The 110,053-nt window shown below is 67.2% G+C and carries 112 protein-coding genes, 1 tRNA gene and 1 riboswitch (2 of these 114 only partly in view); of the genes, 69 read left to right on the plus strand and 44 right to left on the minus strand.

Features of this window, described 5'->3' with window-relative positions; all coding sequences use genetic code 11:
* A protein-coding gene (gene tsaD / locus G315_RS0108070; protein ID WP_019612279.1) for a tRNA (adenosine(37)-N6)-threonylcarbamoyltransferase complex transferase subunit TsaD crosses the window boundary here: on the plus strand, positions 1-173 show its 3' end. It extends 850 nt beyond the left edge of the window; 173 of the gene's 1,023 nt are visible here — the last part of the coding sequence; its start codon lies beyond the left edge, outside the window; it ends in the stop codon at positions 171-173.
* A gap of 53 nt (positions 174-226) precedes the next feature.
* Here the strand turns inward: tsaD and plsY are convergent, their stop codons facing one another.
* Positions 227-844 carry a glycerol-3-phosphate 1-O-acyltransferase PlsY gene (gene plsY / locus G315_RS0108075; RefSeq protein WP_018168903.1) on the minus strand — a complete coding sequence of 206 codons (618 nt, stop codon included), beginning with the start codon at positions 842-844 and terminating at the stop codon, positions 227-229.
* A gap of 47 nt (positions 845-891) precedes the next feature.
* Here plsY and G315_RS0108080 point away from each other — a divergent pair, with 47 nt between their 5' ends.
* From G315_RS0108080 to G315_RS14805, 11 genes are all read left to right on the plus strand, one after another.
* Positions 892-1,716: an alpha/beta fold hydrolase gene (locus tag G315_RS0108080; protein ID WP_019612280.1), complete on the plus strand. Its 825-nt coding sequence runs from the start codon at positions 892-894 to the stop codon at positions 1,714-1,716.
* Complete coding sequence (gene bioC, locus G315_RS0108085) at positions 1,713-2,585, plus strand: malonyl-ACP O-methyltransferase BioC (RefSeq protein ID WP_018168905.1); 873 nt, start codon at positions 1,713-1,715, stop codon at positions 2,583-2,585. Before G315_RS0108080 ends, bioC begins: the two co-directional genes overlap by 4 nt.
* Positions 2,586-2,789: 204 nt before the next feature.
* Positions 2,790-4,274, plus strand: coding sequence for a cytochrome-c oxidase, cbb3-type subunit I (ccoN, locus tag G315_RS0108090; protein WP_018168906.1), 1,485 nt, complete (start codon positions 2,790-2,792; stop codon positions 4,272-4,274).
* Between the two features lie 19 nt (positions 4,275-4,293).
* Positions 4,294-5,028, plus strand: a complete 735-nt coding sequence (gene ccoO / locus G315_RS0108095) for a cytochrome-c oxidase, cbb3-type subunit II (protein ID WP_018937419.1) — start codon at positions 4,294-4,296, stop codon at positions 5,026-5,028.
* A gap of 18 nt (positions 5,029-5,046) precedes the next feature.
* Positions 5,047-5,265: a cbb3-type cytochrome c oxidase subunit 3 gene (locus tag G315_RS0108100; protein WP_018145085.1), complete on the plus strand. Its 219-nt coding sequence runs from the start codon at positions 5,047-5,049 to the stop codon at positions 5,263-5,265.
* Positions 5,262-6,191 carry a cytochrome-c oxidase, cbb3-type subunit III gene (gene ccoP / locus G315_RS0108105; protein ID WP_018937418.1) on the plus strand — a complete coding sequence of 310 codons (930 nt, stop codon included), beginning with the start codon at positions 5,262-5,264 and terminating at the stop codon, positions 6,189-6,191. The genes G315_RS0108100 and ccoP overlap by 4 nt, the downstream gene beginning before the upstream one ends.
* 179 nt (positions 6,192-6,370) lie before the next feature.
* A complete protein-coding gene (ccoG, locus tag G315_RS0108110) occupies positions 6,371-7,771 on the plus strand; it encodes a cytochrome c oxidase accessory protein CcoG (RefSeq protein WP_019612281.1) in 1,401 nt (466 codons plus the stop codon).
* A 110-nt stretch (positions 7,772-7,881) separates the two neighbouring features.
* Positions 7,882-8,715 (plus strand): FixH family protein, encoded by an 834-nt coding sequence (locus tag G315_RS0108115; RefSeq protein WP_019612282.1) that lies wholly within the window; start codon positions 7,882-7,884, stop codon positions 8,713-8,715.
* 17 nt (positions 8,716-8,732) lie between these two features.
* Positions 8,733-11,288, plus strand: coding sequence for a heavy metal translocating P-type ATPase (locus G315_RS0108120; protein WP_019612283.1), 2,556 nt, complete (start codon positions 8,733-8,735; stop codon positions 11,286-11,288).
* Positions 11,289-11,318: 30 nt separating this feature from the next.
* On the plus strand, positions 11,319-11,537 hold the full coding sequence (ccoS, locus tag G315_RS0108125) for a cbb3-type cytochrome oxidase assembly protein CcoS (protein ID WP_018145090.1): 219 nt from the start codon (positions 11,319-11,321) through the stop codon (positions 11,535-11,537).
* 54 nt (positions 11,538-11,591) lie between these two features.
* On the plus strand, positions 11,592-11,717 hold the full coding sequence (locus G315_RS14805) for a hypothetical protein (RefSeq protein ID WP_255349370.1): 126 nt from the start codon (positions 11,592-11,594) through the stop codon (positions 11,715-11,717).
* A 121-nt stretch (positions 11,718-11,838) separates the two neighbouring features.
* On the opposite strand, the gene rpoH is transcribed toward G315_RS14805, so the two are convergent.
* The 4 genes from rpoH to ftsY form a co-directional block, all read right to left on the minus strand.
* Positions 11,839-12,705, minus strand: coding sequence for an RNA polymerase sigma factor RpoH (gene rpoH, locus G315_RS0108135; protein ID WP_018145092.1), 867 nt, complete (start codon positions 12,703-12,705; stop codon positions 11,839-11,841).
* A 386-nt stretch (positions 12,706-13,091) separates the two neighbouring features.
* Positions 13,092-14,021 (minus strand): ABC transporter permease, encoded by a 930-nt coding sequence (locus G315_RS0108140; RefSeq protein ID WP_019612284.1) that lies wholly within the window; start codon positions 14,019-14,021, stop codon positions 13,092-13,094.
* Positions 14,018-14,695: a cell division ATP-binding protein FtsE gene (ftsE, locus tag G315_RS0108145; protein WP_018145094.1), complete on the minus strand. Its 678-nt coding sequence runs from the start codon at positions 14,693-14,695 to the stop codon at positions 14,018-14,020. Before ftsE ends, G315_RS0108140 begins: the two co-directional genes overlap by 4 nt.
* A 12-nt stretch (positions 14,696-14,707) precedes the next feature.
* Complete coding sequence (gene ftsY / locus G315_RS0108150) at positions 14,708-15,715, minus strand: signal recognition particle-docking protein FtsY (protein WP_019594518.1); 1,008 nt, start codon at positions 15,713-15,715, stop codon at positions 14,708-14,710.
* Between the two features lie 55 nt (positions 15,716-15,770).
* On the opposite strand from ftsY, the gene G315_RS0108155 reads away from it, so the two are divergent.
* The 14 genes from G315_RS0108155 (at position 15,771) to G315_RS0108220 (ending at position 30,705) form a co-directional block, all read left to right on the plus strand.
* Positions 15,771-17,183 carry a pitrilysin family protein gene (locus G315_RS0108155; protein WP_019612285.1) on the plus strand — a complete coding sequence of 471 codons (1,413 nt, stop codon included), beginning with the start codon at positions 15,771-15,773 and terminating at the stop codon, positions 17,181-17,183.
* 14 nt (positions 17,184-17,197) lie between these two features.
* Positions 17,198-18,502, plus strand: a complete 1,305-nt coding sequence (locus G315_RS0108160; RefSeq protein ID WP_019612286.1) for a pitrilysin family protein — start codon at positions 17,198-17,200, stop codon at positions 18,500-18,502.
* On the plus strand, positions 18,489-19,100 hold the full coding sequence (rsmD, locus tag G315_RS0108165) for a 16S rRNA (guanine(966)-N(2))-methyltransferase RsmD (RefSeq protein WP_019612287.1): 612 nt from the start codon (positions 18,489-18,491) through the stop codon (positions 19,098-19,100). The genes G315_RS0108160 and rsmD overlap by 14 nt, the downstream gene beginning before the upstream one ends.
* Before the next feature lie 192 nt (positions 19,101-19,292).
* On the plus strand, positions 19,293-20,915 hold the full coding sequence (locus G315_RS0108170; protein ID WP_018145099.1) for a BCCT family transporter: 1,623 nt from the start codon (positions 19,293-19,295) through the stop codon (positions 20,913-20,915).
* Positions 20,916-20,924: 9 nt separating this feature from the next.
* The gene (locus G315_RS0108175; protein ID WP_081624463.1) at positions 20,925-21,806 is read left to right on the plus strand and encodes an NAD(P)-dependent oxidoreductase; all 882 of its coding nucleotides are present in this window, start codon (positions 20,925-20,927) and stop codon (positions 21,804-21,806) included.
* Positions 21,807-22,176: 370 nt separating this feature from the next.
* Positions 22,177-22,380, plus strand: a complete 204-nt coding sequence (gene rpmE / locus G315_RS0108180) for a 50S ribosomal protein L31 (RefSeq protein ID WP_018145101.1) — start codon at positions 22,177-22,179, stop codon at positions 22,378-22,380.
* 16 nt (positions 22,381-22,396) lie between these two features.
* On the plus strand, positions 22,397-23,260 hold the full coding sequence (locus G315_RS0108185; protein ID WP_026338848.1) for a thermonuclease family protein: 864 nt from the start codon (positions 22,397-22,399) through the stop codon (positions 23,258-23,260).
* Positions 23,260-24,126 (plus strand): M48 family metallopeptidase, encoded by an 867-nt coding sequence (locus tag G315_RS0108190; protein WP_018175981.1) that lies wholly within the window; start codon positions 23,260-23,262, stop codon positions 24,124-24,126. Before G315_RS0108185 ends, G315_RS0108190 begins: the two co-directional genes overlap by 1 nt.
* Before the next feature lie 81 nt (positions 24,127-24,207).
* Positions 24,208-25,428 carry a malic enzyme-like NAD(P)-binding protein gene (locus G315_RS0108195; RefSeq protein WP_018145104.1) on the plus strand — a complete coding sequence of 407 codons (1,221 nt, stop codon included), beginning with the start codon at positions 24,208-24,210 and terminating at the stop codon, positions 25,426-25,428.
* 25 nt (positions 25,429-25,453) lie between these two features.
* The gene (mdh, locus tag G315_RS0108200; protein WP_019612290.1) at positions 25,454-26,377 is read left to right on the plus strand and encodes a malate dehydrogenase; all 924 of its coding nucleotides are present in this window, start codon (positions 25,454-25,456) and stop codon (positions 26,375-26,377) included.
* Positions 26,361-27,317: a 5'-3' exonuclease H3TH domain-containing protein gene (locus G315_RS0108205; protein WP_196801699.1), complete on the plus strand. Its 957-nt coding sequence runs from the start codon at positions 26,361-26,363 to the stop codon at positions 27,315-27,317. Before mdh ends, G315_RS0108205 begins: the two co-directional genes overlap by 17 nt.
* Positions 27,314-27,973 (plus strand): DUF1007 family protein, encoded by a 660-nt coding sequence (locus G315_RS0108210; RefSeq protein WP_019612292.1) that lies wholly within the window; start codon positions 27,314-27,316, stop codon positions 27,971-27,973. Before G315_RS0108205 ends, G315_RS0108210 begins: the two co-directional genes overlap by 4 nt.
* A 10-nt stretch (positions 27,974-27,983) precedes the next feature.
* Positions 27,984-28,526, plus strand: a complete 543-nt coding sequence (locus G315_RS0108215) for a pseudouridine synthase (protein ID WP_019563081.1) — start codon at positions 27,984-27,986, stop codon at positions 28,524-28,526.
* Positions 28,527-28,647: 121 nt separating this feature from the next.
* Positions 28,648-30,705, plus strand: coding sequence for a transglycosylase SLT domain-containing protein (locus tag G315_RS0108220; protein ID WP_019612293.1), 2,058 nt, complete (start codon positions 28,648-28,650; stop codon positions 30,703-30,705).
* 329 nt (positions 30,706-31,034) lie between these two features.
* On the opposite strand, the gene G315_RS0108225 is transcribed toward G315_RS0108220, so the two are convergent.
* Positions 31,035-31,418, minus strand: coding sequence for a group III truncated hemoglobin (locus tag G315_RS0108225; RefSeq protein WP_019571595.1), 384 nt, complete (start codon positions 31,416-31,418; stop codon positions 31,035-31,037).
* 68 nt (positions 31,419-31,486) lie between these two features.
* On the opposite strand from G315_RS0108225, the gene G315_RS0108230 reads away from it, so the two are divergent.
* A complete protein-coding gene (locus G315_RS0108230) occupies positions 31,487-32,395 on the plus strand; it encodes a fructosamine kinase family protein (RefSeq protein ID WP_019612294.1) in 909 nt (302 codons plus the stop codon).
* 65 nt (positions 32,396-32,460) lie between these two features.
* Here the strand turns inward: G315_RS0108230 and proC are convergent, their stop codons facing one another.
* Positions 32,461-33,279: a pyrroline-5-carboxylate reductase gene (gene proC, locus G315_RS0108235; RefSeq protein WP_019612295.1), complete on the minus strand. Its 819-nt coding sequence runs from the start codon at positions 33,277-33,279 to the stop codon at positions 32,461-32,463.
* On the minus strand, positions 33,276-33,992 hold the full coding sequence (locus G315_RS0108240) for a YggS family pyridoxal phosphate-dependent enzyme (RefSeq protein ID WP_019612296.1): 717 nt from the start codon (positions 33,990-33,992) through the stop codon (positions 33,276-33,278). The genes proC and G315_RS0108240 overlap by 4 nt, the downstream gene beginning before the upstream one ends.
* Before the next feature lie 140 nt (positions 33,993-34,132).
* On the opposite strand from G315_RS0108240, the gene G315_RS0108245 reads away from it, so the two are divergent.
* The 3 genes from G315_RS0108245 to G315_RS0108255 are packed head-to-tail and all read left to right on the plus strand — an operon-like array spanning position 34,133 to position 37,533.
* A complete protein-coding gene (locus G315_RS0108245; protein ID WP_018145114.1) occupies positions 34,133-35,167 on the plus strand; it encodes a type IV pilus twitching motility protein PilT in 1,035 nt (344 codons plus the stop codon).
* Between the two features lie 54 nt (positions 35,168-35,221).
* Entirely contained in the window at positions 35,222-36,394 is a 1,173-nt protein-coding gene (locus G315_RS0108250) for a PilT/PilU family type 4a pilus ATPase (RefSeq protein WP_018145115.1), read from the plus strand.
* Between the two features lie 20 nt (positions 36,395-36,414).
* Positions 36,415-37,533: a PilT/PilU family type 4a pilus ATPase gene (locus G315_RS0108255; RefSeq protein ID WP_018145116.1), complete on the plus strand. Its 1,119-nt coding sequence runs from the start codon at positions 36,415-36,417 to the stop codon at positions 37,531-37,533.
* A gap of 27 nt (positions 37,534-37,560) precedes the next feature.
* Here the strand turns inward: G315_RS0108255 and G315_RS0108260 are convergent, their stop codons facing one another.
* From G315_RS0108260 to gshB, 11 genes are all read right to left on the minus strand, one after another.
* Positions 37,561-38,469, minus strand: a complete 909-nt coding sequence (locus G315_RS0108260; protein WP_019612297.1) for a dihydroorotate dehydrogenase electron transfer subunit — start codon at positions 38,467-38,469, stop codon at positions 37,561-37,563.
* Complete coding sequence (locus tag G315_RS0108265; protein WP_019612298.1) at positions 38,466-39,758, minus strand: dihydroorotase; 1,293 nt, start codon at positions 39,756-39,758, stop codon at positions 38,466-38,468. The genes G315_RS0108260 and G315_RS0108265 overlap by 4 nt, the downstream gene beginning before the upstream one ends.
* A complete protein-coding gene (locus G315_RS0108270; RefSeq protein WP_018145119.1) occupies positions 39,755-40,768 on the minus strand; it encodes an aspartate carbamoyltransferase catalytic subunit in 1,014 nt (337 codons plus the stop codon). Before G315_RS0108270 ends, G315_RS0108265 begins: the two co-directional genes overlap by 4 nt.
* A 19-nt stretch (positions 40,769-40,787) precedes the next feature.
* Positions 40,788-41,309, minus strand: a complete 522-nt coding sequence (gene pyrR / locus G315_RS0108275; RefSeq protein ID WP_018145120.1) for a bifunctional pyr operon transcriptional regulator/uracil phosphoribosyltransferase PyrR — start codon at positions 41,307-41,309, stop codon at positions 40,788-40,790.
* Complete coding sequence (gene ruvX, locus G315_RS0108280) at positions 41,306-41,701, minus strand: Holliday junction resolvase RuvX (RefSeq protein WP_019612299.1); 396 nt, start codon at positions 41,699-41,701, stop codon at positions 41,306-41,308. Before ruvX ends, pyrR begins: the two co-directional genes overlap by 4 nt.
* 2 nt (positions 41,702-41,703) lie before the next feature.
* Positions 41,704-42,282: a YqgE/AlgH family protein gene (locus G315_RS0108285; RefSeq protein ID WP_019612300.1), complete on the minus strand. Its 579-nt coding sequence runs from the start codon at positions 42,280-42,282 to the stop codon at positions 41,704-41,706.
* A 91-nt stretch (positions 42,283-42,373) separates the two neighbouring features.
* Positions 42,374-43,246 (minus strand): energy transducer TonB, encoded by an 873-nt coding sequence (locus tag G315_RS0108290; protein WP_019612301.1) that lies wholly within the window; start codon positions 43,244-43,246, stop codon positions 42,374-42,376.
* 156 nt (positions 43,247-43,402) lie between these two features.
* Positions 43,403-43,951, minus strand: a complete 549-nt coding sequence (locus G315_RS0108295) for a Gx transporter family protein (RefSeq protein WP_018937389.1) — start codon at positions 43,949-43,951, stop codon at positions 43,403-43,405.
* Positions 43,952-43,961: 10 nt separating this feature from the next.
* On the minus strand, positions 43,962-44,336 hold the full coding sequence (locus tag G315_RS0108300; RefSeq protein ID WP_019612302.1) for a NusG domain II-containing protein: 375 nt from the start codon (positions 44,334-44,336) through the stop codon (positions 43,962-43,964).
* A complete protein-coding gene (locus tag G315_RS0108305; protein ID WP_019612303.1) occupies positions 44,333-45,370 on the minus strand; it encodes an FAD:protein FMN transferase in 1,038 nt (345 codons plus the stop codon). Before G315_RS0108305 ends, G315_RS0108300 begins: the two co-directional genes overlap by 4 nt.
* A 5-nt stretch (positions 45,371-45,375) precedes the next feature.
* Positions 45,376-46,326, minus strand: coding sequence for a glutathione synthase (gene gshB, locus G315_RS0108310; protein ID WP_019612304.1), 951 nt, complete (start codon positions 46,324-46,326; stop codon positions 45,376-45,378).
* 183 nt (positions 46,327-46,509) lie between these two features.
* Between gshB and pilG the strand changes: the two genes are divergently transcribed.
* Genes pilG through G315_RS0108340 form a run of 6 tightly spaced genes read left to right on the plus strand, consistent with a single transcriptional unit; the run spans position 46,510 to position 56,257 of the window.
* Positions 46,510-46,926 carry a twitching motility response regulator PilG gene (pilG, locus tag G315_RS0108315; protein ID WP_018145128.1) on the plus strand — a complete coding sequence of 139 codons (417 nt, stop codon included), beginning with the start codon at positions 46,510-46,512 and terminating at the stop codon, positions 46,924-46,926.
* Between the two features lie 45 nt (positions 46,927-46,971).
* A complete protein-coding gene (locus tag G315_RS0108320; RefSeq protein ID WP_018145129.1) occupies positions 46,972-47,337 on the plus strand; it encodes a PleD family two-component system response regulator in 366 nt (121 codons plus the stop codon).
* Positions 47,334-47,912: a chemotaxis protein CheW gene (locus G315_RS0108325; protein WP_018145130.1), complete on the plus strand. Its 579-nt coding sequence runs from the start codon at positions 47,334-47,336 to the stop codon at positions 47,910-47,912. The genes G315_RS0108320 and G315_RS0108325 overlap by 4 nt, the downstream gene beginning before the upstream one ends.
* 39 nt (positions 47,913-47,951) lie before the next feature.
* Complete coding sequence (locus G315_RS0108330; RefSeq protein WP_026338849.1) at positions 47,952-50,039, plus strand: methyl-accepting chemotaxis protein; 2,088 nt, start codon at positions 47,952-47,954, stop codon at positions 50,037-50,039.
* Positions 50,040-50,054: 15 nt separating this feature from the next.
* Positions 50,055-55,769 carry an Hpt domain-containing protein gene (locus G315_RS0108335; protein WP_019612306.1) on the plus strand — a complete coding sequence of 1,905 codons (5,715 nt, stop codon included), beginning with the start codon at positions 50,055-50,057 and terminating at the stop codon, positions 55,767-55,769.
* Positions 55,766-56,257, plus strand: a complete 492-nt coding sequence (locus tag G315_RS0108340) for a hypothetical protein (RefSeq protein ID WP_018168944.1) — start codon at positions 55,766-55,768, stop codon at positions 56,255-56,257. The genes G315_RS0108335 and G315_RS0108340 overlap by 4 nt, the downstream gene beginning before the upstream one ends.
* Before the next feature lie 55 nt (positions 56,258-56,312).
* Here the strand turns inward: G315_RS0108340 and G315_RS0108345 are convergent, their stop codons facing one another.
* From G315_RS0108345 to metK, 4 genes are all read right to left on the minus strand, one after another.
* Positions 56,313-57,059: a 16S rRNA (uracil(1498)-N(3))-methyltransferase gene (locus tag G315_RS0108345; protein WP_019612307.1), complete on the minus strand. Its 747-nt coding sequence runs from the start codon at positions 57,057-57,059 to the stop codon at positions 56,313-56,315.
* Positions 57,060-57,064: 5 nt separating this feature from the next.
* Positions 57,065-57,919: a methylenetetrahydrofolate reductase [NAD(P)H] gene (gene metF, locus G315_RS0108350; RefSeq protein ID WP_018145135.1), complete on the minus strand. Its 855-nt coding sequence runs from the start codon at positions 57,917-57,919 to the stop codon at positions 57,065-57,067.
* Positions 57,920-58,014: 95 nt separating this feature from the next.
* Complete coding sequence (gene ahcY, locus G315_RS0108355) at positions 58,015-59,427, minus strand: adenosylhomocysteinase (RefSeq protein ID WP_018145136.1); 1,413 nt, start codon at positions 59,425-59,427, stop codon at positions 58,015-58,017.
* 19 nt (positions 59,428-59,446) lie between these two features.
* Positions 59,447-59,527, minus strand: a riboswitch (S-adenosyl-L-homocysteine riboswitch).
* A 33-nt stretch (positions 59,528-59,560) separates the two neighbouring features.
* Positions 59,561-60,733 (minus strand): methionine adenosyltransferase, encoded by a 1,173-nt coding sequence (gene metK / locus G315_RS0108360; RefSeq protein ID WP_018145137.1) that lies wholly within the window; start codon positions 60,731-60,733, stop codon positions 59,561-59,563.
* A 405-nt stretch (positions 60,734-61,138) separates the two neighbouring features.
* Between metK and tkt the strand changes: the two genes are divergently transcribed.
* From tkt to G315_RS0108390, 6 genes are all read left to right on the plus strand, one after another.
* A complete protein-coding gene (gene tkt / locus G315_RS0108365; protein ID WP_026338850.1) occupies positions 61,139-63,139 on the plus strand; it encodes a transketolase in 2,001 nt (666 codons plus the stop codon).
* Between the two features lie 42 nt (positions 63,140-63,181).
* Entirely contained in the window at positions 63,182-64,180 is a 999-nt protein-coding gene (gene gap / locus G315_RS0108370) for a type I glyceraldehyde-3-phosphate dehydrogenase (RefSeq protein ID WP_018145139.1), read from the plus strand.
* Between the two features lie 129 nt (positions 64,181-64,309).
* On the plus strand, positions 64,310-65,488 hold the full coding sequence (locus tag G315_RS0108375) for a phosphoglycerate kinase (protein ID WP_018145140.1): 1,179 nt from the start codon (positions 64,310-64,312) through the stop codon (positions 65,486-65,488).
* A gap of 37 nt (positions 65,489-65,525) precedes the next feature.
* Positions 65,526-66,956, plus strand: coding sequence for a pyruvate kinase (pyk, locus tag G315_RS0108380; protein ID WP_018145141.1), 1,431 nt, complete (start codon positions 65,526-65,528; stop codon positions 66,954-66,956).
* Between the two features lie 78 nt (positions 66,957-67,034).
* Entirely contained in the window at positions 67,035-68,099 is a 1,065-nt protein-coding gene (fba, locus tag G315_RS0108385; RefSeq protein WP_018145142.1) for a class II fructose-bisphosphate aldolase, read from the plus strand.
* 131 nt (positions 68,100-68,230) lie between these two features.
* Positions 68,231-69,010 carry a lipid-binding SYLF domain-containing protein gene (locus tag G315_RS0108390; RefSeq protein WP_026338851.1) on the plus strand — a complete coding sequence of 260 codons (780 nt, stop codon included), beginning with the start codon at positions 68,231-68,233 and terminating at the stop codon, positions 69,008-69,010.
* Here the strand turns inward: G315_RS0108390 and bioD are convergent.
* Both bioD and G315_RS0108400 read right to left on the minus strand, forming a co-directional pair.
* The gene (gene bioD, locus G315_RS0108395; protein WP_019612310.1) at positions 68,950-69,669 is read right to left on the minus strand and encodes a dethiobiotin synthase; all 720 of its coding nucleotides are present in this window, start codon (positions 69,667-69,669) and stop codon (positions 68,950-68,952) included. The genes G315_RS0108390 and bioD overlap by 61 nt on opposite strands.
* Positions 69,666-70,562, minus strand: a complete 897-nt coding sequence (locus tag G315_RS0108400; RefSeq protein ID WP_019612311.1) for a phosphoribosylaminoimidazolesuccinocarboxamide synthase — start codon at positions 70,560-70,562, stop codon at positions 69,666-69,668. The genes bioD and G315_RS0108400 overlap by 4 nt, the downstream gene beginning before the upstream one ends.
* 291 nt (positions 70,563-70,853) lie before the next feature.
* Between G315_RS0108400 and purE the strand changes: the two genes are divergently transcribed.
* The 13 genes from purE to trpC all read left to right on the plus strand — a co-directional run bounded on the left by purE (position 70,854) and on the right by trpC (position 82,591).
* The gene (gene purE, locus G315_RS0108405) at positions 70,854-71,363 is read left to right on the plus strand and encodes a 5-(carboxyamino)imidazole ribonucleotide mutase (protein ID WP_018145146.1); all 510 of its coding nucleotides are present in this window, start codon (positions 70,854-70,856) and stop codon (positions 71,361-71,363) included.
* Complete coding sequence (locus tag G315_RS0108410) at positions 71,360-72,541, plus strand: 5-(carboxyamino)imidazole ribonucleotide synthase (protein WP_019612312.1); 1,182 nt, start codon at positions 71,360-71,362, stop codon at positions 72,539-72,541. Before purE ends, G315_RS0108410 begins: the two co-directional genes overlap by 4 nt.
* Positions 72,538-73,155 carry a class I SAM-dependent methyltransferase gene (locus G315_RS0108415; protein WP_018168954.1) on the plus strand — a complete coding sequence of 206 codons (618 nt, stop codon included), beginning with the start codon at positions 72,538-72,540 and terminating at the stop codon, positions 73,153-73,155. The genes G315_RS0108410 and G315_RS0108415 overlap by 4 nt, the downstream gene beginning before the upstream one ends.
* Positions 73,156-73,157: 2 nt before the next feature.
* Positions 73,158-73,823 (plus strand): energy-coupling factor ABC transporter permease, encoded by a 666-nt coding sequence (locus G315_RS0108420; RefSeq protein WP_019612313.1) that lies wholly within the window; start codon positions 73,158-73,160, stop codon positions 73,821-73,823.
* A 454-nt stretch (positions 73,824-74,277) separates the two neighbouring features.
* The gene (locus G315_RS0108425) at positions 74,278-74,601 is read left to right on the plus strand and encodes a c-type cytochrome (RefSeq protein ID WP_018952353.1); all 324 of its coding nucleotides are present in this window, start codon (positions 74,278-74,280) and stop codon (positions 74,599-74,601) included.
* 193 nt (positions 74,602-74,794) lie between these two features.
* Positions 74,795-75,484, plus strand: coding sequence for a ribulose-phosphate 3-epimerase (rpe, locus tag G315_RS0108430; RefSeq protein WP_018145151.1), 690 nt, complete (start codon positions 74,795-74,797; stop codon positions 75,482-75,484).
* 23 nt (positions 75,485-75,507) lie between these two features.
* Positions 75,508-76,191, plus strand: a complete 684-nt coding sequence (locus G315_RS0108435; protein WP_018145152.1) for a phosphoglycolate phosphatase — start codon at positions 75,508-75,510, stop codon at positions 76,189-76,191.
* A 94-nt stretch (positions 76,192-76,285) separates the two neighbouring features.
* Complete coding sequence (trpE, locus tag G315_RS0108440) at positions 76,286-77,773, plus strand: anthranilate synthase component I (RefSeq protein WP_019612314.1); 1,488 nt, start codon at positions 76,286-76,288, stop codon at positions 77,771-77,773.
* A 9-nt stretch (positions 77,774-77,782) separates the two neighbouring features.
* Complete coding sequence (locus G315_RS0108445) at positions 77,783-78,586, plus strand: triacylglycerol lipase (RefSeq protein ID WP_018145154.1); 804 nt, start codon at positions 77,783-77,785, stop codon at positions 78,584-78,586.
* Between the two features lie 139 nt (positions 78,587-78,725).
* The gene (locus tag G315_RS0108450; protein ID WP_018168959.1) at positions 78,726-79,319 is read left to right on the plus strand and encodes an aminodeoxychorismate/anthranilate synthase component II; all 594 of its coding nucleotides are present in this window, start codon (positions 78,726-78,728) and stop codon (positions 79,317-79,319) included.
* 166 nt (positions 79,320-79,485) lie between these two features.
* Positions 79,486-80,715, plus strand: coding sequence for a multidrug effflux MFS transporter (locus G315_RS0108455; protein ID WP_018952356.1), 1,230 nt, complete (start codon positions 79,486-79,488; stop codon positions 80,713-80,715).
* A 29-nt stretch (positions 80,716-80,744) separates the two neighbouring features.
* Positions 80,745-81,779, plus strand: a complete 1,035-nt coding sequence (gene trpD / locus G315_RS0108460; protein ID WP_019612315.1) for an anthranilate phosphoribosyltransferase — start codon at positions 80,745-80,747, stop codon at positions 81,777-81,779.
* The gene (gene trpC / locus G315_RS0108465; RefSeq protein WP_018937369.1) at positions 81,776-82,591 is read left to right on the plus strand and encodes an indole-3-glycerol phosphate synthase TrpC; all 816 of its coding nucleotides are present in this window, start codon (positions 81,776-81,778) and stop codon (positions 82,589-82,591) included. The genes trpD and trpC overlap by 4 nt, the downstream gene beginning before the upstream one ends.
* An 84-nt stretch (positions 82,592-82,675) precedes the next feature.
* Here the strand turns inward: trpC and crp are convergent, their stop codons facing one another.
* Positions 82,676-83,323, minus strand: coding sequence for a cAMP-activated global transcriptional regulator CRP (crp, locus tag G315_RS0108470; RefSeq protein ID WP_018145159.1), 648 nt, complete (start codon positions 83,321-83,323; stop codon positions 82,676-82,678).
* 198 nt (positions 83,324-83,521) lie between these two features.
* Between crp and G315_RS0108475 the strand changes: the two genes are divergently transcribed.
* Together G315_RS0108475 and speD are read left to right on the plus strand one after the other, a co-directional pair.
* Complete coding sequence (locus tag G315_RS0108475; RefSeq protein WP_018168962.1) at positions 83,522-83,950, plus strand: OsmC family protein; 429 nt, start codon at positions 83,522-83,524, stop codon at positions 83,948-83,950.
* A 90-nt stretch (positions 83,951-84,040) separates the two neighbouring features.
* Positions 84,041-84,850 carry an adenosylmethionine decarboxylase gene (gene speD, locus G315_RS0108480; protein ID WP_018937368.1) on the plus strand — a complete coding sequence of 270 codons (810 nt, stop codon included), beginning with the start codon at positions 84,041-84,043 and terminating at the stop codon, positions 84,848-84,850.
* A 58-nt stretch (positions 84,851-84,908) separates the two neighbouring features.
* On the opposite strand, the gene coq7 is transcribed toward speD, so the two are convergent.
* Both coq7 and G315_RS0108490 read right to left on the minus strand, forming a co-directional pair.
* Positions 84,909-85,550, minus strand: coding sequence for a 2-polyprenyl-3-methyl-6-methoxy-1,4-benzoquinone monooxygenase (gene coq7, locus G315_RS0108485; protein ID WP_018937367.1), 642 nt, complete (start codon positions 85,548-85,550; stop codon positions 84,909-84,911).
* Positions 85,551-85,613: 63 nt separating this feature from the next.
* The gene (locus tag G315_RS0108490) at positions 85,614-86,807 is read right to left on the minus strand and encodes a (Fe-S)-binding protein (protein WP_019612316.1); all 1,194 of its coding nucleotides are present in this window, start codon (positions 86,805-86,807) and stop codon (positions 85,614-85,616) included.
* Positions 86,808-86,910: 103 nt separating this feature from the next.
* Between G315_RS0108490 and G315_RS0108495 the strand changes: the two genes are divergently transcribed.
* From G315_RS0108495 to G315_RS0108515, 5 genes are all read left to right on the plus strand, one after another.
* Complete coding sequence (locus G315_RS0108495) at positions 86,911-87,648, plus strand: YdiY family protein (protein WP_019612317.1); 738 nt, start codon at positions 86,911-86,913, stop codon at positions 87,646-87,648.
* Positions 87,649-87,730: 82 nt separating this feature from the next.
* Complete coding sequence (locus tag G315_RS0108500) at positions 87,731-88,036, plus strand: ferredoxin (RefSeq protein WP_018168966.1); 306 nt, start codon at positions 87,731-87,733, stop codon at positions 88,034-88,036.
* A gap of 65 nt (positions 88,037-88,101) precedes the next feature.
* Positions 88,102-88,178: transfer RNA gene (locus G315_RS0108505), tRNA-Met, on the plus strand.
* 112 nt (positions 88,179-88,290) lie between these two features.
* Positions 88,291-88,992, plus strand: a complete 702-nt coding sequence (locus G315_RS0108510) for a M15 family metallopeptidase (RefSeq protein WP_019612318.1) — start codon at positions 88,291-88,293, stop codon at positions 88,990-88,992.
* A 94-nt stretch (positions 88,993-89,086) separates the two neighbouring features.
* Complete coding sequence (locus G315_RS0108515) at positions 89,087-89,296, plus strand: hypothetical protein (protein WP_018168968.1); 210 nt, start codon at positions 89,087-89,089, stop codon at positions 89,294-89,296.
* A 34-nt stretch (positions 89,297-89,330) separates the two neighbouring features.
* Here G315_RS0108515 and G315_RS0108520 read toward each other — a convergent pair whose 3' ends face one another.
* Genes G315_RS0108520 through G315_RS0108530 form a run of 3 tightly spaced genes read right to left on the minus strand, consistent with a single transcriptional unit; the run spans position 89,331 to position 92,248 of the window.
* A complete protein-coding gene (locus G315_RS0108520; RefSeq protein WP_018951674.1) occupies positions 89,331-90,341 on the minus strand; it encodes a M14 family metallopeptidase in 1,011 nt (336 codons plus the stop codon).
* Between the two features lie 8 nt (positions 90,342-90,349).
* Positions 90,350-91,789 carry a glutamate-cysteine ligase family protein gene (locus G315_RS0108525; RefSeq protein ID WP_018948106.1) on the minus strand — a complete coding sequence of 480 codons (1,440 nt, stop codon included), beginning with the start codon at positions 91,787-91,789 and terminating at the stop codon, positions 90,350-90,352.
* 3 nt (positions 91,790-91,792) lie between these two features.
* Positions 91,793-92,248, minus strand: coding sequence for a hypothetical protein (locus G315_RS0108530; RefSeq protein WP_019567591.1), 456 nt, complete (start codon positions 92,246-92,248; stop codon positions 91,793-91,795).
* Between the two features lie 141 nt (positions 92,249-92,389).
* Between G315_RS0108530 and G315_RS0108535 the strand changes: the two genes are divergently transcribed.
* From G315_RS0108535 to G315_RS0108545, 3 genes are read left to right on the plus strand one after another with little or no spacing between them, the layout of a single operon-like run.
* Complete coding sequence (locus tag G315_RS0108535) at positions 92,390-92,953, plus strand: RNA polymerase sigma factor (RefSeq protein WP_018175650.1); 564 nt, start codon at positions 92,390-92,392, stop codon at positions 92,951-92,953.
* A complete protein-coding gene (locus G315_RS0108540; RefSeq protein ID WP_018175649.1) occupies positions 92,943-93,770 on the plus strand; it encodes a hypothetical protein in 828 nt (275 codons plus the stop codon). Before G315_RS0108535 ends, G315_RS0108540 begins: the two co-directional genes overlap by 11 nt.
* Before the next feature lie 21 nt (positions 93,771-93,791).
* Positions 93,792-94,280, plus strand: coding sequence for a DsrE family protein (locus tag G315_RS0108545; RefSeq protein ID WP_019612319.1), 489 nt, complete (start codon positions 93,792-93,794; stop codon positions 94,278-94,280).
* Positions 94,281-94,313: 33 nt separating this feature from the next.
* On the opposite strand, the gene murU is transcribed toward G315_RS0108545, so the two are convergent.
* Genes murU through G315_RS0108560 form a run of 3 tightly spaced genes read right to left on the minus strand, consistent with a single transcriptional unit; the run spans position 94,314 to position 96,763 of the window.
* On the minus strand, positions 94,314-94,988 hold the full coding sequence (gene murU / locus G315_RS0108550) for an N-acetylmuramate alpha-1-phosphate uridylyltransferase MurU (protein ID WP_019612320.1): 675 nt from the start codon (positions 94,986-94,988) through the stop codon (positions 94,314-94,316).
* A 3-nt stretch (positions 94,989-94,991) separates the two neighbouring features.
* Positions 94,992-95,987 carry an aminoglycoside phosphotransferase family protein gene (locus tag G315_RS0108555; protein ID WP_018951671.1) on the minus strand — a complete coding sequence of 332 codons (996 nt, stop codon included), beginning with the start codon at positions 95,985-95,987 and terminating at the stop codon, positions 94,992-94,994.
* Positions 95,984-96,763 (minus strand): metallophosphoesterase, encoded by a 780-nt coding sequence (locus G315_RS0108560; RefSeq protein WP_018951670.1) that lies wholly within the window; start codon positions 96,761-96,763, stop codon positions 95,984-95,986. The genes G315_RS0108555 and G315_RS0108560 overlap by 4 nt, the downstream gene beginning before the upstream one ends.
* 163 nt (positions 96,764-96,926) lie before the next feature.
* On the opposite strand from G315_RS0108560, the gene dksA reads away from it, so the two are divergent.
* Positions 96,927-97,349 carry an RNA polymerase-binding protein DksA gene (gene dksA / locus G315_RS0108565; protein WP_018951669.1) on the plus strand — a complete coding sequence of 141 codons (423 nt, stop codon included), beginning with the start codon at positions 96,927-96,929 and terminating at the stop codon, positions 97,347-97,349.
* 17 nt (positions 97,350-97,366) lie between these two features.
* Here the strand turns inward: dksA and argA are convergent, their stop codons facing one another.
* The 3 genes from argA to G315_RS0108580 all read right to left on the minus strand — a co-directional run bounded on the left by argA (position 97,367) and on the right by G315_RS0108580 (position 99,620).
* Positions 97,367-98,734 carry an amino-acid N-acetyltransferase gene (gene argA / locus G315_RS0108570; protein ID WP_019563791.1) on the minus strand — a complete coding sequence of 456 codons (1,368 nt, stop codon included), beginning with the start codon at positions 98,732-98,734 and terminating at the stop codon, positions 97,367-97,369.
* 137 nt (positions 98,735-98,871) lie between these two features.
* A complete protein-coding gene (locus G315_RS0108575; protein ID WP_018951667.1) occupies positions 98,872-99,345 on the minus strand; it encodes a DUF192 domain-containing protein in 474 nt (157 codons plus the stop codon).
* 2 nt (positions 99,346-99,347) lie between these two features.
* Positions 99,348-99,620, minus strand: coding sequence for a heavy-metal-associated domain-containing protein (locus G315_RS0108580; protein WP_018145194.1), 273 nt, complete (start codon positions 99,618-99,620; stop codon positions 99,348-99,350).
* Between the two features lie 81 nt (positions 99,621-99,701).
* On the opposite strand from G315_RS0108580, the gene ilvD reads away from it, so the two are divergent.
* Positions 99,702-101,555: a dihydroxy-acid dehydratase gene (gene ilvD / locus G315_RS0108585; protein WP_019563792.1), complete on the plus strand. Its 1,854-nt coding sequence runs from the start codon at positions 99,702-99,704 to the stop codon at positions 101,553-101,555.
* A gap of 57 nt (positions 101,556-101,612) precedes the next feature.
* Positions 101,613-102,284 (plus strand): DNA repair protein RadC, encoded by a 672-nt coding sequence (gene radC / locus G315_RS0108590; protein WP_018145196.1) that lies wholly within the window; start codon positions 101,613-101,615, stop codon positions 102,282-102,284.
* Between the two features lie 195 nt (positions 102,285-102,479).
* On the opposite strand, the gene bioF is transcribed toward radC, so the two are convergent.
* Genes bioF through G315_RS0108610 form a run of 4 tightly spaced genes read right to left on the minus strand, consistent with a single transcriptional unit; the run spans position 102,480 to position 105,873 of the window.
* Positions 102,480-103,661: an 8-amino-7-oxononanoate synthase gene (gene bioF / locus G315_RS0108595; protein ID WP_019612321.1), complete on the minus strand. Its 1,182-nt coding sequence runs from the start codon at positions 103,659-103,661 to the stop codon at positions 102,480-102,482.
* A complete protein-coding gene (locus G315_RS0108600; protein ID WP_018145198.1) occupies positions 103,658-104,410 on the minus strand; it encodes a class I SAM-dependent methyltransferase in 753 nt (250 codons plus the stop codon). Before G315_RS0108600 ends, bioF begins: the two co-directional genes overlap by 4 nt.
* A 12-nt stretch (positions 104,411-104,422) precedes the next feature.
* The gene (gene bioB, locus G315_RS0108605; RefSeq protein ID WP_018145199.1) at positions 104,423-105,418 is read right to left on the minus strand and encodes a biotin synthase BioB; all 996 of its coding nucleotides are present in this window, start codon (positions 105,416-105,418) and stop codon (positions 104,423-104,425) included.
* Entirely contained in the window at positions 105,415-105,873 is a 459-nt protein-coding gene (locus G315_RS0108610) for a hypothetical protein (RefSeq protein ID WP_026182081.1), read from the minus strand. Before G315_RS0108610 ends, bioB begins: the two co-directional genes overlap by 4 nt.
* Before the next feature lie 240 nt (positions 105,874-106,113).
* On the opposite strand from G315_RS0108610, the gene G315_RS0108615 reads away from it, so the two are divergent.
* The gene (locus tag G315_RS0108615; protein ID WP_019612322.1) at positions 106,114-106,668 is read left to right on the plus strand and encodes a ComF family protein; all 555 of its coding nucleotides are present in this window, start codon (positions 106,114-106,116) and stop codon (positions 106,666-106,668) included.
* 19 nt (positions 106,669-106,687) lie between these two features.
* Here G315_RS0108615 and ubiA read toward each other — a convergent pair whose 3' ends face one another.
* The 3 genes from ubiA to dsbD form a co-directional block, all read right to left on the minus strand.
* Positions 106,688-107,557, minus strand: a complete 870-nt coding sequence (ubiA, locus tag G315_RS0108620; protein ID WP_018175637.1) for a 4-hydroxybenzoate octaprenyltransferase — start codon at positions 107,555-107,557, stop codon at positions 106,688-106,690.
* Between the two features lie 64 nt (positions 107,558-107,621).
* Positions 107,622-108,188, minus strand: a complete 567-nt coding sequence (locus G315_RS0108625; protein WP_019612323.1) for a TlpA disulfide reductase family protein — start codon at positions 108,186-108,188, stop codon at positions 107,622-107,624.
* Positions 108,185-110,053, minus strand: the 3' portion of a protein-coding gene (gene dsbD / locus G315_RS0108630) for a protein-disulfide reductase DsbD (RefSeq protein WP_019612324.1). Its footprint extends 450 nt past the window's final position; the window shows 1,869 of its 2,319 coding nt (coding positions 451-2,319); its start codon lies beyond the right edge, outside the window — the gene reads right to left on this strand; its stop codon occupies positions 108,185-108,187. The genes G315_RS0108625 and dsbD overlap by 4 nt, the downstream gene beginning before the upstream one ends.

The raw sequence follows: 110,053 nt of genomic DNA on the forward strand, positions 1-110,053 counted from the left end.
GGGTGCCAGTGTATTTCCCGCGGCCCGAATTCTGCACCGACAATGGGGCGATGATCGCGCTGGCCGGGCTGCGGCGACTGCAGGCCGGCCAGGTGACGGAAACCGGGGCGCCGGTGGTGGCGGCGCGGGCGCGCTGGCCGCTGGCGGAGCTGGCGCCGCCCGCGGTGGCATGAAGGGGGCTGCGGATGGGGCTGCGATCTTGTAAACCCGTCCGCAGGCCGAAGGGTTACTCCTTTGGTGCCGCCGGGGCCTTGTCCTTCTGGCCGATCCGCGATTCCTCCCCGCGCATCAGGCGGCGGATGTTGCTGTCGTGACGGATGAACAGGATCACGCTCATCAGGGCCACGGCGGCACTGATCCAGTGGTCCATGCCCAGCAGGACCATGTACACCGGGGCCATGCCGGCGGCGACCAGGGCAGCCAGCGACGAATAGCGCCAGATGGCGGCAACGACCAGCCAGGTGAGCAGGACCAGGCCGCCGACCAGCGGGCTGATGGCGAGCATCACGCCCAGTGCGGTGGCCACGCCCTTGCCGCCCTGAAAGCGGTAGAACACCGGGAACACGTGCCCGAGGAAGGCGGCCAGGCCGATCAGGCCGATCGCCCAGCCGGGGAACAGGTCCAGTTGCAGGGCGACGAACACCGGCAGCCAGCCCTTGCCGACATCCCCGATGAGCGTGATGATGGCCGCCGTCTTGCCGCCCGAGCGCAGTACATTGGTGGCGCCGGGGTTCTTCGAGCCGGTGGTGCGCGGGTCCGGCAGGCGCAGCAGCTTGCTGACCAGAATGGCCGTGGAAAGCGATCCCAGTAGATACGCGATGATGATGCCGATTGTGATGCCCATGAGCGGTCAGCCTGCCTGCGCGGATTGGCGAGAGGATTCGACCGCACATGATACGCAAGCCGGTGGCCGCCGTTCAGGGCGCTGACGTGCCTGCCGCGCAATCGCAGGGCGGTGCTCCGACGCTGGTGCTCCTGCATGGCTGGGGCTTCTCCGGCGCGGTGTGGGCGCCGCTGCGGGCCGCGCTCCCGGGTGCGACACGAGTGCTGGCGCCAGACCTGCCCGGGCACGGGGCCGCCGGTGATGGCGAGATGCTGGCGGATGCCGAGCGCACCGCGGCGGCGTTGATCGCTTCGCTGCCAGCGGATGTCGAGTGTCCGGTGTGGGCGGGCTGGTCCCTGGGCGGTCTGGTCGCGCTGGCCGCCGCGCGCCAGTGGTCGGGGCCCCAGGGGCTGCTGCTGATCGGGGCCTCGCCGCGCTTTGCGAAGGCCGACGACTGGCCGGCGGCCCTGCCCCCGGCCGAGCTGGAAGATTTTCGTGCAGCCCTCGGGGGTGGTCGCCGGCGGCTGGAGCGCCGTCTGGCGATGCTCTGTGCACGTGGCAGCCAGGATGCCGCTTCGCTCGCCCGCCGGCTGGTGGTGCAGTTACAGGCCGCTCCAGCCTCGCCCGAGGGCCTGGAGGCCGGCCTCGCGCTACTGGAGGCGGCGGATCTTCGGTCCGTCTGGGCGGGCCTGGAGGTGCCTTCGGCGGCCTGGCTGGAGGCGGGCGATGCGCTGGTGCCGGCCGCCGTGGCGGACGATCTGCACGGGCTGCAACCCGCCAGTCGGGTCGTCCGCAGCGTGGGCGGCCACGCGGAGTGGTTCGCGCGCCCGCAATCCTTGGCCGGTTTGGTCGTCGAGTTCTTGAATCAGTGCAGCGCAGGGAAATCCGCATGAGCCGACCCGACAGTTTCGATCTCGACAAGGCGCGGGTCCGCGAGGCCTTCGCGCGGGCGGCCTCCACCTACGAGGAGCACGCAGTCCTGCAGCGCGAGGTGCAGGAGCGAATGCTGGGGCGGCTGGACTGGGTTCGCATGCAGCCGGAACAGGTTGTGGATCTCGGCTGCGGCATCGGCGAGGCCCTGGACCACTTGAGCCGCCGCTACCGCAAAGCCCGCCTGGCCGGGGTCGATTTCGCCCCGGAGATGGTCGCGCGGGCGCGCCGCCGCGGGCGCTGGCTGCGCCGGCCGCAGGTGGTCTGCGGCGATCTCGAGGCGCTGCCGCTGGCGGAGCAATCCTTCGACCTGGCGGTTTCCAGTTCCGCCCTGCAGTGGTGCGCCAGCCTGGATCAGGCCTTCATGGAGGTGCGGCGTATCCTGCGCCCGGGCGGGCTGTGGATGTTCACCACCTTCGGTCCCGACACCCTGCGTGAGCTGCGGGCCGCCTTCGCGACGGTGGACGGTGGGGCGGGGACGCATGTGAACGCCTTCATGGATATGCACGACATTGGCGATGCGCTGGTGCGCGCCGGGTTTGCCGATCCGGTGATGGACCAGGAGGCCCTGACCCTGACCTACCCGGATCTGACCGGGTTGATTCGTGACCTGCGCGGGGTTGGGGTGCGCAATGCCCTGTCGGGCCGGTCGCCGGGACTGTTCGGTCCGCGCCGCCTGGTTGCGGTGGCCGAGGCCTACGCGCGCGACTTCGGCGTGGAGGGCCGCCTTCCGGCAACCTGGGAGGTGGTCTACGGCCATGCCTGGGTGCCGGATGCCCCGCCGCCATCGCGCCCGGCGGGGCGGGTGATCCCGGTCCAGCCGATTCGTTGATCCAGATCAACGAATCGGCCCGGCGCCCTCTCGCCTGGACGTGTATGACCGATGTATTATCGAAGCGGTCAAAAGTTCCGCCAATCGCACTCAATATCCGAGTGACACAGGCGGTATTGGTTTTTTGTGGGCCCGGAATGGGGTAGAGTTCACGCCCCCGAACCATCGGGACATCCGTGTTCCCCGCAGCAAGGTGGAAAAGTCATGTCACAAGCAGCCACTACGGCGGGTGCCGCACCCGCAGCGTCAGTCGCGACTTCCGAGCAGTACAACTACGCGATTATCAAGCGGTTTGCCATTGCCGCCGTCCTCTGGGGCGTGTTCGGGATGGCCGCCGGCGTCTGGATCGCCTCGCAACTGGCGTTCCCGTTCCTGAATTTCGATATCGCGCAGATCACCTTCGGGCGTTTCCGTCCGGTCCATACCACGGCCGTGATCTTCGGGTTCGGGGGTAACGCGCTGTTCGCCACCTCGTATTACGTGGTTCAGCGGACCTGTCAGACCCGCCTGTGGAGTGACTCCATGGCGAGCTTCACCTTCTACGGGTGGAACCTGGCGCTGATCCTTGGCGTGATCACCTACATGATGGGGATCACCCAGGGCCGCGAGTACGCCGAATTCAACTGGCAGATCGACATCATCATCCTGGTTGTCTGGGTGGCTTACTTCATGGTCTTCCTGATGACCCTGCTGCGCCGGAACCAGCCGCACATCTACGTGGCGAACTGGTTCTTCATGGCCTTCATCCTGGCGACCGCGCTGCTGCACGTCTTCAACAACATCCAGGTGCCGGTGGGTCTGTTCCACCCGCATTCCTACTCCATCTTCTCTGGGGTGCAGGATGCGATGACTCAGTGGTGGTACGGCCATAATGCGGTGGGCTTCTTCCTGACCGCGGCCTTCCTCGGGATGATGTACTACTTCGTGCCGAAGCAGGCCGGGCGTCCGATCTACTCGTACAAGCTGTCCATCATCCATTTCTGGGCGCTGGTCTTCCTGTACATGTGGGTGGGCGCGCACCACCTGCACTGGACGGCCCTGCCGGACTGGGTCTCCACCCTGGCGGCGACCTTCTCCATCCTGCTGCTGCTGCCTTCCTGGGGTGGCATGATCAACGGCATCATGACCCTGTCGGGCGCCTGGGATAAGCTGCGCACCGACCCGATCATGCTGTTCCTGATCACCGCGCTGGCGTTCTACGGCATGTCGACCTTCGAAGGTCCGATGATGTCGCTGAAGAGCGTGAACGCGCTGTCGCACTACACCGACTGGACCGTGGGCCACGTGCATTCCGGTGCGCTGGGCTGGGTGGCGATGATCACCTTCGGCTCCCTGTACCACCTGATGCCGCGTCTGTGGAACGTGAACCTGTACAGCCTGAAGCTGGTGTACGTGCACTTCTTCCTGGCGACCATCGGGATCGTGCTGTACATCACCGCGATGTGGGTGGCCGGTATCGGTCAGGGTCTGATGCTGCGTGCCTTCGACCAGTACGGGAACCTTGCCTACACCTTCACCGAGTCGGTGGTGTTCCTGCACAAGCCGTACGTGGTGCGCGCCATCGGTGGCGGGTTCTTCCTCGCCGGCATGCTGATCATGGCGTTCAACATCGCGATGACCGTTCGCTCGGGCATCAAGGCCGAGGCCCGCGAGGCCCAGGCTGCGTCCACCGAAGCCCGCACGGCCTGATTAGGGAGAGAATAGATCCATGAAGCATGAAAGCGTTGAAACCAATGCCGGCCTGCTGATCATCCTCACCCTTGCGGTGATCAGCGTCGGCGGCCTGGTCGAGATCGTGCCGTTGTTCTACATCGACGACACGATCGAGGAAGTGGACGGCGTGCGTCCCTACACCCCGCTGGAACAGCGTGGTCGCGACATCTACGTTCGCGAGGGCTGCTACACCTGCCACTCGCAGATGGTGCGTCCGTTCCGTGACGAGATGCTGCGCTACGGCCACTACTCGTTGGCGGCTGAGTCGCAGTACGACCATCCGTTCCAGTGGGGCTCCAAGCGCACCGGTCCGGACCTCGCCCGAGTTGGCGGCAAGTACTCCAACGAATGGCAGGTTCAGCACCTGATCAATCCGCAGTCGCTGGTACCGGAGTCGATCATGCCGGGCTACCCCTGGCTGGCGGAAACCCCGCTTGACTACTCCGATATCGACCGCCGGATGGTCGCGCTGAAGCGGGTCGGTGTGCCGTACTCGCTCACCGAAGAGGAATACGAGGCCAACGTCGAGCGCTTCGGCGAAGAACACGCCCGGATGTTCGATATCCGTGACGCCGAGGACAACCTGGTTCGCCAGGCCCAGGCGGGGAACTTCGACGGCAACCCCGGGACGGTCACCGAGATGGATGCAATCGTCGCCTATCTCCAGGTGCTCGGGACCATGGTCGACTTCAGCGAATACGACGACGGACACTTTGCCGAGTTCCGGTAAGGAGGAGCGGGTGCGAACATGATGGGACTGTGGGAATGGATCACGGACATGGGCAATAGCAAGATGGTCGCCCTGTTGCTCTTCATGGGCACCTTTATCGGGGTCGTGATCTTCCTGTTCGCCAACCGTCAGCGCGCCCGGAAGTTCGAGACGTATCGCTATATTCCTCTGGATGACGATGATTCACATCGGGAGCCCGTGGCCCGGCGTGACAAAACCAAGAGTGACGAGCAATGAGCACACAGGACAACCGCGAAAAGGACCCGAACCAGGTCGAGACCACTGGGCACGTCTGGGACGGGAACCTCCAGGAATACAACAACCCGCTCCCGCGCTGGTGGCTGTGGGGTTTCTACGCCACGATCGTGTTTGCCGTGGTGTACTGGCTGATCTACCCGGCCTGGCCGATCGGTGACAGCTTTACCAAGGGCTTCAACACCATCACCTTCGAGCAGGGTGGCGAAGAGCGCACGATGCACTGGAACACCCGTGCGCTGCTGGCCAAGGACATGCAGACCGGCACCTACGCGGTGCGTCAGCGCGAGATGCTTGAACAGGTGGCGGCCCAGGATTACGAAACCATCCTGCAGGACGCCGAGAGCATGAGCTTCGTCAACGCCTACGCCCAGGGTTCCTTCGGCACCTGGTGTGCCGCCTGCCATCAGGTTGGCGGTGCCGGCGTGGTCGGGCAGTACCCGAACCTGCGCAACGACCACTGGAAGTGGGGTGGCACCGTGGAGCAGATCGAGGAAACCCTGCACCAGGGTCGCCTGGGCTATATGCCGGGCTACCGCGACACCCTCGACGGCGACCAGCTCAACCAGGTCGCAGCGTACGTGCTGTCGCTCAACGGCTACAGCGTCGACCAAGGTGAAGCGGACGCCGGCGAACGCATTTTCACCGGTACCGACGGCGGCTGCTTCCAGTGTCACGCCATGGATGGCCAGGGTCTGGCGTCCCAGGGGGCTCCCAACCTGACCAATGATCTCTGGGGTCTGGTGGACGTGCGCGGTGCGGAAAGCGATAGCGAGCGCCAGCGTCTGGTGGCGAACTTCATTCGCAACGGCGCCCAGCGCGAGATGCCTGCGTTCGGGGATCGTCTGTCCGATGCCGAGATCAAGATGCTGACGGCCTACGTGCATTCGTTGGGTGGCGGGCAGTAAGCGCGAAACTGTTGACCGTATGGTGAGCCCCGGGGCCGGGCGCTCGCCGCGATAACTACAGGGGTGCCCGCCGGGTTGTTTGACGCCCGAGGGCGCCCCTGTTTTTTTGGAAGGAACCCGATCCCAGGGCGCGCCTTGCGGCCGCCCCACTCTGCCGGATTGAACTCCGGGAGGTTTTGATGTCCCAGGCCCAGCCGTTGTACGAGGCACGCATCCCGATCCATCCGCGGTCGGTCAAGGGGCGTTTCCGCAATCTGAAGACCGGCATCCTGTTGCTCGCCTACGGTGTGTTCTTCGGCCTGCCATGGGTCCGCTGGGAGCGCGAATACGGCCCCAATCAGGCGGTCTTGTTCGACATCCCGGGCCGGCAGTTCCACATCTTCGATCTGGTCGTCTACCCGCAGGACATCTTCTGGTTGGCCGGCTTCCTGCTCGTGGCCGCCTTGCTGCTGTTTTTCGTCACGGGCGTCGCCGGACGGGTGTTCTGTGGCTATTTCTGCTTCCAGACTCTGTGGACCGACGTCTTCATGTGGCTGGAGCGCAAGATCCAGGGTGAACGGCCCGCCCGCCTGCGCCTGGCCAAGCAGCCCTGGACTGGCGAAAAGCTGTTCAAGTACGGGTTGACCCACCTGTCCTGGCTGCTCGTGGCCTTTGCCACCGGCCTCGGCTTCGTCCTGTACTGGGGGAATGCCCCCTCGATCGTAAGCGACTTCTTTACCGGTCAGGCGGTCTACGCGGCCTACCTGACTGCAGGCATCCTGACGGCCACGACCTACACCTTTGCCGGATTGGCGCGCGAACAGGTCTGCACCTTCATGTGCCCCTACGCCCGGTTCCAGAGCGTGATGTTCGACCGCGACACCATGATCGTGTCGTATGAAGAGGCGCGTGGGGAAGGTACCGCCGGGCGCTCCAAGGTGAAGGCCGGTCTGAAGACCCGCGAGGAACGCCAGGCCGCCGGGGTGGGTGACTGCATCGACTGCGGCTACTGCGTTCAGGTGTGCCCGACGGGCATCGATATCCGCGACGGGCTGCAGTTCCAGTGCATCCACTGCGCACTTTGTATCGATGCCTGCGACACCATTATGGACAAGCAGGGCTGGCCCCGCGGCCTGATCACCTATACCTCCGAGCGCGAGCAGGAGGGCGGGAAGACCCATGTCCTGCGCGGCAAGACCCTTGGCTACGGGGCCGCCGTGCTGATCGTGGTCGTGGCGCTGGTCGGCAGTATTCTCGGCCGCCCGCCGGTGGACGCCAACGTTAACCAGGTGCGCCAGCCGCTCTACGTCCAGATGTCCGATGGTCGCACCCAGAACGGCTACGAGATTCGCCTGAACAACACCGCGGATCGGGAGCTGGACTTCGAGATCGGCCTGGCGGGGCTGGAGGGCGCCGAACTGGACCTGGGCCAGGTGGAACGCATCCGTCTGGAGCCCGGTGAGCGGCTGACCGTCGTGGCGCGTGTGCGCCACGACGTGCCCGCCGGTACTCCCTCGCCGCAGCCTTTCCGCTTCGTGATCACCGACCGCGAGGGCCATATCGAACCGCTCGAGGTGACGTCGCAGTTCAGTCACCGCTAGCAAGCGTTGCCGCCAGCCACCGGCGAAGAAACAGTAACCGCGCTGCCGGAACTCGCGCGGCACACCGCAAGCGCCTAGCTTGCGTTCACGCAGGAAACGAAGAAAAGCATATGAGCAACCTCGTCATTACCCTCGGCATCGGCAGTGCGACACTGGCCATCCTGTTCGCCCTGATCTACCGCTTCACGCGGTTCAAGGCCTACAGCACCTCGGCCGTGGTGGTCGCGCTCATGCTGTTCGTGTTTATCCCTTATTCGATCCTGACCTGGCAGGGGGCAGACGTCTTTGCCATTCATCTGGCGCTCTACATCATCGTGCCTTACGGCCTGGGGATCGTGTTCACCCAGAAGGAGGCCGAGGTCGAAAGCGGTGGCAAGGCCAAGATTGGGCGTCTGCACTGGGCCCCGTTGGTATTGGTGGGGTTCTTCACCATGGTCGCCTCGGTGCAGGCAGTCCTGATCACACTCGCCCATAACGGGATGCCGCAGCAGTTCATCGGCTCGATCCTGCCGGAGCCGGAGAACCGGGCCGAGCGGGTGACCTCCGCTTTCCCCGGCACAGTGGCCGGCATGGAGAGCCGCAAGCAGGCGCTCGCCGTGCACCGCGTCTCGGAGCTGCAGGAGCAGCGACAGAAGGGCTGGCAGGTGCGTCAGGGCTGGGTTGATCGACCCACCGAGGGCGAGACCGCCACCCTGCAGGTCGAGGTGCGGGATGCGGACGGCGAGCCGATCGACGATGCCAGCATCCGCGGCCTCTTCATGTGGCTGGCCGACGAACGTCGCGACCAGGGCTTCGAGATGCAGGCGATGGGCGAGGGCATGTATCAGGTCGAAGTGGCGCTGCCGGCACCGGGGCGCTGGGATCTGCGCTTCCAGGTCCAGCACGATGGGCAGCTTCTGGAGCAACAGGCACGCACCCGCGTGCGTAGCGCCCAGCCCGGTTAGCCCACCGCGCTCCCGCCGTGGCGCTCGCGTCCGACTCGCAGGGCCCGGCAACGCCCGAGGCCGAGGCCCGTTGTTTCCACTGCGGCCTGGAGGTGCCGGTAGGCGCCTGCTACCCGGTGACGTTCGAGGGCCGCGTGGAACCTACCTGCTGCCCCGGCTGCCAGGCCGTGGCCAGCGCGATCATCGAGCGTGGCCTGGGGGCCTATTACCATCACCGTGATGCCCCCCCGGCGGACACCGGCAGCCCCCTGATCCCCGACGAGCTCCGCGAGCTCGAACTGTTCGATCACCCCGGCGTCCAGCAACAGTTCGTCGCGCCCGCCGGCGCAGAGGGCGACCGCCGTGAGGCCGCCCTGATGCTCGAGGGCATCACCTGTGCGGCCTGCGTATGGCTGAACGAGCGTCATGTCCAGGCCCTTCCGGGCGTGGAGAGCTTTCGCGTGAATTACTCCACCCATCGCGCGCAGGTCGTCTGGGACCCCGCGCGCATTGCCCTGTCGGATATCCTCAAGGCGATCCGCGACATCGGGTACCACGCCCATCCCTACGACCCCGGAACCCGCGAGCAGGCGATCGCCCGCGAACGGGGCCTCGCCTTGCGCCGGATCGCCGTTGCCGCCCTGGGGATGATGCAGGTGATGATGCTGGCCGTGGCGCTCTGGTTGGGCGCCGAGGACACCGAGCACGAAGACCTCCTCCAGTTCATGCGCTGGGTGGCGGCGGCGCTGACCACACCGGTCGTCCTGTATTCCGCGATCCCGTTCTATCAAAGCGCCTGGCGCGACCTGCGTCATCGCCAGCTGGGGATGGACGTGCCCGTGAGTCTGGCGATCATCGTGACCTACCTGGCCAGCCTGTACGCGGTCATCCTCGGTACCGGCGAGCACGTCTATTTCGAATCGGTCGTGATGTTCGTCTTCTTCCTGCTCACCAGCCGTTATCTGGAGCTGATCGCGCGCCAGCACGCCAGCCATGCCATTGACCGCCTGGATCGCCTGGTTCCCGCCATCGCCAACCGTCTGGATGCAGCGGGGCGCGTCGAGGCGGTCCCGGTCGGCGAGCTGGTACCGAGGGATCGGGTGCGTGTGCGCCCGGGCGAGACCATCCCCACGGACGGCGTGGTGTGCGAAGGCGAGTCGACGGTCAACCGTGCCCTGTTGACCGGCGAGCCCGAGCCGCATGCGGTGCGCGTCGGGGATCCCGTGACCGGCGGGACGGTGAACGTCGATGGCCCACTCGCCATCGAGGTCCAGCGCGTCGGTGCCGAGACGACCCTGGCGGCGATCCAGCGGCTGCTCGATCGCGCCCAGACCGAGAAGCCGCGGATGGCCCGGATCGCCGAGGCCGGTACCGGCTGGTTTGTGGGTGCCGTCCTGGTCCTGACGGCGCTGGCGGGTCTGGTCTGGTATGCGTGGATCGATCCGACGCGGGCCCTCTGGGTCATGGTCGCCATGCTGGTCGCCACCTGCCCCTGTGCCCTGGCGCTCGCGACGCCGGTCGCCCTGACGGCCACCACCGGCGCGTTGTCGCGCCTCGGTCTGCTGGTTACGCGCGGCAGTGCCCTGGAGACCTTGCCGCGCGTCGATATGGTTTGTCTCGACAAGACCGGAACCCTGACCGTCGGCATGCCGCGTCTGGTGGCACAATCCGAGCTGCAGCCCGCGCCCGAGGGGGCTGACTGGCTGGACTGGGCCGCCGCGCTCGAGGCCCATTCCGAGCACCCCCTGGCACGCGCCCTGGTCGCTCCGGCCACGTCCTCATCGGTGGTTGCCAGCGAGGTTCGCAACCTCCCCGGGCGTGGCCTCGTTGGCCACATAGAGGGCCACCGTGTGGCCATTGGTGGATCGTCGATGTTGCCGCAGCGCGGTACGCCCAGCCCGGAGCCACCCCTGGGCTATCCCCTGGCCACCCCGGTCTGGCTGGTGGTCGACGACCAACCGGTCGCGCTGTTCTGGCTGGCCGACACTCCGCGTCCCGGGGCGCGGAACGTGATCGCCGATCTGCAGCGGCGCGGCTTGCGGGTGGTCTTGCTGACCGGGGACCGCCCGCAGGCCGCGCAGGCCTTCGCGGCGGAAATGGGCATCGCCGAAGCCGAGGGTGGCCTGACCCCGGAGGGGAAGCTCGCCTATGTGGACGCTCGCCAGGCAGAGGGCCGGGTGGTCCTGATGGCCGGCGAGGGCATCAACGATGCCCCGGTGCTGGCCGGGGCCGATGTATCGCTGGCGATGGGCGGCGGCACCCAGCTGGCGCAGAATCAGGCCGACCTGGTCCTGCTCTCGGATCGCCTGGAACACCTGCCGCAGGCGCTGGACCAGGCGCGCCACACGCGGCGCGTGATCCGGCAGAACATCGCCTGGGCAATCGGCTACAACCTGGTGGCCCTCCCGGTGGCCGCGGCGGGGCTGCTGACTCCCTGGCTGGCAGCGCTGGGCATGTCGCTCAGCTCGTTGCTGGTGGTTGGCAATGCGCTGCGCCTGCGTCCGGGGCGCGACGTGATGGACACAGGCGTCGAGTCGTCGGTGCCGTCCGGAGAGGCCGTGCGCGACCCGGCGTCACGGCCACCCCCGGTTTAAGCCGTTGGCGCGCCTGGGTACACTGGAAGCATGTCAATCCTCTACCTGCTGATCCCGCTGGCCATGCTGTTCGCCCTGGTGGTGGGCGTGGTGCTGTTCTGGGCCATCCGCTCGGGGCAGTACGACGATCTTCAGGGCCCGGCGCATCGCATCCTGATGGACGATGATGACCCGCGTATCCCGACCGGGTCCGGCGAGGAGGCCCCTCCCGACGCGACCGGTGGGGGTCGGCAAAAGTCCCAGCGCTGACCTCGGTCGAACTTGCGCCGCGCTCCGGACCCGCTTACCCTTTGCTTATTCTGGTTGAAATTTCCCGAGGGCTTCGAGATGCGCGAGTGGTTTACTTTCCCCAACTTTCCGCTGACGTTCACGGTCGGCCTGATCATCTGGTCCTGGATTAGCTTCTTCTCGGTGATCCTGTTCGGCTGATCGGGCATGGAACCGTGCCGGGTGCCGGGCTTGGTCCCGCTGCACCCGGCAACAAAAAGGCCCCGGCTGATGCCGGGGCCTTTTTCGTTCGGGGCCCTGGTTTCGCGAGGGTGCGAAAGCGTCAGTCGTCGAAGGCGGCCCGGATGCGCTTGATCGCGCTGTTCTCGATCTGGCGGATGCGCTCGGCCGAAACGCCGTATTCCGCGGCCAGCTCGTGCAGTGTCGCCTTCTGGTCGGCCATGTAGCGGCGCATCAGGATGGTGCGCGAACGCTCGTCCAGTTCGCCCAGGGTCTCGCTAAGGCGTTCCTGATAATGACGGTCCCAGTCCTCGTCCTCGGTCACATTGGCGGGGTCGTCGCTCAGGTCCTCCAGGCTCAGTCGTTCCGACGGGGCCTGATAGCCGTATTCATCGTCGGCTTCGGGGCCCGGGTCGAAACTCGCATCCTGGCTCGAGAGGCGGCGTTCCATCTCCCAGACGTCCTTTTCGGACACGCCCAGATCCTGCGCCACGGCGGAGACCTCGGCATTGGATAGCCAGCCGAGACGCTGCTTGGCACTGCGCAGGTTGAAGAACAGCTTGCGCTGGGCCTTGGTGGTTGCGACCTTCACGATGCGCCAGTTGCGCAGGATGAACTCGTGGATCTCGGCGCGAATCCAGTGCACGGCAAAGGACACCAGGCGCACGCCCTGATTCGGGTCGAAACGGCGGACGGCCTTCATCAGGCCCACGTTGCCTTCCTGGATCAGATCCCCCAGAGGCAGGCCGTACCCCTTGTAGCCGCGCGCAACGTGGATCACGAACCGCAGGTTGTGCAGGATCAGCTGGCGTGCCGCATCCAGGTCCTGGCGCTCGTGCAGCGCCACGGCCAGTTCACGCTCGTGCTCGGCGTCCAGCACCTCGATGCGGCCAACGGCCTGCATGTAGTGATCGAGGTTGCCCACCGGTACGGGCATGTCGATGCGTGGAGTGGTCAGGGCCTGGTTCATGCGTGGTGTTTCCTCCGGATTCATGACTCTACATTAGCAGTCTGTGAATAAGAGTGCTAAACCCTGCAAAGGTTCCGGACGTTTCGCCCGGGACGCGTGCCCCTAGGGAAACACTGATCAATGTACACGTTCGCGCTCGAGTCGCTTTTGCGTGCGAACAAGGCGCGGCGACTGCCGTGCAGTCATTCTGCACAAGGGAGCCGCAACGCCGTGCGCGCGCAAAAGCGGCCGAGCCCCGTCTTTCATTAGCTTGTGGGGTTGGCACCCCAGGTTCCCCGATCCTGCGTTGCGCCGCTTGCGGGTAGAACCACTACCCGCTGCACGACGCGCCTTGTCTCGGAAAACCTGGGGTGCCAACGCGAACGTGTACATTGATCAGTGTTTCCCTAGGGGGCATCCCGCAGGGCATGGCCGCTGCCCAGCCGGGCGCCCAGCCAGCCGAGGAGGAGTCCGGCCAGGAGCAGGGCCAGGAGATGGGTGGCCCCAGGCAGGGACAGCCCAAACTCGAGATCGAACGCGCCCGCGGCCTGTTCCAGTGGCGCCCGGCTCAGGCCGATCCCGATGAGCAGCAGGATGCCGGCAAAAACGCCGCCACCCAGGCCGGTCATCACGCCACCGTAGAGGGAGGGTCGCCGCAGGAACCGGTGGGTGGCCCCGCTGATCCGCGAGATGGCGATCTCTTCCCGGCGTTCGCGCAGTTCCGAGGCAGTCGCCAGGGCCAGGATCAGCAACGCCCCCAGCCCCAGCAGGGCACCCACCACCGACAGGATGCGCAGCCCCAGCTGGTGCAGGCTGTTCAACTGCCGCACCCAGTCGTCGTCGCTGACCACCGTCGCCCCCGGTACGGTGGCCGCAAGCGCCTCGCGCAGCGCCGCAACCGTCTCGGGATCCGCGGTCGCGGGGATCACATCCACCACGTCCGGCAGCGGGTTTTCGTCCAGCCAGTCCAGCAGGCCCGGGTCGGCCAGGCCCTCGCGATAGCGGGCCAGGGCCTCGTCGGCATCGATCCAGATCCAGCGTTCTACCCGGGCATCGGTCTCCAGGTGGCGTTCCAGATCCGCGACCGTGGCCGCCTCCACGCCGTCGAGGTAGAGGGCGATGCGTGGGTCATGGTCCACGTGGGCGGACAGGGCGCGGGCGTTGTCCAGCAGGACCCAGAGGTAGGCCGGCAGGGCGAGGATGAAGCCCAGCACGGCAATGCTGATCAGGCTCAGAACCGGGGCCTGCAGGCGGCGCTGCAGGCTGCGCCGGGCGGCATCCCGATGGGCCTCCAGCCAGGCCGGCACGGTGTCCAGCAGGCGACGGCCCGGCTTCATGCCGGGGCCCCCGCGGCCGCGCGCGCCTCGATGCGTCCGTCTTCCAGGTGCAGGACCGGCTTGCCCATGCGCTCGACCAGGCCGAGGTCATGGCTGGCGATCAGGGCGGTCATGCCGACCCGGTTGAAGTCGTCGAACAGTTGCAGGATCTCACGCGACAACGCCGGATCGAGGTTGCCGGTGGGCTCGTCCGCCAGCAGCAGGACCGGCCGGTGGACGATGGCCCGGGCAATGCCGACACGTTGTTGTTCGCCCGCCGACAGGGTGCGCGGGTTGACCCCCTCCTTGTGCAGCAGCCCGACCTTGTCGAGCGCCGCGCGCACGCGTTTGCGCATCTCCGGGCGGCGGTAGGCGAGGATCTCCAGCGGCAGGGCGACGTTGTCGAACACCGGGCGGTCGAACAGCAGGCGATGATCCTGGAACACCAGCCCGATACTGCGGCGAAACCCCGGAATCGCGCGGTTGGAGAGGCGGTCGAGGTCGTGGCCGTTGACCCGGATGCGCCCGCGGGTCGGGCGCTCAAGCCCGGCGATCAGGCGCAGCAGGGTGCTCTTGCCGGCGCCGGAGGGCCCGGTGATGAAGGCCATCGCTCCGGGGTCCACGCGCAGGCTGACGTTACTGAGCGCCTCGGACGCGCTGCCGAATCGCTTGGTGACGCGTTGCAGACGAATCATCCGGTGGGCTCGTCAGTCGCTATCGCGGCCGAGCAGGGCGCGCACAAAGGCGCGGGCATCGAAGACCTGTAGATCCTCGGCCTTTTCCCCGACCCCGATGAATCGCACCGGAATGCCCAGCTGTTCGGCCAGCGCGAACAGCACGCCGCCCTTGGCCGTGCCGTCCAGCTTGGTCACGACGATTCCGGTCAGGCCCAGGGCCTCGTGAAACTGACGGGCCTGGTTCAGGGCGTTCTGGCCGGTGCCGCCGTCGACCACCAGCAGGACCTCGTCCGGGGCGTGTTCGTCCAGCCGGCCCATCACGCGCTTCACCTTGCGCACCTCGTCCATCAGGTTGGTCTGGGTGTGCAGGCGCCCGGCGGTGTCGGCAATCATCACGTCGATGCCGCGCGCCTGCGCGGCCTGCAGGCCGTCGTAGACCACCGAGGCGGAATCCGCCCCGGTGCCCTGGGCGATCACCGGAGCGCCATTGCGCTCGCCCCAGGTCTGCAGTTGTTCCACCGCCGCGGCGCGGAAGGTGTCGCCGGCCGCCAGCAGCACCGAGCGATCGTCCGCCTGCAGGTGGTGGGCCAGCTTGCCGATGGTGGTGGTCTTGCCGGCGCCGTTGATGCCGACGACGAGGATGGAGAAGGGGCGTTCGGCCTCCGGGATCTCCAGGGGGCGCGAGACCGGCTCGAGGATCTCGATCATGGCCGCCTCCAGGGCGTCCATCAGGGCCTCGGCATCATCCAGTTGTCCGCGTTTCACCTCGCGGGTGATACGATCCATGATCCGCTGGGTCGCATCCAGGCCCACGTCCGCGAGGAGCAGGCGTTCTTCCAGCTCCTCGAACAGTTCGTCGTCGATCTTGCGCCGGAGCAGCGACCCCAGGTCGCCGCCCAGGACCTGCCCGGTCTTGGCCAGGCCCTTGCGCAGGCGCTGGAACCAGCCGCCGCGGGCGGGCTTGTCCGGCTCGCTGCCAGGTGCCTCCGCGTCGGGGGTGGCCGGGTCTTCGGACTTCTTTTTGCGGAAACCGAACATGCTCGATGTGGTCAAGTAGAGAGTTCGCCAATGCTAGCACGAGGATTCATGAATCATGCGCGGTAAAAACCTGGTCACAGTGCTCGTTACGGCGTTTGTCTTTGCCTGGCCCGTCGGGGCCCTGGCCGCGACGCCCGAGATCGAATCGAAGGTGGTCGAGACTACGCTGGACAACGGCCTGACGGTCCTGGTGCTGGAGGACCGGCGCGCCCCGGTGGTGGCCAACATGGTCTGGTACCGGGTCGGGTCGGCCGACGAGCACAGCGGCGTGACCGGCATCTCGCACATGCTGGAGCACATGATGTTTCGCGGGACCGAGCAGTATGAGCCCGGCGAGTTCTCGCGCATCGTTTCGCGTCTGGGCGGGCGCGAGAATGCCTTTACCGGCCGTGACTACACGGGTTACTTCCAGATCATCGGGCGTGATCACTGGGAGACCATGATGGCGATGGAGGCGGAGCGCATGCAGCACCTGAAGCTGCAGGAAGACGAGTTCCGTCCGGAATTGAACGTGGTAAAGGAAGAGCGCCGTCTGCGCGTGGAGGACCAGCCCAACTCTCTGGTGCGCGAGCAGCTGATGGCCACGGCTTTCCTCAATCATCCGTATGGCAATCCGGTGATCGGCTGGATGAGCGATATCGAGGCCTACACCCTGGAAGACAATCAGGCGTGGTATGACCGCTATTACCACCCGAACAACGCGGTGGTCGTGGTGGTCGGCGATGTCGATGCCGAGCGGGTCATCGAGGCGGCCCGGGAGCATTTTGGGGACATCCCGGCGGGTGATCTCCCGGAGACGAAGCCGCGCGCCGAGACGCCGCAAAAGGGCGAGCGCCGCATCACCGTCGAGGCCCCCGCAGAGCTGCCCTACCTGCTGATGGGCTGGAAGGCGCCGGTTCTGAATACCGTGGACGACCCGGTGGATGTCTACGCACTGATGGTGGCGGCCGGGATCCTGGATTCCGGCGAGGCCTCGCGCTTTGCCCGCGAGATCGTACGGGGCGAAGAACTGGCCGGCGCGACCTCGGCCCGCTACAGCCCGTTCAGCCGGCTGGATGACCTGCTCATGATTGCAGCGGTGCCCACGGCTGCCACGGATGTGGAGACGCTGGAGGCGGCCCTGCTGGAGCAGGTGGAGCGGCTGAAGGACGAGCCGGTCAGCGACAGCGAACTGGAACGGGTGCAGGCGCGGGTGATCGCCTCCGAGGTGTACCAGCGTGACTCGGTGCGCTCTCAGGCCTTCCAGCTGGGCATGCTGCAGATCATCGGCGTCGGCTGGCAGGAAGGCGATCGCTTCGTCGAGCGCGTGCGTGCGGTGACCGCCGAGGATGTGCAGCGCGTGGTGCGCGAGTACCTGGTGCCGGAACGACGCACGGTCGGCATTCTCGATCCGCAACCCCTGGATGGTGACGCCCCGCCCGATCCGGGTGCGGTAGAACCCTATGGCGATACCGCGGGGGGCATGTAATGACGGGAGGCAACATGATGCGAACGCGATTCCTGGTAGCCCTGGTCGGGCTGCTGGCGCTGGCGCTGCCGGCCCAGGCGGTGGAGATCGAGGAGTGGGAGACCGACGAGGGGCTGCGCGTGCTGTACGTGGCGGCGCCGGATTTGCCGATGGTCGACCTGCGCCTGACCTTCGACGGCGGGGCCTCGCGCGACGGCGACCAGAATGGCCTGGCCTCGTTGACCAGCAGCGCCCTGCAGCATGGCACGGCGGAGATGGATGCGGACGCGCTGGCCGAGGGTTTCGAGTCGGTGGGCGCGCAGTTCAGCACCACGGCACTGCGCGACATGGCCATCGTCAGCCTGCGCAGCCTGACCGAGCCGGACTGGATGGACGCGGCGCTGGAGACCCTGTCCGCAGTCCTGGCCGAGCCGGCCTTCCCGGAGGCCGATTTCGATCGTGCCCGGCGCCAGGCCCTGCAGGGGCTGCAGCGCGAGCGCCAGGATCCCGGGAGCGTTGCCACCCGGCGTTTCTACGAGCTGATGTATGGCGATCACCCCTACGCCAACTGGCCAGGCGGCGAGCGCGAGACCCTGGAGGCGTTGCAGCCCGCGGATGCCCGCGCGTTCTACGAGCGCCACTACACCACGGCCAACGGCGCCCTGGCGATCACGGGTGGGCTGAGCCGCAGTGAGGCCGAGGCCGCGGCGGCGCGCATCTCCGCCGCCCTGCCGCAGGGGCCTGCGGTGGAACCGCTGCCCGCGGTGGAACCGCGCGAGGACCCGGTCGAGGAGCGTATCGACTTCCCTTCCGAGCAGGCCCATATCCACATGGGGGCCCCGACCCTGCGCCGCGGCGAGGATGACCACTATGCCCTGACCCTGGCCAACCATGCCTTCGGCGGAGGCGGCTTTATCTCGCGCCTGTTTCGCGAGATTCGCAGCGCCCGTGGACTGGCCTATTCGGTCAGCAGCCGCTTTCAGCCCATGGCGGTCGAGGGTCCCTTCCGGATCGGGATGCAGACCGGGGTCGATCAGGCGGACGAGGCGGTGACCGCGCTGCGCGAGGAACTCGAGCGCTGGCATGCCGAGGGTATCGATGCCGACGAGCTGGAGGCCTCGCGCGAGAATGTGGTCAACAGCTTCCCGCTGTCGTTGGCCTCGAACAGCGACATCGTTGGTCTGCTCGGGATGATCGCCTTCTATGACCTGCCGCTGGATTATCTGGAGCGCTACATCGAGCGCATGGAGGCGGTCGAGCTGGATCACCTGAATGCGCGGCTGCGCGAGCGCATCAACCCGGAAGCGATGGTCACGGTGATCGTGGGTGGGCAGGAGTAGGCGCGCCCCCGCCGGGCGCTCTGCGCGCATCCGCATCATCGGCGGGGCCTGGCGCCGCCGCTGGCTGCCGGTGCTTGGGGTCGGCGGGTTGCGCCCGACCGCGGACGCCCTGCGCGAGACCCTGTTCAATTGGCTGCAGCCGCGACTCCCGGGCGCGCGGGTGCTCGACCTGTTCGCCGGCACCGGGGCGCTGGGGCTGGAGGCGGCCTCGCGCGGGGCGGACTCGGTGCTGCTGGTCGAGCGCGATGCCCGTGCCGCGGCCCAGCTTCAGGCCAACTGCGAGACCCTGGGGGCCGAGCAGGTGAGCGTGCGCCGGGATGATGCCCTGCGCCTGCTGGCCGGGGAGCCGCCCGGCGGGTTGCCCTTCGATCTGGTGCTGGTGGATCCGCCATTCGGCCAGGGCCGGGTGGCGCCGGTGCTGGAGGCCCTCCGCGCGCACGACTGGCTGCACGCGGACAGCCGGATCTACGTGGAAATCGAGTCCGAGGCGGACCTCGATTTCCTCGCTGCGGGTGGCTGGGAGATCGAGCGCGAGCGTCAGGGCGGGCAGGCCCGTGCCCTGTTGCTGGCCCGTGCTCCAGTCGCCGAGGCGGCGTAATATGGCCTCGGATATGACGCCGGGTGCGCAGCCCTTCACGTTTTTGCAGTCGGAGTAGTCTTTCGCTACGGTGGCTTTGCCCCACCTACTGCGGCAACGCCCAACGGGCGTGATCCTGTGCGGCTCCCGGAGCACGTTCGGAGCAAGCCCGCGCCGGCCCGCGTTCGCCACAAGAATACAAGGGGAAACCGAATGGATGAGCAGTCCACCCCCGGTCTGACGCAAACCCGCCTCGGCGGCTTTGGCGTGATCTGCAGCCCGGTCTTCTACACCTCGAGTATCGTGATCGCACTGTTCGTCCTGTTCGGGGCGATCTTCCCGGACACCGCCGAAGCGGTCTTCGCCCAGCTGCAAAGCGGCATCGGGGAGTATCTCGGCTGGTACTACATGCTGGTCGTCACCGTGTTCCTGGTCTTCTCCCTGTACCTGATGTTCAGCCGTTACGGTGGGGTGCGCCTGGGCGATCAGTTCGAGGCCCCGCGCTTTAGCTACACCGCGTGGTTCGCGATGCTGTTCTCCGCGGGCATGGGGATCGGGCTGCTGTTCTGGAGCATCGCCGAGCCGATGTACCACTACCTCAGCCCACCGCACGCCGAGGGCGAGACCAGCTCGGCGGCTGTCGAGGCGATGCGCTACACCTTCTTCCACTGGGGGCTGCATGCCTGGGCGATCTACATTGTCGTCGGCCTGTCGCTGGCGTATTACGCTTACCGCCACAATCTCCCGCTGCTGATCCGTTCCTCGCTGTACCCCTTCATCGGCGACCGGATCTATGGCCCCTGGGGGCATCTGGTGGACGTGGTGGCGCTGTTCGGCACCATGTTTGGCGTGGCGACCTCGCTGGGCCTCGGTGTCATGCAGATCAACTCGGGCCTGAACTTCGTGTTCGGGATCGAGGAATCCACCTACATGCAGATCGTGCTGGTCGCGATCATTACCCTGATCGCGGTGGGCTCGGTCGCGCTGGGCGTCGACAAGGGCATCAAGCGCCTGTCGAACTTCAATATCGGCCTGGCGGTGATCCTGATCGCGCTGCTGCTGGTCATGGGCCCGACCCTGTTCATCCTGCGCCTCCTGGTGGAGAGCACCGGCGTCTATGTTCAGTTCCTGCCCGAGATGAGCCTGTGGGCCGACACGATCGAGGATTCCGGCTGGGCGACCTCCTGGACCATCTTCTACTGGGGCTGGTGGATCTCCTGGGCCCCGTACGTCGGCATGTTCATCGCGCGGGTCTCGCGTGGCCGCACCATTCGCGAGTTCGTCGCCGGCGTGCTGCTGGCCCCGACCGCCGCGGCCTTCGTCTGGCTGGCCGTGTTCGGCGGTACTGCGATGAGCTACGAGCTCGAGGGTGTGGTCGACCTGACTGGCGCCGTGTCGGAGAACATGTCCACCGCGCTGTTCGTGACCCTCCAGGCCATGCCGCTGTGGGATTGGCTGTCCGTGGCCGTGATGGCGGCGGCGACGGTGCTGATCGTCACCTTCTTCGTGACCTCCTCGGACTCCGGCTCGCTGGTTATCGACACCCTGGCCTCCGGTGACGTGCGCAACCCGACCGTCACCCAGCGCGTGTACTGGGCCATCCTCGAAGGGGTTGTCGCGTCCATCCTGCTGTTGGCAGGCGGTCTGGCCGCGTTGCAGGCGGCCGCGATCAGTGTCGGGCTGCCGTTCTCGGTCATCATGCTGATCATGGTGTTCGGCCTGTGGAAGAGCTTGCATCAGACCGAAGCGGTCACCCCGAGCAAGTACCAGAAGGAAGCCCCGCCGCCGCATACCCTGTTGGGGTATACGGAAGATCTGGACGACAAGATCAAGTAGGGGGTAACGATGGCTGCGTCCCGAGTGGCGCTGCTGGGATGCGGGCTCATGGGGCAACCCATGGGCCTGCGTCTTTTGCAGGCCGGATTTCCCGTGGTGGCCTACAACCGCACGGTCGCGCGAGCGAGCGATCTGGCGGCCGAGGGGGTCACCGTTCACAGTTTGCCCGCCGCGGCTGTCGCGGAGGCGGATGTGCTGGTGCTGATGCTCAGTGATGCCGCGGCCATCCATGCCGTGCTGGATGCCCTGCCGGCGGGTGCGCTGGATGGTCGCTGCGTGATCCAGATGGCGACCATCCTGCCGGCCGAGAGCCGGGCCCTGGCGGAACGGGTGCGGGGCGCCGGCGCCTGCTACCTGGAGGCGCCGGTGCTGGGTTCCATCCCCGAGGCCCGGGATGGCCGTCTGCTGATCATGGCGGGCGCCGACCGCGAGGCCGACTTTGCCCGGGCCCAGCCGGTACTGGCGGCTCTGGGCGAGACACCCCGGCATGTCGGTTCGGTCGGGCAGGGGGCGGCGCTGAAGCTGGCCTTCAACCAGCTGATCGCGAGTCTCACCGCGGCGTTTTCCTTGAGCCTGGGGCTGGTGCGGCGCGAGGGGGTGGAGGTGGATACCTTCATGGAGATCCTGCGCGACAGTGCGCTGTATGCCCCGACCTTCGACAAGAAGCTTGGCAAGATGGTCTCCGGTGACTTCGGTACCGCCAACTTTCCGGTCAAGCACTTGCTGAAGGATGTGCGCCTGACCGAACGCGCGGTGGAGGATGCCCACCTGGTGGGGCCGTGGCTGCCGCTGCTGGCGGATCTGCTGGATCGGGCGCGCGAGCAGGGCCTGGCCGATGCGGATTATTCGGCCATCTACACCACGATTGCCCCGGAAAACGCGGGGCAATGAGGAAGATACGGCGGCCCTTATGCACAGCACCTGGCGATGGTGCTCGAGGCTCAAGGGGGTGGCCCGTGGCAACACATCGGACTGATGGGTCGGTATTAAATGGCTTAAAAACCAGGTGCTTGCGTGATATCTTTGCCGGGATCCGGCGCCGCCGCCTTGACGTTTCCGGTGGATTCCGTTCCGGGCGCGACAATTCGTCCACAAAGTTATCCACAGGTTGTCCGGACGGGTAAAACCACCCAGTCATTCAGGCAGTTGTCACCCGGAGTTGAAACGCGCTCTGCACTTGCTGTCGCAACCTGGTCTTGCGCTCGGGCGGGTAGCACCGCTATGCTATCGGACTTTTCGCCAGAACCTGCGTGAGCCGACCATGAAAGCCGACATTCATCCGAACTACCACAACGTCAAGGTTATCTGCAGCTGCGGTACGCAGTTCGAGACCCGCTCCACGCTCTCCGGCGAGGAGATGCACCTGGACGTGTGCTCGCAATGCCATCCGTTCTACACCGGCAAGCAGAAGATCGTTGATACCGCCGGCCAGGTCGACAAGTTCAACCGCCGCTTCGCATTCTGAGGCTGCGGCGCGCCGGATGGCGCGCAACGCGAACGGACACGTGACTGCTGCGGCGGGCGTTGTCCGACCCGACGAGGGCGTCCTGCGGGGCGCCCTCGTCTGCGTTGTGGGCTTGGCCCTGGTGCTGCTGGCCACTGCGGCCCGGGCCGAGTGCCGGCTGGCGGATCAGGATCCGCGTGGGCTTCAGGAGGTCGAGGTGGAGCGCGTCCAGGGCTTCGATAGTCTGCGGTTGACCGATGGGCGGACCGTTCAGGTGATTGGTCTGGCCCCGGCCGCGCCGCTGCCGGAGAGGCCCGGCCCGATGCGACCCCTGCATCTTCACGAGGGGCTGCGCGAGGCACTGGCCGCCCGGCTGGACGCGGTCGATCAGCGGCTGATCCTGCGCCCGGGCCGTCCCGCCCGGGACGCCGAAGGGCGCCTGCGCATGCATGCCTGGCTGCCCGGCGGGCCGTTGCTGGCGGCCGAATTGATTGCCGCCGGCGAAGCGATGCCGCGCCCCGGGCCGCAGCCGGCCGCTCTGGATACCTGCTTCTACGTGGCCGAGGCCGAAGCACGGGCAGGGGAGCGGGGTCTGTGGTTGGAGCGCCCGGCCGCCCTGCCGGTCCGGATGCTGGACCCGCGTTCCGGTGCCCTGCGCCAGGGTCGGCTGCGGGTGCAGGGCGAGGTGGTGGCCGTGCGCGAGACGTCGCGTCACTGGGTGCTGGAGCTGGACGGGCCGCTGGACGTCCTGATTCGCGGGCGTGACCGCGATCACTGGCCCGATCTCCAGCCCGATACCTTGAACGGCGAGGCGGTGATTGTGCGCGGTCAGGTGTATCCTTGGAGAGACCGACTCCGGATGCGCATACGCCATCCGCTCGATCTAGAGGTACCGGAATAATGCGTGCTCTTTCCAAGTCCTGGCGGACCGCTCGCGGTCGTCTGGCCTCTCTGTTCCTGACGGTTCTGGTCGCCGCCGGCCTGGCCGTGGCGATCCCCGGTTGTACCACCAATCCGGTGACGGGACGCTCGCAGCTGATGCTGGTCTCCGAGAATCAGGCGATCGATGCGTCGCGCAGCGCCTACGTCGAGATGCTGGCGCCGGCGCGCGAGGAGGGTCGCATCAATGCCGATCCTGCGATGACCGCGCGGGTGCAGGGCATCACCGAAAAGGTGGTTGCGCAGGCGGTCAAATACCGTCCCGAGACCGCGGACTGGGACTGGGAGATCGCGGTGATCGAGGCCCCGGATACCGTCAACGCCTTCGCCATGGCGGGTGGCAAGATGGCGATTTACTCGGGCATCATCGAACAGCTGGAGCTGACCGATGACGAGCTCGCGCAGATCATCGGGCATGAGATTGCCCACGCGCTGTCGGCGCATACGGCGGAAAAGATGTCGGTCGCGCTGGCCAGCAATCTGGCCCTGACGGGGTACGCCCTCTCCGGCGACCGTTCGGATCTGGCCCTGACCGGAGCGGCGCTGGGGGCCGTGCTCGCCGTGCAGCTCCCGCATAGCCGGGGTATGGAGTCCGAGGCCGACCGCATCGGTATCGAGCTGGCGGCGCGGGCCGGTTACAACCCGGATGCCGCGGCCACTCTCTGGCGCAAGATGGCTGCGCAGGCCAATGGCGGTCAGCCGGAATTCCTGAGCACTCACCCGGCACCGGCTTCGCGCCAGCGCGAACTCACCCGTCTGGCCGATCAGTACCGCCCGGTGTATGACGAGGCCCGGCGCGGGTCCGTCCCCACCCACCCGGTCAACTGATTTCGTTTCCGGTGCGGGCCTACCGCACCGGGCCTGCACCTGTTTCTGAAGCAACCGTCCGACAAAAGGCCTCGCTACACCATGTCCAAGGATTTCAACCAGCGCGCGCTGGAGTACCACGAGCAGCAGCCGGCCGGGAAGCTGGCGATCCACATCACCAAGCCCACAGTCACCCAGGATGATCTGTCGCTGGCCTACTCGCCGGGCGTCGCTGCACCGGTGCGGGCAATCGCCAAGGACCCGGAGCTGGCCTATCGCTATACCGGCAAGGGCAACCTGGTCGCAGTGATTACCGATGGCACCGCGGTGCTGGGGCTGGGCAACGTGGGTGCGCTCGCGTCCAAACCGGTGATGGAGGGCAAGGGCGTACTGTTCAAGGCCTTCGCCAATATCGACGTCTTCGATATCGAGGTGGACGCCGCGCAGCCGGAGGACTTCATCAACACGGTCGCGCGCATTGCCGGCGGCTTTGGTGGCATCAATCTGGAAGATATTGCCGCGCCGCACTGCTTCGAGATCGAGCGCCGCCTGTCCGAACGCCTGGATATCCCGGTCTTTCATGACGATCAGCACGGCACCGCGATCATCACCGCGGCCGGCCTGGTCAACGCGCTGGAGATCCAGGGCAAGAAACTGAGCGAGGCAAAGATCGTCTGTGTCGGCGCCGGGGCTGCCGGGATCGCGTCCATGCAGCTGCTGGTCCGCCTGGGCGCGGCGAAGAAGAACCTGTTCATGGTGGATCGCAAGGGTGTGATCCACAGCCAGCGCGATGACCTGAACGAATACAAGCAGATCTTCGCGGTGGACACCGACGCGCGCAGCCTGGCCGATGCCTGTGCCGGTGCCGACGTGTTCATTGGGCTGTCCGGCCCGGACCTGCTGACTGCGGAGATGCTGCAGTCCATGGCGCCGAAGCCGATTGTCTTCGCCCTGTCCAACCCGGACCCGGAGATCCGTCCGGAGCTGGCGCACGCAACCCGCGACGACCTGATCATGGCCACCGGGCGCTCGGACTACCCGAACCAGGTGAACAACGTGCTCGGCTTCCCGTTCATCTTCCGCGGCGCGCTGGATGTGCGCGCCCGGACGATCAATGACGAGATGCTGGTGGCCGCGGTACACGCCCTGGCCGGACTGGCTCGCGAGCCCGTCCCGCAGGTGGTGCTGGATGCCTACGGGCTGGAGACGCTCGAATTCGGCCCGAACTACATCCTGCCGACCCCGTTCGATCCGCGTCTGATCGACACGGTGCCGCAGGCGATCAGTCAGGCCGCCCGCGACAGCGGGGTCGCCCGCCTGTAACGCAGTCCTGTAGGAGGAGCAGCGCATGCAGAAGATCGCCATTATCGGCGCCGGACGCGTCGGCGAATCCACCGCCCAGTTTCTGGCCCGCCGCGACATCGCCCGCGAGATCGCGCTGCTGGATGTACGCGAGGGCGCGGCGGCCGGCGCCGCCCTGGATATCCAGGAGACTGCGCCACTGCTGCGTTTCGATACCCGGCTGACCGGCAGCCACGAGGCGTCGGTGATCGCTGGAGCGGAGCTGGTGATCATCACCGCCGGGTTGCCGCGCAAGCCCGGCATGTCGCGCTCCGACGTGCTGGACAAGAACGTCGAAATCCTCGATGTGATCCTGCAGGACATCCTGGTTCATGCCCCGCAGAGCCGGATCCTGGTGGTCTCCAACCCGGTGGATGTGCTGACCTACCGCGCCTGGCAGAAGACCGGCTGGAGCCGCGACCGTATCTTCGGCCAGGCCGGGGTGCTGGATACCTCGCGCATGGCGGCCTTCATCGCGCTGGAGACCGGTCTGTCCACCCACGACATCCAGGCGCTGGTGTTGGGCGGCCACGGCGATGCCATGGTTCCGATGCTGCGCTATTCGTCCATCAACGGTGTACCGCTGGATCACTTCATGGATCAGGCCACGCTGGACAACATCGTCGAGCGAACCCGGCACGGCGGTGCCGAGATCCTGGCCCTGAAGCAGACCTCCAGCGCCTACGGCGCCCCGGCGGCGGCCATCGCCGAGATGGTCGAGGCGATCGCGCTGGATCGGCGGCGGGTGCTGCCGACCGTGGCCCTGCTGGACGGCGAATACGGCGAGCGCGACGTGGCCATGGGCGTGCCCTGCATCCTCGGTCAGGGCGGGATGGAGCGTGCCATCGAGCTGGAACTGAATGCCGAGGAGCGCGCCGCCTTCGACCAGTCCATCGCCGGGGTACGGAAGGACCTTGAACGCCTCGCCTGACGCCGGCCCAGTGCCGGATGCGCGGTTGCCGACCCTGACCCTGGTCGACAGCAGCATCTTTGTCTTTCGCGCCTGGTTCGCGCGTGGCCTGGACCCGGATCCGCAGGGCCGACCGGGCGGTGCGCTGCACGGCCTGGTGCACTCGCTCTGCCAGTGGTTGCCGGCCTGCGCGCCGGGTCCGGTGGCCTTTTGTTTCGACACCGGCCTGCGCCGGGGTTTTCGTCACCGCATTGACCCTGCCTACAAGGCCCATCGCCCGCCGGCCCCGCCGGAGCTGCGCGAGCAGTTCGCGCGCATCCGCGAACTGCTGGGCCGGCTGGGGTTTGCGACTCTGGCCGACGCGGAGTACGAGGCCGACGACCTGATCGCCAGCCTGGCCCGCGCCGGGCGCGCGGCCGGCTATCGCATCGACGTGAAGAGTGCCGACAAGGATCTGACCCAGGTCATCCTGGGCGGGCAGGATCGCCTGCACGACCCGGAACGCGGGGTCGACATGGATCGTCGCGCCATCGAGAAGCGCTTTCGCATCCGCCCCGAGCAAGTCGCGGACATGCTGGCGCTGGCCGGGGATGCCAGCGACAACATTCCCGGAATCGACGGGGTCGGACCGAAGACGGCCGCGCGTATCCTGCGCCGGTTGCACGACCTCGACACGGTCCTGGCCGACCCGCCGGCCGTCACCCGTTGCAACATCCGCCGCGCGCCCGCCGTAGCCGCGGCCATCGCCGGGCAGGCCGACCGGCTGCGCCGCTCGCGCCGGCTGACCGGCCTCGCCGACCGTATCCCGGATCTGCCGGCGCCCGGGGAATTGCAGCCGACGGGCCCCGATCCGGACGCGTCCGCCTGGCTGCACGATCTGGGTGTTGCCCCCGCCTACCACGCCCCGCTCCTGGCCGCCGCCGGCGCCTGGGGCCTGACGGATACGAGGCAGACGGCATGATGCGCCGCCTGCACATCCTGGGCGGCGTGGTGCTGGCCGCGCTCGTGCTTCTGCCGGCCGGCGTACAGGCGCACCCGCATGCCTGGATCGACCTGCGGATCAGCTTCGAGCGCGACGGCGAGGGGCAGATCACCCATATGCTCCATCACTGGCGCTTCGACCCGACCTACGGGCAGTACCTGTACGACGATGCCCAGGAGCATCAGTCCGGCGATACGCCGGAGGCGCGCCTGCAGGGGCTTGCCACCGAGATCCTCGACAATCTGGACGAGTACCGCTGGTACAGCCACCTGGAGGTGGCTGGAGAGGCGCTCGGGATCGCGGCCGCCACCGATCCCCGGATGGCCATGGACGCGGGGCTGCTGCACTTCCGCTTCCGGCTGGAGCTGGAGCAACCGGTCGATCCGACCGACGAGCCGCTGGCCTACCGGGTCTACGACCCGACGTATTTCATCGAGATCCTGCATCAGGATCCGCATGGCACGCGCATCCTCGATGCGTCCGGACTGGTGGATGCGACCTGTCAGGCCCGGCTCGAACGGCCGCGCCCGGATCCGGCCCTGGTGGCGCGCGCGCTGGCGCTGGACTATGGCGCCAGCGTGGATTACGACCTCGGCCGGCACTTTGCCGAACGCGTCACCCTGCGCTGCGACTGAGGCACTGGTTATGGCCCGGGTCGTATTGTTCCACAAGCCCTGGGGCGTGCTGCCCCAGTTCACCGATCCCGAGGGTCGTCCGACACTGGCCGACTACATCGCGATCCCCGGCGTCTATCCGGCCGGTCGTCTGGACCGTGACAGCGAGGGCCTGCTGGTCCTGACCGACGATGGGCGTCTGAACGCGCGTCTGACCCAGCCACAGCACAAGACCAGCAAGACCTACTGGGTTCAAGTCGAGGGCGAACCCGACGATGCCGCGTTGCATGCCCTGCGCGAGGGTGTCGAGTTGAAGGATGGCCTGACCCGCCCGGCGCAGGTGGAACGCATGGACCCGCCGGACATCCCGGAGCGCGACCCACCCGTGCGTTTTCGGCGCCATATCCCGACCCGCTGGCTGGCGCTCACCCTGCGCGAGGGGCGCAATCGCCAGGTTCGCCGAATGACCGCGGCGGTGGGTCACCCGACCCTGCGCCTGGTGCGTTACCGGGTCGCCTCCTGGACCCTTGATGGTCTCGCACGGGGCGAGTTTCGCACCCTGGAGACGGGTTAGGGGGCTCTTGAAACCCCGGAATGCCGGAACTGCCGCCCGCGTCGCGCGAAACCGGAGGAACCTCATTGCAAGCGCCCCGGTGCAGGCCGATGATAGGAAACCATTGATACGAGGGCGGGACATGCTCCAATCCAGGAACGTAATCGCCGGGCTGGCCGGCCTGTTGCTGGTCCTGGCCGCGGCGCTGCCGGCAGCCGCTGGCGAAGAAGACCTTTATGTCTTCGAGCGCAGCCTGTACCTGCTCGCCGAGCGCGCCCTGAACCGCGGCGACATGACGGCCTACCGCGCCGCACGCAGCACCCTGACCGGCTACCCACTGACCCCTTACCTGGATTACCGCGATCTGGCGCGCAATCTCAATCGCGCCGACCCGGATGCCGTGCGCCGCTTTGTACGCGAGCATGACGACACCCCACTGGCGGCCCGGCTGCACGGGAGCTATCTGACGCATCTCGCGCGCGAAGAGCAGTGGGGGGCGTATCTCGAATTCCTCGATTCGGACCGTTCGCTGTCCGTCGAGCAGGACTGCAATCGCCGCCAGGCGCTGTTGGAGACGGGAGACCGCAATGCGGCCCTGGAGGACGTGGAGTCCATCTGGCTGCACGGGCAGTCGCGCCCTTCGGCCTGCGATCCGGCCCTGAAGGCCTGGCGCGATGCCGGGGGGCTGACCGGTGAACTCGCCTGGGATCGATTCGTGCTGGCCGTCGAGGCGGGACAGACGGGTCTGGCTCGTTACTTGCGCCGCTACCTTGACCGCGCTGACCGCCCGTGGGCGGAGCGCTGGCTGGATCTGGCCAGCCACCCCGCACGGGTTGTGGAGGCCGACTTCGATGCCGGCGCTCACCGCTCGGCGGAGGCGCTGATGGAGCGGGCCTTCACCCGCTGGATCCGCCAGGACCTGGATGCCGCCCTGGAAGGCTGGGAGAAGGACGGGCGTGATCTCGGCCTGTCTTCCGAATCGGCCGGGCGCGTGCAGCACGCCCTGGCTCTGCGCCTGGCGCTGCGCTATCGCCCCGAGGCGCTGGACTTCATGGCGGCCCTGGAGCCCGAGGTGTTCGACACCCAGTTGCGCCAGTGGCAGGTGCGCGCGGCTTTGTACGAGCGCGACTGGGAGGTGGTGATGGACGCGATCCGCGCCATGAATCGCGACGTGCGCGACGAGGCGGCGTGGCAGTACTGGTATGCCCGCGCCCTGGAGCAGATCGACTCGCTGGAGGCCGCACGCGGCTTCTACGAGCGCGCGGCCCGCGAACGCAACTTCTACGGCTTCCTGGCGGCCGACCGCCTGGGGCAGCCCTATCGCATCGGGCATCAGCCCCTGGTGCTGGAAGACGGGCAGCGTGCCGCCATGCGCACGCACGCCGGTATGCAGCGCATGCGCGAACTGGTCCGCCTGGACCGTAACGCCGAGGCCCGCCGCGAATGGACGCACGCCGTGGCCGACATGGATACCGCAGAGCTGGAGGCGGCGGCGCGCACCTTCGCCGACTGGGGCTGGCACGACCGCGCGATCTTCACCGCGGCGCGCGCCCGCAACTGGGACGACATCGAGCTGCGCTTCCCGCTCGCCTTTGATGACCTGATCGTGGCCGGCGCCCGTGAACAGGGTATCGATCCGGCCTGGGCCATGGCGATCGCACGCCAGGAGAGTGCCTTCCTCTACGACGTCCGTTCCGGTGCCGGGGCGCTGGGTATCATGCAGGTCATGCCCGCGACGGGGCGGTCGATCGCCTCGGCCGCGGGTGTGCGCGTGAACTCCGACTGGGACATCCTCGACCCGGCGACCAATGCCCGGCTTGGTACCTACTACCTGCGGCGCAATCTCGACCGTTTCGGAGGCCACAGCATGCTGTCCTCCGCGGCCTACAATGCCGGCGCCCACCGTGTGAGTTCCTGGCTGCCGGAGGACCGCGCGATGGATCCGGATATCTGGGCCGAACTGATCCCGTTCTCCGAGACCCGCGACTACATCCGCCGTGTGTTTGCCTACCGCATCCTGTACGCGGTCCGCCTGGGGCAGGAGCCGCCGTCGCTGGCCACCCTGCTGTACCCGGTCACGCCGCAGGATGGCCTCGCCGCGAGCCGCGAACGCCACCTGGCCACCCTGCCTGGCGAGGCGGGCATCGCCCTCAGCCGCGCCTTCTGCGACGCCCCGGGTTATACCGACAACGCCTGCTAGTCTGCCCGCCGCGAAGCGCACAAAGCCACGAAGAAGGCCAAGGGCGGTTTGCAACCGGAAGGCTTGAGGAGCGGCAGGCGGCCGATCGCCCGGAGGGCCGAGGCCTCTGCCGACCCCTGGCGCGACGGCCTGTCAGGAGCCGATTTGGTGACGGACATCCGCCACGGGCCCTCGCCGCAGGGCATCGCCAACGGCGATCGCAAAGGCTCCAGGCACGGGGCTCGCCCGTCGCCACGCCACAGTGCTCCCGGCTTCCCCTGAACCGTGCTTGACCTGGACGTGGCCCTTCTTCGTGCCTTCGTGTGCTTCGTGGTGCAAACAAAGGCGGGTTAGCCGCGGATGATGTCCTCGCGCATGCGACTGGCGATGCCGTCGGCCAATTGCTGCCATTCGGCCGCCAGTGGTGGCTCCAGGTGATCCTCGGTCGTGGCCTTGAAGTGGCGCATCCAGACGGCGAGGTCGGCCTCGGTCAGGTTCAGCGGTGCGTGCTTGCCGACCATGTCGATGGTCGGCGGCTGTTCCAGGCGCCCGCCCAGGTTCATGTACCAGAAATCGGCGATGCGCTTCACGTGATCCGGAAAATCCTGGATGCGCTCGAAGTGATGGCCGATCTGGGGGTCGGCCGACAGGCGGCGGTAAAAGTCGTCGATCACCGCGCGGATGCGCTCGGCGCCGATCTTGTCGCACAGAGGTTCGAGCTTGCGAAAGGCCATGGGGGTCTCCTGACGGATCCTGCGACACCCGGTAACCTGCACACTGACATGGAACCCGGATGCCAAGGATGAACCAATTCGATTCAACGGGCCCCGATGCCGTGACGGCTGCGGTGGCCCAGTGTATTGCCGACCATACCGGAACGCCCTTCGAGCCAACAGGAAGCCAGGCCTGTTCCGGGGGCTCCATCAATCAGGCGCTGCGTTTCACCGGAAGCGACGGGCGGGCGTTCTTCGTCAAGCTGAGTGGGGGCGACGGCGCTGCGATGTTCGCGGCCGAGGCGCGCGGCCTGGAAGAACTCGCGCGCTGCGAACGCCTGAAAATCCCCGCTGTCGTCGGCACCGGATCGGCGGGCGGCACGCACTTTCTGGTGCTGGAGAACCTGGCGCTGGGCGGCCCCCGCGACGGGGTGGCTCTGGGGCACGGGATTGCCGACATGCACCAGAAGACCCGTCCGCGCTTCGGGCTGGATCACGACAATTTCATTGGCAGTACGCCGCAACCGAATACCGAGCACGACGACTGGGCGGCGTTCTACCGTGATGAACGTCTGGGCTTCCAGCGTCGGCTGGCGCGGGAGCGTGGGGCGGCGGGATCGCTACTCGGGGCGCTGGAGGAACTGGAGTCCTCGCTGGGCGGCTTCTTTAGCGACTATCAGCCGGTACCCTCCCTGCTGCACGGCGACCTGTGGAGCGGCAACTGGGGGTTCCTGGCGGATGGCAGCGTGACGATCTTCGATCCGGCGGTGTACTACGGCGACCGCGAGGCGGACCTGGCGATGATGGAGCTGTTCGGTCACCCGGGCCAGGACTTCGTCGCCGCCTACGAGGAGATCCTGCCCATCGACCCCGGCTATGGCGTGCGGCGCACACTCTACAACCTCTACCACATCCTCAACCACGACCACCTGTTCGGCGGCGGCTACGGCCCCCAGGCCGAGCGCATGATCCGCCAGTTGCTGGCCGAACTGCGCTGATTGCCCCACTACCAACCGCTCTTGGGCGGCCCTTCCTTCGTGCGTTTCGTGGGGGGCTCAGGGTTTCAACGCCCGAGTTCGCGCGAGCGTTCGGCGGCGGCGGTCATGGCGCGGCGCATCAGGTCGCGCAGGTCGCCGTCTTCCAGGACCTGCAGGGCGCGTTCGGTGGTGCCGCCCGGGGAGGTGACTCTATGGCGCAGCTCCGCGGCGCTCTCGTCGCCCTCTGCGGCCAGACGGGTGGCCCCGGCCAGGGTACCCAGGGTCAGTTCCAGTGCGGTATCCGCCGGCAGCCCCAGTGACTTCGCGGCCTCCTGCATCGCCTCGATCATCAGGAACACGTAGGCCGGTCCGCTGCCGGAGGTGGCGGTCACGGCGTGCATCTGCTCTTCGTCCTCCACCCAGATCGCGCGGCCCACCGACTCCAGCAGCCGGGTGGCCGTGGCGCGATCCTCGGGGCTTGCGGTGGGGGCGGCGTAGAGTCCGGTGACCCCGGCGCCGACCAGGGCCGGGGTGTTCGGCATCGCGCGGACCAGGCGCGTGGCGTCGCCCAGCCACCCGGCGAGCTGGGTGGAGGTGATGCCCGCGGCTACCGAGATCACCAGCGGCTGACCCTGCTGCACCGCATCACGCAGCGTCGGGGCGAGCTCCGGCAGGGTCTGTGGCTTCACCGCAAGCACCAGGGTGGCGCTCTGGGCCGCCAGTTCGCTGGCGCTACCACTGGCGAGCCCCGGGTATCGCGCCTGCAGATCGCGTACGCGCTCGGCGCCCTTGTCGGCGATGGCGAGGCGTTCGGCGGCATGGCCGGACTGGACCAGTCCCTGAAGCAGGGCCTCGCCCATGTTGCCGGCCCCGACGAAGCCGACCTCGAAGCGGTGTTCCGTCATGTGGATTCCTTGGATTTGGGTTGGCGCGGGCCGAACAGGGCGGTGCCGATGCGCACGATGCTTGCCCCCTCGAGAATGGCGGCCTCGAGATCGCCCGACATCCCCATGGACAGCGTGTCCAGCGAATGGCCCCCTGTGTTCAGGGTATCGCGCAGGGCGCGCAGGCGCGCGAAGGGTTCCCGCTGTAGCGGGATGTTGTCGGCGGTGGCCGGAATGGCCATCAGTCCGCGCAATGCGAGGCGGGGCAGGTCCTGCACTGCGGCGGCCAGGGCGGCGACCTCCCCGGGTGCGACGCCGGCCTTTTGCGGTTCCTCGCTGATGTTGACCTGCAGGCATACCTGCAGCGGTGGCATGCCCTCCGGACGCTGATCCGACAGGCGCCGGGCGATCCGCTCGCGGTCGACGGTATGCACCCAGGCGGCGCGTTCGGCCACCGCGCGGGTCTTGTTGCCTTGCAGCGCGCCGATGAAGTGCCACTCGAGGCCGAGTGGTGCGGGTGCGGCCTCCAGGGTGTCGTATTTATCCACCAGCTCCGGGGCGTAATTCTCGCCGAAGGCGGACTGTCCCAGCGCATGCAGGGCACGGATCTCGTCCGCACCGCGGGTCTTGCTGACGGCCAATAGACGGACCGAATCCGGGTCGCGTCCGGCCTCGCGGCAGGCGGCCTCGATGCGGGCTCGAACGGTGCTCAGGGCATGGTCTGGTGTGGTCATTTCCCTATGATATAGTCCGGAAGAACACAAGGTCACCGCGGATTTTCGCGCGGGCCTTCATAAGCGACAGGGGGTGGTGGTCGTGGCTGCCACCAGGGCGTTGGCGCGGGTCGGCGTTACGCCCGACAACAGGGGGATGCATGGATATCACGCAGTTGCTGGCCTTTTCGGTCAAGAACGGGGCCTCGGACCTGCACATCTCCGCGGGCATGCCGCCGATGGTGCGTATCGACGGCGACATGCGCCGGGTGAACGTGCCGGTCATGGACCACAAGGAGGTCCAGGGCCTGATCTACGACATCATGAACGACCGCCAGCGCAAGGACTACGAAGAGTTCCTGGAGACAGACTTTTCGTTCGAAATCTCGGGGCTGGCGCGTTTTCGTGTCAACGCCTTTAACCAGGATCGAGGCGCAGCGGCGGTCTTCCGTACCATCCCCTCCAAGGTCCTGACGCTGGAAGAGTTGGGTGCCCCGCGCATCTTCGAGGAGATCTCGGACTATCCGCGCGGTATCGTGCTGGTGACCGGCCCGACCGGTTCGGGCAAGTCCACCACGCTGGCGGGCATGGTCAACCACCGTAACGAAAACGACTACGGGCATATTCTCACCATTGAGGACCCGATCGAGTTCGTGCACGAATCGAAGAAGTCCCTGATCAACCAGCGCGAGGTACACCGCGACACCCACGGCTTCAGCGAGGCCCTGCGCTCGGCCCTGCGCGAGGACCCGGACACCATCCTGGTCGGCGAACTGCGTGATCTCGAGACCATTCGCCTGGCCCTGACCGCGGCCGAAACCGGCCACCTGGTGTTCGGCACCCTGCACACCAGTTCGGCGGCCAAGACGATCGACCGCATCGTCGACGTGTTCCCGGCGGCCGAGAAGGATATGGTGCGGGCCATGCTGTCGGAGTCGCTGCGTGCAGTCATCGCGCAGACCCTGATGAAGAAGATTGGCGGCGGGCGCGTCGCGGCGCACGAGATCATGCTCGGCACGCCGGCGATCCGGAACCTCATCCGCGAAAACAAGATCGCGCAGATGTACTCGACCATCCAGACCAGTTCCGGCTCCGGCATGCAGACGCTGGACCAGTGCCTGAAGGACATGCTCGCGCAGGGCGTGATCAGCCGCGAGGACGCCCGCCGCAAGGCCAGCAACCCGGATTCCATCTGACCACCACGCCGCCGATGCGCTTGACCGTCGGACCGGGTACCAAGGGAGAACGCCATGGATCGTGACAAGGCGATCAAGTACATGCACGACCTGCTACGGGCCCTGGTGGACCGGGACGGGTCGGATCTGTTCATCACGGTGGGCATGCCGCCGGCGGCGAAGATCGACGGCCGCGTGGTGCGGATGACCGAACAGAACCTGACGGCCTCGCATACCCAGGCGCTGGTTCGCTCGATGATGAACGACAAGCAGTCGGCCGAGTTCGAGCGCCACCAGGAGTGCAACTTCGCGATTGGCTTGCAGGGCGTGTCGCGTTTTCGCGTAAACGTCTTCACCCAGCGTGGCAGCCCGGGCATGGTGCTGCGAACCATCAATTCCGTGATCCCGAAGTTCGAGGACATCCAGATGCCGCCGCAGCTGGAGAAGATTACCCAGGAGCGTCGTGGCCTGGTGATCTTTGTCGGCGGCACCGGCTCGGGCAAGTCGACCTCGCTGGCGGCCATGATCGGCTATCGCAACCGCACGACAGCCGACCACATCGTCACCATCGAGGACCCCATCGAGTTCGTTCACGAGCACGCGATGAGCATCATCACTCAGCGTGAAGTCGGGGTGGACACCGAGAGCTACGAGATCGCGCTGAAGAACACCTTGCGCCAGGCGCCGGACGTGATCCTGATCGGCGAGATCCGCGACCGTGAGACCATGGACTACGGCGTTGCCTTCGCGGAGACCGGGCATCTGTGCCTGTCCACGCTGCACGCGAACAGCACCAACCAGGCACTGGACCGCATCATCAACTTCTTCCCCGAGGACCGGCGCGAACAGCTGCTGATGGACCTGTCGCTGAACCTGAAGGCCGTGATTTCGCAACGCCTGGTACGCAAGGAAGGCGGCGAGGGCCGGGTGCCGGCGGTGGAGATCCTGATCAACACCCCGCTGATGGCCGACCTGATCCTGAAGGGCCAGGTGCACGAGATCAAGGAGCTCATGTCCCGGTCCCGCGAGCAGGGCATGCAGACCTTCGACCAGGCCCTGTTCGACCTCTACGAGCATCGCCACATCAGTTATGACGAGGCCCTGCGCAACGCCGACTCGGTGAACGACCTGCGCCTGCGCATCAAGCTCGACAGCCAGCGAGCCCAGGACGACGGAGCCCCCGCCGTAACGGATGAGGGCGAAGGCCTGTCCGTGGACGAGCGCGCCGAGGACTTCAACCTGCGCTAGTCGTTAGGGAAACAGAAAACATGAGCCAGTTGCAGATCGAGCCCTACCTGAAGTTGATGGCCCAGAAGGCCGCCTCGGACCTGTTTTTTCTGACCGGCGCGCCGGCCAGTATCAAGGTCGACGGCGCGCTGCAGCCGATCTCGCGCAAGGCGCTGGCGCCCGGTCAGGCCGAGAGCATTGCGCGGGAGCTGATGAGCGAACATCAGGCGGAGACCTTCGACCGCGAGACGGCCGTCAACTTCGGCCTGTCGCGCGAGGGCCTGGGGCGCTTTCGCGTGAATGTCTATCGCCAGCGCGGCGAGGTCGCGATGGTCATCCGCTTCATCCGGGTCGCCATCCCGACCATCGAGCAGCTCGGGCTGCCCGAGGTGCTCAAGCAGTTTGTGGCCTACAACGACGGGCTGATCCTGATTGTCGGGGCCACCGGCACCGGGAAGTCGACCACCCTGGCGTCGATGATCGATCACCGCAACACGAACCAGAGCGGGCATATCCTGACGGTCGAGGATCCGATCGAGTTTCTGTTCAGCCACAAGCGCTCCATCGTCGGCCAGCGCGAGGTGGGCATCGATACCCCCAGCTTCGATCACGCCCTGCAGGAGGGCATGCGCGAGGCCCCGGACGTGATTATGGTCGGCGAGGTCCGCTCGCGCGAGACCATGCGCGCGGCCCTGACCTATGCCGATACTGGGCACCTGGTGCTGACGACCCTGCACGCGACCAATGCCACCCAGGCCCTGGATCGAGTGATCAACCTGTTCCCCGAGGATACCCGCCCGCAGATCCTGTCGGACCTGTCGCTGAACCTGCGTGCGATCGTCGCCCAGCGCCTGCTGCAGACCAAGGACGGGCGACGGGTTGCCGCGCTGGAGATCCTGGTCAACACGCCTTACATCTCCGAGCTGATCCGCGACGAGAAGATCAGCGAGATCAAGGAGATCATGGCCAAGGGGCGCTCCGTGGGCATGCAGACCTTCGATCAGGCGATCGTCAAGCTGTTCAAGACCGGCGACGTCATGCTGGACGAGGCCCTGAACAAGGCGGATTCGCGCGCCGATCTCGAGTGGCGCCTGAACTTCGGGGGCGGGGTGGCCTCCGCCGACGAGACCGAGGAAGAGCTGAAGCTCCCCGGCCGGTAGGAGTCGGCTTGCCGGCGAATGGTTCGCTTAGGCCCGTTCCGGCTCCGGGAACACATCGGCGGCCGCGAACACCGGACCGTCCACGCAGACCCGTTTCATCGCCACCCCATTCGGAGTGCGCACCGGTACCGTGCAGCCGGCACAGCCGCCTACCGCGCAGGCCATGAACTCCTCCAGCGAAACCTGGCAGGGGAGGTCGAACTCCGCCGCCAGTTCGGCACAGGCGGCGAGCATCGGATGGGGGCCGCAGGCGAAGATTTCCACTTGGGCGCGTTCCTCCGGTGCGAGTCCGGCGAGCCACGCGCGCCCCAGGTCAGTGACGAAACCGTCATAGGCGCCGGGCAACCCGGCCTTGGAGGTCAGGCGGCAGGCGACCCCCCAGTCTTCCAGTAGCGGCAGGGTCGCGATCGCCCCGTCCGGCAGGCCCGGCCAGAGGATCTCCGACGGGCGGGCATGAAAGGGAAACGGCACCTCGGACCCCAGCACCGCATGGGTTTTCCCCGCCTCGCCCTGAAGATGCAGGCGGTGGGCGAGGAAGATCATGGGCGGGATGCCGACCCCGCCCCCCAGCAGCAGGCGCCTCGGACGTTCCGGATTCAGGCGAAACGGCTGGCCAATCGGGCCCAGCACGCTGAGGGTATCGCCCTTTGCCTGCTGCGACAGGGCGCGCGTGCCGTCACCGACCACCTTGTAGAGGAACTCCACCCAGCCGGCCTCGCGGTCCACGCGCTGGATCGATAGCGGGCGGCGCATCAGCAGGCGCGGGGCGCATTGCAGATGGGCAAACTGCCCGGGCTGTGCCGCACGGGCGCACTCGGGCGCAAGGACACGGAGGATCCACTGGTCCGCACCGGCGTCATGGTGATCCAGGATGCGGCCTTCCTCCTGGAAGATCGTGCCTCGGTGGTTCCGGTCGGCAGTTTGGGTCGTACTCATGCGGTGTCCTCGACGGGGCGGGTCCAGACCGGGCGCCCGGCGATCCAGGTCTCGTGGACCTGTCCGGCGAAGGTCCAGTTGAAGAAGGGGGTGTTGTGGCCTGCGCTCAGCCAGTCTTTGCGGCGGACCTCGTGCATCGCGGCCGGGTCCCACAGCACGAAGTCGGCGCGCGCGCCGGCGGTCAGGCGTCCCTGGGCAAAGCCGAGGATATCCGCCGGCCCGGTGGTGACCCGGGCCAGTGCGTCGTGCAGGCTCAGCAGTCCGTCCTCGACCAGGCGCAGCGTCAGCGGCAGCAGGGTCTCCAGCGCCGAGATGCCGGGCTCGGTACTGGCGAATGGGCCCAGCTTGCTGTCCGGTTCATGTGGCTGGTGGTCGGAGCAGATTGCGCTGATGTCGCCGCGCGCGACGGCCGCGCGCAGGCCGTCGCGGTCGCGCTGGCCGCGCAGTGGCGGGATCACGTGGCAGTTCGGGTCGTATTCGGCGACGTCGACCTCGGTCAGGAACAGCTGGTGGGCGGCCACGTCTGCGCTCACCGGCAGACCGTCGGCACGCGCCTTGGCGATCATCTCCGCGCCGCGGCGGGTTGATAACCGGGCCACGTGGACCCGCGCCCCGGTCTGCTCCACCAGCGCCAGGATGGCGCCCAGCGCCGCGGTCTCGGCGGCCTCGGGGATGCCGGCCAGCCCCAGCCGGGTGGAGACCGCGCCCTCGTGCATGCAACCGGAGCCGGTGAGGGCCGGGTCCTGCGCCGAGAGCACGATGGTCAGCCCGAAGGTGGTGGCGTATTCCAGTGCCCGGCGCAGTACCAGCAGGCTGGCCAGTGGTTTGCTTGCGTTGCTGACTCCGCGTGCGCCGGCCTGCATCAGGGCGGCCATCGCGGCCAGCTGCTGGCCCTCCAGCTGATGGGTCAGCGCGCCGAGCACGTACACGCGTACGCCGCAGGCCTGGCGGGCGCGGCGATTGATCAGCTCGATCTCGGCGGGCGAGTCGATCGGCGGCTCGGTATCCGGCGGGACGACCACGCTGGTGATGCCGCCGCGGGCCGCGGCCAGGGTCTCGCTGGCGACGGTGGCCTTGTGTTCCTCGCCCGGTTCGCGCAGGCGCGCGGCCAGGTCGATCAGGCCGGGGATCAGCCACAGCCCGCTGCCGTCGATGCGCCGGCGGGGCTCGAAGCCGTCCGGGATCTGGCCGCGGGCGAGGATCTCGCTGCCCTGCACGCATAGCGCGCCGACCGCGTCGAAGCCGTCCACCGGATCGAGGATGCGGGCGTTCTCGATCAGCACGCTCATGCCTGGTGGGCCCCCATGACCATGGACATCACCGCCATGCGCACCGAGATCCCGTAGGTCACCTGTTCGAGGATCACCGAGTGCGGTCCGTCGGCCACGGCGGATTCGATCTCCACCCCGCGGTTGGCGGGGCCGGGGTGCATGACCAGGCAGGTTGGGTGCGCCAGTTGCAGCCGCCGCGAGGTCAGGCCGAACAGCTGGTAGTACTCGTGTTCGGAGGGCAGGTGGGCGTGTTCCATGCGCTCGCGCTGCAGGCGCAGCATGATGATCACGTCGACGTCTTTCAGGCCGGCGTCGAGGTCGTTGTAGACGTGTACGCCCAGCTGGTCGACATCCGCCGGCAGCAGCGAGCAGGGCGCGACCACGCGGACCTCGCCGGTCTGCAGGATGTTCAGCGCGTGGATCTGCGAGCGCGCGACCCGCGAATGCAGGATGTCGCCGACGATCGCGACCTTGAGCTTGGTGAAGTCGCCCTTGTGCCGGCGGATGGTGAACATGTCCAGGAGCGCCTGGGTTGGGTGCGCGTGGCGGCCGTCGCCAGCGTTCAGCACGCTGATCCCCGGGGCTACGTGGCGAGCGATGAAATGGGCGGCCCCGCTCTCCTCGTGGCGCACGACGAACATGTCGACATTCATCGCCTCGATGTTGCGCAGGGTGTCCAGCAGGCTCTCGCCCTTCACTGCCGAAGAGGTGTTGATGTTCACGTTCAACACGTCGGCGGACAGGCGCTTGGCGGCCAGCTCGAAGGTGGTACGGGTGCGGGTGCTGGCCTCGAAGAACAGGTTGACGATGGTCTTGCCGCGCAGCAGCGGGACCTTCTTCACCGCCTTCTCGTTCATGTTGGCGAACGATTCGGCGGTGTCCAGGATCTCGGTCAGGAGCTCCCGGTTCAGCCCTTCGATGGTCAGCATGTGGCGCAGCTGGCCGTCATCGGTCAGCTGCAGGCGGTTGGGCAGCGGGCCCGGTTCGGGCAGCCGCGCGCCGGGGTGGGCGATCTGGGTCTCGGTCATCCGTTGTGCATCCGGCGGGTCAGGCCTTGAGGTCCTCGGGATCGATCGTCACCCGTTCCAGGCGCAGTGGCTCGGGGCCGCGCAGCTTGATCTGTTCGGTCTTGCCGAGCTCCATGTGGGCGCCAACGATCGCCGCCGCGATCGGCAGTTCGCGCCCGTCGCGCTCGACCAGCACCGCGAGGGTCACCGAGGCCGGGCGGCCATAGTCGAACAGCTCGTTCAGCGCCGCGCGGATGGTGCGGCCGGAGTACAGGACGTCATCCACCAGCAGCACGTGTTCCCCGTCGAGATCTTCCGGCAGTTCCGACGGGCGCACCTGCGGGTGCATGCCGATGCGCGAGAAGTCGTCGCGGTAGAAGCTGATGTCCAGCTTGCCCAGTGGGCGCTCTACCCCCAGGCGTTCGCGCAGGTGCTCCGCGATCCAGACCCCGCCGGAATGGATGCCGACCACGATGGGTGCGGCGATCCCGTGGGTCTTCAGGTAGTGGCGGGCCTGCTCGGCCATGTCGTCGAGCAGGGTCGGGACGTCCGGTGTCGTCATGATGCATTCTCCAGAAACCAGCCTTCGAGGATGACCGCGGCGGCGTGGGCGTCCAGCCCCGGGTCATGGCGTCCCGGCCGGCGTCGCTCGCGGGCCAGATGAGATGTCAGGTGCTCGTCGCACCAGTATACCGGTTGCCCGTAGCGCTCTTCGAGCGTGCGGGCAAAGGCGCGGATACGTCGGGCCAGCGGTGTGGGCTTGCCATCGGCCTGGGTTGGCCATCCGAGCACGAACCCTTCCGGCGCCCATTCCGCGACCAGGGTGTCAATCGCGGGCCACAGATCGGGGGCATCGCTGGTGAGCGTGCGCAGGCCGCGGGCCGAGCCCATGATCTCCTCGCCCACCGCGACCCCGATGCGGCGCCGCCCGTAGTCGAAGGCCAGCAGTCCCACCGTCAGGCGTGGCCGGAGGCCGGGCTGATCAGGTTGACGTCGATGCCGATGAGTTCGGCGGCGGCGCGCCAGCGCTCGGCGCTGGCGCGATCAAACAGGATGTCCGCGTCGGCGCGAGCGGTGAGCCAAGCGTTATCGGCCAGCTCGCTTTCCAGTTGGCCGGGGCCCCAGCCAGCGTGCCCCAATGCGACCAGAACCCGGCGCGGCCCCTGGCCCGCGTTGATCGCCTCGAGGATGTCGCGCGAGGTGGTCAGCACGATCGAGTCGGTGATGGGCTGGCTGCCGCGCCAGGTCTGCTCGGCGGAGTGCAGAACGAAACCGTGTTCCGGCTGCACCGGGCCGCCGCGATAGACCGGCATCTCCGGCAGATCCTCGCCGGGTTCCAGCTCCACATGTTCCAGCAGCTCGCGCAGGGAGAACTCGGTGGGCTGATTGATGACCAGGCCCAGCGCACCTTGTTCGTCGTGATCGCAGATATAGGTGACCGCATGGCTGAAATAGCCATCGTTCAGGCTCGGCATGGCGATCAGGAAGTGATCGCGCAGGCAGTCGGGCTCGTGACGGGCGGGCGTCGGCTTCATGCCACCAGTATCGATGCTGACTCTGCAGGTCGCAAGGAAGGCCGGGCCGGTTTTCCCGATCCCGTGTGCGGCGCCGTTAATTGGTGTCTCCCTAGCGGATCTGTTCCATCTGGTCGCGGCGGAAGGCCCAGGTGCGGGTAATCACCAGTTCGTCGTATTCCTCGCGCATCGCCTCGGTGAACGGCGCGTACGGGGCCGCCAGCTCCACGATGCGGATGGCGGCCTGGTCCAGGACCGGCTCGCCCGAGCTGCGGGCGACCTCGATGTTGATCAGTTCGCCCTCCGGGGTCAGGCGGACCGACAGGACCAGGGTCCCGGAGAGACCGCGGCGCCGCGCCTCGTCCGGATAGTTCACGTTGCCCAGGCGTTCCACCTTGTTGATCCAGGCCTGCAGATAGGCGGCTTCGGGGGCGCTGCGCGCGGCCAGGCTGTCCAGATAGCGGGTGCGGCTGGCGCGGGTGGAGAATGTCTGGCGCTCTTCCGCCGGTGCCGCCCGCGCGCTCTCCAGGCCGCGATTCATCAGCGTCGCGGCGGAGGGTCGGTCCTCGGCATCGGGGGCTTCCAGCGGCTCGGGGTCGGCGACCTCGGGCGGCGCGGCACGCTCGTCCGGGGTGTCGGCGGTGACCTGATCGGGTTCCGGCTCGGGTTCCGGGAGCGCCGGGTCCATGATCGGCGGGCCGGCCTCCGGCAAGGGTGCGTCGAGGCCCTCCGGCGCGGGCTCGCCGATGCCGGCATCCTCCGCATCCGGGGCCTGCGCCTCGCGGACCTCCTCGCCTTCACCGCTCGCGGCCTGGTCGCGGGTGGCGATGTGCTCGACCTCGTCGTCCAGTTCTGGTGGCGGGGCATCGGGATCGGTGACCCAGGTGATGTCCAGGGGCTCGCGGGTGGGTGCCTCGATCGGATCGACCGCGAAGCCGATCCCCAGGATGATCAGCGCGTGCGCGACCACCGCGAGGAAGATCATGGTCCCCAGGTGGTCCTGTACGCGGGGCGCCTCCGGTGGGGGCGTGCCGGCTGGCCGTCCGGCGAGGGCGTTCGAAGCGGTATTCGCTGTCACGTCCCCTCCGGCCCACGGCGGACGCACACGGCCCCGGGGCCCGAGGGGCGGGCCGGACTGGCGCTAATCATTGGGCGTGGGGTTGTGAACATGGCGCTGGATTCGCGGGTCGGCGAGTACGTGGGCGGTCAGTATACCGGTCAGGCCGCCGGTGATCAGGGCGGCGAGCAACAGTGGCGGTAGCACCAGCGGCAGGTTGGGGTGCGGGATGATGATTGCCCAGGCGAGCAGAAACTGCCCGGTGATGTGAGCCATCGCGGCAGCGATGGCCAGGCCCACCGGGCCGACATGCCGGGGGGCGAAGGGGCGCAGGGCGGCCAGCAGGACGAGGCTCGCCAGGGCGCCGGCCAGCGACAGCCAGAATGCCGGGCTCAGCAGGGTCCCCAGCAGCAGGCTGCTGCCGACCACCCGGATCAGGGTGACCGCGACGGCCGCGCGCCAGCCGAGGACCAGCAGGGTGATCAGGGTGACGATGTTGGCCAACCCCGGCTTGATGCCCGGGACCGGGCTGGGGATGGCGGCCTCGAGGATCTGGATCCCGATGGCAATGGCGGCCAGCGCAGCGATCGCCCGGTCGCGGGTGTCGGTCCCGGCCTGCGGGGCGCCGGTCATCGTGGGCACATCAGTAATGCAGGCTGTCGAAGCCGGGTTCCGTGCCGAGGACCTGGAGGGTCAGTCGGTTGGGCAGGCTCACGGCGATCTCGCCGTGGGCCTGCAGCCAGCCGCTGGCCTCGCAGATGTTCTGGCGCCCGGGGGAGTCGGCGCAGCGGGCCCGGCCAGGCTCGATCTCGATGTGGGTGATCCCGGCCGGACCGTGGATCTCGAGGACCCGGGCCCGATCCAGCGGCTCGTGCTGCGGAGTGGCCCCGGCCTGGCTGATGACCAGTACCCGGGCATCTCCTGACGGGTTGTAGGCGAGAACGAAGGCCGCGACTACGACCCCCGCAGCCATAGCCCCGATCAGGGTATCGCCCCAGCGCAGCAGGCCGCGGTTCACGGCAGCTCGCGTACCACGAACGGCTCCCGGTCGGGGCCGGGTCGCACGCGCTCGGCGAGCGCGGGCGTGGCCTCGATGCGGTCGTCCAGTACCACCAGGGCCTGCTCGATGCCCATCTTGCGGGCGTACTCCGGCCAGGCGTCGGGCCCGGCAATCATCAGCGTGGTGGCGGCGGCATCGGCCAGCGCCGGATCGTGGTGGAGCACTGTGGCGCTGTCGATTCCTTGGCTCGGGCGGCCGCTGCGCGGGTCGATGACGTGGTGGATGCGCTCGCCTTCCCACTCGTAGCCGCGCTCGTAGTCGCCGGAGGTGAACAGGGCCTCGCCGGCGTCCAGTTCGATGCTGCCAAGCACGCCGCCATGCGGATGACGGATGCCCACCCGCCAGGGCCGTTCGCTGGGTCGGCCCAGGGTCATCAGGTCGCCGCCGGCGTTGAAGATCGCGGCCTCGACGCCGTGTTCCGCCAGCAGCTCCAGTACGCGCTCCACCGCCAGGCCCTTGGCCAGCCCGCCGAAGTCGAGCTGCAGGTCCGGATGCGTCCCGCGCAGGCGCACGCCGTTGCGTTCGATGTCCTGCATGCGGGGCGGGTCGTCCAGTAGCTCGGCCAGGGTGGCCTCGTCCGGGGGTGGGCCGTCGGGTTCGTCTTGATGGAAGCCCCAGGCGGCGACCAGCTTGCCCAGTGCGGGGTTGAACAGGCCGTCGCTCAACGTCTCCATCTCGCGGCCGTGCTCGATTAGCGGCAGCACCGACGGCGGGGCGCTGAACTCGCCCTGCAGGGCGAGTAGCTCGTTGGTGCGCCCGAGCGATCCGGGTTCCCATGCATGCCAGGAGGTATGCAGGATTTCCAGTTCCTCCTGAACTGCGGTCCCGATCGCCTCCACGTCGTATTCGCCGGCCGGGTAAAGGCTGAGGTCCACCAGCGTGCCGAAGGCGTAGAAGCCAAGCTGTTCAGTATCCGGTTCCTCGCGGCCGCAGGCGGCCAGGAGGGCGGCCGCGAGCAGCAGGGGCAGGGTTCGAGTCAATACGGAGCGCATGCCGCTCATCCTTCGGTCGGGCGAGTGAGGTAGTCGATGTACTGTCCGGCCAGATCGTCGCCGCCTGCCGCGTCCAGTTCGCGGACACCGGTAGGACTGGTGACGTTGATCTCGGTCAGGGAGTCCCCGATCACGTCGATGCCGACGAAGTCCAGCCCGCGGGCCTTCAGCTCCGGGGCGATTTCGCGGCAGATCCAGCGATCGCGTTCGGTCAGGGGCACGGCCTCGCCCCGGCCGCCGGCGGCCAGGTTGGCGCGGCTTTCGCCCGCGGCCGGGATGCGGGCCAGGGCGTGGTCGTAGGGCTCGCCACCGATCAGGATGATGCGCTTGTCCCCGGCGGTGAACTCCGGCAGGAAGCGCTGCGCGACCACGCTGCGCTGGTCGAACTCGGTGATGGTCTCGAGGATCACCGAGGTGTTCGGGTCGCCCTCGCGGACACGGAATATCGAGGCCCCGCCCATACCGTCCAGCGGCTTGACCACGATGTCTCCCTGCGCCTCGAGGAAGGCGCGGATCCGGCCCCGGTCACGGGTAATCAAGGTGGGCGGGCAGCACTGGGGGAAGTGGGCGGTAAAGGCCTTCTCGTTGACATCGCGCAGGGCCTGCGGGCGGTTCGATACCCGTACGCCGTCGCCCTCGGCGAGCTCGAGGGCGTAGGTCGCGTAGATGTACTCCAGATCGAACGGCGGGTCCTTGCGCATCAGCAGCAGGTCGAAGCGCGCCGCCGGACCCGTCACGGGTTCGCCCAGGGTGAAGAAGTCCTCGCGCCGGTCGTGCACCTCGATCGGGCGGCTCCGGGCCGCCGCCCGGCCCGCCTCGATCCACAGGTCGGCCGGCTCCAGGTAGTGGAGGCGATGCCCGCGGGCCTGTGCCGCCAGCATCATGGCGAAGGTGGTGTCCTTCCACGGTTTGATACCCGTGATCGGGTCCATCAGGATGGCGATATTCTGGGCCACGTTGCCTCGCGCGAACGGGATGTTCCGGGGAGTATGCCATGCCCGCCGGGGCCGTCGGTGACCCCGCAAGCTGGATCAGCGCCGCGCGCATTGCGGCCCCCGGTATGCAATATCATTGTGTGCTGTTTGTCACAGAGCCCCGGTTCCGCTAGATTCGGGGCGAAATGACCTCAGGGGGAAAAGGTGTCTAACGCGCTTGCCGAAGCGGACTCGGCCATCGAGTTTCAGGGGCTCAAGGTCATGGTGATCGATGACAGCAAGACCATTCGGCGTACCGCCGAATCCTTGCTGCAGAAGCACGGGGCCGAAGTCATTACCGCCGTGGACGGCTTCGAGGCGCTGTCCAAGGTCGCGCAGTCGCGCCCGGACATTATCTTCATCGACGTCATGATGCCGCGCCTGGATGGCTACCAGACCTGCGCACTGATCAAGAACAACAGGGAATTCCGTGCCACGCCGATCATCATGCTGTCGAGCAAGGACAGCGTGTTCGACAAGGCGAAGGGGCGCGTTGTGGGGTCGGAGGACTACCTCACCAAGCCGTTTACCCGGGATGACCTCCTGGGCGCCATGCGCCGATACGCCAGTCCTGCGGCGTGATGCACAGCGTCGCCACTGCACACTAACCAAGGAAAGACGAACCCCATGGCCCGCATTCTGATCGTTGACGATTCGCCGACCGAAATCCATGTCCTGCGCACCATGCTCGAGAAAAACGGGCACTCGGTGACCACCGCCGAGAGCGGCGAGGATGGGGTGGCCGCCGCCAAGTCGCAGGTGCCGGATCTGGTCCTGATGGATGTGGTGATGCCGGGCCTGAATGGCTTCCAGGCCACGCGCCAGCTTTCCCAGGCGGATGAAACCGCGCATGTCCCGGTGGTTGTGGTCAGCACCAAGGATCAGGCTACCGACCGGGTCTGGGCGATGCGTCAGGGGGCTCGCGACTACATCACCAAGCCAGTGGTCGAGAAGGACCTGCTGGCCACCATCGGGAAATATCTGTCGGCATGAAGACCGACCTGTCCTCGCCGTTTGCGCTGATTGCGAGCCTTGATCGTGAAGGGCGCCGCGTCAATCGCGAACTGCGGCGGGACATCGGCACCGGCTGGCGCGGCGTCCTGTTACGGGTTGGCGATTTCCGCTTCCTGGTCGATATGGATTCGATCGCGGAGGTCGCCGACCCGATGGCGCTGACCCGCGTGCCGCTGGCGGATTCCGCCGTGCTCGGCGTGGGCAATCTGCGGGGGCTGGTGCTGCCGGTCTTCGACATGGGCAGGCTGCTGCTGGACCGGCCATTGCCGGACGACGCGACCGGGCAGCGCATCGTGGTGGCGCCTCAGGGCCAGGGCATGGCCGGGCTTCTGGTCAGCCAGGTCGAGGGGATGCGCCGTTGCATCCCTTCCCAGCGGCGCCTGGAGGTCTCGGTCCCCGAGGCCGTCCGCCCGTTCATTACCGGCGGGTTCGATCTGGGGCACCGGTTGCACCCGGTGCTGGATCTGGACCTGCTACTCAATGACAACAATCGCTTTACCGGCACGGGCTTGGCCGGTGCATCCAATAGCGAACAGTCCGCAGCTACCGTCTGATGACGGGGTTCGCGGTGCTGCGACAGGGAGTATGAACTGATGGGATCGAGTCGTCGCGCACGTAACTTCGTCCTCGGGGGCTTGCTGGTGCTGGCCCTGATCGCGACAGGCGGGGCCTTTACCTACCACGAGTACGAGCAGAGTCAGTACCGTGACCGGATCGCGCTGGCCAATGACTTGCGTCTGTTGTCGCAGCGTCTCGCCACCAGCTCGCTGGAGGCGGCCGCCGGCTCCGAGCAGGGATTCCGCGATCTGCAGTCCCTGCGCGATGACTTCGAGGCCCGCCTGGATCGAATCCGCCAGGGGGGTGACGGCCTGCAGCCACTTCCGGAACCCTTGCAAGAGGATATCGCCGCGGTGGATCGCGAATGGTCGGCGTACCGGGACAACATCAACACCGTCATCCTCGGGCGTTCAGATATCCAGTTGATCACGGAATTTTCCGATGCGGTGGCCGCGTTTTCGCCGGAGCTCTCACGCCTGTCCGACGATGTGGTGCGGCGCATGACCCGGATCGGCGAGCCGCCGGAGCAGGTCTATGTGGCGGCGCGCCAGACCATGCTGATTCAGCGTATTGCCAACAGCCTGGGTCGCGTGCTCCAGGGGGGCGCCGAGGCGGCCCCCGCGATCGAGCGCTTCGAGCGTGATGCAACGTTGTACGGCCGCGTGCTGGACGGCCTGATCGAGGGTTTCGCCCCGCTGGGGGTTGAACGGGTCGATGACCCGCAAGCGCGTGCCTTGCTGATGGAGATCGCCACGCTGTTCGTCGCCTTTAGCGAGGCGGTGGAAGGCGTTCTGGATACCTCCACCCAGGTGTTCGAGGTCAATGCGGCGGCCTCCAATGTCGAGGCCAGCAGTGGTGCGATGCTGGAGACCACCGGTGACTTCGAAAACGCCATCACCGTTGAGGCCGAACGCGCGGGCGTGATCGCGCTCATCGGGTTCGGCTTCGGTGGCCTCGCGCTGCTGCTGCTGATCGCGATGGGTCTGTTCCTCTACCGCGATACCAAGCGCGAGCTGGCGGAGACCGAGGCGCAGAACGAACGCAACCAACAGGCAATCCTGCGCCTGCTCGATGAAATGATGAACCTTGCGGATGGCGACCTCACGGTCAACGCGACGGTGACCGAGGACTTCACCGGGGCCATCGCGGACTCGATGAACTACGCGATCGAGAACCTGCGTACCCTGGTCGCGACCATCAACACGGTGGCGGCCGATATCAGCGAATCCTCGGCTTCCACGCGGTCCCAGGTGCTGGGGCTGGCCGAGAAGTCGGAAGAGCAGGCCCGCGAGATCCAGCGCGCGGACGACGCGATCGAGGAGGTGTCGGGCTCGGTCGACAAGGTCGCCCAGGATGCCGAACAGTCGGCCTCCGTGGCACGTAACTCGGTGGAGATTGCATCCCGCGGGGCGGGCACCGTGCGCCGTTCCATCGAGGGCATGGACAATATCCGCGAACAAATCCAGGAGACGGCGAAACGGATCAAGCGCCTGGGTGAATCGTCGCAGGAGATTGGCGACATCATCGGCCTGATCAACGACATCGCGGAACAAACCAACGTGCTCGCGCTGAATGCCGCGATCCAGGCCTCCGCCGCGGGCGAGGCCGGGCGTGGCTTCGCGGTGGTGGCGGACGAGGTCCAGCGCCTTGCGGAGCGCTCCTCCAGCGCGACCCGTCAGGTGGAGGGGCTGGTCAAGGCTATCCAGGCGGATACCAGCGAGGCCGTGAGTTCCATGGAGCAGAGTACCGCCAACGTGGTCCAGGGGGCCGAGCTGGCCCAGGCCGCGGGTGAGGCCCTGTCCGAGATCGAGCAGGTCTCCAGCGATCTGGCGGATCTGATCGACGGGATCTCCTCGTCGGCGCGCAAGCAGTCCGAGATGGCGCAGGATGTGACCTCCATCATGGCCCAGATCCGCGAGATCACCTCCGAGACCACGCAGGGGACCCAGTCCACCGCGGCGGCGATCGGCGACCTGGCCCAGCTCTCGGCCCAGCTGCAGTCCTCGGTATCGGACTTCAAGCTGCCGGAGCCGGGCGGCACCACTGAGCGTGTCGATGCTGTGATCGAGGAGGAGCCGGCTTCCGACTCCGATCCGACCTCTTCCGACGAACAACGAGCCTGACGGCGGACGCGGCCGATGGCATCCAGCGCACTGAACTGGGTCCGCGAAGACCTCGACAAGCTGTTTGTCGAGGTCCAGGACGCGTTGCGACGGTACTCCGACGATCCGGGCTGTAGCGATTGTCTGGCCGAGGCGCGCAGTCGTGTCGAACAGATCCGCAACACCCTGGTCATGGTCCAGGTCGACAGCGTGGTCCTGATCTGCGACGAGATGTTGCAGGTCCTGGGGCAGATCGAACGCGCTGACGAGCCGAATGTGGCCGCCACCGAGCCGCTGCTACGGGCCGCCCTGCAACTGCCCGACTACCTCGAGAACGAGGGCGATGGCGAATTGCCGTCGCCCATGATCCTCGTCCCTCTGCTGAATGAATTGCGCAACAGTCGCGGCGCTTCGTTGCTGCTGGATGTCGCGGCATTGATGCCGGACCCGCAGACAGTGGACGATGAGCGTGTAGGCTCGGGTGGCGATGTGCTCGACCCGACATCTCGCGTCCCGCTGCTGCAACAGGCGCGTCGGCGCTTTCAGCGCGATCTGCTGGAATTGGTGCGCGGCGAAGATGCGACCGAACCGGCCGCCCGAATGCAGGCGACCGCCCGCGTTGTGGAGGAGGCCGTTCCGGCGGGCGAGGCCCGGCGCTTGTTCTGGGTCGCCGGTGCGATGCTCGAGGCGGTCGCCGAGGGCGGTGTCGAAGCCGATACCGACGTGCGCCGACTGGTCGGGCGGGTCGATCGCGAACTCGGACGCTATCTGAACGCCTTGTCGGCCCATGTGGAGGCCGGTAATGCCGGATCGGAACCGGAATACGAGGCATCGCCCGACCTGATCAAGACCCTGCTGTTCCACGTTGCCTGTGCGACCTCCGAGGGCGAACAGACCCTCGCCGTGCGCGAGGTATTCGGGCTCGACCGGTTGAGCCTCGTGGAAGGCGGTACCGGGGTGGGCCGTTCGGTCTACGACAACCTGCGCCAGGCCCTGGAAGACGACCTTGCCGAGGTCCGCGAGCGGCTGGATGTCTTGATGCGGTCACAGGTGCGGGGTGTCGACGACCTCGAGAGCCTGCGCGGGCAGGTCGAGCGTATTGGCTCGACGCTCAGTCTTCTCGGGCTGGATGCCGGACAGGACCACACCGACGCCCTGATGGCATCGCTCACTCCCGAGCGCGCGGGCGCGGCGGATGAACAGGTCGACATGGTGCTGGCGGAGCACCTGCTGGCGCTGGAATCCCTGCTGGAATCGGGTCTGCGCCGCAAGAGCGCCAGCCCCACGCCCCAGGCCGAATTCGATCGCGCGCTGGCGGCGGCCGTCTACAAGGAGGCCCTGGTGGATGTGCGCCGGGTCCGCGACATCTTCCTCGGATTCCTTGATGCCGGCGCGGACGCCTCAGGCGATGGACTCGACGAGGCCCGCGAGGGGCTGCGCCGGATCGAGGGCGCGATGTCGATGTCCGGCTTCGAGGCCCTGCACGCCCTGCTGGGCCCGCTGATCCATCATCTCGATTCCCGTGCCGGCATGGCAGCGGCCGAACTCGACGAAGGCGAGATCGACGCCCTTGCCGAGGTCCTCAGCAGTATCGAGGTCGCCCTGGAGTCTTCCGGACAGCCCTGGCGTGAACTGGACAGTGTCCACGAGCGGGGGATTGCGGCCCTGCAGCGCATTGGTGCGATCTCCGGCGGCGACGTCGCCGCCGTTCATCTGGCTGCGGTCCCGGATGCGCCGGCGGTAGACACCGGGGCTGAATTGGACCCCGCCGGCCTCGCCGAACCTCCGCCTTTCGATCTCACACCCAACGACGAACCTGGCGAAGAGCCATTGGACACGCTCGCCGCCGATGCCGATGCCGATGCCGATGCCGATGCCACGCCTGTCGTGCAACCGGCGAGCCCGCTGCCCGCGGCCGGTCGCGATTCATTGCCTTTCGACGACACCGTGCTGGCGGAGCAGGTCCGCGGTCCGGAGGTCGACCTGGAAATCCTGGAGATCTTCCTCGAGGAGGCGGACGAGGAGGTAGCCAGTCTGGGCGAACACTTCCCGCGCTGGCAGGCCAACCCGGCCGATCTCGACAGCCTCTCGGTCATTCGCCGTTCCTTCCACACACTGAAAGGGTCGGGGCGGTTGGCCGGCGCCTTGCGCCTGGGCGAATTCGCCTGGGCCGTGGAGTCGTTCCTCAACCGCCAGCTGGATTCCGGCCAGGAGGCGGACCACGCCACGTTGCAGGTGATTGAGGATGGCATCGGCGTCCTGCCCGGACTGGTGGCGGAGGTGCGTGACGATACCGGGCCGGTTACGCCGGTTCTGGACATTGCCTTGCGCCTGCGGGCTCTGGCCGGCGGCGAGCCGGAACCCGAGGCCGAGGCCGAGGCGGAGGATGATGAGCCGGCTGTGCGCGCTGCGCCGCCGGGTGCGGACGCGGAGTTCGAGGCCCTGGCGCGTACCCTCGACGAACTGGACGCACCGGATTCGCTCGAAGGCGCCGAGACGGCGGCCCCCGACCAAGACGAGGCGGCCGACGAGCTCCTGCAGGAGCCGGGCCCCTTTGTGCCCGATCTGCCGCCGGATGCCCTTGCAGCGGCGACCGAAAAAACGGAATCCGCCGAGTCCGAGCACGGGGGAACCCTGGATTCGCCGTGGGAGACGGAAGAGCCGGCGGCGGCTGAGCGGTCTGCTGAACCGCTGGATCTCGACGCCCTGGAGCTTCCCGCCGATGCCTTCGAGGTGACCGAAGAGGCGCTGACCGAGGGCGACACGATGGCCCCGGATGTTGCGGCCGAGGTCGGGGAGGATTCCGGCGCCGTTGAGGAGGGTGCCCTCGAAGGTCCTGTCGACGGAGAGGCCGAGGCTGAAGAGCCGGAACTTCCGTCCGAGCCCGTGGCCGCTCGCATGGACACGGATCCCCAGCTGTGGCAGGTGTTTGCCGCCGAGGCGCAGGTCCATCTGCTCGCGCTGCGTGGCTGGCTGGACGAGTCCCAGTGGCGCCCGGACCGGGTCCCGAACCATGACCTCGAGCGGGCGCTGCATACCCTGAACGGCAGCGCCCGGACGGCCGATATCCGTGGCATTTATTCGGTGTGCGGACCGTTCGAACGGCTGATCCGGATCCATCGCGACATGGAATGGGCACTGCCGCCGCAGGCCATCGAGTTGCTGCGGCAGCTGGAGGCGTATGTGGCCGATGCAGTCGGCGACGAGGCACCGGACCCGCTCAAGGTCCTGGACCCGCCGCCCTGGGCCCCCGAGGTCTATGCCCTGCTGGATAATGCGACCGCGGAACAGCTGCTGCGGACTGAAGATGATGCCAGCGAGGAAGCGTCGCCCGACTTCGACGACCTCGATGTGACCGAGTCGCCCGCAGAGTCGGAACCGGAACCGGAGATCGACTGGGAGTTTGCCGAGGTCTTCATCGAGGAGGCGCGCGATATCCTCGAGTCTGCGTTCACGGCCCTGAATGGCTGGCGCGAGACTGGGGGGCGCCCCGGGCCCGATCAGAATGCCTTCCAGCGCGAAGTGCACACCCTGAAGGGCAGCGCCCGCATGGCCGGTTTCACCGTGGTCGGAGCCATTGCGCACGCCCTGGAAAGTGCATTGAGCGTGGAGACCGAGACCGGTCTGGAGCCGCGCGACGGCTTCTTCCAGCTTACCGAGCGGGCCTTGAGCGACGTACAGCGCTTGGTCGAGCGCGGGGTCGGGGCCTGGCAGATGGACGAATCGGCCAGCGAATCGCTGCCCGCGCTGCGCGCCTGGGCCGGGGGTGAAGCGGACGCCGAATCGACCGACGCGGAGCCCGAGGCGGATACGTTTGAGAGCGACGACTCCGAAGCCGAAGCCACCTCCGGGAGGGATCTGGAGGTCGAGGAGGCCCGAGCGGAGACGGACCGGCGCAGCCACGAGACGCCGGAGACCGAGGGCCGGCGGATCCAGGACCAGGTGCGCATGGATGCCGAGGTCCTCGACAGCCTGGTGAACAATGCCGGCGAGCTGGCGACCTTCCATCGCCGCTTCGAACAGACGGTTGGGCGGGTCGAGAGCCAGGTCGACGAACTGGAGCGCACCATCGCCCGTCTGCGCGACCAGCTGCGCAAGCTCGAGATCGAAACCGAGACCCAGATCCTGTTCCGCGTGGAGGAGGAGGGTGGCGAGGACGCCCTCGACTTCGATCCGCTGGAAATGGACCGCTATTCCGGCATCCAGCAGCTGTCCCGCGCGCTCGCCGAGAGTGTGAGTGACCTCGAGGCCCTGAAGCAGGAAGTCGGTGACGAGTTGCAGAATGCCGGGGGCATCCTTCTGCAGCAGCGGCGGGTGGGGACCGATCTGCAGGACCAGTTGATGCGTCAGCGCATGGTGCGTTTCGCGCGTATGGCGCCGCGGCTACGGCGGGTGGTACGCCAGGCGGGCGAGGACCTGGGAAAACAGGTCCGCGTCGAGTTCACCGGCCAGGGGGCCGAGCTGGACCGTGCCCTGCTGGAACGCCTGGTGTCGCCGTTGGAGCACCTGCTGCGCAATGCCATTGCGCACGGCATCGAAGGCGCTGCCGAACGGGAACAGGCACACAAGCCGGCGCAGGGCCAGATCGATGTCAGTCTGGAGCAGTCCGGGAGCGAAATCCGGTTGCAGGTCACGGATGACGGTCGGGGCATCGATGCCGAGGCGATCCGGGCGCGCGCGGTGGAGCGCGGGCTCATTGCAGCGGATGCCGAGGTCACGGATGCCCAGGCCCTGCAGCTCATCCTGCAGTCCGGTTTCTCCACCGCCGCCGAGGTCTCGCAGGTGGCGGGGCGCGGCGTTGGCCTGGACGTGGTGAACAGCGACGTGAAACAGCTGGGCGGCACGCTGGAGATCCAGTCGACGCCAGGCAAGGGCTCGCGTTTCACCATGCGCCTGCCGTTCACCCTGGCGATCTCGCAGGCCTTGCTGGTGCAGGTGGGCGAAGAAACCTTTGCCGTCCCGATGGCCTCGGTGGAGGGTGTGGTTCGCGCGCGTGCCGAGGAGATCGATCGCCGGGACGACGAGGCAATCTACAACTACATCGGTCAGGACTACGCAGTGCGCGGGCTCGGTGACTTGATGGGTGTGGAGAGTCAGGCGGGCGTCGAACACTTGCCGGATCATCCGTTCCCGTTGTTGCTCGTGCGCGCCGATGATCAGCGTATCGCGTTGCGCATTGACGGCCTGCTGGGTAGTCAGGAGGTTGTGGTGAAGTCGGTGGGCCCGGTCCTCAGTCGTATCCCGGGTGTGGCCGGTGCCACCCTCCAGGGCGATGGTTCGGTCATGCTGATTCTTGATCTGAGCATGTTGGTCAGGTTTGCCTCCGCGACGGCGTCCCTGGCGGAGACGCCGCAGGCTGTTGGCGAGACGGCGAGCGCGCAACGGATCATGGTGGTGGATGACTCGATTACCATTCGCAAGGTCACCGCGCGCCTGCTGACGCGCCACGGCTACGACGTGGTCACGGCCCGTGACGGTCTCGATGCGGTGGGCCTGCTGGACGAGCGGCGCCCGCAGCTGATCCTGCTGGACGTGGAGATGCCGCGCATGGACGGCTTCGAGTTCGCCGCCCACGTGCGCGATCATCCGGACTTCGGGCGGGTGCCCATCATCATGATCACCTCGCGCAGCGGGACCAAGCACCGCGAGCGCGCCAACCGTCTCGGGGTCAACGGTTATCTCGGGAAACCGTATCTGGAGAATGACCTGCTGAACGCGATCCGCGAGCAACTCGAAGGGATACCGGCATGAGCGAGGAAGCACAGGGTCAGGCCGTCGAGGCGGTGATCGTTCAGCTGGATAGCGGCTCCATCCTGCTCCCGCGCAGCGCCTTTCTCGAGGTGACCACCCGCGCCGGGGCCGTCCAGCAGGAATCCGAGCATCCGGATGTCCCCTGGCTGCAGCCCAGCCTGGTCTGGCAGGACGTGCAAGTGCCGGTGATCAACGTGAACCAGTTGCTGGATCCGGGCCGCGACAGCGGCGAGGATCGCCGGCGGTTCACCCGGCTTCTGGTGATGCAGGCGGTGATGCAGCCGGATCACCTGCCGTTTTATGCCCTGGAGGTTCGCGGTACGCCGCATCCGGTGCAGATCACCGCGCAGAATATCTATGCGCTGGAGGACGTCGACGCCACTCCGTGGTCCTGGCGGGTGAAGGCCTCGGGCGTGACGACTCACTTGCTTCGACTGGATACCCTCGAGCAGCGTCTGCTCGAGCTTGCGGAGACGCAGCCAGCCTGATCAGTGTGGCGGCGACTCGAGACGACCCCACCGGGGCGGTTCCCGCCTGTTGTGACTAGCCTCGAAGGTCCCCGAGACGCGCCTGTACCAGGGTGATCAGGGCCATTGCGGCCGTCTCGGTGCGCAGGGTCCGCGGGCCCATGCCGACGCCCAGAAATCCACCTGCCCGGGCCTGCTCGCGCTCCGCAGGCGTTAGCCCCCCTTCCGGTCCGATATACAGCGCCACTGCGCCGGGCGGGTGCCCCTGGGCGACCAGGCGGTCGTCCAGCCCGGGCGCGCCTTCCTCGGCGAGCAGCCCGAGGCTGTCCGGGCATTCCGCGAGTGCGGCCGCGGGCAGGGCCGGTTGATGTAGCGCGGGCAGTTCATTGCGGCCGCATTGCTCCACAGCGGCCTGCAGGATGCCCTGCCAGTGCCGCTGGCGTTTCTCCAGTCCCTTGTGGGCGGCAGCCGAACGCGAGCGTTCGCACAGCACCGGGCGGATGGACTGTACGCCGAGCTCCACGGCCTTCTGAATGGCCAGGTCCATATGGTCGCCGCGGGCCACGCCCTGCAGCAGGTGGATCGGAAACGCGGGATGGGTCGGGGCGGCGGCACGTTCGCCCAGATGGAAGGTGCCGTGGCGTCGGTCGGTGAGTTCGAGGGTCGCGTCGAATTCGTTGCCGAGGCCGTCGAAGACGCGGCAGGGGGCACCGCTTTTCAGACGCAGGACGGTGGTGGCGTAATGCAGCCGGTCCTGTGGGGCGGGGAGCGACTGCCCCGCGGCCAGTGCCTCGGATTCGAGCAGCAGCCGGGGGCAGCGCATGCCGTCTACTTCCGGTTGTCGAGGTCCAGGGCCTTCCAGATCTGTTCGGTCGGTCCGGCCTGGTTCATCGAATAGAAGTGGATTCCAGGCGCGCCGTTATCGAGCAGGTCGTCGGTCAGACGCGTGGCGACCTCGATCCCGAATTTGCGGATCGATTCCTTGTCGTCGCCATAAGCCTCCATCCGCTTGCGGATGTAGCGCGGGATCTCGGCGCCGCACATCTCGGAGAAGCGCACGATCTGGGTGTAGTTGGTGATCGGCATGATCCCGGCAATGATCGGGATTGTGATGCCCATCTTTTCTACCCGTTCCATGAAGGCCACGTAGGCGTCCGGATTGTAGAAGTACTGGGTGATCGCGGCGTCGGCGCCAGCATCCACCTTGGTCTTGAAGTTCTCCAGGTCCTTCTCGGCATTCGGGGCCTGCGGATGGAACTCCGGATAGGCCGCGACCTCGATCTTGAACTGGTCGCCGAACTCGGCGCGGACGAACTCCACCAGCTCGGAGGCATAACGGAAATCACCGCCGGAATGCTTGGTGCCGGACGGCAGGTCGCCGCGCAGCGCCACAATGCGCTTGACCCCGGAATCGCGGTAGGTCGACAGCAGGTCCCGCAGCTCGTCCTTGGTCGACGAAATGCAGGAGACATGCGGGGCGGCGGGGATGCCATCGTTGTCGATGATGTCCCGGACCGTCTCCAGGGTGCGGTCGCGGGTGGATCCCCCGGCGCCGAAGGTGACGGAATAGAACTCGGGATTCAGTGCGCCCAGACGCTTGCGGGCCTTGGCCAGGCGTTCGGCTCCGGCCTCGTCCTTGGGCGGGAAAAATTCAACGCTGTAGACGCGTTCTTGTGCAGACATGTTTGTCCTCCAGACATAAAGAAGGCGGACCGCACGAACATGCGGCCCGCCTCGGCGTTCACATTACCAACGAATTGAAATGTGAGGCTGGCCGATCAGTAGCGGTAGTGTTCCGGCTTGAACGGGCCATCCGCCGACATACCCAGGTACTTCGCCTGATCGTCGGTAAGACGGGTCAGGTTGGCGCCCAGCTTGAACAGGTGCAGCTGTGCGACCTTCTCGTCCAGGTGCTTCGGCAGCACGAAGACGTTCTTGTCGTACTGGTCACCCTTGGTCCACAGCTCGATCTGAGCCAGGGTCTGGTTGGTGAAGGAGTTGGACATCACGAAGCTCGGATGGCCGGTACCGCAGCCCAGGTTCACCAGACGGCCTTCGGCCAGCATGATGATCCGGTTGCCATTCGGCAGGATGATGTGGTCAACCTGCGGCTTGATGTTCTCCCACTCGTACTTGCGCATCGCGGCCACGGCGATCTCGGAGTCGAAGTGACCGATGTTGCAGACGATGGCCTGGTTCTTCATGCGGGTCATGTGATCTTCGGTGATCACGTCCTTGTTACCGGTCGCGGTGACAAAGATCTCGGCCTTGTCGGCCGCGTCTTCCATCGTGACGACGCGGAAACCTTCCATGGCGGCCTGCAGGGCGCAGATCGGGTCGATTTCGGTGATCCACACGGTGGCACCGAGGCCGGCCAGCGACTGGGCGGCACCCTTGCCGACGTCACCGTAGCCGCAGACCACGGCGATCTTGCCGGCGATCATGACGTCGGTGGCGCGCTTGATGGAGTCCACGGTGGACTCGCGGCAGCCGTACAGGTTGTCGAACTTGGACTTGGTGACCGAGTCATTGACGTTGATCGCCGGGAAGGCCAGTTCGCCGTCTTTCGCCATCTGGTACAGGCGATGCACACCGGTGGTGGTCTCTTCGGTCACGCCCTTGATCTTGGCGAGCTGCTCGGAGTACCAGGTCGGCTGCTTGGCCAGGCGATCCTTGATCGAGGCAAACAGGGCGACTTCTTCTTCGTTCTCCGGGTTGGAGATGACCGACTGGTCCTTCTCGGCCTTGGCGCCGATGTGCAGGAGCAGCGTGGCGTCACCGCCATCGTCCAGGATCATGTTGGCGCCGCCGTCGAATTCGAAGATGCGGTGGCAGTAGTCCCAGTACTCTTCCAGGGTTTCGCCCTTCACGGCGAAGACCGGGGTGCCGGCGTCGGCAATTGCGGCCGCGGCGTGGTCCTGGGTGGAGTAGATGTTGCAGGAGGCCCAGCGCACGTCGGCACCCAGGGCTTCCAGGGTCTGGATCAGCACCGCGGTCTGGATGGTCATGTGCAGGGAGCCGGCAATCTTGGCGCCCTTCAGCGGCTTGGAGGCCGCGTACTCTTCGCGAGTCTGGATCAGACCGGGCATTTCGGTCTCGGCAATCGCAATTTCCTTGCGGCCGAATTCGGCAAGGTTAATGTCCTTGACGACGTAATCGGTGGTCTTTTTGTCGTTCATCACAGCATTCATGGATCAACTTCTCCGTTTATCTGGATGAGCGCCGTGTTCATGTTTCAGGGTGCATCCGGCTGAGCCTGACGGTAAAACCGCTGCAGCGCTCCTCAGCCGGATGGGTATTTCTTCTAAGAAGTGTCGGAGACTCTTAGAGGCCCGCCATCTTCTTGAGTTCCTCGGCCTTGTCGGTACGCTCCCAGGGGAGGTCGACATCTTCGCGGCCGAAGTGACCGTAGGCGGCAGTCGCCTTGTAGATCGGACGCAGCAGATCCATCATCTGGATCAGGCCCCACGGGCGCAGATCAAACACTTCGCGTACAAAGCCTTCGATCTTGCGATCGTCCAGCTTGCCGGTGCCGAAGGTGTCGATCGTGATCGAGGTCGGTTCGGCCACGCCGATGGCGTAGGAGACCTGGATCTCGCACTTCTCGGCCAGGCCGGCGGCAACGATGTTCTTGGCCACATAGCGACCGGCGTAGGCTGCGGAACGGTCCACCTTGGACGGGTCCTTGCCGGAGAACGCGCCACCACCGTGACGGGCCATGCCGCCGTAGGTGTCGACGATGATCTTGCGGCCGGTCAGGCCAGCGTCGCCCACCGGGCCGCCAATCTCGAACTTGCCGGTCGGGTTGATGTGGAGCTTGTCGTCGGCGACCTGGCTCAGCCATTCAGCCGGCAGGACCTTCTTGAAGATCTCTTCGTAGATCGCTTCCTTCAGATCCTTCTGCGAGATGTCCGGGCTGTGCTGGGTCGACAGGACCACGGCGTCCAGACCGGCCGGCTTGCCATTTTCATAGCGCAGGGAGACCTGGCTCTTGGCGTCCGGACGCAGCCACGGCAGCTTGCCGCTCTTCATCAGTTCGGACTGGATGCGCACCATCTTGTGGGCGTAGAAGATCGGGGCGGGCATCAGGGTGTCGGTCTCGCGCGCGGCGTAGCCGAACATCAGGCCCTGGTCGCCAGCGCCCTGGGTGGCGCGGTCGGAGACGTCGCGGTCCACACCCATGGCGATGTCCTGGGACTGCTCGCCCAGCACGTTCAGCACGGCGCAGGTCTTGCCGTCGAAGCCGACGTCGGAATCGTTGTAGCCGATCTCGACGACGGTGTCGCGCACCAGGCGCTCGTAGTCGATCTGCGCGCCAGTGGTGATCTCGCCCAGCAGCATGACCATGCCGGTCTTGGTGGCGGTCTCGCAGGCGATACGTGCATGCGGGTCCTGCTCGATGATGGCGTCGACGATGGTGTCGGACACCAGGTCGGCCATTTTGTCGGGGTGACCGGCAGAGACAGATTCCGAAGTAAAGATATAGTCGTTGGACATTAAGCGTTCCTTTTGGGTCGTTTCGATTTAGTTTTGCGCAAAACGACCTCTAGTGTAACGCGACTCGCAGGATTTTTCTAAGCCCCTCCTCCGCGATCGTCAGGGCATCGGTGCCCCGGCCGGCGGCGAGGGCGCAGCGTGGCGCGGTTTGGGGCCGACTTGCCCCGGTGCCCGAAAGTGGCCAAAATGCACCGCCTTTGATGGGGAGTGCTGCCCGCCGCGCGTTCGCGTGGCCGAGTAAGGGTCCGCTCCCGCAGGCTGCTCGGGCCACCGCCGTGCGCTGGCGCGCCGGCCGGTACTGGTGAGCCCTCGTTCGGTCGACTCGTCCGGGTCTGCCGCCGCTGGCGCCTCGCGCCGCCGCCCGCCATCAGCCGAACCCAATACTACTTAGAGCAGGAGATCAGCATGCCGACCCGTAGAGAGCTTGCCAACGCCATCCGCGCCCTTTCGATGGACGCAGTTCAGAAGGCCAATTCCGGTCACCCGGGAGCGCCGATGGGGATGGCGGACATCGCCGAGGTGCTGTGGAACGACTACATGCAGCACAACCCGGCGAACCCGAGCTGGCCGGATCGCGACCGCTTCGTGATGTCCAACGGTCACGGCTCCATGCTGGTCTACTCGCTGCTGCATCTGAGCGGCTACGACCTGCCGATGGACGAGATCAAGCAGTTCCGTCAGCTGCACTCGCAGACCCCGGGCCACCCGGAATACGGCTACACCGCCGGTGTCGAGACCACCACCGGTCCGCTCGGCCAGGGCATCTCCAACGCGGTCGGCATGGCGCTGGCCGAGAAGATGATGGCCGCCCACTTCAACCAGCCGGGCCACGACATCGTCGACCACAACACCTACGCCTTCCTTGGCGACGGCTGCATGATGGAAGGGATCTCCCACGAGACCTGCGCGCTGGCCGGCACCCTGGGCCTGGGCAAGCTGGTCGCGTTCTGGGATGACAACGGCATCTCCATCGACGGCGAGGTCGAGGGCTGGTTCACCGACGACACCCCGGGGCGCTTCGAGGCCTACGGCTGGCACGTGGTGCGCGGCGTGGATGGCCACGACGCCGACGCGGTCAAGGCCGCGATCGAGGAGGCCCGCCAGAACAGCGACAAGCCGAGCCTGATCTGCTGCAAGACCGTGATCGGCTTCGGCTCCCCCAACAAGTCCGGCAAGGAAGAGTGCCACGGCGCCGCCCTGGGCGACGACGAGGTCGCCCTGACCCGCAAGGAACTGGGCTGGGAGCACGGCCCGTTCGAGATCCCGAACGACATCTACGCGGGCTGGAGCGCGAAGGACAAGGGTGCCAAGGCCGAGACCGAGTGGAAGGAACGCTTCGCCGCCTACAAGGCCGCCCATCCGGAACTGGCCGCCGAGTTCGAGCGCCGGATTGCCGGTGATCTGCCGGCTGACTGGAGCGAGAAGGCCAACGCCTATATCAAGCAGACCATCGAGAAGGCCGAGAAGGTCGCCTCGCGCAAGGCCTCGCAGAACGCGATCGCCGGGATGGCCCCGGCCGTTCCGGAACTGCTGGGCGGTTCCGCCGACCTGGCCGGCTCCAACCTGACCATGTATGGCGGGTCCAAGGGCGTCACCCGTGACGACGCCGCCGGCAACTACGTCTTCTACGGCGTGCGCGAGTTCGGCATGGCCGCAATCATGAACGGCATCGCCCTGCACGGCGGGTTTATCCCGTACGGCGGTACCTTCCTGATCTTCTCCGACTACGCCCGCAACGGCATCCGCATGTCCGCGCTGATGAAGCAGCGCGTGATGTACGTGCTGACCCACGATTCCATCGGTCTCGGCGAAGACGGCCCGACCCACCAGCCCATCGAGCAGACCCCGAGCCTGCGTCTGATCCCGAACTTGAACGTCTGGCGCCCCTGTGATGCGGTCGAGACCGCCGTCGCCTGGAAGGCCGGCATCGAGCGTACCGACGGCCCGTCCGCGTTCATCCTGTCGCGTCAGGGCCTGCCGCACATGGAGCGTGACGGCGAGCAGCTCGCCAACATCGCCCGCGGCGGTTACGTGCTGAAGGATTGCGACGGCACCCCGGACCTGATCTTCATCGCCACCGGTTCCGAGATTGAACTGGCCGTGCAGGCCGCCGACGTGCTGAGCGGCGAGGGCAAGAAGGTCCGCGTGGTCTCCATGCCCTGTGTCGAGCTGTTCGACCAGCAGGATCCGGCCTACCGCGAGGCCGTGCTGCCGAAGGCCGTGCGCGCCCGTGTCGCCATCGAGGCCGGCGCGACCACGACCTGGCACAAGTTCACCGGCCTCGACGGCGCGGTGTTTGGCCTGGATCGCTTCGGCGAATCCGCCCCGGGTGGTGCCCTGCTCGATTACTTCGGTTTCAAGCCGGAGAACGTCGCCCAGGTCGCACGTGACGTGCTGAACGGCTGAGCCCGAATTCGATTTCGCTTAAGCAATAAAGAGGAGACTCTCATGTCTATCAAGGTTGGTATCAACGGCTTCGGTCGTATCGGCCGCATGGCTTTCCGTGCCATCGCCAAGGATTTCCCGAACCTCCAGGTGGTCGGCATCAACGACCTGCTGGATCCGGAATACCTGGCCTACATGCTGCGTTATGACTCGGTCCATGGCCGCTTCGAAGGCGACGTCAGCGTCGACGGCAACGACCTGGTGGTGAACGGCAACCGCATCCGCCTGACCGCCGAAAAGGATCCGGCCGCGCTGAAGTGGGGCGATATCGACGCCGACATCGTGATCGAATCCACCGGTCTGTTCCTGACCGCCGAGACCGCCCAGAAGCATCTGGACGCCGGCGCCAAGAAGGTCGTGATGTCCGCGCCGTCCAAGGACGACACCCCGATGTTCGTCTTTGGCGTGAACCATGGTGAGTACGCCGGCCAGACCATGGTCTCTGCCGCGTCCTGCACCACCAACGCCCTGGCCCCGGTGGCCAAGGTGCTGAACGACAAGTTCGGCATCAAGCGTGGTCTGATGACCACCGTGCACGCCGCCACGGCGACCCAGAAGACCGTCGATGGCCCGTCCATGAAGGACTGGCGCGGGGGCCGCGGCATCCTGGAGAACATCATCCCGTCCTCCACCGGTGCCGCCAAGGCCGTGGGCAAGGTGCTGCCGGAACTGAACGGCAAGCTGACCGGCATGGCCTTCCGCGTGCCGACCTCCGACGTGTCGGTGGTCGACCTCACCGTGGAGCTCAACAGCGACGCCAACTACGACGACGTCTGCGCCGCCATGAAGAAGGCCTCCGAGGGCGAGCTGAAGGGCGTGCTGGGCTACACCGAAGACCTGGTGGTCTCCACCGACTTCCGTGGCTACACCGCCCCGTCCGTGTTTGACGCCGGCGCCGGCATCCAGCTGGACCCGACCTTCGTGAAGGTCGTCGCCTGGTACGACAACGAGTACGGCTACACCTGCAACATGCTGCGCATGGTGGAGCACGTCGCCAAGTAAGGCCGGATGGCCGGGCCCCTCGGGGTCCGGCCATTTGCATTGCCTGGGTCCAAGAGGTCTGGGGCCAGTCCCTGCGGGGGCTTGCCCGAAGCCTTTTCTCTTTCCAACCGTATTTCGAGAGGTACTCCCATGTCTGTCATCAAGATGACCGATCTCGACCTGCAGGGTCGCCGTGTGCTGGTGCGTCAGGATCTCAACGTCCCGGTGAAGGGCGGTAAGGTCACCTCCGACGCCCGTATCCGCGCGAGCCTCGAGACCGTGCAGAAGGCCCTGGACGCCGGCGCGGCCGTGATGCTGATGTCGCATCTGGGCCGCCCGACCGAGGGCGAGTTCTCCGAGGAGGACTCTCTGGCCCCGGTCGCCGAGCATATGGGTGGCCTGCTCGGTCGCGAAGTGCGCCTGGTTCGGGATTACCTCGACGGCGTGGATGCCAAGCCGGGCGAGGTGATCCTGCTCGAGAACGTGCGCTTCAACGCCGGCGAGAAGAAGGACGACGAGGCGCTGGCCAAGAAGTACGCGGCGCTGTGCGACGTGTTCGTGATGGACGCCTTCGGTACCGCCCACCGCGCCCAGGCCTCCACCCATGGCGTGGCCAAATTCGCCCCGCAGGCCTGCGCCGGCCCGTTGCTGGCCAAGGAGCTGGAGGCCCTGGGGCAGGCCCTGGAGACCCCGAAGCGCCCGCTGGTGGCAATCGTCGGTGGCTCCAAGGTCTCGACCAAGCTGACCGTGCTGGAGTCGCTGTCCAAGGTGGTCGATCAGCTGATCGTCGGTGGCGGCATCGCCAACACCTTTATCGCGGCCCAGGGCCATGGTGTCGGCAAGTCGCTGTACGAGGCGGATCTGGTCGATGAGTCCAAGCGCCTGATGGAGGCCGCCCGCGCCAAGGGCGGCGAGATCCCGGTCCCGACCGACGTGACCGTGGGCAAGGAGTTTTCCGAATCCACCCCGGCCGAGACCAAGGCCGTGGACGCCGTTGCGGACGACGACATGATCTTCGACGTCGGCCCCGAGACCGCGGCCACCTACGCCGAGGCCCTGCGCAATGCCGGCACCATCGTCTGGAACGGCCCGGTGGGCGTGTTCGAGTTCGATCAGTTCGCCGGCGGCACCAAGGCCCTGGGCGAGGCGATCGCCGAGAGCAATGCGTTCTCCATCGCCGGGGGTGGCGACACCCTGGCCGCGATCGACAAGTACAACCTGGCGGATCGCATCAGCTACATCTCCACCGGCGGCGGCGCCTTCCTCGAGTTCCTCGAGGGCAAGACCCTGCCGGCCGTCGCCATCCTGGAAGAACGGGCCAAGGGCTGAGGCCCTTGTCCTTCCCCGCTGACGGAGACACGCGCGGATGAGACGTACCAAGATCGTAGCCACGCTGGGGCCGGCAACGGACAGCGACGAGGCCATGGAGGCCATCATCCGGGCCGGTGTGGATGTGGTCCGGTTGAATTTCTCGCATGGCGATCCGGATGACCACCGCCAGCGCCTGGCGCGGCTGCGGGCCGCCTCCGAGCGCGCCGGCCGTTGCGTCGGTGTCCTGGGCGACCTGCAGGGCCCCAAGATCCGCATCGACCGCTTCCAGCAGGGCAAGGTGCAGCTGGAAGAGGGCGCGCCCTTCGCGCTGGATGCCGAGCTGGATCGCGACGCGGGCGATGCCACCCAGGTCGGCCTGACCTACAAGGACCTCCCGGACGACGTGCGCACGGACGACATCCTGCTGCTGGATGACGGTCGTATCGTGCTCAAGGTCACGGCGGTCAATGGCAGCCGGATCGAGACCACCGTCGAGGTCGGCGGCGAGCTGTCCAACAACAAGGGCATCAACCGCCAGGGCGGCGGCCTGTCTGCGCCCGCGATTACGGACAAGGACCGCGACGATATCCGCCTGGCGGCCGAGCTGCAGGTGGACTACCTGGCCGTCTCGTTCCCGCGTTCCGCCCAGGACCTGCACCTGGCGCGGGGCCTGTTGAAGGATGCCGGCTGGGAGGCCGGGATCTGCGCCAAGATCGAGCGCTCCGAGGCCTTGGAGGTGATCGACGAGATCATCGCCGCCTCGGAGGTCATCATGATCGCCCGCGGCGATCTGGGCGTGGAGATCGGTGACGCCGAGCTCCCGGGGGTGCAGAAGACCCTGATCACGCGCGCGCGCAGCCTCAATCGTCTGGTCATCACTGCGACCCAGATGATGGAGACCATGATCCAGAACCCCATCCCGACCCGCGCCGAGGTATTCGACGTGGCCAACGCGGTGCTGGACGGCACGGATGCGGTGATGCTCTCTGGCGAGACCGCGACCGGGCGTTATCCTGCGCGCGTGGTCACCAGCATGGACCGGATCTGCGAGGCTGCCGAGCGCCAGCGCGCCGCACGCCAGTCGGACCATCGCATGGATTCGACCTTCGGCCGGGTCGACGAGGCCATCGCGATGGCCACCATGTATACCGCCAACCATCTCGATGTCTCCGCGATCGCCGCGCTGACCGAGTCCGGGTCCACGGCGCTGTGGATGTCGCGCATCAGCTCGGGCATCCCGATCTACGCGCTCACCCAGCACGAATCGACCAGCCGCCGCATGACGCTTTATCGCGGCGTCTATCCGGTGACCCTGAAGCCGATCCCCGAGAGCCACGAAAGCGTGAACCGTGAGGCGGTGAACTTGCTCAAGGCCGAGGGCGTCGTGCAGGATGGCGAGTTGGTCATCATTACCAAGGGCGACCTGCAGGGCGAGCATGGCGGCACCAACGCCATGAAGATCGTGCGCGTCGGCGAACTGGCCTGAACCGCGCACCGCCCGCAGTCGCCAACCAGATAATCGACTTTTTCACTACCTCAGTCCGAATCCCGTAAGGAGGAATCCATGGCTCTAATCTCACTTCGCCAGCTTCTGGACCATGCCGCCGAGCATGGCTATGGCATGCCGGCGTACAACGCCAACAACATGGAACAGGTCCATTCGATCATGGAAGCGGCCGCTGCGGTCGACTCCCCGGTGATCATTCAGGCCTCCGCCGGTGCCCGCAAGTACGCCGGCGAGCCCTTCCTGCGCCACAACATCATCGCCGCCATCGAGCAGTACCCGGACATCCCGGTTGTGCTGCACCAGGATCACGGCTCCGAGCCGGCAGTCTGCCTGCGCTCCATCCAGTCCGGCTTCAGCTCGGTGATGATGGACGGCTCCCTGATGCCTGACATGAAGACCCCGGCTTCTTACGACTACAACCGTGACGTGACCGCCAAGGTCTCCGAGATCGCTCACGCCTGTGGCGTGTCCGTGGAAGGCGAGCTGGGTTGCCTGGGCTCCCTGGAAACCGGCATGGCCGGCGAGGAAGACGGTTCCGGCGCCGAGGGCCAGCTGTCCCACGACCAGCTGCTGACCGACCCGGACGAGGCCGCCGACTTCGTGAAGAACACCAAGTGCGACGCCCTGGCGATCGCCATCGGTACCTCCCACGGCGCCTACAAGTTCACCCGTCCGCCGACCGGTGACATCCTGGCCATCCAGCGCGTGAAGGAGATCCACGCCCGCATCCCGGATACCCATCTGGTCATGCACGGCTCCTCCTCCGTTCCGCAGGAGTGGCTGCAGATCATCAACAAGTACGGCGGCGACATGGGCGAGACCTACGGCGTGCCGGTCGAAGAGATCCAGGAAGGCATCAAGCACGGCGTGCGCAAGGTCAACATCGACACCGACCTGCGCATGGCCTCCACCGGTGCGGTGCGCAAGTTCCTGGCCGAGAACCCGAAGGAATTCGATCCGCGCAAGTTCCTGAAGGCTTCGACTGCCGCGATGAAGGACCTCTGCCAGGCCCGTTACGAGGCCTTCGGTTGCGCCGGCATGGCGTCCAAGATCAAGCCGATCTCCCTGGACGACATGGTCAAGCGCTACCTGTCCGGCGAGCTGGATCCCAAGGTCAACTGATCCTGCGGATTGCAGCACGAAAAAGGGGGCTTCGGCCCCCTTTTTTTGTGCCATGATGAATGTATTCGTTAGGGAGACGCCGACGCATTCGCGCGGCTGCGTCTCCCTTGGCCTTTCTGGAGGTTTCCACGATGCAACGACTGATCCTTGTCTGCCTGACGACGCTGGTGTTTGCCGCCATGGTGGGGAGCGCTCACGCGAACCCGTTCAGCCGCGAGATCGATCCGCAGGACATCATCGATCGCGCCCAGGCGACGGTGGAGAACATGGCCACCCACCCCGAGTACGAGTCCCTTAAAGAGGACTTGCGCGACGCCCGCGGCGTGGTGATCTTCCCGCGCGTGGCTCGCGGGGCCTTCCTGATCGGAGGCTCCGGCGGCATCGGCGTGTTCCTGGCCTGGGACGACGAGCGCGGCGATTATTCGCCGGTGGCGTTCTACTCCCTCGGTTCGGTCAGCTTCGGCATGCAGTTCGGTGGTGATGCCGCCGAGGTGGTGATGGTCGCGCGCACCCAGGATGCGGTGGACTCGATGTTCGGGTCCGCGATCCGTCTGGGGGGCGACGCCTCGGTGGCTGCCGGTCCGGTCGGCGCGGGCCGGAGTGCCACCCCGACGGCCGACTTCCTGTCCTACTCGCGGGCGCGGGGTGCCTACCTGGGCATGAGTTTGTCCGGCTCGCGCATGACGGTGCGCGACGACTTCAACGAGGCGTACTACGGCGAGTCCCAGCGCCCGGTGCATATCATCGAGACCCGCCGCGTCGACCGCGAGGGAACCCGTGCCCTGCGCGAGACCCTGGCCGGGTTCCGTGTTGACGAAGAGGAAGCCCCTGCGGCCTCCGAGGACCGCGGTCAGGAGCGTGAGTCCTCCGGCGGCGTGCGCCCGGACAACTTCGAGGTGGAGAGCTTCTGAGTCAGCGCCGCGCGGGTGATTCCTTCCGCTGACTCGATGATCGGGGGGCTCGTGCGTGAACGCAGCGCGGCCGCATTGTCGAGGCGCGGGTCGGCATCCACCCGGCGCCGGTTCAGCACGATCCCGGCCAGTTGCAGGCCGCGTCGTTCCAGGGCCTCCAGGGTCAGCAGGCAGGTGTTCAGCGTGCCCAGCCGGTCCTCCGCCACCAGCAGGACCGGCAGCCCGAGGGCCTCGGCGAGGTCCGCGTTCAGCCCATCGGCACACAGCGGCGAGTAGAAGCCCCCCGCACCCTCCACCAGCCGCGGGCCCGTGCCGTCGGGGGCGCAGGCCGCGGCCAGCTCCGCGATCGTCAGGCGCACGCCCTGGTTCGCGGCGGCCTGGTCCGGGGCGATGGCATCGGGGAAGCGCCAGGGCGTGACCTGCTCGATGGCGGCGTCCGGAAGGCCCGCCGCGCGGGTCAGGTTCATCCCGTCCTCGGGCCGCAGCCCATCCGGGCCCGGCGGGCAGCCGGATTCCACCGGCTTGCGCGGTTGTGGCCGCAGCCCACGATCCCGCCAGAGTTCCAGCAGCGCGCAGCTGACGAAGGTTTTGCCGACGCCGGTGTCGGTGCCGGTGACGAACAGGCCCTGCGGGGACGCTCCTGTCTGTGTCGGGCTCATGCGTCGCGGGTCAGGCGCTCCAGGGCCTCGCGATAGCGCGCCGCGGTCTGTTCCACCACTTCCGCGGGCAGCTCGGGGCCGGGCGCCTGCTTGTTCCAGTCCAGGGTCTCCAGGTAGTCGCGTACGTATTGCTTGTCGAAGGACTCGGGGCTGGTGCCTGGCGCGTAGCGGTCGGCCGGCCAGAAGCGCGAGGAGTCCGGGGTCAGGACCTCGTCGATCAGATGCAGGGTGCCGGCGGCATCGACGCCGAACTCGAACTTGGTGTCGGCGATGATGATGCCGCGCTCGGCCGCGTAGTCGCGCGCCATCGCGTAGATCGAGAGTGCTGCATCACGCACCTGACGCGCTCGTTCTTCGCCGATGGTCGCTACCACGGAATCGAAGTCGATATTGGCGTCGTGGTCGCCGACGTCGGCCTTGGTGCTGGGGGTGAAGATCGCCTCCGGGAGTTTCGAGGCGAGCTCCAGGCCGGCCGGGAGCGGGATGCCGCAGACCGCGCCGCTGGCCTGGTAGTCCTTCCAGCCGGAGCCGATCAGGTAGCCGCGTACCACCGCCTCCACCGGCAGGGCCTCGAGCCGGCGAATCACCAGGCTGCGTCCTTCAAGCGGGGCACGAATGGCCGGGTCCGGGATCACCTGTTCCAGCGGGATCTCGGTCAGCTGGTTGGGGATGCCCAGCTCGCGTTCCACCTTGTGCATCCAGAATTGCGTGATCTCGGTCAGCACCCGGCCCTTCTCCGGCACGGCCGTGGGCAGGATCACGTCAAAGGCGGACAGGCGGTCGGTGGTGACCATCAGCCAGTGGTCGGCGTCCACCGCATAGAGATCGCGCACCTTGCCGCGATGGACGAGTTCGAGGTCGGGGATGTGGCTTTCAAGCAGGGTGTCAGTCATGCCGCGATTCTACCGGGCGCGGGCCTTGCGCACCACGAAGCGGACGAAGACACGAAGAAAAGCGATCCACAAGGAGACGCGACGATCGGCAGCAAGCGCATGGGCGCGTCGCGCCTTATCCTCCGGCCATTCACGCCCCCCGCTTCGCTCTCACCAGTGAGGCCTTCCGGCCTCTGGGTCTCCCTGTGGATCGCTCCTTGATCGGGCTTTTCTGCGCGTCCGGGAGCGCTTCGTGGTGCGCATGGCTTGTCGGGTGGGGCCGGGGTCGCTATCGTTCGGGCCATGACTGAGATGGCAGGCAATTCGGCGGCGCCTCGCGTGGGCGTCGTGATGGGGAGCACCTCCGACTGGGCGACCATGGAGCGGGCGGTGGATGTGCTGGACGAACTCGGGGTCCCGTTCGAGGCCCGGGTGGTGTCGGCTCACCGAACACCGGATCTCCTGTTCGAGTACGCCGAGCAGGCGCGCGAGCGGGGCCTGCAGGCGATTATCGCCGGGGCCGGCGGGGCGGCGCACCTGCCGGGGATGCTGGCGTCCAAGACGCCGGTACCGGTGCTCGGGGTGCCGGTCGCCTCGCGCCACCTGAAGGGGCAGGACTCGCTGCTGTCCATCGTGCAGATGCCGCGCGGCATACCCGTGGCGACCTTCGCGATCGGCGAGGCGGGCGCGGCCAACGCCGCCTTGTTCGCCGCCGCGATGCTGGCGAACCACGATCCCGATCTGCGTGAGCGTCTGGATGCCTTTCGCCAGTCCCAGAGTCAGGCCGTGCTGGGGCAGACCCTGCCACCGGACCCGTCATGATCCAGCCCCCTGCGACCCTCGGGCTGCTCGGTGGCGGGCAGCTCGGCCGCTATTTCGTGGAGGCCGCACAGGGCATGGGCTATCCCGTATGGGTCCTGGACCCGGACCCGGCGAGCCCGGCCGGGCGAGTGGCGGCGCGGCACTTGTGCCAGGCCTTCGACGACCCCGATGCGCTGCAGGCCCTGGCCGGGGCCTGCGCGGTCATTACCACCGAGTTCGAGAACATCCCGCGCCCGGCCGTGGAGTGGCTGGATGCCCGCGCCTGTCTGCGCCCGGGGCCGCGCGCCCTGAGCATTGCCCAGGATCGCCTGGAGGAGAAGGCCTTCCTCGGCGAGATCGGTGTGGCGGTGGCTCCCTGGCAGGCGGTCCTGGCCGGCCAGACGCCCGAAGTGCGAGCGGACGCGGGAGGGCCGACGTTCCCCGCGATCCTGAAGACTGCGCGCCTGGGTTATGACGGCAAGGGCCAGGTCCGGCTGGCGCAGGCCGGCGAGTTGCCCGCGGCGCATGCGGAGCTGGGACTGGTGGACTGCGTGCTGGAGGCCCAGGTCGAGCTGGAGCGCGAGCTCTCGGTGCTGGTGGCGCGAACCGCGGACGGATCGAACGAGGCCTTTCCGGTGGCGGAAAACACCCATCACGAGGGCATCCTGCACCTGACGCGGGTGCCGGCCCGAGTCGGTGACGAGCCGCGCGAACGCGCCACGGCGATCGCCCGGCACATTGCCGAGCAGCTCGACTACCAGGGGTTGCTGGCGGTGGAGTTCTTCCTCACGGTGGAGGGTGAGTTGCTGGTCAACGAGATCGCGCCGCGTCCGCACAACTCCGGGCACTACACCCAGGATGCCTGCACCGTCAGCCAGTTCGAGCAGCAGGTGCGCGCGGTCTGCGGGCTGGGATTGGCCCCGGCCTTGCTGACGACCCCGGTGGCGATGGTGAACCTGCTGGGTGACCTGTGGCCCGCCGCAGCGGAACCCGACTGGCAAGACGTGCTGGCTGCCGGCCGCGCGCGGCTGCATCTGTATGGCAAGGCCGAGGCCCGGTCCGGCCGCAAGATGGGGCACATCAACGTGCTCGGTCTGCCGGGCGAGGACGACGCCGGCGCCGCGGCCTCCACCGCCGAGGCCCTGTGGCAGGGCCTGGCCGAGGCTGTGGAGCGGACTGCGGACGGAGGGGTGGCATGAAGGAGGGCTTCCCCACGATCCAGGCGCGGCGTACCCGTCAGGCGGAGCTGAAGCGCGACCTGGAGTTCGAGGACACGCTGGCCGGAGAACACCTGCGGTTCCGCACGACCTGGGGCCTGTTCTCGCCGCGCCGCATCGACGATGGCACGCGGATGTTGCTGGAGCGCATCGAGGTGGAGCCAACCGATGCCTGCCTGGATCTGGGCTGTGGCTATGGCCCGATCGGCCTGACGCTGGCGCGCAAGGCGCCGCAGGGCCACTGCACGCTGGTGGACACCAACTTCCTGGCGGTGGAGTACAGCCGGCGTAACGCCGAGCTGAACGGCATCACCAATGTGGACTGCGTGACCAGTAATGGCTTCGCACAGATCCGTGACCGGCGTTTCGATCTGGTCACCTCCAACCTGCCGGCCAAGGTGGGGCGCGAGATGCTCTACACCTACCTGCTGGACGCCCACGAGCAGATGAACCCGGGTGGACGCATCTATGTCGTAACCATTACCGGGTTGCGGCGGTTCATCGAGAAGGGGTTCAAGGAAGTGTTCGGCAACTACGACAAGGTCAAGCAGGGCCGCGAGTACACTGTCGCGGCCGCGGTGCGCGAGCCCGACTGAGCATGGTCGAGGGGGCGGGCGAACTGCCGGTTGCGCTCCGGGTGCTGTCCGCCGTGCTGCTGGGTGGCGGCATGCTGGTGATGCTGCGGCGCATGCCCTGGGAGACCTTCTTCGTGCCCGGCCGCGCCCAGCTGTTCGTGATCGCCACGCTGTGCCTGCTGCTGATCTGGAGCCTGCGGGCGCAGGCCCTGGATGGGCTGGCCCTGCATTTTCTGGGTATGGCCACCGTGACCCTGATGTTCGGTTGGCAGCTGGCGATCCTGATGGTCTTCCTAGTAGTGGCGATCCTCGGCCTGTTCGGCGTGCTCCCGCTAGCCGCCTTCCCGTTGACGGTGCTGCTGGCGGGCATCCTGCCGGTCGCGGTCACCTGGGGCCTGCTGCGGCTGTCCGAGGCGCGTCTGCCCGCGCACATGTTCATCTACCTCTACGCGGTCGGTTTCCTCGGCGGGGCGCTTTCGGTGGTTGCCACCGTGCTGGCCTCGGCGGCGATCTACGGGTTGTTCACCGAGCTCGCCTGGGCGGATATCCATCGCGACTACCTGCGCTACCTGGCCCTGCTGGTGCTGCCCGAGGCGGTGATCAACGGGATCGTGATTACCGGCCTGGTCATGGCGCGTCCCGAGTGGCTGGCGACCTGGTCGGACGAGCGCTACATCCACGGACGCTAGGGAAACACTGATCAATGAACGCGTTCGCGCTCGAGTCGCTTTTGCGTGCGAACAAGGCGCGGTGACTGCCGTGCAGTCATTCTGCACAAGGGAGCCGCAACGCCGTTCCCACGCAAAAGCGGCCGAGCCCCTGCATTCAATTGGTTGTGGGGTTGGTGCCCCAGGTTCCCCGATTCTGCGTTGCGCCGCTTGCCGGTAGAACCACTACCGGCTGCGCGCCGCGCCTTGTCTCGGAAAATCTGGGGCACCAACGCGAACGCGTTCATTGATCAGTGTTTCCCTGGGAAGGCTTCGGCCCGCATTCTCCGACCGATCGAATGGCTCCATGGAGCGGCCTGTGGCTATGTCCCTGTTTGGTTCTATGTTAATGCACCATTCAGGAAAGCCCTGCTAACGTTTGCATCAAGACGGGGCGACGGCCCCGCCCGGGAACTTGAGCGAGGAGACTAAAATAATGAAAACCAAGCTGTTCGTGCTTGCCGGTATTGCCGGCAGTGTCCTGATGCTGTCCAGTGCGGCCCAGGCCGCCGATATCCAGGCGGGTCAGTCCAAGTACCAGAACACCTGTGCCAGCTGTCACGGTGCCCAGGGCAAGGGGCAGGCGATCTTCCCGGCGCTGGTCGGCCAGGACGCGGAAACCGTGGCCAGCCTGCTGGAGCGCTATCGCGCCGGCGAGGAGGTCGGTGATCATACCGCGCTGATGCGTCCGCAGGCCCAGGGCCTGAGCGACGACGACATCGCCAACCTGTCCAACTACATCGCGACCGAGTTCAACTGATCCGGGCGCCTTGGTAGAGGCAAGCGAAGCCAGCCAACGGGCCGGGGGGTTCCCCGGCCCGTTGGCGTTGGAGTGCCGCCCGCTGCGACCACTGGCTTTTGCCTGGCATCCCGGCATCCGGTAAAGTTCGGCGATTCCGAGAGCACGGTCGACGGTCGGCCCTGCTTCACCAGCGATCCCTGCGAGGCTTTCCATGGCACAACCCGATTTCATCGCTCCGTCCATCCTTTCCGCCGACTTCGCCCGCCTGGGCGAGGAAGTCGACAACGTCCTGGCGGCCGGTGCCGACACCGTGCACTTCGACGTGATGGACAACCACTACGTGCCCAACCTAACCATCGGCCCGCTGGTCTGTGATGCCCTGCGCAAGCACGGCGTGACCGCGCCGATCGACGTGCACCTGATGGTCAAGCCGGTGGATCGCATCATCCCGGACTTCGCCCAGGCCGGTGCCAGTTACATCACCTTCCATCCGGAGGCCTCCGATCACATCGACCGCACCCTGCAGCTGATCCACGCCGAGGGCTGCAAGGCCGGGCTGGTGTTCAATCCGGCAACCCCGCTGTCCTATCTCGAGTACGTGATGGACAAGGTCGACATGATCCTGCTGATGTCGGTGAACCCGGGCTTTGGTGGCCAGAAGTTCATCCCGAATACGCTGGACAAGCTGCGCGCCGCGCGCAAGATGATCGACGACTCCGGGCGTGACATCCGCCTCGAGATCGATGGTGGTGTGAAGGCCGACAACATCCGCGAGATCAAGGCCGCCGGTGCCGATACCTTTGTGGCCGGGTCCGCGATCTTCGGCGCCGGCAGCGACACCGACCCGAACCGCTACGACAGCATCATCCAGCAGATGCGCGACGAGCTGGCCAAGGCCTGAATCGACGGTTACCGGAGACCGGGATGTCCCTGAAACGCCCCCGCATGATCCTGATCGACCTGGACGGTACGCTGATTGACAGCGTGCCGGACCTGGCCTTTAGTGTGGATGCGATGATGCGCGAGCTGGGCCTGCCAGAACGCGGCGAGCCGGCCGTGCGCAACTGGGTCGGCAACGGCGTGGAACGGCTGGTCCAGCGTGCGCTGGTAAACGACCTCGACGGCGAGCCGGACGCGGAGCAGTTCGCACGTGCGCTGCCGGTGTTCATGCGTATCTACCAGGAGAACACCGCCGGGCGTTCGCCGCTTTACCCGGGCGTGCGCGAGGGGCTCGACCAGCTCAAGGCCGCGGGGTATCGCCTGGGCTGCGTGACCAACAAGGCCGAGCGCTTCACCGTGCCGCTGCTGCGCGAGAAGGGCATCCTCGACGACTTCGAGATCGTGGTCGCCGGCGACGCCCTGCCGCAGAAGAAGCCGGATCCGGCCCCGCTGCTGCACGCGGCCGACAAGCTCGGCGTGGACCCGTCCGAGGCTTTGATGGTCGGGGACTCCAAGAGCGACGTGAAGGCCGCCCGCGCCGCTGGCTTCCAGATCGTCTGCATGACCTACGGCTACAACCACGGCAAGGATATCCGCGACGAGCACCCGGACGCGGTGCTCGATCGGCTGGACGAGCTGCCGGACCTGCTGCCCGCCCGGGCGGCGTGATCCGTGATGTCGGCAACGGACCGGACAATGGGGCGATGGCGAGACGGCGAATGAACCGCCACGCCATCCATCCCCCTTGTCAGGAACCGTTGTGATGACCCCCGAACAGTTCGATCAGCTGGCCCGCGAGGGCTATAACCGCATCCCGCTGGTGCGCGAGGTCCTGGCGGATCTCGAGACCCCGCTGTCCATCTTCCTCAAGCTGGCCAACCGCCCGTATTCCTACCTGTTCGAGTCCGTGCAGGGCGGGGAGCGCTGGGGGCGGTATTCCTTCATCGGCCTGCCGGCGCGCACCCTGGTGCGCGTGCATGGCCACAACATCACCGTGGAGACCGACGGTGCGGTGGTGGAGCAGACCACCGAGACGGACCCGCTGGCCTGGATCGAGGCCTATCAGGCGCGCTTCAAGGCCGCGGAGCTGCCGGGACTTCCACGCTTCACCGGTGGCCTGGTCGGCTATTTCGGGTTCGAGACCGTGCGCCTGATCGAGCCGCGCCTGGAGGGGCCGGAGAAGCCGGATGCCCTGGGGTTGCCGGATATCCTGCTGATGGTCTCCGAGGAGGTCGTGGTCTACGACAACCTCTCCGGGCGGCTGTATCTGGTGGTACACGCGGATACGACCCAGGCGGGTGGCCAGGCCGTGGCCGCCGCCCGCCTGGACGAGCTGGAGGCCCGCCTGGGCGAGCCGCTGGTACCGCCTGAGGATCCGCCGCATCCACACGCGGTGCCGGAGTATGTGTCCGGCTGGTCGGCCGAGGGCTATCAGGCTGCGGTCGCCCGGGCGCAGGAATACATCATGGACGGCGACGTGATGCAGGTAGTGCTGGCACAGCGCATGAGCGTGCCGTTCTCCGCACCGCCGCTGAACCTCTACCGTGCCCTGCGGGCGCTGAACCCGTCGCCCTACATGTACTACCTCGACCTGGACGATCACCACGTAGTGGGTGCGTCGCCGGAGATCCTGGTGCGCCTGGAGGACGACTGCGTGACCGTGCGTCCGATCGCCGGCACCCGCCCGCGTGGGCGTACCGAGGCGGAAGATCGCGCGCTGGAGGCCGAACTGCTGGCGGATCCAAAGGAGCGTGCCGAGCACCTGATGCTGATCGATCTGGGGCGCAACGATGTCGGCCGGGTCTGCGAGATCGGCTCGGTGGAGGTGACTGACACCATGAGCATCGAGCGCTACTCGCATGTGATGCACATCGTCTCCAACGTGGAGGGGCGGCTGGCCCCGGGCCACTCGCCGATGGATGTCCTGCGCGCGACCTTCCCGGCCGGGACCGTCTCGGGGGCACCGAAGATCCGCGCGCTGGAGATTATCGACGAGCTGGAACCGGTCAAGCGCGGGCCCTACTCCGGTGCGGTGGGGTACCTCTCGTGGTCGGGCAATATGGACACCGCGATCGCGATCCGCACCGCCGTGCTGCACGACGGTGAGTTGCACATCCAGGCCGGGGCCGGTGTAGTCCACGACTCGGTGCCGGAAAACGAGTGGCAGGAGACCCTGAACAAGGGGCGCGCGGTGGTGCGTGCGGCCGAGACCGCCCTGGGCGGTCTGGGGCCCCGGCGCCACCGCGACTGAGGGCCGGTCATGCGGTGCGGTGGCCTTCGCATCCTGTTGCTGGTGCTCGGGCTCTGGCTGTTGCCGGGGCTGGCGGCGGCGCAGATCGTGGTGCTGGTACCCGGGGGCTGGGATCGCGGCGACGGTTTTCGCCAGGCCGGGTTCACCGCGGCCCTGAACGCCGCCGGCTATGCCGATGGCGGGCGTGCCCGTGCAAACGTGGGCGCTGCGCACTTCGAGCGAGCTCCCGACCCCGCCGCACGCCAGTTCTATACCGTGGATCTGCCGACCGCTGTGGCTCCACCGGAACGGGCGCGGGCGCTCGGCCAGGTGGTCGATGGTCTGACCCGGCGCCACCCCGGCCGCGAGCTGGTGCTGGTCGGGCATTCTACCGGCGGGGTCGTGGCGCGCGAGCTGCTGGTGCGTCAGCCGCACCCGGCCATCTCCACCCTGGTGACCTTCTCCGCGCCGCATGCGGGGGGCGGCTGGTCCGCGCTGGCGCGTTCGGTGACGGATGCGCTGGCCGATTCCCCGCTGGGGCTGTACGCCCCGTTCGCCGGAATGCAGGGGCTGCACCGGCGCGAGGGGCTGTGGGGGCCGGAGGGCGGCTCGCCGGATGCGACGCACCTGGAGTGGCTGAACACGCGGGAGCATCCGCCCATCCGCTATGTATCGGTGGTGCGGCTGGCCGACCCGTGGGTGGATGCCGCCAGTCAGGACATGAACCGTCTCCCGGCCTTGCGCGGACGGGCGCATACCCTGCCCAGCCCTGGCGGGCACCGGTTGGAGGCCGCCGACGGCACCCTGCTGGTGGCGCTATTGCTGCCGCGATGAAGGCGCACGGTTTCGCCAGCGCGATTGCGGTTGCGGCGCAACCACTCGGGACCCGGGGTATGCTTGGTTCCTGCCTGGGTGCGCATGACCTCGGTTTTATTCGTCTGCCCGTTTCTTTCGGCCTCCAGGGGCGTTCGCCATGATCCTGATGCTCGACAACTACGACTCGTTCACCTTCAACCTGGTCCAGTACCTGGGCGAGCTGGGGGCGGAGGTGGTGGTGCACCGCAATGACTGCATCACCCCGGAACAGATTGCGGAGCTCGACCCCACCGGTATCGTGATCTCCCCCGGCCCCTGTACGCCGAACGAGGCGGGGGTGTCGCTGGAGGTGATCCGGCGCTTTGCCGGCGAGATCCCGATCCTCGGGGTCTGCCTCGGGCACCAGGCGATCGGCCAGGTCTTCGGTGGCCGCGTGGTGCGGGCGCGCGAGATCATGCACGGCAAGACCTCGCCGGTGCATCACACCGGGGTCGGGGTGTTCGCCGGGCTGGAGAATCCGCTGGAGGCCACGCGTTATCACTCGCTGGTGGTCGAGGCCGCAAGCCTCCCGGAATGTCTGGAGGTCACCGCCTGGACCCAGCGCGAAGACGGCTCGCGCGACGAGATCATGGGCCTGCGTCATCGCGAGCTGGATGTCGAGGGCGTGCAGTTTCACCCGGAATCCATCCTGACCCGCCAGGGGCACGAACTGCTCGGCAACTTCCTGAGTCGCCTGCCCCAGCCGGCGTGAAGCGCAGGTCAATAGACACCTCTCCGCCCGGCGCTCACTGCTTGTTCTGGATGGCAGGCGGGGTTCGCCTAGCCGTGCCTGCTGGCGGTATTGCGGCTCGCACCGCTCGCGCGGCGGCCTCTCGCGGGTCGTGCCCGGCCGGTGTCCACTCTCGATTCCGACGCGCATGCCTCGCTTGAGGGGCGCCGCCACGGAACGCCGCACGCGGCTGCGCTTCGCCCTGCTGGTAGCGCCGCTGTCCATGCTGGCGCCGTTCTCGCTGGATACCTATCTGCCCTCGTTTCCGGCGATGGCCGAGGCCCTGGCCGTCGATGGCGTGGCGATGCAGGCGACGCTGTCCGCCTATCTGGTCGCGTTCGCCGTGGCCACCCTGATTGCCGGCCCGCTGTCGGATGCCTATGGCCGGCGCCCGGTGGTGTTGTGGGCCCTGCTGGCCTACGTGCTGACCTCGGTGCTGCTGGTATTCGCGATGGAGTACTGGCAGGTGCTGGCGTTGCGCATGGGACAGGGGCTGGCGGCGGCGGCCGGGGTGGTGGTCGGGCGAGCGCTGATCCGCGATCGCTTTGATCCCACCGACGCGCGGCGGGTGTTCGCGCTGGTCACCATGATGTTCGCGATCGGGCCGGCCGCCGCGCCGATCATCGGCGGCTGGTTGCAGGCGGCGTTTGGCTGGCGTTCGGTGTTCGCCTTCCTGACACTCTACGGCGTCTTCCTGCTGTTGGCGGTGCGCGCCTGGATGCCGGAGACCCTGCCGCCGGTCGGCCGCGTCTCCAGTCACCCGCGTCCGGTCATCCGGGGCTACCTGGGCACGCTGCACAACCCGGCGTTCCTGTTCCCGGTCGCGGTCCATGCGGGGATGTTCGGGGCGATGTTCCTGTTCATTGCCGCGTCCCCGACCATCATCTACGAGCACCTGCAAGGCGGGGAACAGGACTTCTGGTGGTTGTTCGGGCCGCTGGTCGCCGGGCTGGTGGTGGGCGGCTTCGTCGCCGGGCGCGTGGCCGGGGTGGTGAGCCCGCAGCGGGCCGTGGCCATCGGGCTCGGGCTGTCTGGGCTGTCGCTGGCGCTGGTGGGCCTGGCGGTGCTGGCCGACGGTCCGGTGGTCGCGATCACCCTGCCATTCGCGCTGTACAGCTTTGCCCTGGCCACCGCGATGCCGTCCCTGACCCTGTTGGCGCTGGATTGTTACCCGGGCGCGCGCGGCATGGCCGCGGCCATGCAGGCCTTCGTGCAACTGGGCTTCAGTGCGTTGCTGGCGCTGTTCCTGGTCGACTGGCTGGACGATGCCATGGGGCGTCTGGTCCTCGCGGCGTTGCTGCTCTGGGCCCTGGCGCTGGCCGCCTGGCTGGTCGCGCCGGGCGGTGGTCGTGCGGGCACCGCGCGGACGTTACACTAGCCGCTTCGAATTTCCGCAGGAGCAAGCCCGTGACCGTGCAGCAAGCGATAGCGGCCCTCATCGAGCGCCGCGACCTGGACGAGGCGACCATGACCGCCGTGATGCAGGCGGTGATGACCGGCGAGGCCACGGATGCCCAGATCGGCGCGTTCCTGGTGGCCCTGCGCATGAAGGGCGAGACCATCGAGGAGATCCGCGCGGCTGCCGGCGTGATGCGCTCGCTGGCCACGCGCGTGGATGTGCCGCGTACCGGGCTGGTCGATACCTGCGGAACCGGCGGCGATGCCTCGGGCACCTTCAATATCTCCACCGCCGCGGCGCTGGTGGCGGCGGCGGGCGGCGTGCGGGTCGCCAAGCACGGCAATCGCTCGGTGTCGTCGAAATCCGGCAGTGCCGACGTGCTGGAATCGCTGGGGATCTCGCTGGGCCTGTCGCCGGCGGCGGTGGGGACCTGCATCGACGAGGTCGGTGTTGGCTTCCTGTTCGCTCCCGCCCACCACGGCGCGATGAAGCACGCGATCGGTCCGCGCAAGGAACTCGGCGTGCGTACGCTGTTCAATGTGCTGGGGCCGCTGACCAACCCCGCCGGGGCGCCGAATCAGGTGCTCGGCGTGTTTTCCCAGGATTGGGTGCGCCCGCTGGCCGAGGCCCTCAAGGGGCTCGGTAGCGAGCACGTCCTGGTGGTGCATGCCGAGGATGGTCTGGACGAGATCAGCATCGCCTCGCCGACCCGGGTGGCGGAGCTGCAGGATGGCGAGATCCGCGAATACACCATCCGTCCGGAGGATTTCGGGCTGACGACCGCCGCGCTGGATGCGGTGCGGGTCGACAGCGTGGAGGCCTCGGCCAGCATGCTGCGCGGCGTGCTGGACGGACAGGCGAGTGCGGCGCGCGACATCGTGCTGCTGAATGCCGGGGCGGCGATCTACGCCGGTGGCGGAGCGGACACACTCGCAGCGGGGATCAAGGCCGCCGCCCGGGCGATCGATTCCGGCGCGGCGCGCGAACGGCTGGAGCGCCTGCAAGCGACCAGCGCAAGACTGGCAAACAAGGAAGCACAATGAGTGAAGGCAACGCAGTACCCGACATCCTGCAGCGCATCCTGGAGCGCAAGCGCGAGGAGCTGAAGGAACGCGAGGTGTACTGGCCGCTGCGCGAGTTGCGCGGCTGGATGGGGTCCGCCCCGGCACCGCGCGGTTTTCGCGCGGCCCTGCAGCGCGATATCGACGCCGGGCGCCCTGCGGTGATCGCGGAGATCAAGAAGGCCAGCCCGAGCCAGGGCCAGATCAGCCCGAACTTCAACCCCGAGGCGTTTGCGCGCAGCTACGAGGAGCATGGTGCGACCTGTCTGTCGGTGCTGACCGACGTGGACTTCTTCAAGGGACGCGACGGGGACCTGCGCGACGCGCGTGTGGCCTGCACGATCCCGATCCTGCGCAAGGATTTCGTGATTGATCTCTACCAGGTCTACGAGGCCCGTGTACTCGGCGCGGATTGCGTGCTGCTGATCGCGGCGGCGCTGGATGACACGGCGCTGCACGAGCTCTTCTTCCTGACCCGCGAGCTGGGCATGGATGCCCTGGTGGAGGTGCACGACGCCGAGGAGCTGGAGCGGGCCAAGCGCATCGGGGCCGACCTGATCGGCATCAACAACCGTGACCTGCACAGCTTCGAGACGCGGCTGGAGACGACGCTGGAGTTAAAGGATCAGGTGCCGGAGGAGGCCCTGCTGGTGACCGAAAGCGGCATCCACACGCGCGAGGATGTCGCGCGCATGCAGGCGGCGGGGGTGAATGCCTTTCTGGTGGGCGAGGCCTTCATGCGCACCGAGGACCCGGGCGCGGCCCTGGGCCAGCTGTTCCGCGGCGAACAGTAGCCTCTCCCAAGGGAGGGGCGAAGGCCCGGGCCGAAGGAGGCTGGCCCGGGTTTTATCTCGACGGAGGCTGCGGGGAATGCAGCGTCAGCGGGTGCCGAACACCACGATGGTCTTGCCGTGGGCGGTGATCAGGCCGCGTTCTTCCAGATCCTTCAGCACGCGTCCGGCCATCTCGCGCGAGCAGCCCACGATACGCGCGATCTCCTGCCGGGTGATGCGCAGCTGCATGCCGTCGGGGTGGGTCATCGCGTCGGGCTGCTGGGCCAGGTCCAGCAGGGTGTGGGCGATGCGTCCGGTGACATCCACGAACGCGAGGTCCATCACCTTGCGCGAGGTCTGACGCAGGCGGGCCGCGATCTGGCTGGTGAGCAGCATCAGGATCTCGGGGTCGCGCTGGGCGATCTCGCGGAACTGGGTGTAGGGAATCTCCGCGGTCTCGGTGTCCTCGCGGGTGGTGACAGTCGCGCTGCGCGGGTCGTCCTCGAACATGCCCAGCTCGCCGAAAAACTCGCCCTTGTTCAGGTAGGCAAGTACCAGCTCATGTCCGTTGTTCTCGCCCAGTACCGAGACTGAACCACTGACCACGTAATACAGTGTGTCGGGTACGGTGCCCGAGTGAATGATCGTGGTGCGCTTGCGGTACTGGCGCCGGTGGCAGTAGCCGAGGAAACGCTCCAGCGCGGGCGATGGCTGCGCCGGGCGGTAAATGAACGGGTTGTTCAAGGCTTCCATGGTCACGTCCGATATCAGCTTCCTGAGGATGAGCGCCAGTGTAATGCAGCATCCGTGCCCTGCACCCCGGGGTAACTGGCACCGTTCACAAAATCTGCCGGCAGGGCCCTGTTTTGTGCAGCAGGTCCGCCCTGAGTAGAGTTCTACCCGAGTATAGGCGTGGATTTCTCCATCCAACAGTGTGAAAGGACAAGCCCGATGCAGGTGAAAGTGAAATGGCTGGATCAGGTGGCCTTTGTCGGCGAGACCGACAGCGGCCACGCGGTGGTGATGGACGGGGCGCCGGATGCCGGGGGGCGCAACCTGGGCGCACGCCCGATGGAGATGCTGCTGTTGGGGATGGGCGGTTGTACCAGCTTCGATGTGATTGCGATGCTGAAGAAGGCGCGCCAGCAGGTGCTGGACTGCGAGGTGACCGTGGAGGGCACGCGGGCGGAGACCGTGCCCAAGGTCTTTACCGACATCCATGTGCATTTTCGCGTGTACGGCCACGCGTTGTCGGAGAAGCAGGTCGGGCGTGCGGTGGGGCTCTCGGCCGAGAAGTACTGCTCGGCCTCGCTGATGCTGGGGGCCTCGGCGAAGGTGACCCATGACTTCGAGATCATCGAGGGGCCGGCGCCGCGCTGAAGCCGCGTCTCCCTGGGCCCGTCCTTGGACTTGCGGGCCGGGGCGTCTACAATTCGCCGCTCGCTGCGGCCCGGGCCAAGAGGACACGCCATGCCTCGTCACAAGAAGCAGATCAAGCTCCACGGTTTCAATAACCTGACCAAGAGCTTGAGCTTCAATATTTACGATATCTGCTATGCCTCGGGTGACCGGCATCGCGATGAATACATCGCGTACATCGACGAGGCGTACAACGCCCAGCGTCTGACGCAGATCCTGTCCGATGTGGCCCACCTGATCGGGGCCAACATCCTCGATATCTCGCGCCAGGACTACGATCCGCAGGGCGCGTCGGTGACCATGCTGATCTCGGAAGAGCCGGTGGCCACCGAAAAGATCGGCTACACCGAAGGCCCCGGCCCGCTGCCGGAGACCGTGGTCGGCCACCTGGACAAGAGCCACATCACGGTGCACACCTACCCGGAGGCGCACCCGGAGGGCGGGATCGCGACCTTCCGCGCGGATATCGACGTGTCCACTTGCGGGCGCATCTCGCCACTGCGCGCCCTGAACTACCTGATCCACAGCTTCGAGTCCGACATCGTGATCATGGACTACCGCGTGCGCGGCTTCACCCGCGACGTGCGTGGCAAGAAGCACTTCATCGATCACAAGATCAACTCCATCCAGGACTTCCTGTCGCGTGACACCCAGGAGAAGTACCAGATGGTGGATGTGAACGTGTACCAGGAGTACCTGTTCCACACCAAGATGGTGCTGAAGGACTTCGACCTGGACAGCTACCTGTTCGGGCTGGGCAAGGATGATTACTCGGCCAAGGAGGCCAAGCGCATCTCCAAGCTGCTCAAGCACGAGATGATGGAGATCTTCTACGGCAAGAACATGAGCAGTCCGGGCTGAGGCCGTGCTCGCCGCGTGTTGCACGCGGCGATGATCTTCGGGCGTCCCGTGTTGCGGGTCAGATCCAGTAGGCGGTGCGCGTCATCACGCTGGACGTCAGCGGCATCAGGAGGTTGCGCACCGGCCACGGGGGCGCCTTGCCGCCCAGTGCCATCGCGTGCGCGCCGTGTTCCACTTCGTCCTGCTTCATCTGCGCCAGGATGCGCGCGGAGACCTCGTCGTGCGCCGGAAGGCGCTCCAAGTGGCGGTCCAGGTGGCGTTCCACCTGGCGCTCGGTCTCGTCGATAAAGCCCAGGCTGTAGGCATCGCCGGTCAGGCCGGCGAGCGCGCCCATCCCGAACGAACCCATGTACCAGAACGGCCCCAGCAGGCTGGTGCGGCCGCCCAGGTCGTGTACCCGGCGGGCGCACCAGTGCAGGTGATCGCCCTCCTCGCGCGAGGCCTGGTCCAGGTGGCCGCGGATCTCCGGGTTGCGGGCGGTCAGCATCTGGCCCTGGTACAGCCCCTGCGCCGCGACCTCGCCGGCATGATTGACCCGCATCAGGCGGGCGGACAGGTCGCGTTCGTGATCCTCCAGGTGCGGCCCGATGTCGTCCCCACCCGGGGAGGGCCGGCCGGTGGAGCGGGCCTGTCCGGAGACGACCTTCACGAAGGCGTCGGCCTGGTTGATCAGGTGGTCCAGCGGGGAAAGTCGGCGCATGGTTCCGGTCCGGTTGGGGCGTCGTGGTGTACCCCTCAAGGGTACCGCAAGCGCGGGCAGGGATCAGCGCCCGGCGGAGTGGTGGGTGTGGTTTTTCAGGCGCCGGGCCAGAAAGCGGGCGGGTGACAGGATTTCCGGCGGGTCCGATTGTTCGCTTGCCAGCGCCCGCAGGTGCACGCTGCAACCGACATTGGGGCTGATGATCGCGTCCGGGGCGTCGGCGGTCAGGGCCTGCAGGGTCTCGGTGCCCAGGTCGTCGGCCATGGCCGGCTGCGTGAGCATCGCGGTGCCGCCGGCGCCGCAACAGTTCGGCGCGTCGGCGACCGGCACCAGCGTGACCCCGGGCAGGCGTTCCAGGAGTGCGGGCAGCTCGCGGGCCTCGCGGGTGACGTTGCGCAGGGTGCAGGGCCGATGCAGCGCGATGCGTATCGGTGTGGCGTCCCAGATATCTCCGTTGGTGTTGGTGTCCAGCCACTGCGCCAGAAACCGGGTGAGGCTCTGGCTGCACGCTGCCAGCGTGCCCTCGGGGTATTCGCGCAGCGTGGCCTCGCAACCGCTGTCCAGCGCGATCACCGGCACCTCGCGGGTGCCGAAGGCTTCGCCATTCCGCGCCTGCAGCGCCTGCGCCGCCGCGCGGTGGCCGGTGTGCTGGTCCAGCGCTCCGCAGCAAACCTGGCCCTGCGGGATGGCGACGCGCACGCCGAGGGCGTCGAGGACCTCCAGCGCGGCCTCCAGGTCGGGTCCGGTGAAGAAGCGGTCCATGCAGCCGGTAAACAGCAAGGCATCGGCCGTATTCGGGCTCGCGGTCGCGTGCAGTCGGTGGGCGGGTGCCAGGGAGTCGCGGGTGTGGGCGAGACTGCGTTCCCAGCCGCCGCGTGGCAGCAGGCGGTCTACACCCAGGCGGGCGCCAGTGCGCGCCGCCAGCCCCCCGAGGCTGCGCAGGCTCGGATGTAGCAGGGCCTGGTGCTGTAGCGCCTGGCGCCAGCGCTCCCCGCGCGACGGCGTGGTGGGGTGTTCGGTCAGGATCTCGCGGGCGCGGTCCATCAGTGCCCCGAAGGGCACGCGTGCCGGGCACACCGCCTCGCAGGAGCGACAACCCAGGCAGCCTTCCAGATGGCTGCGCAGGCGTTCGGATTCCGGCTCCAGCCGGCCCTGGGCCAGGCCCTGCATCAGGGTCAGCCGCCCGCGCGGGGAGTCGCCCTCGACCCCGTGCCAGCCGTAGGTCGGACAGTGCGGCAGGCACAGCCCGCAGTGCACGCACTGGTCCGCGGCGGAAAGTCCCCGGAATCTCAGGGGCTGGTCCGATGCGCCGAGCGGCTTTGCTAGGGTCTTGCCCTCATTCGATTCCGGGAGGTCTCCCATGCTCGTGCGTTCGTTCCGGCCCGTCGGGTCTGCGTTTGCCTCGCTCATCCTGCTGAGCATACCAGTCTCGCAAGGGCTGGCCTGGGAGGCGGAAGGCTGGCAGTCGACGATCGAGCTGGGGGCCTCCAAGACCACCGGGAACACCGAGTCCACCACGGCCACGGGCCGTTTCCGCGCGGAACACACGACCATCGACTGGCGCAATCGCATCCGCCTGGATGCGTACTTTCACGAGGAAGACGACGAAACCACCGGCGAGCGCTACATCGCCGGCTATCAGGCGGACCGCAAGCTGGGCGAGCACGACTATTTGTTCGGGGCGCTGCGCTACGAGCGTGACCGCTTTAGCAACTATGACTATCAGGGTTCGGCCACGGCTGGTTATGGTCGTCGCCTGATCGACGGCGAGCGGGTGCAGCTGGACGGCGAGATCGGTGCCGGTATGCGCCAGGTGCGCATCCGCACGACCGGGGAGACCGACAGCGAACCGGTCGGTCGCCTGGCCGGCAACTTCCGCTGGGAGATTAGCGACAACGCCCGCCTCACCGACGAGTTGCTGATCCTGACCGGTAGCGACAACACCGAGATCGAGAACATCCTCGCGCTGACCGCGGACGTCACCAGCCGGATGTCCCTGCGTACCAGCTTTACCGTGAAGCACAACACCGACGTCGAGCCCGGCGTGGAGAATACCGACACCATCACGGACGTGAGCCTGGTCTACCGTTTCCGCTGAATGCACGGACAGCGCACGCTGCCACCCGCCGTTTTGCCGGTGGCAGCGTTATCATGAGCCGCAGGGATCACCGGAGACTTCCATGGGCTACTACCAGCGCCATATCTTTTTCTGCACCAACTGCCGCGAGGACGGCAACTGTTGCGAGGACCACGGGGCGACCGAGATGCGCGCCTATGCCAAGAACCAGGCCAAGGCCATGGGCATCCACGGCAAGGGCCAGGTGCGGGTGAACACCGCCGGCTGCCTGGACCGCTGCAACGAGGGACCGGTCGCGGTCGTCTATCCGGAGGGCGTCTGGTACACCTACCAGGACGAACGCGACATCGACGAGATCCTGGAAGAACACCTCAAGAACGGCCGCGTGGTCGAGCGCCTGCAGATCTGAACCCCGCCGGGCGCCGCGCTGGCTTGACTTTATGCGCCGGCCTCCGGAGAATTCGCAGCCCGCGTGGCTACGTAGCTCAGCTGGTTAGAGCACATCACTCATAATGATGGGGTCCCCTGTTCGAATCAGGGCGTAGCCACCACCGAATTCTCCAAAAGGGCTGCCTTCCGGCAGCCCTTTTTGGTGTTGGGCGCTGCTACCGGTTTTGGCTTTGCGTATCCTGGCAGTGACGAAGGCGTGGGCAAGGGGGCGCTATGCGCAGCAAGCGGACGATTCTGGCGGGGCTTGGGCTGCTGGTTGCAATGGCGGCAGGCGGGGTCTCGTGCGCTGCTGAGGCGCGCCCGGCAGGGTTTGTTGCGGCGGGTGACGTGGTAACGGACCTGGTCGAGGAGATCCGGTACTTTGGCGACGACAACTTCGTGGGCGAACCGATCGATGGTTACGAGTCCCCCGTTTGCATCCTGACGTCCCCGGCCGCCCATGCCCTCGCCCGGGTGCAGGAACGTCTCGCGGCGTTCGGGCTTGGTCTCAAGGTGTTCGACTGCTATCGGCCCGCGCGGGCCGTCGCGCACTTCGTGCACTGGGCGGAGGACCTCGGCGATACCCGGATGCAGGCACAGTATTACCCGGAAGTTGCCAAGGACGAGTTGTTCGAGCATGGCTATATCGCGGCCCGGTCGAGTCACTCGCGTGGCTCGACGGTCGATCTGACCTTGATTGATCGCGACTCCGGCGACGCGCTGGAGATGGGCACCGGCTTTGACCGGTTCAGTCCGCGCTCCTGGCCCGGGGATGACGGTGTTTCCGCACAGCAGCGGGCCAACCGCATGCTTCTGCAGCGGCTGATGGTAGAGGCGGGCTTCGAGCCCTACGAGCAGGAGTGGTGGCATTTCACCCTGGCGGACGAGCCCTTTCCGGATCACTATTTCGATTTTGTGGTCGGCCGGGGCCAATAGGCGCGCCGGAGGGCTTTATTGCCGCCTGTTCGGGGCTCGGCTAGACTGCGCGCCGGCCGGCCCGGCTCACTGGGACCAACCTCGGATGAACGCCATGAAACGTTACGGAATCCGCATTCGCCTGCCGGAAGGCAGCACCCTTTCCATGCCGCACCTGCTGGGGGCGGACTGGGAATCCTATCGCTGGTATGACAGTGCGCTGGAGCGTGACAAGGCGCTGGCGGACATGCAGCGCGACCTCCCGAATTACCGCAAGGGCGATCACGTCGCCCAGGTCCTCGAGCGCGTCGAACGCGACGCCTGAGCCGGATTCGAATCCGTCGCGAACAGCGGCGGGATCAGAGCGTCAGCGGCTCCATCAGGTAGCACAGGCAGTCCTGGGCGATCACGCGGGTGTCCAGCGTGAGCATGGACGGCATCGCCTGGCGCTTCAGGCGGATCTCCTGACCGGCCCGCTCCAGATATTCCCCGGTCACCTCCGAACCGTCCTCGGCGATCGCGATCAGCGGGTCCTGGGCGTCCGCGTGCACATTCACCAGGCGCGAGCCGGCGGGCAGTAGCTGGAAATTCAGGCCGTCCAGGTCGGGTTCCAGGCGGACGTCGTGCTGCGCGTCCAGTCCGACCTGTAGTCCGGGGCGCACCCGTACCTGGGCCACGGTGTGGAAGATCTCGATGGCGCCCGTCCGCGGCGGCTCCTGGGCGAAGTGGTCCAGGTGCAGCACTGCATCGATCATCTCGCGCGCGTGGTCCACGCCGGCCGCGTCCTCGGGGTGGCCGCATTCCACTGTGACGGCCGGTGCGATACGCGCCAGTGCCATGGAGGCGACCCCGCGCGGCCGGGTGAAGTAGACCACCGTGCGTCCGAACAGCGCGGCCAGATTGAGAAACGGCGCCTCCAGACGGTTGATGCAGGCGTAATGGGGATTGCGCCCGGTGTTGTTGTGCAGGTCGATTGCGGCGAACAGGCCGCGTCCTTCCAGGCGCCGGCAGAGTTCGGCGAAGACGTCGGCCTCGCGCGAGCCGCCCTGCTCGGTCCCCGGCCAGATGCGGTTGAAGTCCGGCTGGTCGTCCAGGTGGCGCTGGTTGAGCGCTGCGGCCTGCGGGTTGCCCACGACCAGGGTCAGCGCGCGCGGCAGCGGGCGCCCGGTGTAGTGGCGCAGGAGTTGCTGCACCGCGTGCAGGCCCACCGGCTCGTTTCCGTGCAGCAGAAGGACCACGGCCACCGCAGGCTCGCGCTGGCCTTCCAGGTGGATCAGCGCCGGCCCGGGCACGTACTGGTGCAGGGTGGCGGGCGTGGCCTCGAGGAAGCCGTCGGGTAGTTCGAAGTATTCGTTGATCGAGAGAGTCACGGGTTTCCTCAAAGTCCCCAGGTGTGAACCGGCGCGCCGGTGTTCTGCCAGCCGCGGTAGGCGTGGACCAGGCCCGGCCAGTCGCGGCCGTGGCGCGCGACCCAGTCGCGTTGCCAGTGCGTGCCGGTCTGGCGGCTGGCGACGCGCGCAGCGATGATGCCAAGCAGGTTGTCGCGTTCGCTGCGGTCGATGCCCAGGCGCTCCAGACCCTCGGCCGCCCGGGGGAGCAGCTCCCGCGTGATCAGGCGTGGCGCCGGGACGGGGTCGCGATGGCCCCAGCGCAGGCGAGCATCCAGCCCGTAGCGGGCGGCATTGTAGAAGTTGTCGCGGGCCTCAGAAAACGGGGTCTCCAGCGTTCCGTTGGGCGATTCGGCCACCAGGTACTCGATCAGGCCCAGGGTGAAGGCGGTGTTGGCCAGCATGTCGATCAGCGACGGGCCGGCCGGGAGGCAGCGAAACTCCAGGCGCAGGCTGCGTCGGCCATCCGCGTCGCAGCCGACGATCGGCCGGTTCCAGCGCCAGATCGTGCCGTTGTGGAAGGCGAGGTGGGCCAGTTGATCGGCCGGCTCGTCGAGGGCTACCGGCAACAACACCGGGAAGTGCTCGAGGTTCTCGGTGAATAACTCGCCGATGGATGCGTGCAGATAGCCGGTGCCGAAGGTCACGCGGCGGATCGGGCCACGCGCCGAGTTGGCGAACCCGCCGACCTCCACCGATTGCTCGAACAACGGGATGCGGCTCTCGGCCCACAGGTCGTGGCCGAAGATGTAGGGCGTATTGCCGGCGGCGGCCAGCACCGGTGCCGCGGCGACCAGAGAGGCGTTGTAGGCGCGGTGGGCGACCTCGGGGCGGGTCTCGATATGCACCTGGAAGGAGGTCGCCGCGGCCTCCAGCATCACGTCCGCGTGGCGGTGCTGCAGGTGCTCGTGACCGACGATATCCACCTGCAGCGGGCGCTGGGCGCGTTGTTCCAGGATCGCGCTGTTCAGGGCCCGGTAGCGGGCCTGCTGCGACATGTGGTGGATCCCGAGGTCGTCCGGTTCCAGGGTGGGCAGGCTGCCGGCCATCAGCAGTTCCGCCCCGGCGTGGCGGGCGGCCCGGCGCGCGCGGCGCAGGGTCTCGTTCAATTCGTCGAGGATTGCGCTGAAGCAGCCGGGACCGGCGCGGAAGACGCCGCTGTTCAGTTCGACATTGAACTGCGCCAGTTCAAGGGTGGCCAGCGGGCTGTCCATCGCGGCGAGGAAGGCGTCATTGACCGGTAGCGGTCGCCCCTGGGTGTCGCATAGCCAGGCTTCGATCTCGAAGCCCAGCCGCGGGGGTGGGGCGGGGTCCTCGGGCGGTTGCGTGCGCAGCCAGTCCAGCAGCTGGGCCGTCTCGTCCGCGAGGGCCTGGTGGAAGCGGTCAAAGTCTGCCGCGCCGAAGTGCTCCTCGCGGATCTCGCGGCCCAAGGCCTAGTCCTCGTCCCGGTCGTCGTCCGGTGCGTCGTCATAGAGGCTCTCCAGAAGATCGCCCCAGATCTGTTCGTGTTGCTCGATGAAGGTCAGCAGGCTCTTGCGGAAGGCGAGATAGTCGGCCTCGAAGGCTTCGAAGTCCGCCCCGCCATTGAGCAGCTTGGCAGCGCGGTCGGTCTGCTGCAGGCTGTCACGCAGGTTGAGGCTGGCGGCCATCGCACCCTTGACGCGTTCGCGCTCGTGCGGGATCCAGGCGCGGTCCGACAGCATGGAGCGCAGGTTCTCGCCCAGTTCCAGCAGGCGCTTGCGCAGGCGCGGGACGGCGCCGATGGTGCCGGTCTTGAGCTCGCCCCAGACGGCATCGGTGATCAGGCGCGCCCAGCGTTCGCGCAGATCCCGCACGGTATCGGGGTCAAAGGCGAAAGCGCGCTCCAGTTGTTGCGGATCGAATGGCATTGGGTATCCTGATCGACGAAGCCCGGGATGTGCGGCGTCTGCGGTGGAGGGGCCGGAATAGCCTCGCGCCCCGTAGCGTCCTACAGGGTACAAGAACAAGCAAGGCCGCATGTACGGCCTGCGGATGGAGGAATCGACAACATGGCGACCTGGTTCGCGCAGCGCAGGCTGCGTCAGAAGGTGTGCGACCTGCGGCCACAGATGTACCGCATGGCATTCGCGTGGTGTCACGATGCCGCGCTGGCGGATGACCTGGTGCAGGAGGCAATGATGAAGGCCCTGACCCGGCTGAAGTCGTTGCAGGACGAGAACGCCCTGAAGGCCTGGGTGTTCCGCATCATGACCAACTGTTACCGCGACTGGGGCCGGCGGCAGAAGGACACGGTGGATGTGGACAGCATGGAGCTGTCCTGCGAGGACTGCCCGGAGCAGCAGACCGAGCGCAATCGCATGGTCGCGGATGTTCACCGGGCCATGGCCGAACTGAGTACCGATCACCGGCAGGTGGTCGCGCTGGTGGACCTGGAGGGTTTTGCCTACTCCGAGGTCTCGGAGGTGCTGGACGTACCGATCGGCACCGTGATGAGTCGCCTGAGCCGGGCTCGGGCGCAGTTGAAGAAGGTGCTGCTGGAGCAGCAGGCCGACACGGGGACAGCGGCCGATACACCCTATCTCAAGGTAGTGAGGAATCGGCATGTCGAATGAACGACTGAGTGCAAAGAATCGACCCAGCGAGGAGATTCTCAATGCCTTCGTGGACGGCGAGTTCTCGCCGGAGGATCGTCTGTTTACGTTGAAGACGATCGCCTCCAGTGAGCATCTGAGTCGCGAAGTCTGCGACATGCACCAGCTCAAGGAGCTGGTGAACATGGCCTACGAAGACGTCCCGGCCGGGCGCGCGGCCGGCACCACCGGTGGCCGTTGCCGGTTATCGCGTGGTGGACGTTCGGCCTGGTTCCCGTCGGTGGCGGCCGGCGTGCTCGCGCTGGTCGTGGGTTCGCTGGGTGGATACGAGATCACTCGCGATGCCGGTTTCTTCGGGGGCGACCATGCTGCTGCGGCCGGCCAGGAGTCCGGGGCCCTGGCGCAAATGGCTGCCAGCGATAACGCGCCCGGCGGGGCCGCGGCCCCGCAGCAGGTGTTTTCGGCAACCGAAACCGATCAGATTCTGCTGCACATCAACGAGGCGGATACCCGTGCGATGGCCGAGTTGCTGGACGACATCGAGAGCATGTATCGCGAGGCGGCCACGGTCGGGCGCGACCTGAACGTGCAGGTGGTGGTGCACAACAACGCGATGGGCATGCTGCGAACCGACAGCGCACCCTATCCGGAACGCGTCGCGAGCATGGCGGAGGCGTACCCCACGCTGCGCTTTACCGCCTGTGCCCAGACCCTCAACCGCCTGGCGCGCGAGGAAGGCCAGAAGGTGGATATCCTGCCACAGGCTGAACTGATCGATTCCGGCGTCGCCGAGGCGGCCCGCCGTCAGGCGGAAGGCTGGATCTACATCAAGGTCTGATTCGGCACGGCCGGAGTCTCGATGCAAGTCGACCCACAAGTGCTGCGCCCCGGCTGGTTCCTGGCCGGGGCGCTCTTGTTGATGCTGGCGGCAGGCGGCGCGACTGCTGTATTGATGGCCGCCGTCGCCAAGGCGCCGGCGGCCGAAGAGCCGCTGCGGGTGGTCTATCACATCAACACCGATGACCTGGAGCTTCACCTGAACGCCCTGCGCAACCTGCAGAATCATATCGACGGTAGCCCCGATGATGTTTCGCTCAAGATCAAGGTGTTGACTCATGGCAGCGGCATCAGTCTGCTGCAGCACGCCCGTACCGATCCGGACCTGCGCAGTACCGTGAATACCCTTAAGCTGCAGGATGTGCGCTTTTTGGTGTGTGGCAACTCGCTGGAATCGCGCGGGCTCGAACGCAGCGATCTGCATGAGGTGTCGGACAGGGACGTGGTCCCCAGTGGCATCGTGGAACTGACCCGCCTGCAACGCTCCGGTTACACCTACATCAAGCCCTGACCGGACCGGCCGCATCCCCCCTGCGTTGGGTGATCAGCGCCCCTCAAGCTCGGTGTCCAGCGCCGCCAGGCGCTCCGGTGTGCCGATGTCGCGCCAGGCGCCGGTGTAGTGTTCGCCGGTGACCCGGCCGGCCTCGATGGCTTGACGCAGCAAGGGTCCGAGGGCCCGGCGCCCCGGTGGCAGATCACGGAACAGCGCCGGGTCGTACCAGCCGATGCCGCTGAAGGTCAGCAACTCGTTCCCCGCCAGGGCCACCCGCTCCCCGTCCAGGGCGAAATCGCCCTGCGTGTGATGGTCGGGGTTGGCGACCAGTACGAGGTGCGCGAGCGGTCGGTCGGTGGCCGTGTTCATTGTCGTCGGGGGTGTCAGCGGGTGGTCGCACCAGACATCGCCATTGACCACCAGAAACGGCTCCTCCCCCAGAAGGGGAAGGGCCTGGCGGATCCCGCCCGCGGTCTCCAGGGCACCCTCGGGCTCCGGTGAGTAGCGAATGGCGAGGCCTGACTGGCGTTCACCCAGGGTGGCGCGGATCTGTTCGCCCAGATGCGCGAGGTTGATGACTACCTCGCGGTACCCGGCGGTCGCCAGACGATCCAGCGTGTAGCCGATCAGCGGCCGGCCACTGACCGGCAGCAGCGGCTTGGGGCAGTGGTCGGTCAACGGGCGCATGCGTTCGCCGCGCCCGGCGGCCAGGATCATTGCGCGCATGGCTTAATCCTCCCGCATCCGTTCGGGCATGTGGGTGTGGAACCAGCCTGCCACCGCTGTCAGTTCTGGCTGTGACAGTCCCTGCGCCAGGAGTCGATGCAGGCGCGGCAGGTGTTCCAGGTAGCGCGGTTTGGCATCCCGGTGCGCCAGGCGCACGAAGATCCCGAGGATCTTGGTGGTGCGCTGGGCGCCGAGGACGCGGTAATGCTGCAGGAAGACCTCGGGGTCCCAGGCCGTTCCCGCGGCATAACGCTCCAATGCCCGCTCCACGGTAGCGGGTGACACCTCGCGCCGGGCGTCTTCCAGCAGCGAGACGACATCGTAGGCGGGGCTGCCGATCACGGCATCCTGGAAATCGAGGACGGCACAATCGCCATCCTCGCCGGGTGGCAGCATCAGGTTGTCCACGTGGAAGTCGCGTAGCACCAGTGTCCCGGGCAGGACGGGCAGGTCTTCCAGTGCCTCCCGCCAGGCTGCGAGAAATCCGTTGCGCAGGGACGCGCTCATCGGGGTGCCGCGTTGTTCCGGCCAGTACCAGTCGGCAAACAGGGCGGCCTCGTCCAGCAGGCGCGGGGAATCGTAGGCGGGGAGGTCCGGGGCCTTCGCGGCCTGCGCTGGCCAGGCGCGATGCAGATGGATCAGGGTGTCGATGGCGCGGTCGTACAATGGGCCTTCCGCGGCCCCCTCGGCGAGGGCCCGGGTGAAGGTTCGGTCGCCGAGGTCCTCGAGCAGCACGAAGCCGGTGGCTGGATCGTGCGCAAGGATGCGCGGCGGGCGTAGCCCCAGCGATTCCAGCAGTCGCGCGATCTCCACGAACGGCTCGGTGGCCTCGCGCTCGGGTGGCGCATCCATCAGCACCACCGGCTGGTCGTCGCGGCACAGGCGAAAATAGCGCCGAAAACTGGCATCTGCACGCAGGAGTGCCAGGTCGGTAAACTTGCCCGGCTGGTCCTTCAGCCAGGCCTGGAGCTGCTCGCTGCGGCGATCGTCCGGGATCATGCACGGGCCTCGGGAAATTCGCCGGATAGACGCTCGACGCGGGTGTCGATGCGGCCATCGGCATGCAGTGCCAGTACGCGGTAGCCGGCATGTTCGGGATCCAGCGCGAACTGTTCGGAGCCGGGGGCGAACTGGACGCAGGTGGAGGGGCAGCCCAGCAGTTCGACGCCCTGGCGCTCGGCGCGGAAATCCTGATGGATGTGGCCGAACAGACAGGCGCGTACGCGCGGGTGGTGATCCAGGATCGCGAACAGGTCGTCGGGATTGGTCAGGCCGATCCGGTCCATCCATGCGCTTCCGACGGGCACGACCGGGTGGTGAACGGCGACCATGCCCCAGTGATCAGGGTGTGCGGTCAGTACTTGATCCAGGCGCGACAACTCGGCCGGCTCGATGCGCCCGGACGCCTGCCCCGCAACCGCCGAATTGATCCCGACCAGCAGCCAGTCGCCGAGCAGCCGGTGGCCGTCCAGGGCATGTCCGGCGCCCGTGAAGGCGCGGTGCAGCAGGGTCCAGTCATCGTGGTTGCCCGCCAGGCCGGCGAGCGGCCAGCCTTTCACGTGTTCGTCGAGCATTGCGAGGAGTCGAGTGTAGGCCGCCGGATCCGGATCTTCGGCCAGGTCGCCCGTGAGCCATAGCAGGTCCGGCCGGGCCTCGTTCCGGCGCAGGGCCTCGAGCACGCGGGCGAGCTGGCGGTCGCTGTCGGGATAACCCGGTCGAATGGGGCCCGGCTCCCGGCCGAGGTGGGTGTCGCTGATCTGAAGGATGTGCTGCATGCGGCCGGTGTCGTCTTCCGTATGGTGCCGGTTGTGTGCGTTCGGGCGCGCTTTCGTGTTTGCCGCCCGGCAGGGTTATTGCCCTATACTCGATCGGGTGTACCGTGCAATGCGCCGGGGCCTTCCCGCATGGGGCGAGAGGGGGCCTGGCGAGGGGTCCAAGATGAGCCAAGAAGCCAAGACCCGCCCGGATTCCGGGTACCGTCCGTCCGAGGACGAACCCTACATGAATCCGCGTCAACTGGACTACTTTCGCGCCAAGCTCGAGGCCTGGCGTGCCGAGCTGATCGAGGAATCGGAACAGACCCTGGAGCACCTGCGCAGCGAGAGCTGGCAGGAGCCGGACCCGAATGACCGCGCCAGTCACGAGACCGATGCCGGCCTGGAGCTGCGAACCCGGGATCGGTACCGCAAGCTCCTGAACAAGATTGACGCGGCGCTGGCGCGCATCGAGCAGGGCGAATACGGCTATTGCGAGGAGACCGGTGAACCGATCGGCATCGCTCGGCTTGAGGCGCGCCCGGTTGCCACGCTGAGCGTGGTGGCCCAGGAGGCCCATGAGCGCGACGAGGCCCGCTATGAATAGGGCCTGTCTGGTCCGGGTTACTCGCCGGCCAGCGCGCGGGTAAACACCCGCGAGTTGCGCGCCTGGTTGTAGCGGGTCTGCCGGCTGACGGGCAGATCGTCCACCTTGCCTGGCGTGTAACCGCGTTCCTGGAACCACTGGGCGGTGCGTGTGGTGAGCACGAATACCCGCCGGATTCCCTGTTCCTGCGCCAGGTGTTCCATCGCCTGCAGCAAACGGTCGCCGCGGCCGCTCCCGCGGTAATCCGCGTGCAGGGCCAGGCAGGCGATCTCCGCGGCATCCGCCTCGAACGGGTAGAGCGCGGCGGTCCCGATGATCAGGCCGTCGGCCTCCAGCACCTGGAAGCGGTCGATCTCCAGCTCCAGGTGCTCCCGCGCGCGATGCACCAGGATACCCTCGGCCTCCAGTGGTGCCAGTAGTGCATGGATGCCGCCGACATCGTCGAGTGTGGCCGGGCGCAGCCGTTCCAGTGGCTCGCGCGAGACCAGTGTGCCGATTCCCAGACGGGTGAACAGTTCGGTCAGGAGCCCACCGTCGTCCCGACGGTCGATCAGGTGCACCCGGATCTCGCGCTGGCGACAGGCGTCGAGCGCGCTCTTCAGATGGTTGGCCAGTTCCTGCGGCAGGTCGGTGGCGGTCTCCAGCAGCTTCTGGGCGGCCGGCACGGTGAGCTGGTCCAGCACGCCGTGTTCGGGATCACGCAACACCCCGGCCTCGGTGAGAAAGATCAGCTTGTCGGCATTCAGCGCGATCGCGACCTGGGTGGCGACATCCTCGCCGGAGAGGTTGAACACCTCGCCGGTGGGGGAGTAGCCGAGCGGGGAGACCAGGGCCACCTGCTCGCGGTCCAGCAGGGCCGCGAGTGCGGTGGTGTCCACCCCGCGCACCTCGCCGGTGTAGTGGAAGTCCACGCCGTCGCGTACGCCCAGTGGCCGTGCGGTGACGAAGTTGCCACTGGCCACGCGCAGGCGTGCGTTGCCGGTACCCGGCTGGCCGAGGCTGCGCGAGAGCAGGCCCTCGATCTGCAGGCGCAGCCGACCGACCGCATCCAGCACGGCTTCCAGCGCTGCGCCATCCGTTACGCGCAACCCGTTGGCGTAGGCCGGGGTCAGTCCGCGCTCGCTCATCCGGGCCTCGATTTGCGGGCGCGCCCCGTAGACCAGAACGACCCGGATACCCAGGGCATTGAGCTTGGCGATATCGCGCATCAGTGCCGGAAACTCCGGCGCCTGAGCGGCCTCGCCTGCGAGCGCGATCACCATGGTGCGCCCGCGGTGGGCGGCGATGTACGGCACCGCATCACGGAACCAGGCGAGCTCCCCGGGCTGCGGGGCTCGGCGTGAGGGCGCGTGATTGCGGGCGGCTGGGTTGGATGTGGCGGTCACGGGCGTGTCCGTTTCCTGGTGATGTCCTTGAGCAGACAGTCTAGGGAATCACGGATCAATGTACACGTGGGATCAGTCAGGCCTGCTGGCCCGATCCTGCGGGAAGGGGTGTTAGGGAAACATTGATCCGTGTTTCCCTAGTCGGTCTCGCCCACGAGGCGTTCGAGGTCCGGGACGGAGGCGCCGGGCGCGATGCCGTGCTCCTTGAACCACCCGGCATTGACCTCCAGGGCGTAGCGCACCGGCCGTTTCGCCTCGTGTATGCGGGTGGAGTGGGGCGTCATGCTGGCGATGTTGGTAATGGTGAAGTCGGCATCGATGAAGGCCACGTCCAGCGGGATGCGGGTGTTTTGCATCCACATGCCGTAGTGCGCCGGTCGTGGCCAGATGAACAGCATGCCGTGGTCGGCGGGCAGGTGGTCGCGGTGCATCAGCCCGATCCGGCGGCTACGGTCGGTCGCGGCGATCTCGATCGTCAGGGCTTGTTCGCCGAGTTGCAGTTCGGCGGTCGGCAGCCCGCTTTCGGCCTGCGCCAGCCCCGTGCCCAGGACGAACAGCAGCACCAGCCCGACAAGGCCGGGCTGCGCGCGCCACCGCGACGTATTGATCAAGCCTATTCGCCGCTCATGCGCCCCACGGCGCAGCTGGCAAACGACTTGGCCTTGGCGCTGGCGGAGCGCAGGCCGGAGACCGAACCGACCTCGGGGTAACCCATGCTGGCGAGCTTGGCGGCGACCGCCTCGCGGGCGCTGTCGGGCGCCTCGATATCAACCGCACCGCCTTCCACGTCCACCTCGGCGTCGGTGACGCCCTCGACCTGCAGCAGGCCCTTGCGGATGGAGCTGGCGCAGCCGCCACACTTGATGTTCTCGACTTCGATTTTCATTGCAGGTGCTCCGGGGTACTGGGGTTTGAACGACTCATTATGTACGATCTGCGTTCACCGTAATCGTTCACGAGAATATACATGCCCGCCTATCGTTCCCGCACCACTACCCACGGCCGCAACATGGCGGGTGCCCGCGCCCTGTGGCGCGCCACCGGCATGAAGGATGGCGACTTCGGCAAACCGATCATTGCCATTGCCAACTCCTTCACCCAGTTCGTGCCCGGGCACGTGCATCTGAAGGACCTGGGCCAGCTGGTGGCCGGCGAGGTGGAAAAGGCCGGCGGCGTGGCCAAGGAGTTCAACACCATCGCGGTGGACGACGGGATCGCGATGGGCCACGGCGGGATGCTCTATTCGCTGCCCTCGCGCGAGATCATCGCCGACTCGGTCGAGTACATGGTCAACGCGCACTGCGCCGATGCCCTGGTCTGCATCTCCAACTGCGACAAGATCACCCCTGGCATGCTGATGGCCGCGATGCGCCTGAACATCCCGGTGGTGTTCGTCTCCGGCGGTCCGATGGAGGCCGGCAAGGTGCAGGCCCCGGGCAGCGACAAGGTGATCCACCTGGACCTGGTGGACGCGATGGTCAAGGCCGCCGACTCCAGTGCCAGTGATGAAGAAGTGGAGGCCATCGAGCGCTCCGCCTGCCCGACCTGCGGGTCCTGCTCCGGCATGTTCACCGCCAATTCGATGAACTGCCTGACCGAGGCGCTGGGGCTGTCGCTGCCGGGCAACGGCTCGCTGCTGGCCACCCACGCCGGGCGCAAGAGCCTGTTCGAGCAGGCCGGCCGGCGCGTGGTCGAACTGGCCAAGCGTTACTACGAGCAGGACGATGAATCTGCTTTGCCGCGTTCCATCGCCACCTTCGAGGCGTTCGAGAACGCGATGAGCCTGGATATCGCGATGGGCGGCTCCACCAACACGGTGCTGCACCTGCTGGCGGCCGCGCGCGAGGGCGAGGTCGACTTCACCATGGCCGACATCGACCGCTTGTCGCGCAAGGTGCCGAATCTGTGCAAGGTCGCCCCGGCCACCCAGCTCTACCACATGGAAGATGTCCACCGCGCCGGTGGCGTGGTCGGCATCCTCGCGGAGCTGGACCGCGGCGGGCTGCTCCACCGTGACATTCCCACCGTGCATGCCGACACCATGGGCCAGGCCCTGGAACAGTGGGACGTGATGCGCCACGCCGCCGAGGCCGAGACGCTTTACCAGGCCGCCCCGGGCGGTGTGCCTACCCAGGTCGCGTTCAGCCAGGACAAGACCTGGGACAGCCTGGACATCGACCGCGAGAACGGCTGCATCCGCGACATCGAGCATGCCTACTCGAAGGACGGTGGCCTGGCCGTGCTCTACGGCAACATGGCCCCGGATGGCTGCATCGTGAAGACTGCCGGGGTGGACGACAGCATCCTGACATTCTCGGGTCCGGCCCGGGTCTTCGAGAGCCAGGACGCGACGGTGGAGGCCATTCTTGGTGACCAGATCCAGGCGGGCGACGTGGTGATCATCCGCTACGAAGGCCCCAAGGGCGGCCCGGGCATGCAGGAAATGCTCTACCCGACGTCGTATCTCAAGTCCAAGGGCCTGGGCAAGGAATGTGCGCTGGTCACCGACGGGCGCTTCTCCGGCGGCACCTCCGGGCTGTCGATCGGTCACGTCTCGCCGGAGGCGGCGCAGGGTGGTGCGATCGGCCTGATCGAGGAAGGCGACACCATCGTGATCGACATCCCCGGTCGCGAGATCCGCATCGACGTCGACGACGCCACGCTGGCCGCACGGCGCGAGGCCATGGAGGCCCGTGGCGCGAAGGCCTGGAAACCCGAGTCGCGGGAGCGGGCCGTTACCCAGGCCTTGCGCGCCTACGCCCTGATGACGACCTCCGCCGCCTACGGCGCGGTGCGCGACATCTCCCGCTTCGAGGACTAGCCCAGGGCCCAAACCGAAAAAAGCGAACGCATGTAACGCAACCACAGGGAGGTGGTGATGGCGATTACCGACTGGCCCGCGGCCGAGCGCCCGCGGGAGAGGCTGATCGAACGCGGCGCGGCCGCGCTTTCGGATGCGGAGTTGCTGGCAATCTTTCTGCGCACCGGCGTGGCCGGCAAGAGCGCGGTGGATGTCGCGCGGGACCTGCTCAGCCGCTTCGGCGGGCTGCGGCCTTTATTACAGGCGGATCAGGCGGGGTTTTGCGCCGCCCCGGGGCTGGGGGATGCCAAGTACGCCCAGCTTCAGGCCGTGCTGGAGATGGGGCGCCGCCACCTGGCGGCCGATCTGGAGCGCGGCGATGCGCTGACCTCGCCCGCGACCACCCGGCAGTTCCTGGCGGCGCGCCTGCGCGACTATCCCTTCGAGGTCTTCGGCGTGCTGTTCCTCGATAACCGCCACCGTGTGATCGCCTTTGAGGAACTCTTTCGCGGCACCATCGACGGTGCCTCCGTGCACCCGCGCGAGGTTGTGCGGCGCGCGCTGCACCACAATGCTGCGGCTGTGATCCTGGCCCATAACCACCCCTCGGGCGTGGCCGAGCCGTCGCGTTCGGATGTCGCCATCACCCGCCGCCTGACCGACGCCCTGGGGCTGGTGGACATCCGCGTCCTCGATCACGTGATCATCGCCGACGAGGCCGTCTCCCTCGCCGAACGCGGCGAGCTGTAGGGGGCGGCTGACCCAGTCGCACGTCTGCGTTGCAACGCAGTGAGCTGCCGGCCGCTGGTCCGGCACCGAGTGGTCATTGCGAGGAGCCGCAGGCGACGAAGCAATCTGCCGATAATTTTTCCGGGGGGGCATCCGGATGATGATTGCTTCGTCGCTTTGCTCCTCGCAATGACGGTTAGAAGCTTGCGCGCGGTGTTACGCCGGTGTGTCGTTGAGGGCCTGTTCCAGCGTCTGCAGCAGTGCGTCGACCTGCGTTTGGGTGTGGGCGGCGGACAGGGTGATGCGCAGGCGGGCCTCGCCTTCCGGGACGGTCGGGGGGCGGATCGCGGGGACCAGGAAGCCGGCCTCGAACAGGCGCTCGGCGACGGCGCTCGCGCGAGTGGCGGTGCCCAGGGTGACAGGCTGGATGGGTGTGAGGGGCGGTGGGTGTGGCAGGCCGAGGCGATCCAGCCCGTCGCCCAAGCGTCGCAACAGGTTCTGCAGGTGCGCGCGGCGGTCGTGGGCGGACGCGGCGATTTGCACCGAGGCCAGGGTGGCGGCGGCCAGGGCGGCCGGCATCGCGGTGGTGTAGATGTAGGGGCGCGCGGTCTGGATCAGGGTCTCGATCAGCCGTTCGGAGCCGGCCACGAAGGCCCCGGCGGTGCCGAAGCCCTTGCCCAGGGTGCCCATCAGGATCGGTACGTCGTCGCTGCCGAGACCGAAGTACTGGCAGCTGCCGCCGCCGGTGTCGCCCAGCACTGACAGGCCGTGGGCGTCGTCCACCATCAGCCAGGCATTGTATTCGCGCGCCAGGGCGGCGAGTTCCGGAAGCGGGGCGATATCGCCGTCCATGGAGAACACGCCGTCGGTGACGATCAGGCGCTGCCCGGTCGCGGGCGCCTTCTGCAGGCGCTCGCGCAGGTGTTCGGGCTCGGCGTGGCGGTAGCGCTGGCTGCGCGCGCCCGACAGGCGCACGGCGTCGATCAGCGAGGCGTGGTTCAGGCGGTCCTCGAAGACGGTGTCGTGGCGCCCGACCAGGGCCTGGACCAGGGCCAGGTTGGCCATGTAGCCGGTGGAGAAGACCAGTGCCCGCTCGCGCCCGGTGAAGTGTGCCAGGGCCTGTTCCAGTTCGTCGTGGGCGCGGCTGTGGCCGTTGATCAGGTGGGCCGAACCCGCGCCGACGCCGTACTGATCCAGCGCCTTGCGGGCGGCGGCGGCGACCGCCGGGTCACCGGCCAGGCCCAGGTAGTCGTTCGAGCAGAAGGCAATCACGCGGTGGCCGTCGATAACCTGTTTGGGCCGCTGTGGGCCGTCGAGGATGCGGGTGCGGCGCCATAGCCCGGCGTCGCGCACAGTGTTCAGGCGTTGCTCCAGGTAGTGATCGAGTGAGTCGCTCATGGGCGCAGGCCCGCGCGCAGGAAGATCGGCCAGTGCACCCGTGCCGGCATGCTCGGGTTGGACCACAGGGCTTGCAGGGCCGGCGCTAGCGCGGCCAGCGGGTCCTGGCCGGCGGCGCGGGCGCGGCGGATCGCGGACCAGGTACCGAGATAGCCCAGCAGGGTGGCGCGATCCCATTCGCGCGTGATGCGAAACTCGGGCGCCTCGATCTCGGGCCAGGGAAACGGCAGGTCGCGGTAGTGGTTGCGGATGTGCTGGCGCTCTTCCGGCCACCAGGGGGCCAAGGTGGCATCGTGAAAGTCGATCAGCAGGTGGTCCAGTGCCGGGTCCTCGGCCCGCAGCACGCCGTAGCCCCAGATCGCCAGGAGTCCGTCCGGGCGCAGGACGCGGGCGACCTCGTCGTGGAACTCGGTGTGGCGGAACCAGTGCGCGGCTTGGGCCACACAGGCGAGGTCGACCGAGCCATCGGCCAGGGCACAGGCCTCGGCGGCGCAGGCGACGCGGTCGATCCCGGAGTGATCCGGCACTGTGGCCAGCAGCGATGGGGCGGCGTCCGTGGCGAAGACGTGCGAGAAGTGGGGCGCGAGGCCCCGCGCGGCCTGGCCGTTGCCGCTGGCACAGTCCCAGGCGCGCTCGTGGTGCGGGGTGCGCGCCGCCAGCCAGTCAAACAGCTCGGCCGGGTAGTCCGGGCGGTGGCGGGCGTAAGCGTTAGCCACCGCCGGGAAATGGTCGGGGAAGCCGCCGCTCACCGCCGGTCTGGCTCAGGCCGACGCGGACGCCGGCTGGTCCGATTGCGCGGGGGATTCCGGGCCGGTCTCCGGGTGCAGGCCCAGGCGTTCGAACAGCGCGAGGTCGTGGTTCTCGCCGGGGTTTGGCGTGGTCAGCAGGGTGTCGCCATAGAACAGCGAGTTGGCACCCGCGAGGAAGCACAGGGCCTGCATCTCGTCGGACATCTCGGTGCGCCCGGCGGACAGGCGCACGTAGGAGGCCGGCATCAGGATGCGGGCGACCGCGATGGTGCGCACGAACTCCAGCGGGTCCAGATGTTCGATGCCGTGCAGCGGTGTGCCCTCGACCTGGATCAACTGGTTGATCGGCACCGACTCTGGGTGTTTTGGCAGGTTGGCCATCTGCTGCAGCAGCCGCGCGCGATCGCGGCGCGACTCGCCCATGCCGAGGATGCCGCCGCAGCAGACGTTCATCCCGGCCTCGCGTACGTGCTCCAGGGTCTCGAGGCGGTCGTCGTAGGTGCGCGTCGAGATGATGTGACCGTAGAACTCCGGCGAGGTGTCGAGGTTGTGGTTGTAGTAGTCCAGTCCCGCCTCGGACAGGCGTTTGGCCTGCTCGGCCTTCAGCATGCCGAGGGTCATGCAGGTCTCGAGGCCCTCGTCCTTCACCGCGCGGACCATCTCGATCACGCGCTCCAGGTTCTTGTCGGTGGGGTTGCGCCAGGCCGCGCCCATGCAGAAGCGGGTCGCGCCCTGGGCGCGGGCGTTGCGGGCCGCCTCCAGCACCTCGTCCAGCGGCAGCAGGCGTTCGCGCTCGATCTCGACCTCGTGGTGCGCGCTTTGCGGGCAGTAGGCGCAGTCCTCGGGGCAGGCCCCGGTCTTGATCGACAGCAGCGTGCTCACCTGGACCGCGTTCGGGTCGAAGTGCTCGCGGTGGACGGTCTGCGCGCGGAAGATCAGGTCATTCAGCGGCAGGTCGAGCAGGGCCTCGACCTCGTTGGTGTTCCAGTCGTGGCGGGGCGTGCTCATAGATGATGTTCCTTGTCGGCTTCGGCGGGGATCTCGACGTCCGTCCAGGGCTCGCGGTAGATGGTGAACAGGGCGTAGATCGTCCACGGCAGCAGGATGGCCGCGGCGATCGCCCAGTAGGCGCGGTAGTAGTTCAGATCCGGCGGAAAGAAGGTGGCGACCCCGATCAGCAGGCCCATCAGGGCGTAGTAGCGATAGGCGGCCCACTGCGTGAAGTGGCCGACGCGGGGATCGGGGTGGTGCTTGTTCAGGGCGTAGACCAGCATCGAGCCGCCAAACCACAGTACCAGCGGGACGATGCCCATGATCGCGGCGATGATGAAACCGACCCCGACGCCCTCGCTGCTCACCAGGAACAGCGGGATGCCGGCAATCGACACGCTGATCAGGTTGCCGATATCGAACATCGACGCGGCGCGCCGCGAGCTGCGCCCGGAGACGGTCCTGGTGGCCATGGTCTACCCTGCATGCAAAAAGCAGAGCATACCATTATGGCCCCGGACCCTTCATTGCGCCCCGTTTCCAGGCGGTCTCCGGCCGCGCGCTTGAGGGCCCGGGCTGCGGCCTGCGTCGACTGGCTGGGGGAGGCCCTGTACCCCGGTCAGTGCGGACTGTGCCTGGCCCCCGGTCCGGCGATCTGCGCGGATTGCCGGGCGGATCTTGCGCCGCTCGAGCACCCCTGCCCCACCTGTGCGTTGCCCCTTCCGGTCGCCGGAGTGTGCCCGGCTTGCATCCGCCGAGCGCCGGTCCTGGATGCACTGCATGCCGGCTGGGCCTATGCCTGGCCGCTGGATCAGCTGATCCTGGCCTACAAGCACGGCGCCAATGCACGGGCCGAACGCATCCTCGCGGCCCTGGCGGAGCAGGTGGCGGGCCGTCTGGTGGGCGAGAACGGCGATCCGCCCGATCGGGTGCTCCCCGTGCCGCTGCATGGCAGGCGGCTGCGCGAGCGGGGTTTCAATCAGTCGGACTACCTGGCGCGGCGTGTGGCGGGGGTGCTGGATGTCCCGCTGGATACCCGCGGACTGCGGCGCATCCGCGCGACCGAGTCGCAGCAGGTGCTGGGTCGCAAGGCGCGGCGGCGCAATGTCCACGGTGCGTTTGCCTGGGACGGGCCGAGCCTCGCCGGGCAGCATGTGCTGGTGGTGGATGACGTGGCGACCACGGGCGCGACGCTGGCCGCACTGGCCGAAGTGCTGCGCCGCGAGGGTGCCGCACGGGTGGAGGGGCTGGTCCTCGCGCGCGCCTGAGGGTGTGCGCGCTCGGGATTCAGGCCCCCAGGTGGTGGTCGGCAATCATCGCCAGAAGGATGACGGCGCCCAGGTAGTGGTTGTTTTTGAAGGCGCGCAGACAGTCGGCGGGTTCGCGTTCAAAGATCAGGAACTGCTGGTAGAACATCAGCATTGCCACCACCACGAGCCCGGCGGTGTAGTAGCCACCGAAATCGGCGTGCTGGCCGACGAGATAAAGCCCCAGCCACACGAGCACCTGCAGCCCGCCGGTGATCAGGCGGTCGAGTTCGCCGAAGGCGATGGCCGTGGATTTCACCCCGATCTTCAGGTCGTCTTCGCGATCCACCATGCCATAGAAGGTGTCATACACCACCGTCCACGCCAGCACGGTTACGAACAACAGCCAGGCCACTTCGGGCGGGTGCTCGCCGGTCACGGCGGTGAACGCCATGGGCACGGCCCAGGCAAAGGCGGCGCCGAGATGGACCTGCGGGAAGTGGTGGAAGCGCTTGGAGAACGGGTAGGTGCCGGCCAGTGCCACCGCCACCAGGGAATACAGGATGGTCAGCCCATTGGTGAACAGCACCAGGACGAAGGCGACCACGCTGAGCGCCACGAAGGTACCCAGCGCCTCGCGCGGGGTGATGGTGCCGAGCGCCAGCGGTCGGTCGCGGGTGCGCGCCACATGGCTGTCGAAGTCGCGGTCGGCGTAGTCGTTGATCGCGCAGCCCGCCGAGCGCATCAGCACCACGCCGGCGGCAAAGATGAAGATCAGGTAGGCCGGCGGCCAGCCCTCGGCCGCCACCCACAGGGCCCAGAAGGTGGGCCACAGCAACAGGTAGATGCCCACCGGGCGATCCAGCCGGATCAGGCGGGCGAGTTCCCACAGGCGTTCGCGCTCGGTCATGGCGGCCAAGCTTACCAGCCTTGTGGCGCCAGGGCGCCGGGCGTCGCTCCGGCGTCGGGGGGTGCTACAGGTGCGCCTCCAGCCATCCGTCCAGGTCGGCCGGTTCCACCTCGCCACGATGGGTGTCGAGGATGGTGCCTTCGCGGTCGATCAGTACGGTGTAGGGCAGGGCGCCGATGCGGTTGCCGTATTCCCGGCCGATCGCGACCGCGTCGTCCTGGCCGATCAGTACCGGGAATTCGATGCCGAATTCGTCGACGAAATGCTGCGTGGCTGTCTGTTCGTCCACGGCGACCGCGACGATGGTAAAGCCATCCTCGCGGTTGGCATCAAAGGTGTCCTGGAACAGCGGCATCTCCTTCTTGCAGGGCGGGCACCAGGTGGCCCAGAAGTTCAGCACGATCAGGTCGCCGTCCCACTCACTGAACTGGCGTTCTTCACCGGCGAGGTCGGGCAGGGTGAAGTCGATGCGCTGATTGCCCTGGGTCTCCTCGGCGGCGACATCGGTGGCCGCGTTGGCAGAGGTTGCCCCGGCGCCCATCTCGGGTTCCGGGTCACCACAGGCGGTCAGGATCAGGGCGCTGGCCGTGGCGACCACCACCCCTGCGAGTGCGTGCTTGCGGTGTTTCATGGTGTCACCCCGATGGCGCTTTCTACATGTGCCAGGAAGCGGTCGGCATTCAGGTAGCCGACGTTGCGGTAGTTGCGCAGCTCGTTGCCGTCGCGGTCATAGAAGATCATCGCCGGCGGCCCGAACAGATTGAACTGACGCATCAGGTCGCGGTGCTCGGAGGTGTTGTCGGTCACGTCGGCCTTCAGGAGGTGCACGTCGCCCATGGCCCGGATCACGCGCGGGTCCTGGAAGGTGGTGCGATCCAGCCGCACACAGTCCACGCACCAGTCGGCGTAGAAGTCGAGAAACACCGGCTGGCCGTTTTCGCGGGCCCGTGCGACTTCGCGTTCCACGTCCTCCAGGCTGTCGACGTAGGTGAACGCCATCTCGGTCGGCCCGGACTGCTCGCCGGTGGCCGTCACCGCGGGCTGGTTGAACGTGGCCAGCGGGCGGAAGATGTCCTTGCCGCCGGTCGCCGCGCCGAGCATCAGCAGCACGCCGTAGATCAGGATCACCACACCCAGGCCCTTCCACAGGCTGTACCAGCCGGAGGCATTCTCCGGCAGGGTCCTTAGTGCGCCCATGTAGACGGCGGTCACGATCAGCAGGATTGCCCACAGGAACATCGCGACCTCGCCCGGGATCACCCGTTCGAGCAGCCAGATGCCGATGGCCAGCAGGCCGACCCCGAACACCGCCTTGATGGTATCCATCCAGGGACCGGCCTTCGGTAGCAGGCGCCCGGCGGAGGTGCCGATGACCAGCAGCGGCGCACCCATGCCCATGCTCAGCGCGAACAGCGCGATCCCGCCCAGCACCGCATCGCCAGTGTGGCTGATGTAGAGCAGCGCCCCGATCAGCGGTGCGGTCACGCAGGGGCCGACGATCAGGGCGGAAAGGAAGCCCATGATGCCGGCGCCGACGTAGGTGCCGCCTTCCTGCTTGTTGCTGATCTGCGAAAGCTTGCTCTGCACGCCGGCTGGCATCTGCAGCTCGTAGAAGCCGAACATCGACATCGCCAGCGCGATGAAGATGGCCACGAAGGTCCCGATAATCCAGGGGTTCTGGAAGGCCGCCTGCAGGTTGGCACCCGCCAGGCCCGCGAATACGCCGGCGATGGTGTAGGTCAGCGCCATGGCCAGCACGAACACCAGCGAGATCAGGAATGCCTTGCGTGTGGTCAGGTTCTTCTGTCCGATGATGATGTTCGACAGGATCGGGATCATCGGGAACACGCAGGGGGTGAAGGTCAGCAGCAGCCCGAAGCCGAAGAAGGCCAGGGCCACCAGCCAGATCTGGCCGTCTGCCAGCTGGGCCGCGATGCGGTCCTGCTGGGTGACCGGTGCCGCGGCCTCGTCGTCTTCCGCAGCCCCGTCGCCGGTTTCCGGCAGGGCGTCGGTGTCGGCCTCGGCGGCCAGATCGGCAGCAAAGGAGACCGAGACCTCCTGGGTCAGCGGCGGGTAGCACACGCCGGCGTCGGCACAGCCCTGGTAGTCGATCGCCAGGGTGATCTCGGAGACGTCATCCGCGTCGCGCAGGACCGGAACCAGGATCTCGACCTGGCCCCGGTAGACCTGGCTCTCGCCAAAGAACTCGTCTTCCTGGAGCTCGCCGTCCGGTGGGTTGACCGGCCCCAGCTCGATGCCATCGCCCTCGGAGATGCGCACATCCAGCTGCTCACGGTAGAGATAGTATCCCTCGGCAATGTCGAAGCGAAGGATCGCCGCGTTCTGGCTGATCGCCTCCAGCGAGGCGGCAAAGGCCTTCTCCGGTTCCAGCAGGTCATCGGCGGCGCCGAGGTCGCCGGACAGGTTGCCCAGGTCACCCAGCGCGCTGCGTTCTTCCCCGGCATCTTCGTCCGCGCGGGTCTCGCCATTGCCGCT

It is taken from the genome of Thioalkalivibrio sp. AKL7 (genome assembly GCF_000381705.1).
In the GTDB taxonomy this organism is placed as follows: Bacteria; Pseudomonadota; Gammaproteobacteria; order Ectothiorhodospirales; family Ectothiorhodospiraceae; genus Thioalkalivibrio; species Thioalkalivibrio versutus.

What these genes read in the sequence shown, in the direction of transcription:
- plsY (WP_018168903.1), bottom strand. Translation starts at nt 844, where the DNA reads ATGGGCATCACAATCGGCATCATCATCGCGTATCTACTGGGATCGCTT.
- G315_RS0108080 (WP_019612280.1), top strand. Translation starts at nt 892, where the DNA reads ATGATACGCAAGCCGGTGGCCGCCGTTCAGGGCGCTGACGTGCCTGCC.
- bioC (WP_018168905.1), top strand. Translation starts at nt 1,713, where the DNA reads ATGAGCCGACCCGACAGTTTCGATCTCGACAAGGCGCGGGTCCGCGAG.
- ccoN (WP_018168906.1), top strand. Translation starts at nt 2,790, where the DNA reads ATGTCACAAGCAGCCACTACGGCGGGTGCCGCACCCGCAGCGTCAGTC.
- ccoO (WP_018937419.1), top strand. Translation starts at nt 4,294, where the DNA reads ATGAAGCATGAAAGCGTTGAAACCAATGCCGGCCTGCTGATCATCCTC.
- G315_RS0108100 (WP_018145085.1), top strand. Translation starts at nt 5,047, where the DNA reads ATGATGGGACTGTGGGAATGGATCACGGACATGGGCAATAGCAAGATG.
- ccoP (WP_018937418.1), top strand. Translation starts at nt 5,262, where the DNA reads ATGAGCACACAGGACAACCGCGAAAAGGACCCGAACCAGGTCGAGACC.
- ccoG (WP_019612281.1), top strand. Translation starts at nt 6,371, where the DNA reads ATGTCCCAGGCCCAGCCGTTGTACGAGGCACGCATCCCGATCCATCCG.
- G315_RS0108115 (WP_019612282.1), top strand. Translation starts at nt 7,882, where the DNA reads ATGAGCAACCTCGTCATTACCCTCGGCATCGGCAGTGCGACACTGGCC.
- ccoS (WP_018145090.1), top strand. Translation starts at nt 11,319, where the DNA reads ATGTCAATCCTCTACCTGCTGATCCCGCTGGCCATGCTGTTCGCCCTG.
- rpoH (WP_018145092.1), bottom strand. Translation starts at nt 12,705, where the DNA reads ATGAACCAGGCCCTGACCACTCCACGCATCGACATGCCCGTACCGGTG.
- G315_RS0108140 (WP_019612284.1), bottom strand. Translation starts at nt 14,021, where the DNA reads ATGAAGCCGGGCCGTCGCCTGCTGGACACCGTGCCGGCCTGGCTGGAG.
- ftsE (WP_018145094.1), bottom strand. Translation starts at nt 14,695, where the DNA reads ATGATTCGTCTGCAACGCGTCACCAAGCGATTCGGCAGCGCGTCCGAG.
- ftsY (WP_019594518.1), bottom strand. Translation starts at nt 15,715, where the DNA reads ATGTTCGGTTTCCGCAAAAAGAAGTCCGAAGACCCGGCCACCCCCGAC.
- G315_RS0108155 (WP_019612285.1), top strand. Translation starts at nt 15,771, where the DNA reads ATGCGCGGTAAAAACCTGGTCACAGTGCTCGTTACGGCGTTTGTCTTT.
- G315_RS0108160 (WP_019612286.1), top strand. Translation starts at nt 17,198, where the DNA reads ATGATGCGAACGCGATTCCTGGTAGCCCTGGTCGGGCTGCTGGCGCTG.
- G315_RS0108170 (WP_018145099.1), top strand. Translation starts at nt 19,293, where the DNA reads ATGGATGAGCAGTCCACCCCCGGTCTGACGCAAACCCGCCTCGGCGGC.
- G315_RS0108175 (WP_081624463.1), top strand. Translation starts at nt 20,925, where the DNA reads ATGGCTGCGTCCCGAGTGGCGCTGCTGGGATGCGGGCTCATGGGGCAA.
- rpmE (WP_018145101.1), top strand. Translation starts at nt 22,177, where the DNA reads ATGAAAGCCGACATTCATCCGAACTACCACAACGTCAAGGTTATCTGC.
- G315_RS0108185 (WP_026338848.1), top strand. Translation starts at nt 22,397, where the DNA reads ATGGCGCGCAACGCGAACGGACACGTGACTGCTGCGGCGGGCGTTGTC.
- G315_RS0108190 (WP_018175981.1), top strand. Translation starts at nt 23,260, where the DNA reads ATGCGTGCTCTTTCCAAGTCCTGGCGGACCGCTCGCGGTCGTCTGGCC.
- G315_RS0108195 (WP_018145104.1), top strand. Translation starts at nt 24,208, where the DNA reads ATGTCCAAGGATTTCAACCAGCGCGCGCTGGAGTACCACGAGCAGCAG.
- mdh (WP_019612290.1), top strand. Translation starts at nt 25,454, where the DNA reads ATGCAGAAGATCGCCATTATCGGCGCCGGACGCGTCGGCGAATCCACC.
- G315_RS0108210 (WP_019612292.1), top strand. Translation starts at nt 27,314, where the DNA reads ATGATGCGCCGCCTGCACATCCTGGGCGGCGTGGTGCTGGCCGCGCTC.
- G315_RS0108215 (WP_019563081.1), top strand. Translation starts at nt 27,984, where the DNA reads ATGGCCCGGGTCGTATTGTTCCACAAGCCCTGGGGCGTGCTGCCCCAG.
- G315_RS0108220 (WP_019612293.1), top strand. Translation starts at nt 28,648, where the DNA reads ATGCTCCAATCCAGGAACGTAATCGCCGGGCTGGCCGGCCTGTTGCTG.
- G315_RS0108225 (WP_019571595.1), bottom strand. Translation starts at nt 31,418, where the DNA reads ATGGCCTTTCGCAAGCTCGAACCTCTGTGCGACAAGATCGGCGCCGAG.
- G315_RS0108230 (WP_019612294.1), top strand. Translation starts at nt 31,487, where the DNA reads ATGAACCAATTCGATTCAACGGGCCCCGATGCCGTGACGGCTGCGGTG.
- proC (WP_019612295.1), bottom strand. Translation starts at nt 33,279, where the DNA reads ATGACGGAACACCGCTTCGAGGTCGGCTTCGTCGGGGCCGGCAACATG.
- G315_RS0108240 (WP_019612296.1), bottom strand. Translation starts at nt 33,992, where the DNA reads ATGACCACACCAGACCATGCCCTGAGCACCGTTCGAGCCCGCATCGAG.
- G315_RS0108245 (WP_018145114.1), top strand. Translation starts at nt 34,133, where the DNA reads ATGGATATCACGCAGTTGCTGGCCTTTTCGGTCAAGAACGGGGCCTCG.
- G315_RS0108250 (WP_018145115.1), top strand. Translation starts at nt 35,222, where the DNA reads ATGGATCGTGACAAGGCGATCAAGTACATGCACGACCTGCTACGGGCC.
- G315_RS0108255 (WP_018145116.1), top strand. Translation starts at nt 36,415, where the DNA reads ATGAGCCAGTTGCAGATCGAGCCCTACCTGAAGTTGATGGCCCAGAAG.
- G315_RS0108260 (WP_019612297.1), bottom strand. Translation starts at nt 38,469, where the DNA reads ATGAGTACGACCCAAACTGCCGACCGGAACCACCGAGGCACGATCTTC.
- G315_RS0108265 (WP_019612298.1), bottom strand. Translation starts at nt 39,758, where the DNA reads ATGAGCGTGCTGATCGAGAACGCCCGCATCCTCGATCCGGTGGACGGC.
- G315_RS0108270 (WP_018145119.1), bottom strand. Translation starts at nt 40,768, where the DNA reads ATGACCGAGACCCAGATCGCCCACCCCGGCGCGCGGCTGCCCGAACCG.
- pyrR (WP_018145120.1), bottom strand. Translation starts at nt 41,309, where the DNA reads ATGACGACACCGGACGTCCCGACCCTGCTCGACGACATGGCCGAGCAG.
- G315_RS0108285 (WP_019612300.1), bottom strand. Translation starts at nt 42,282, where the DNA reads ATGAAGCCGACGCCCGCCCGTCACGAGCCCGACTGCCTGCGCGATCAC.
- G315_RS0108290 (WP_019612301.1), bottom strand. Translation starts at nt 43,246, where the DNA reads ATGATCTTCCTCGCGGTGGTCGCGCACGCGCTGATCATCCTGGGGATC.
- G315_RS0108295 (WP_018937389.1), bottom strand. Translation starts at nt 43,951, where the DNA reads ATGACCGGCGCCCCGCAGGCCGGGACCGACACCCGCGACCGGGCGATC.
- G315_RS0108305 (WP_019612303.1), bottom strand. Translation starts at nt 45,370, where the DNA reads ATGCGCTCCGTATTGACTCGAACCCTGCCCCTGCTGCTCGCGGCCGCC.
- G315_RS0108320 (WP_018145129.1), top strand. Translation starts at nt 46,972, where the DNA reads ATGGCCCGCATTCTGATCGTTGACGATTCGCCGACCGAAATCCATGTC.
- G315_RS0108325 (WP_018145130.1), top strand. Translation starts at nt 47,334, where the DNA reads ATGAAGACCGACCTGTCCTCGCCGTTTGCGCTGATTGCGAGCCTTGAT.
- G315_RS0108330 (WP_026338849.1), top strand. Translation starts at nt 47,952, where the DNA reads ATGGGATCGAGTCGTCGCGCACGTAACTTCGTCCTCGGGGGCTTGCTG.
- G315_RS0108335 (WP_019612306.1), top strand. Translation starts at nt 50,055, where the DNA reads ATGGCATCCAGCGCACTGAACTGGGTCCGCGAAGACCTCGACAAGCTG.
- G315_RS0108340 (WP_018168944.1), top strand. Translation starts at nt 55,766, where the DNA reads ATGAGCGAGGAAGCACAGGGTCAGGCCGTCGAGGCGGTGATCGTTCAG.
- G315_RS0108345 (WP_019612307.1), bottom strand. Translation starts at nt 57,059, where the DNA reads ATGCGCTGCCCCCGGCTGCTGCTCGAATCCGAGGCACTGGCCGCGGGG.
- metF (WP_018145135.1), bottom strand. Translation starts at nt 57,919, where the DNA reads ATGTCTGCACAAGAACGCGTCTACAGCGTTGAATTTTTCCCGCCCAAG.
- ahcY (WP_018145136.1), bottom strand. Translation starts at nt 59,427, where the DNA reads ATGAATGCTGTGATGAACGACAAAAAGACCACCGATTACGTCGTCAAG.
- metK (WP_018145137.1), bottom strand. Translation starts at nt 60,733, where the DNA reads ATGTCCAACGACTATATCTTTACTTCGGAATCTGTCTCTGCCGGTCAC.
- tkt (WP_026338850.1), top strand. Translation starts at nt 61,139, where the DNA reads ATGCCGACCCGTAGAGAGCTTGCCAACGCCATCCGCGCCCTTTCGATG.
- gap (WP_018145139.1), top strand. Translation starts at nt 63,182, where the DNA reads ATGTCTATCAAGGTTGGTATCAACGGCTTCGGTCGTATCGGCCGCATG.
- G315_RS0108375 (WP_018145140.1), top strand. Translation starts at nt 64,310, where the DNA reads ATGTCTGTCATCAAGATGACCGATCTCGACCTGCAGGGTCGCCGTGTG.
- pyk (WP_018145141.1), top strand. Translation starts at nt 65,526, where the DNA reads ATGAGACGTACCAAGATCGTAGCCACGCTGGGGCCGGCAACGGACAGC.
- fba (WP_018145142.1), top strand. Translation starts at nt 67,035, where the DNA reads ATGGCTCTAATCTCACTTCGCCAGCTTCTGGACCATGCCGCCGAGCAT.
- G315_RS0108390 (WP_026338851.1), top strand. Translation starts at nt 68,231, where the DNA reads ATGCAACGACTGATCCTTGTCTGCCTGACGACGCTGGTGTTTGCCGCC.
- bioD (WP_019612310.1), bottom strand. Translation starts at nt 69,669, where the DNA reads ATGAGCCCGACACAGACAGGAGCGTCCCCGCAGGGCCTGTTCGTCACC.
- G315_RS0108400 (WP_019612311.1), bottom strand. Translation starts at nt 70,562, where the DNA reads ATGACTGACACCCTGCTTGAAAGCCACATCCCCGACCTCGAACTCGTC.
- purE (WP_018145146.1), top strand. Translation starts at nt 70,854, where the DNA reads ATGGCAGGCAATTCGGCGGCGCCTCGCGTGGGCGTCGTGATGGGGAGC.
- G315_RS0108410 (WP_019612312.1), top strand. Translation starts at nt 71,360, where the DNA reads ATGATCCAGCCCCCTGCGACCCTCGGGCTGCTCGGTGGCGGGCAGCTC.
- G315_RS0108415 (WP_018168954.1), top strand. Translation starts at nt 72,538, where the DNA reads ATGAAGGAGGGCTTCCCCACGATCCAGGCGCGGCGTACCCGTCAGGCG.
- G315_RS0108420 (WP_019612313.1), top strand. Translation starts at nt 73,158, where the DNA reads ATGGTCGAGGGGGCGGGCGAACTGCCGGTTGCGCTCCGGGTGCTGTCC.
- G315_RS0108425 (WP_018952353.1), top strand. Translation starts at nt 74,278, where the DNA reads ATGAAAACCAAGCTGTTCGTGCTTGCCGGTATTGCCGGCAGTGTCCTG.
- rpe (WP_018145151.1), top strand. Translation starts at nt 74,795, where the DNA reads ATGGCACAACCCGATTTCATCGCTCCGTCCATCCTTTCCGCCGACTTC.
- G315_RS0108435 (WP_018145152.1), top strand. Translation starts at nt 75,508, where the DNA reads ATGTCCCTGAAACGCCCCCGCATGATCCTGATCGACCTGGACGGTACG.
- trpE (WP_019612314.1), top strand. Translation starts at nt 76,286, where the DNA reads ATGACCCCCGAACAGTTCGATCAGCTGGCCCGCGAGGGCTATAACCGC.
- G315_RS0108445 (WP_018145154.1), top strand. Translation starts at nt 77,783, where the DNA reads ATGCGGTGCGGTGGCCTTCGCATCCTGTTGCTGGTGCTCGGGCTCTGG.
- G315_RS0108450 (WP_018168959.1), top strand. Translation starts at nt 78,726, where the DNA reads ATGATCCTGATGCTCGACAACTACGACTCGTTCACCTTCAACCTGGTC.
- G315_RS0108455 (WP_018952356.1), top strand. Translation starts at nt 79,486, where the DNA reads ATGCCTCGCTTGAGGGGCGCCGCCACGGAACGCCGCACGCGGCTGCGC.
- trpC (WP_018937369.1), top strand. Translation starts at nt 81,776, where the DNA reads ATGAGTGAAGGCAACGCAGTACCCGACATCCTGCAGCGCATCCTGGAG.
- crp (WP_018145159.1), bottom strand. Translation starts at nt 83,323, where the DNA reads ATGGAAGCCTTGAACAACCCGTTCATTTACCGCCCGGCGCAGCCATCG.
- G315_RS0108475 (WP_018168962.1), top strand. Translation starts at nt 83,522, where the DNA reads ATGCAGGTGAAAGTGAAATGGCTGGATCAGGTGGCCTTTGTCGGCGAG.
- speD (WP_018937368.1), top strand. Translation starts at nt 84,041, where the DNA reads ATGCCTCGTCACAAGAAGCAGATCAAGCTCCACGGTTTCAATAACCTG.
- coq7 (WP_018937367.1), bottom strand. Translation starts at nt 85,550, where the DNA reads ATGCGCCGACTTTCCCCGCTGGACCACCTGATCAACCAGGCCGACGCC.
- G315_RS0108495 (WP_019612317.1), top strand. Translation starts at nt 86,911, where the DNA reads ATGCTCGTGCGTTCGTTCCGGCCCGTCGGGTCTGCGTTTGCCTCGCTC.
- G315_RS0108500 (WP_018168966.1), top strand. Translation starts at nt 87,731, where the DNA reads ATGGGCTACTACCAGCGCCATATCTTTTTCTGCACCAACTGCCGCGAG.
- G315_RS0108510 (WP_019612318.1), top strand. Translation starts at nt 88,291, where the DNA reads ATGCGCAGCAAGCGGACGATTCTGGCGGGGCTTGGGCTGCTGGTTGCA.
- G315_RS0108515 (WP_018168968.1), top strand. Translation starts at nt 89,087, where the DNA reads ATGAAACGTTACGGAATCCGCATTCGCCTGCCGGAAGGCAGCACCCTT.
- G315_RS0108530 (WP_019567591.1), bottom strand. Translation starts at nt 92,248, where the DNA reads ATGCCATTCGATCCGCAACAACTGGAGCGCGCTTTCGCCTTTGACCCC.
- G315_RS0108535 (WP_018175650.1), top strand. Translation starts at nt 92,390, where the DNA reads ATGGCGACCTGGTTCGCGCAGCGCAGGCTGCGTCAGAAGGTGTGCGAC.
- G315_RS0108540 (WP_018175649.1), top strand. Translation starts at nt 92,943, where the DNA reads ATGTCGAATGAACGACTGAGTGCAAAGAATCGACCCAGCGAGGAGATT.
- G315_RS0108545 (WP_019612319.1), top strand. Translation starts at nt 93,792, where the DNA reads ATGCAAGTCGACCCACAAGTGCTGCGCCCCGGCTGGTTCCTGGCCGGG.
- murU (WP_019612320.1), bottom strand. Translation starts at nt 94,988, where the DNA reads ATGCGCGCAATGATCCTGGCCGCCGGGCGCGGCGAACGCATGCGCCCG.
- G315_RS0108555 (WP_018951671.1), bottom strand. Translation starts at nt 95,987, where the DNA reads ATGATCCCGGACGATCGCCGCAGCGAGCAGCTCCAGGCCTGGCTGAAG.
- G315_RS0108560 (WP_018951670.1), bottom strand. Translation starts at nt 96,763, where the DNA reads ATGCAGCACATCCTTCAGATCAGCGACACCCACCTCGGCCGGGAGCCG.
- dksA (WP_018951669.1), top strand. Translation starts at nt 96,927, where the DNA reads ATGAGCCAAGAAGCCAAGACCCGCCCGGATTCCGGGTACCGTCCGTCC.
- G315_RS0108580 (WP_018145194.1), bottom strand. Translation starts at nt 99,620, where the DNA reads ATGAAAATCGAAGTCGAGAACATCAAGTGTGGCGGCTGCGCCAGCTCC.
- ilvD (WP_019563792.1), top strand. Translation starts at nt 99,702, where the DNA reads ATGCCCGCCTATCGTTCCCGCACCACTACCCACGGCCGCAACATGGCG.
- radC (WP_018145196.1), top strand. Translation starts at nt 101,613, where the DNA reads ATGGCGATTACCGACTGGCCCGCGGCCGAGCGCCCGCGGGAGAGGCTG.
- bioF (WP_019612321.1), bottom strand. Translation starts at nt 103,661, where the DNA reads ATGAGCGACTCACTCGATCACTACCTGGAGCAACGCCTGAACACTGTG.
- bioB (WP_018145199.1), bottom strand. Translation starts at nt 105,418, where the DNA reads ATGAGCACGCCCCGCCACGACTGGAACACCAACGAGGTCGAGGCCCTG.
- G315_RS0108610 (WP_026182081.1), bottom strand. Translation starts at nt 105,873, where the DNA reads ATGGCCACCAGGACCGTCTCCGGGCGCAGCTCGCGGCGCGCCGCGTCG.
- ubiA (WP_018175637.1), bottom strand. Translation starts at nt 107,557, where the DNA reads ATGACCGAGCGCGAACGCCTGTGGGAACTCGCCCGCCTGATCCGGCTG.
- G315_RS0108625 (WP_019612323.1), bottom strand. Translation starts at nt 108,188, where the DNA reads ATGAAACACCGCAAGCACGCACTCGCAGGGGTGGTGGTCGCCACGGCC.